Origin of the sequence: Paenibacillus sp. GM1FR, from assembly GCF_002803315.1 — a bacterium.
Classification (GTDB): domain Bacteria; phylum Bacillota; class Bacilli; order Paenibacillales; family Paenibacillaceae; genus Paenibacillus; species Paenibacillus amylolyticus.
The window spans coordinates 461,374-576,716 of record NZ_MKZL01000022.1 but is presented as its reverse complement, the minus strand read 5'-3'; the positions used below and the strand labels follow the sequence as shown (position 1 = coordinate 576,716).

At 43.3% G+C, this 115,343-nt stretch carries 89 protein-coding genes (1 of these 89 running past the window's edge); 8 read left to right on the top strand and 81 right to left on the bottom strand.

Annotation, left to right across the window (positions count from 1 at the left end):
* From PAEAM_RS18030 to PAEAM_RS17925, 22 genes are all read right to left on the bottom strand, one after another.
* A protein-coding gene (locus tag PAEAM_RS18030; RefSeq protein WP_100528484.1) for a glycosyltransferase family 2 protein crosses the window boundary here: on the bottom strand, positions 1 to 912 show its 5' portion. It extends 36 nt beyond the left edge of the window; 912 of the gene's 948 nt are visible here — the first part of the coding sequence; its start codon is at positions 910 to 912; the stop codon falls past the left edge of the window.
* 133 nt (positions 913 to 1,045) lie between these two features.
* Complete coding sequence (locus PAEAM_RS18025) at positions 1,046 to 1,984, bottom strand: glycosyltransferase family 2 protein (RefSeq protein WP_243391397.1); 939 nt, start codon at positions 1,982 to 1,984, stop codon at positions 1,046 to 1,048.
* A gap of 91 nt (positions 1,985 to 2,075) precedes the next feature.
* On the bottom strand, positions 2,076 to 2,945 hold the full coding sequence (gene rfbD / locus PAEAM_RS18020) for a dTDP-4-dehydrorhamnose reductase (protein WP_100528483.1): 870 nt from the start codon (positions 2,943 to 2,945) through the stop codon (positions 2,076 to 2,078).
* A complete protein-coding gene (gene rfbB, locus PAEAM_RS18015; RefSeq protein ID WP_100528482.1) occupies positions 2,942 to 3,967 on the bottom strand; it encodes a dTDP-glucose 4,6-dehydratase in 1,026 nt (341 codons plus the stop codon). The genes rfbD and rfbB overlap by 4 nt, the downstream gene beginning before the upstream one ends.
* Positions 3,968 to 3,985: 18 nt before the next feature.
* Positions 3,986 to 4,546, bottom strand: a complete 561-nt coding sequence (gene rfbC, locus PAEAM_RS18010; protein ID WP_100528481.1) for a dTDP-4-dehydrorhamnose 3,5-epimerase — start codon at positions 4,544 to 4,546, stop codon at positions 3,986 to 3,988.
* A 17-nt stretch (positions 4,547 to 4,563) separates the two neighbouring features.
* The gene (locus tag PAEAM_RS18005) at positions 4,564 to 5,307 is read right to left on the bottom strand and encodes a sugar phosphate nucleotidyltransferase (RefSeq protein WP_100528480.1); all 744 of its coding nucleotides are present in this window, start codon (positions 5,305 to 5,307) and stop codon (positions 4,564 to 4,566) included.
* A 15-nt stretch (positions 5,308 to 5,322) separates the two neighbouring features.
* Positions 5,323 to 5,703, bottom strand: coding sequence for a GtrA family protein (locus tag PAEAM_RS18000; RefSeq protein ID WP_100528515.1), 381 nt, complete (start codon positions 5,701 to 5,703; stop codon positions 5,323 to 5,325).
* Positions 5,678 to 6,613, bottom strand: a complete 936-nt coding sequence (locus tag PAEAM_RS17995) for a glycosyltransferase family 2 protein (RefSeq protein ID WP_100528479.1) — start codon at positions 6,611 to 6,613, stop codon at positions 5,678 to 5,680. The genes PAEAM_RS18000 and PAEAM_RS17995 overlap by 26 nt, the downstream gene beginning before the upstream one ends.
* Entirely contained in the window at positions 6,594 to 7,697 is a 1,104-nt protein-coding gene (locus PAEAM_RS17990; RefSeq protein WP_347707886.1) for a DegT/DnrJ/EryC1/StrS family aminotransferase, read from the bottom strand. The genes PAEAM_RS17995 and PAEAM_RS17990 overlap by 20 nt, the downstream gene beginning before the upstream one ends.
* Positions 7,698 to 7,718: 21 nt before the next feature.
* Entirely contained in the window at positions 7,719 to 8,273 is a 555-nt protein-coding gene (locus PAEAM_RS17985) for an acyltransferase (protein WP_207765580.1), read from the bottom strand.
* Positions 8,266 to 8,676 (bottom strand): sugar 3,4-ketoisomerase, encoded by a 411-nt coding sequence (locus tag PAEAM_RS17980; RefSeq protein WP_100528476.1) that lies wholly within the window; start codon positions 8,674 to 8,676, stop codon positions 8,266 to 8,268. The genes PAEAM_RS17985 and PAEAM_RS17980 overlap by 8 nt, the downstream gene beginning before the upstream one ends.
* Before the next feature lie 429 nt (positions 8,677 to 9,105).
* Positions 9,106 to 11,688, bottom strand: coding sequence for a YfhO family protein (locus tag PAEAM_RS17975; protein WP_243391396.1), 2,583 nt, complete (start codon positions 11,686 to 11,688; stop codon positions 9,106 to 9,108).
* A 267-nt stretch (positions 11,689 to 11,955) separates the two neighbouring features.
* Positions 11,956 to 13,317, bottom strand: coding sequence for a glycosyltransferase family 4 protein (locus tag PAEAM_RS17970; protein WP_100528474.1), 1,362 nt, complete (start codon positions 13,315 to 13,317; stop codon positions 11,956 to 11,958).
* A gap of 14 nt (positions 13,318 to 13,331) precedes the next feature.
* Positions 13,332 to 14,375 (bottom strand): glycosyltransferase family 4 protein, encoded by a 1,044-nt coding sequence (locus tag PAEAM_RS17965; protein WP_100528473.1) that lies wholly within the window; start codon positions 14,373 to 14,375, stop codon positions 13,332 to 13,334.
* A complete protein-coding gene (locus tag PAEAM_RS17960) occupies positions 14,372 to 16,195 on the bottom strand; it encodes a glycosyltransferase (protein ID WP_165789955.1) in 1,824 nt (607 codons plus the stop codon). Before PAEAM_RS17960 ends, PAEAM_RS17965 begins: the two co-directional genes overlap by 4 nt.
* Before the next feature lie 4 nt (positions 16,196 to 16,199).
* Complete coding sequence (locus PAEAM_RS17955) at positions 16,200 to 17,819, bottom strand: ABC transporter ATP-binding protein (RefSeq protein WP_100528471.1); 1,620 nt, start codon at positions 17,817 to 17,819, stop codon at positions 16,200 to 16,202.
* Positions 17,806 to 18,540, bottom strand: a complete 735-nt coding sequence (locus tag PAEAM_RS17950; protein ID WP_100528470.1) for a hypothetical protein — start codon at positions 18,538 to 18,540, stop codon at positions 17,806 to 17,808. Before PAEAM_RS17950 ends, PAEAM_RS17955 begins: the two co-directional genes overlap by 14 nt.
* 33 nt (positions 18,541 to 18,573) lie before the next feature.
* Positions 18,574 to 19,341, bottom strand: coding sequence for an ABC transporter permease (locus tag PAEAM_RS17945; RefSeq protein WP_100528469.1), 768 nt, complete (start codon positions 19,339 to 19,341; stop codon positions 18,574 to 18,576).
* Positions 19,342 to 20,304 carry a GDP-mannose 4,6-dehydratase gene (locus PAEAM_RS17940; protein WP_100528468.1) on the bottom strand — a complete coding sequence of 321 codons (963 nt, stop codon included), beginning with the start codon at positions 20,302 to 20,304 and terminating at the stop codon, positions 19,342 to 19,344.
* 8 nt (positions 20,305 to 20,312) lie between these two features.
* A complete protein-coding gene (gene gmd, locus PAEAM_RS17935; protein WP_100528467.1) occupies positions 20,313 to 21,284 on the bottom strand; it encodes a GDP-mannose 4,6-dehydratase in 972 nt (323 codons plus the stop codon).
* Between the two features lie 56 nt (positions 21,285 to 21,340).
* Positions 21,341 to 22,417 carry a mannose-1-phosphate guanylyltransferase gene (locus PAEAM_RS17930; protein ID WP_100528466.1) on the bottom strand — a complete coding sequence of 359 codons (1,077 nt, stop codon included), beginning with the start codon at positions 22,415 to 22,417 and terminating at the stop codon, positions 21,341 to 21,343.
* A 1-nt stretch (position 22,418) separates the two neighbouring features.
* The gene (locus PAEAM_RS17925; protein ID WP_100528465.1) at positions 22,419 to 23,711 is read right to left on the bottom strand and encodes a glycosyltransferase; all 1,293 of its coding nucleotides are present in this window, start codon (positions 23,709 to 23,711) and stop codon (positions 22,419 to 22,421) included.
* Positions 23,712 to 23,843: 132 nt separating this feature from the next.
* Between PAEAM_RS17925 and PAEAM_RS17920 the strand changes: the two genes are divergently transcribed.
* Complete coding sequence (locus tag PAEAM_RS17920; protein ID WP_100528464.1) at positions 23,844 to 26,309, top strand: O-antigen ligase family protein; 2,466 nt, start codon at positions 23,844 to 23,846, stop codon at positions 26,307 to 26,309.
* 92 nt (positions 26,310 to 26,401) lie between these two features.
* On the opposite strand, the gene galU is transcribed toward PAEAM_RS17920, so the two are convergent.
* The 8 genes from galU to uvrB form a co-directional block, all read right to left on the bottom strand.
* Entirely contained in the window at positions 26,402 to 27,280 is an 879-nt protein-coding gene (galU, locus tag PAEAM_RS17915) for a UTP--glucose-1-phosphate uridylyltransferase GalU (RefSeq protein ID WP_100528463.1), read from the bottom strand.
* A 341-nt stretch (positions 27,281 to 27,621) separates the two neighbouring features.
* A complete protein-coding gene (locus tag PAEAM_RS17910) occupies positions 27,622 to 31,272 on the bottom strand; it encodes a DEAD/DEAH box helicase (RefSeq protein WP_100528462.1) in 3,651 nt (1,216 codons plus the stop codon).
* Between the two features lie 110 nt (positions 31,273 to 31,382).
* Positions 31,383 to 33,896: a U32 family peptidase gene (locus PAEAM_RS17905; protein ID WP_017692029.1), complete on the bottom strand. Its 2,514-nt coding sequence runs from the start codon at positions 33,894 to 33,896 to the stop codon at positions 31,383 to 31,385.
* A gap of 502 nt (positions 33,897 to 34,398) precedes the next feature.
* A complete protein-coding gene (locus PAEAM_RS17900) occupies positions 34,399 to 36,351 on the bottom strand; it encodes a stalk domain-containing protein (protein WP_243391395.1) in 1,953 nt (650 codons plus the stop codon).
* On the bottom strand, positions 36,338 to 37,507 hold the full coding sequence (locus tag PAEAM_RS17895; RefSeq protein WP_243391394.1) for a S1C family serine protease: 1,170 nt from the start codon (positions 37,505 to 37,507) through the stop codon (positions 36,338 to 36,340). Before PAEAM_RS17895 ends, PAEAM_RS17900 begins: the two co-directional genes overlap by 14 nt.
* A 277-nt stretch (positions 37,508 to 37,784) precedes the next feature.
* On the bottom strand, positions 37,785 to 37,997 hold the full coding sequence (locus PAEAM_RS17890; protein ID WP_017692026.1) for a hypothetical protein: 213 nt from the start codon (positions 37,995 to 37,997) through the stop codon (positions 37,785 to 37,787).
* Positions 37,998 to 38,335: 338 nt separating this feature from the next.
* Positions 38,336 to 41,194 carry an excinuclease ABC subunit UvrA gene (uvrA, locus tag PAEAM_RS17885; protein ID WP_036667714.1) on the bottom strand — a complete coding sequence of 953 codons (2,859 nt, stop codon included), beginning with the start codon at positions 41,192 to 41,194 and terminating at the stop codon, positions 38,336 to 38,338.
* A 719-nt stretch (positions 41,195 to 41,913) separates the two neighbouring features.
* Positions 41,914 to 43,905, bottom strand: a complete 1,992-nt coding sequence (gene uvrB, locus PAEAM_RS17875) for an excinuclease ABC subunit UvrB (RefSeq protein ID WP_100528459.1) — start codon at positions 43,903 to 43,905, stop codon at positions 41,914 to 41,916.
* Between the two features lie 169 nt (positions 43,906 to 44,074).
* Between uvrB and PAEAM_RS17870 the strand changes: the two genes are divergently transcribed.
* A complete protein-coding gene (locus tag PAEAM_RS17870; RefSeq protein WP_100528458.1) occupies positions 44,075 to 44,872 on the top strand; it encodes a flagellar motor protein in 798 nt (265 codons plus the stop codon).
* Entirely contained in the window at positions 44,856 to 45,698 is an 843-nt protein-coding gene (locus tag PAEAM_RS17865) for a flagellar motor protein MotB (protein ID WP_100528457.1), read from the top strand. The genes PAEAM_RS17870 and PAEAM_RS17865 overlap by 17 nt, the downstream gene beginning before the upstream one ends.
* 100 nt (positions 45,699 to 45,798) lie before the next feature.
* Here PAEAM_RS17865 and PAEAM_RS17860 read toward each other — a convergent pair whose 3' ends face one another.
* Genes PAEAM_RS17860 through PAEAM_RS17850 form a run of 3 tightly spaced genes read right to left on the bottom strand, consistent with a single transcriptional unit; the run spans position 45,799 to position 49,114 of the window.
* Positions 45,799 to 46,977 (bottom strand): ABC transporter permease, encoded by a 1,179-nt coding sequence (locus PAEAM_RS17860; protein WP_100528456.1) that lies wholly within the window; start codon positions 46,975 to 46,977, stop codon positions 45,799 to 45,801.
* Positions 46,970 to 48,166, bottom strand: coding sequence for an ABC transporter permease (locus PAEAM_RS17855; RefSeq protein ID WP_100528455.1), 1,197 nt, complete (start codon positions 48,164 to 48,166; stop codon positions 46,970 to 46,972). Before PAEAM_RS17855 ends, PAEAM_RS17860 begins: the two co-directional genes overlap by 8 nt.
* Before the next feature lie 12 nt (positions 48,167 to 48,178).
* Positions 48,179 to 49,114 (bottom strand): ABC transporter ATP-binding protein, encoded by a 936-nt coding sequence (locus PAEAM_RS17850; RefSeq protein WP_100528454.1) that lies wholly within the window; start codon positions 49,112 to 49,114, stop codon positions 48,179 to 48,181.
* 211 nt (positions 49,115 to 49,325) lie between these two features.
* Between PAEAM_RS17850 and PAEAM_RS17845 the strand changes: the two genes are divergently transcribed.
* Both PAEAM_RS17845 and PAEAM_RS17840 read left to right on the top strand, forming a co-directional pair.
* Complete coding sequence (locus PAEAM_RS17845; RefSeq protein WP_100528453.1) at positions 49,326 to 50,537, top strand: sensor histidine kinase; 1,212 nt, start codon at positions 49,326 to 49,328, stop codon at positions 50,535 to 50,537.
* 21 nt (positions 50,538 to 50,558) lie between these two features.
* Entirely contained in the window at positions 50,559 to 51,248 is a 690-nt protein-coding gene (locus tag PAEAM_RS17840; RefSeq protein ID WP_100528452.1) for a response regulator transcription factor, read from the top strand.
* 95 nt (positions 51,249 to 51,343) lie between these two features.
* Here the strand turns inward: PAEAM_RS17840 and PAEAM_RS17835 are convergent, their stop codons facing one another.
* From PAEAM_RS17835 to ftsE, 5 genes are all read right to left on the bottom strand, one after another.
* Positions 51,344 to 52,672, bottom strand: coding sequence for a PDZ domain-containing protein (locus PAEAM_RS17835; protein ID WP_100528451.1), 1,329 nt, complete (start codon positions 52,670 to 52,672; stop codon positions 51,344 to 51,346).
* 64 nt (positions 52,673 to 52,736) lie between these two features.
* Positions 52,737 to 54,209 carry a S41 family peptidase gene (locus PAEAM_RS17830; protein ID WP_036612405.1) on the bottom strand — a complete coding sequence of 491 codons (1,473 nt, stop codon included), beginning with the start codon at positions 54,207 to 54,209 and terminating at the stop codon, positions 52,737 to 52,739.
* Between the two features lie 135 nt (positions 54,210 to 54,344).
* Positions 54,345 to 55,625 carry a murein hydrolase activator EnvC family protein gene (locus PAEAM_RS17825; protein WP_100528450.1) on the bottom strand — a complete coding sequence of 427 codons (1,281 nt, stop codon included), beginning with the start codon at positions 55,623 to 55,625 and terminating at the stop codon, positions 54,345 to 54,347.
* A gap of 187 nt (positions 55,626 to 55,812) precedes the next feature.
* Positions 55,813 to 56,730, bottom strand: a complete 918-nt coding sequence (gene ftsX / locus PAEAM_RS17820) for a permease-like cell division protein FtsX (RefSeq protein ID WP_036612410.1) — start codon at positions 56,728 to 56,730, stop codon at positions 55,813 to 55,815.
* A complete protein-coding gene (gene ftsE / locus PAEAM_RS17815; protein WP_024631580.1) occupies positions 56,720 to 57,406 on the bottom strand; it encodes a cell division ATP-binding protein FtsE in 687 nt (228 codons plus the stop codon). Before ftsE ends, ftsX begins: the two co-directional genes overlap by 11 nt.
* Positions 57,407 to 57,660: 254 nt before the next feature.
* Between ftsE and PAEAM_RS17810 the strand changes: the two genes are divergently transcribed.
* Positions 57,661 to 59,094, top strand: a complete 1,434-nt coding sequence (locus PAEAM_RS17810; protein WP_100528449.1) for a VanW family protein — start codon at positions 57,661 to 57,663, stop codon at positions 59,092 to 59,094.
* A gap of 235 nt (positions 59,095 to 59,329) precedes the next feature.
* Here the strand turns inward: PAEAM_RS17810 and PAEAM_RS17805 are convergent, their stop codons facing one another.
* From PAEAM_RS17805 to PAEAM_RS17790, 4 genes are all read right to left on the bottom strand, one after another.
* Positions 59,330 to 60,883 (bottom strand): MDR family MFS transporter, encoded by a 1,554-nt coding sequence (locus PAEAM_RS17805; RefSeq protein WP_100528448.1) that lies wholly within the window; start codon positions 60,881 to 60,883, stop codon positions 59,330 to 59,332.
* 72 nt (positions 60,884 to 60,955) lie between these two features.
* The gene (locus PAEAM_RS17800) at positions 60,956 to 61,639 is read right to left on the bottom strand and encodes a hypothetical protein (protein ID WP_100528447.1); all 684 of its coding nucleotides are present in this window, start codon (positions 61,637 to 61,639) and stop codon (positions 60,956 to 60,958) included.
* A 34-nt stretch (positions 61,640 to 61,673) separates the two neighbouring features.
* Positions 61,674 to 62,402: a polymer-forming cytoskeletal protein gene (locus tag PAEAM_RS17795; RefSeq protein WP_100528446.1), complete on the bottom strand. Its 729-nt coding sequence runs from the start codon at positions 62,400 to 62,402 to the stop codon at positions 61,674 to 61,676.
* Between the two features lie 14 nt (positions 62,403 to 62,416).
* Positions 62,417 to 63,040, bottom strand: a complete 624-nt coding sequence (locus PAEAM_RS17790; RefSeq protein ID WP_074096600.1) for a YhbD family protein — start codon at positions 63,038 to 63,040, stop codon at positions 62,417 to 62,419.
* 274 nt (positions 63,041 to 63,314) lie between these two features.
* Between PAEAM_RS17790 and PAEAM_RS17785 the strand changes: the two genes are divergently transcribed.
* Positions 63,315 to 64,103, top strand: coding sequence for an alpha/beta hydrolase (locus PAEAM_RS17785; RefSeq protein WP_100528445.1), 789 nt, complete (start codon positions 63,315 to 63,317; stop codon positions 64,101 to 64,103).
* Between the two features lie 206 nt (positions 64,104 to 64,309).
* Here the strand turns inward: PAEAM_RS17785 and argH are convergent, their stop codons facing one another.
* From argH to argC, 7 genes are all read right to left on the bottom strand, one after another.
* Positions 64,310 to 65,713, bottom strand: coding sequence for an argininosuccinate lyase (gene argH / locus PAEAM_RS17780; protein ID WP_036612430.1), 1,404 nt, complete (start codon positions 65,711 to 65,713; stop codon positions 64,310 to 64,312).
* A gap of 107 nt (positions 65,714 to 65,820) precedes the next feature.
* Positions 65,821 to 67,056 (bottom strand): argininosuccinate synthase, encoded by a 1,236-nt coding sequence (locus PAEAM_RS17775; RefSeq protein WP_017692004.1) that lies wholly within the window; start codon positions 67,054 to 67,056, stop codon positions 65,821 to 65,823.
* Between the two features lie 324 nt (positions 67,057 to 67,380).
* Positions 67,381 to 68,346, bottom strand: coding sequence for an ornithine carbamoyltransferase (gene argF, locus PAEAM_RS17770; protein ID WP_047840650.1), 966 nt, complete (start codon positions 68,344 to 68,346; stop codon positions 67,381 to 67,383).
* Positions 68,347 to 68,545: 199 nt separating this feature from the next.
* Positions 68,546 to 69,799, bottom strand: coding sequence for an aspartate aminotransferase family protein (locus PAEAM_RS17765; RefSeq protein ID WP_076328754.1), 1,254 nt, complete (start codon positions 69,797 to 69,799; stop codon positions 68,546 to 68,548).
* Between the two features lie 355 nt (positions 69,800 to 70,154).
* Positions 70,155 to 70,994, bottom strand: a complete 840-nt coding sequence (argB, locus tag PAEAM_RS17760; RefSeq protein ID WP_100528444.1) for an acetylglutamate kinase — start codon at positions 70,992 to 70,994, stop codon at positions 70,155 to 70,157.
* A 336-nt stretch (positions 70,995 to 71,330) separates the two neighbouring features.
* On the bottom strand, positions 71,331 to 72,569 hold the full coding sequence (gene argJ / locus PAEAM_RS17755) for a bifunctional glutamate N-acetyltransferase/amino-acid acetyltransferase ArgJ (RefSeq protein WP_207765579.1): 1,239 nt from the start codon (positions 72,567 to 72,569) through the stop codon (positions 71,331 to 71,333).
* Positions 72,570 to 72,699: 130 nt separating this feature from the next.
* Positions 72,700 to 73,749, bottom strand: a complete 1,050-nt coding sequence (gene argC / locus PAEAM_RS17750; protein WP_100528443.1) for an N-acetyl-gamma-glutamyl-phosphate reductase — start codon at positions 73,747 to 73,749, stop codon at positions 72,700 to 72,702.
* A 330-nt stretch (positions 73,750 to 74,079) separates the two neighbouring features.
* Between argC and cls the strand changes: the two genes are divergently transcribed.
* Positions 74,080 to 75,528: a cardiolipin synthase gene (gene cls, locus PAEAM_RS17745; protein ID WP_100528442.1), complete on the top strand. Its 1,449-nt coding sequence runs from the start codon at positions 74,080 to 74,082 to the stop codon at positions 75,526 to 75,528.
* A gap of 280 nt (positions 75,529 to 75,808) precedes the next feature.
* On the opposite strand, the gene PAEAM_RS17740 is transcribed toward cls, so the two are convergent.
* From PAEAM_RS17740 to PAEAM_RS32740, 32 genes are all read right to left on the bottom strand, one after another.
* Positions 75,809 to 76,717, bottom strand: coding sequence for a YitT family protein (locus PAEAM_RS17740; RefSeq protein WP_100528441.1), 909 nt, complete (start codon positions 76,715 to 76,717; stop codon positions 75,809 to 75,811).
* Positions 76,718 to 76,848: 131 nt separating this feature from the next.
* Positions 76,849 to 77,962 (bottom strand): peptide chain release factor 2 gene (gene prfB, locus PAEAM_RS17735; RefSeq protein WP_100528440.1). Its coding sequence is split into 2 segments (ribosomal slippage): positions 76,849 to 77,889 and positions 77,891 to 77,962, totalling 1,113 coding nucleotides; the frame shifts between segments, so codons are not numbered across the junction.
* 242 nt (positions 77,963 to 78,204) lie between these two features.
* Positions 78,205 to 80,709 (bottom strand): preprotein translocase subunit SecA, encoded by a 2,505-nt coding sequence (gene secA, locus PAEAM_RS17730; RefSeq protein ID WP_036667733.1) that lies wholly within the window; start codon positions 80,707 to 80,709, stop codon positions 78,205 to 78,207.
* Positions 80,710 to 81,691: 982 nt separating this feature from the next.
* Complete coding sequence (gene hpf / locus PAEAM_RS17725; protein WP_017691993.1) at positions 81,692 to 82,255, bottom strand: ribosome hibernation-promoting factor, HPF/YfiA family; 564 nt, start codon at positions 82,253 to 82,255, stop codon at positions 81,692 to 81,694.
* A 421-nt stretch (positions 82,256 to 82,676) separates the two neighbouring features.
* Positions 82,677 to 82,874 carry a cold shock domain-containing protein gene (locus PAEAM_RS17720; protein ID WP_017691992.1) on the bottom strand — a complete coding sequence of 66 codons (198 nt, stop codon included), beginning with the start codon at positions 82,872 to 82,874 and terminating at the stop codon, positions 82,677 to 82,679.
* Between the two features lie 477 nt (positions 82,875 to 83,351).
* Positions 83,352 to 83,711, bottom strand: coding sequence for a hypothetical protein (locus tag PAEAM_RS17715; RefSeq protein ID WP_100528439.1), 360 nt, complete (start codon positions 83,709 to 83,711; stop codon positions 83,352 to 83,354).
* A complete protein-coding gene (gene fliS / locus PAEAM_RS17710) occupies positions 83,704 to 84,090 on the bottom strand; it encodes a flagellar export chaperone FliS (protein WP_100528438.1) in 387 nt (128 codons plus the stop codon). The genes PAEAM_RS17715 and fliS overlap by 8 nt, the downstream gene beginning before the upstream one ends.
* A gap of 23 nt (positions 84,091 to 84,113) precedes the next feature.
* Positions 84,114 to 85,595 carry a flagellar filament capping protein FliD gene (gene fliD, locus PAEAM_RS17705; RefSeq protein ID WP_243391393.1) on the bottom strand — a complete coding sequence of 494 codons (1,482 nt, stop codon included), beginning with the start codon at positions 85,593 to 85,595 and terminating at the stop codon, positions 84,114 to 84,116.
* 14 nt (positions 85,596 to 85,609) lie between these two features.
* A complete protein-coding gene (locus PAEAM_RS17700; RefSeq protein WP_100528437.1) occupies positions 85,610 to 85,999 on the bottom strand; it encodes a flagellar protein FlaG in 390 nt (129 codons plus the stop codon).
* Positions 86,000 to 86,129: 130 nt separating this feature from the next.
* Entirely contained in the window at positions 86,130 to 87,323 is a 1,194-nt protein-coding gene (locus PAEAM_RS17695) for a class I SAM-dependent methyltransferase (protein ID WP_100528436.1), read from the bottom strand.
* Positions 87,323 to 88,246 carry an NAD-dependent epimerase/dehydratase family protein gene (locus PAEAM_RS17690; protein WP_100528435.1) on the bottom strand — a complete coding sequence of 308 codons (924 nt, stop codon included), beginning with the start codon at positions 88,244 to 88,246 and terminating at the stop codon, positions 87,323 to 87,325. The genes PAEAM_RS17695 and PAEAM_RS17690 overlap by 1 nt, the downstream gene beginning before the upstream one ends.
* Entirely contained in the window at positions 88,243 to 88,776 is a 534-nt protein-coding gene (gene rfbC, locus PAEAM_RS17685; protein WP_100528434.1) for a dTDP-4-dehydrorhamnose 3,5-epimerase, read from the bottom strand. The genes PAEAM_RS17690 and rfbC (PAEAM_RS17685) overlap by 4 nt, the downstream gene beginning before the upstream one ends.
* 25 nt (positions 88,777 to 88,801) lie before the next feature.
* Positions 88,802 to 89,545, bottom strand: coding sequence for a cephalosporin hydroxylase family protein (locus tag PAEAM_RS17680; RefSeq protein ID WP_243391392.1), 744 nt, complete (start codon positions 89,543 to 89,545; stop codon positions 88,802 to 88,804).
* Positions 89,546 to 89,556: 11 nt separating this feature from the next.
* Entirely contained in the window at positions 89,557 to 90,786 is a 1,230-nt protein-coding gene (locus PAEAM_RS17675) for a class I SAM-dependent methyltransferase (RefSeq protein WP_100528432.1), read from the bottom strand.
* 19 nt (positions 90,787 to 90,805) lie between these two features.
* Positions 90,806 to 91,882, bottom strand: a complete 1,077-nt coding sequence (gene rfbG, locus PAEAM_RS17670; protein ID WP_100528431.1) for a CDP-glucose 4,6-dehydratase — start codon at positions 91,880 to 91,882, stop codon at positions 90,806 to 90,808.
* Positions 91,883 to 92,656, bottom strand: coding sequence for a glucose-1-phosphate cytidylyltransferase (gene rfbF / locus PAEAM_RS17665; RefSeq protein ID WP_100528430.1), 774 nt, complete (start codon positions 92,654 to 92,656; stop codon positions 91,883 to 91,885).
* A 45-nt stretch (positions 92,657 to 92,701) separates the two neighbouring features.
* Positions 92,702 to 96,019: a glycosyltransferase gene (locus tag PAEAM_RS17660; RefSeq protein WP_100528429.1), complete on the bottom strand. Its 3,318-nt coding sequence runs from the start codon at positions 96,017 to 96,019 to the stop codon at positions 92,702 to 92,704.
* A gap of 55 nt (positions 96,020 to 96,074) precedes the next feature.
* The gene (locus PAEAM_RS17655) at positions 96,075 to 97,949 is read right to left on the bottom strand and encodes a glycosyltransferase (protein ID WP_165789954.1); all 1,875 of its coding nucleotides are present in this window, start codon (positions 97,947 to 97,949) and stop codon (positions 96,075 to 96,077) included.
* Positions 97,950 to 98,121: 172 nt separating this feature from the next.
* Positions 98,122 to 98,943: a flagellin Hag gene (gene hag, locus PAEAM_RS17650; RefSeq protein ID WP_100528427.1), complete on the bottom strand. Its 822-nt coding sequence runs from the start codon at positions 98,941 to 98,943 to the stop codon at positions 98,122 to 98,124.
* Between the two features lie 263 nt (positions 98,944 to 99,206).
* The gene (locus PAEAM_RS17645) at positions 99,207 to 100,022 is read right to left on the bottom strand and encodes a flagellin N-terminal helical domain-containing protein (protein ID WP_100528426.1); all 816 of its coding nucleotides are present in this window, start codon (positions 100,020 to 100,022) and stop codon (positions 99,207 to 99,209) included.
* A 240-nt stretch (positions 100,023 to 100,262) separates the two neighbouring features.
* Positions 100,263 to 101,078, bottom strand: coding sequence for a flagellin N-terminal helical domain-containing protein (locus PAEAM_RS17640; protein WP_062837001.1), 816 nt, complete (start codon positions 101,076 to 101,078; stop codon positions 100,263 to 100,265).
* 142 nt (positions 101,079 to 101,220) lie between these two features.
* Complete coding sequence (csrA, locus tag PAEAM_RS17635; protein WP_100528425.1) at positions 101,221 to 101,466, bottom strand: carbon storage regulator CsrA; 246 nt, start codon at positions 101,464 to 101,466, stop codon at positions 101,221 to 101,223.
* A 2-nt stretch (positions 101,467 to 101,468) separates the two neighbouring features.
* Complete coding sequence (gene fliW, locus PAEAM_RS17630; protein WP_100528424.1) at positions 101,469 to 101,894, bottom strand: flagellar assembly protein FliW; 426 nt, start codon at positions 101,892 to 101,894, stop codon at positions 101,469 to 101,471.
* 109 nt (positions 101,895 to 102,003) lie between these two features.
* Positions 102,004 to 102,573: a DUF6470 family protein gene (locus PAEAM_RS17625; RefSeq protein WP_100528423.1), complete on the bottom strand. Its 570-nt coding sequence runs from the start codon at positions 102,571 to 102,573 to the stop codon at positions 102,004 to 102,006.
* An 18-nt stretch (positions 102,574 to 102,591) separates the two neighbouring features.
* Positions 102,592 to 103,512 (bottom strand): flagellar hook-associated protein FlgL, encoded by a 921-nt coding sequence (flgL, locus tag PAEAM_RS17620; RefSeq protein WP_100528422.1) that lies wholly within the window; start codon positions 103,510 to 103,512, stop codon positions 102,592 to 102,594.
* Positions 103,513 to 103,536: 24 nt separating this feature from the next.
* On the bottom strand, positions 103,537 to 105,093 hold the full coding sequence (gene flgK, locus PAEAM_RS17615; protein WP_100528421.1) for a flagellar hook-associated protein FlgK: 1,557 nt from the start codon (positions 105,091 to 105,093) through the stop codon (positions 103,537 to 103,539).
* A gap of 19 nt (positions 105,094 to 105,112) precedes the next feature.
* Positions 105,113 to 105,616 (bottom strand): flagellar protein FlgN, encoded by a 504-nt coding sequence (locus PAEAM_RS17610; protein ID WP_100528420.1) that lies wholly within the window; start codon positions 105,614 to 105,616, stop codon positions 105,113 to 105,115.
* 11 nt (positions 105,617 to 105,627) lie between these two features.
* The gene (flgM, locus tag PAEAM_RS17605) at positions 105,628 to 105,912 is read right to left on the bottom strand and encodes a flagellar biosynthesis anti-sigma factor FlgM (protein WP_047840678.1); all 285 of its coding nucleotides are present in this window, start codon (positions 105,910 to 105,912) and stop codon (positions 105,628 to 105,630) included.
* 176 nt (positions 105,913 to 106,088) lie between these two features.
* Positions 106,089 to 106,493, bottom strand: a complete 405-nt coding sequence (locus PAEAM_RS17600; protein WP_062836993.1) for a TIGR03826 family flagellar region protein — start codon at positions 106,491 to 106,493, stop codon at positions 106,089 to 106,091.
* Between the two features lie 150 nt (positions 106,494 to 106,643).
* Complete coding sequence (locus PAEAM_RS17595) at positions 106,644 to 112,187, bottom strand: fibronectin type III domain-containing protein (RefSeq protein WP_165789953.1); 5,544 nt, start codon at positions 112,185 to 112,187, stop codon at positions 106,644 to 106,646.
* 251 nt (positions 112,188 to 112,438) lie between these two features.
* Entirely contained in the window at positions 112,439 to 113,101 is a 663-nt protein-coding gene (locus tag PAEAM_RS17590) for a ComF family protein (protein ID WP_243391391.1), read from the bottom strand.
* Positions 113,102 to 113,400: 299 nt separating this feature from the next.
* Complete coding sequence (locus tag PAEAM_RS32740) at positions 113,401 to 115,290, bottom strand: helicase-related protein (RefSeq protein ID WP_100528417.1); 1,890 nt, start codon at positions 115,288 to 115,290, stop codon at positions 113,401 to 113,403.
* Positions 115,291 to 115,343 lie beyond the last annotated feature (53 nt).

Here is a 115,343-nt window from a genome sequence, read left to right as displayed (position 1 = left end):
TCTCATGCGGGCTGCTGTCTGCCCTTGACGGGAAGGAGGAGACAACTTGCTGCGTAGTAAAGATAGCGTGAACTTGAGTGAAATACCCATCCACACAGCTGTATTCGTGAGTATATTGTACTTCTTCGCGTAGTGTTTACGGTGGAACACCCACATCGCTCTATGAAACTCATACGTTATTTTCAAAGGTTTACGACGGGCACTGCCGCCCTTGTAGTGCACAATATATGTACGCGGATAATAAAAAATGCCCCATCCCGCCTCTTTGATGCGATAACACCAGTCAATATCTTCTCCGTACATAAAGAACGTCTCATCCAACCCGCCAACCTGGTCAATTGTCTCTCGACGTACAAGCATAAATGCACCGACTAGACAGTCTACGGGATATTCATCATCAGGACTAAGATGTCCCAGTTGGTATTGATTGAATTTTGGCCGATCCGGGAAAAGACGAGAAATACCGAATGCATAATAAAATGATGCCGATGGTGTAGGAAATCCACGCTTACACGCCTTATCCAAGGAGCCATCAGGAAGAATCACCTTACAGCCAGATGCGCCCATCTCAGGATGGCGATCCATGAAATAGATCATAGTGTGGAGTGTATCTGGCTGGACAACCGTGTCAGAATTGAGGAGGAGGATATAGCGTCCTTTGGCTACTTCCATTCCTTGATTATTGGCTACGGCGAAACCTGTGTTGTTTTGATTAGCTATAAGTTGGACGTCCGGGTACACCTCACGAATCGCTTCCACCGAACCATCATGAGATGCATTATCTATGACAATAACCTCGTATTGGTAAGAGGTTTGGGATGCATACACCGATGCCAGACAGTCCAGTGTTAGCTGGCGTGTATTGAAGTTGACGATGATGATGCTGACGTCAAGGAGGTACGTATTATACATTTTTGATGCCTCCCGCAAAGGAGTATCTGTTGATTGAAGCATTTTAAAAACTCCTGACTTTATCTCTATGTTTAACTATTGAAAGTATAGCATATTATGGGCGGATGAGTGGAATCCAAGGCAATATCTCGATTTATATTTTCCTCAACACGTATATAAGCTTAAGAACAACGTCATCTAAAAATGCCTGACGGTAAAAAGGCATTTTTACCGCATAACCAATTCTTTTAACCGCATTGCAATCCAGTTGGTTTAAAAAATGTTGCAAGTTCTTTTGCTGATGCGAAGGTAACTTATCTCTATAAATTTCCAAGAACAATCTCGCTTGTTTACTCAAAATTGAATGATTCTTTCCATTCACGAAACGATTCCACCTGTTCTTCCATTTTATGAACCACTTATCATTGCTCCCGCCAAGAACATTCCCTTGATGTTGCCGATACAAAATGGTTGGTTCTTCATCAAATATCACTTCACCAAAGGTGCTAACAAAAAGATATACCCACCAATCATGCATAATGATGTGGGTTAGATCAGACGGGGCATTCGCCCTGATCTGCTCGAATGTGACTGGGTTCAAGACCATGGTACAACCAACACAACAGTTTTCTACCAGAGCATTATGCATACTGAGCGGCTTTGGAGGCAGATGCGGCCATACGTTCAGATGGTTTAAATCCTGATCTACCATCTGTGTAGAAGAACAATACATCAACGCTACGTCTGATGGTCTGGATTGCAATTTCTCTACAGCTCTAATCAGTTTATGCGGTAGCCACACATCATCTTGATCACAAAAAGCATAAAAGTCGTATATAGGCTGAGTTTGTCGCATTAATTCAAAAAAACTTCCGATTACGCCTACATTTTCCCCTTCAATCATACGAATTAGATCCGGATATGCCTTGGCATACCCACGAACCTTCTGGACAGTTTCATCGGAAGAACCATCATCCCTGATATGAATGTGGAGATCTACCTGACTCTGTGCAAGAAGGCTTTCGAGTTGTTCATCAATGTACTTTGCTCCGTTATATGTAGAAAGCATGATACAAACTTTAGGTTTATTCACGTTTCACCTCAAGATCTGACTTTTATACATTATATACGAAAACCCCCGCCCAGAAATACCAGAGCGAGAGTTACCTAAAAGGATGTTAAAATCATTTAGTTTCCGACAAGAAAAAAATAAAATCTTTTAGTCCGTCCCGCCATGGGCGGAGATCCGTCAAGCCATTTGTCCGAATGGACATGTGGTCCATCACTGAATTGACAGGCCTAGGAGCCGGTCTTGGAAACTGTTCGGTTGTGCAAGGTTCCAATTTTGCTTGAATGGATACCCCTCCGGTGGTTTGAGCCTCTTCAAATATAGCCTGAGTAAATTCATACCATGTGCAGGTACCACTATTGGAGGCATGGTATATTCCATACATTTCTGTTGCCATGAGTTCCATAAGGAATCCTGCCAAGTCTACCGTATACGTAGGCGATCCTTTTTGATCATGAACAACCTGCAATTTTGGTTTTTCCTGGCCCAGCTTCAACATCGTTTTGACAAAATTATTCCCGTGAATTCCGTATACCCAAGACGTTCGTACAACGAACCATCTGGAGGACAAAGATTGTACCAGCCACTCTCCAGCTCGCTTGGATTTGCCGTACACACTTTGCGGATTCGTGTCATCATATTCCTGATAGGGGTTAGTGGAATGGCCATCGAAGACATAGTCCGTACTAATATAAATCAGTTTAGCTCCGATTCTCTCTGCCGCTACAGCAACATTGCGCGTTCCCACCGCATTCACCTTATACGCTCCATCAATATCCGTCTCGGCTAAATCTACAGCTGTATAAGCCGCACAATGAATGATGACCTCAGGCACATATGACAATATGACATCATTACACTGTACCTGATTCGTAATATCCATCTGATCCCGATCACATGCTAGAACATCATGCCCCACTTTTTCCAAAAGAAGCACCACATCGCGTCCGAGCTGTCCGCTTGCTCCCGTTACCAGAACCTTCATGCCTTGGCGTCTCCCAAACGAGAACCGTATTGTTTTTCGTAGTAATCCTGATAAGCGCCCGATTGAATACGAGTCCACCATTCCTTATTATCGAGATACCACTGTATCGTTTCCTTAATTCCTGTCTCAAAATTATGTTTGGGCTTCCAGCCAAGTTCAGTCATTGTTTTAGTCGGATCAATGCCATATCTGCGATCATGTCCAGGACGGTCCTGTACATATTGGATCAGAGATTCAGGTTTGCCCAGTTGCTCCAAGATGGTTTGGACAATGTGTACGTTCGTTCGCTCATTATTGCCACCGATATTGTACACCTCACCATTACGTCCCTTATGAATAACAAGATCAATTGCGCTGCAGTGGTCCTCTACATAGAGCCAATCACGAATGTTCAACCCGTCACCGTATACTGGTAGAGCCTCATCATTCAACGCACGTGAGATCATGAGTGGGATAAGCTTTTCCGGGAACTGGAGTGGACCATAGTTGTTAGAACAGCGTGTAATATTCACAGGAAGACCAAAGGTTTCATGATAAGCGCGTACCAGCAAATCTCCTCCTGCCTTGGAGGCTGAATATGGGCTGTTAGGCTGTAGAGGCGTATCTTCTGTAAACAATCCTGTAGGTCCAAGAGAGCCGTACACCTCATCTGTTGAAACTTGAACAAACTTAGTGATATTGTGCTTTTTGGCGGCATCCAGTAATACCTGAGTACCGTTGACGTTTGTTCTTACAAACACATCCGGTTCCAGAATACTGCGATCCACATGAGACTCAGCTGCAAAGTTAACAACCACATCCACGCCCTGACCGATCAGGCGGTCCATCTCCTTGGCGTCAGTGATATCTGCTTTAACAAAGGTATGGCGTTTGTTGCCTTCAAGTGGTTTTAAGTTCTCCAGATTGCCCGCATATGTGAGTGTATCTGCGTTGATAATTTCATAGTCTGGGTACCGCTCAAGCATATACATGACAAAGTTACTTCCGATAAATCCGGCACCGCCGGTAACGAGCAGTTTCATCTGTTGGAAACCTCCTAATTACTTCACTTCAAAATTGAAATTGATCTCCGCATCCTTCAGCATAGGGTGCCTTTGGTCCTTATCGGACAAGACCGGATTCGATGTAGGCCAATCAATTCCAAGTGCCGGGTCACTCCATAATATGCCTCGGTCGTTCTCCGGGGAATAGTATTCGTCTACTTTATAGAGGACTTTAGTGTTTGGAACAAGTGTGCAAAAACCATGAGCAAAACCCTGAGGAATCAGGAGTTGACGATGGTTATATTCGCTGAGAATGACTCCAATCCACTGACCGAAAGTCGGCGAGTTATGGCGAATATCTAAAATCACATCATAAATTGCCCCAGATATTACTCGAATTAACTTTGTCTGTGCCTTGGGATTTAATTGATAGTGTAAACCACGTAATACTCCAGTTTCCCTAGAAAAGGATTGACTATCTTGAATAAATTCCTTACTAATCCCATTTTTCTTTAAAACTGCAACGTTGTAACTCTCCATAAAAAAACCTCGATGATCTTCATGAACCATAGGCTCAAGCAAAAGTGAACCTTCCAACTTTAGAGGAGTTTTTCTCATAAAGCGTAAACCTCCCTTTATAGCTTAGGCTTACCAAACTCTTCACCAAAGACAATATCTCGAGCCAGTTCATTAGCACGAGCCAATGAGGCGTGTGTACCAGCATCGGTCCACCATCCTTGTAATATATCAAAAGTAAGAGCCTTACGTTCAATATATGCATTATTGACATCAGTAATTTCTAATTCACCGCGCTTAGAAGGTTTTAATTTTTTTATTATTTCAAATACATTATTGTCATACATATAAATACCTGTCACTGCAAAATTCGACTTCGGAAATTTAGGTTTTTCTTCAATTGAGACAATTTGCCCGTCTTGAATCTCGGGAACACCGAATCGCTCAGGATCAGGTGTTTCCTGAATAATAATTTTTGCTCCGTTCTGCTGCTTTTTAAAATTTTCTACATATGAGGATATATCATCTACAAAAACATTATCACCTAAGATGACCACCATTTTATCGTCACCCACAAAATGTTCAGCGAGATCAAGAGCCTGAGCTATTCCACCCGCCTCATCCTGCACCTTGTATGTAAAAGTGACACCCATATCACTACCACTACCAAGAAGGTTTACAACATCTCCCATATGGTCTTTACCTGTAACAATCAGAATGTCCTCGATCCCCGCCTGCTTAAGTTTATATACGGAATAAAATATCATAGGATACTTCCCCACAGGAAGAAGGTGTTTGTTGGTGACCTTAGTTAAGGGATACAATCGAGAGCCAGTACCCCCAGCAAGAATTATTCCTTTCATGAGCAATACCTCCATTTATTTTCTTTTTATAATTATTTTAGATAAAAAAAAGGTGATCGGAACTGTTATTATCATTGCAACCAAGGGCACTAATTGAACATAAAATTGAGCATGCTCGACTAAAACATATAGCAACAGCATGTTAACTAGATATTGCACCAAATAAACAATTGGAAATTTAAGAAATTTTCGAAATGATATCTTCTCTTTAAATACAAATACCGAATTGAGATAATAAGATAGGAAAATACCCGCAATATAAGATACAGAGTACGATAAAGAATAATTGTAGAACAGCAACAAAAATAAATACATCAGGTATGTAGCCAGCGTATTTATTCCTCCACTGATCAAAAATTTCAAAAATTCCTTATTTAAACGTTTGGTCAATAACATAGGAAGGTCTTTCCCTACTTTCATCTAGTATCCTCCAAAGATATTCTCCAATTATTCCCAGCATAACCATTATTACACCTAGCAAAAATGTTATTAAAGCAATAATCGTAGTCCATCCTTGTAATTCAATAATTCCAAACAATGTACTTATTACTACAAAAGCTCCGTATAAGATGCTAAGTACAGCAGTAAAAAATCCAATAAACGACATAAATCGGATTGGAGCATAGGAAAAACTTACAAACGAATCCACAAATAGTTTAATTTTTTTGGAAAGTGTCCATCTTGACTTTCCCAGCTTTCTTTCTTGTCTGACATAAGGAATTTGGATTTGATCGTGTCCAAGCCAAAAAATCAAACTCATAATATTTGTGTTTTTTTCCTGAATATGAATAACTTCCTGAGCAACCTGCTGATCAATAAGTAAAAAGTCGAACCCACCTTTCGGATAATTCTTTAACGCTAGCTTCTCCAACAAGTAATAATACGTATTAGAGAATAACTTTTGGGAAAAAGATTCTTCACGATCCGCTCTGGTACCAAGTACAACCTTCTTACCCATTTTCCAGTGTTCCAGCATTTGCTTGAACATTTCAGGTGGATCCTGTAAATCAGCAGCAATTATGCCAACACAATTTCCAGTTGTATGTCCTAATCCAGCTTGGATTGCTGACATAGAGCCAAAGTTCCGGCTCAGCTTGATTACTTTAATACGTGAATCTTGATCTCTGGCTTCGAGCAGTAACTCTAGAGATCTGTCTTTGGACCCATCGTCAACAAACACGAATTCAAAATCACACTCAGGCATAAGATTTTGTAATTTTTGCAACCGTGGAACGGTATACGGAATATTTAACTCATTATAGTAAATGGGCACCACAATAGAAAATTTAATTCGTTCTGTACTCATTTACAACCTCCACAACTCTCATGACCTCTTCCATTTCCATGACTGGACTTATGGGCAGGCTGACTACTTCAGCATGAATCTTCTCAGATATTGGAAAAATATGTTCATTCCATTCCTTATAGGCTTCCTGTTTATGAGGTGGAATAGGATAATGAATCATAGTCTGTACATTATTACTGCTCATATAATCAATAAAATGGGTCCGATTTTCTACGCGAATCACAAAAAGGTGCCACACATGTGATTCTGGCTCGCTCTGTACAATTGGTAATGTTATATATGGATTGGTAATGTTACTTAAGTAACATGATGATATTTCTCTTCTACGCTCATTATCCTGATCAAGCCAATTTAATTTTTCACTTAGTATGGGAGCCTGGATTTCATCTAACCTGCTATTGTAGCCCTTGAATGAATTTTCATATTTTTTTTGTGAACCGTAATTTCGAAGAGCACAAAGTTTAGTATACAAAAACTCGTCATTTGTTGTAATTGCTCCACCATCCCCAATTGCACCCAGATTTTTCCCGGGATAAAAACTGAATGCAGCGGCATCACCCAAATTCCCCACGCGTTTGTCATCATATAGTGCTCCATGAGCTTGAGCACAGTCTTCTATAATTCTCAAGTCATAACGATTAGCAATCTCTCGAATAGGATGCATATCACAAGATTGCCCATACAAATGAACTACTAATATTGCTTTTGTTCTAGGAGTGATATGTTCTTCTAGTTTGGCTGGATCCAAATTATAAGTTAGCAAATCCGGCTCAACTAATACAGGGGTAGCTCCATTAGCAGAAATTGATAGTATCGAAGCAATATAAGTATTGGATGGCACTATTACTTCATCACCTGGGCCGATATCATAACCACGAATAATAAGTTCAAGTGCATCCAACCCATTAGCAACACCCACACAATATTGCGTACCACAATATGAAGCAAACTCATCCTCGAAAGCTTTTACATTGCTTCCCAAAATGTACCATCCTGAATGCAGAACATTGTGTAATCCATTCATAATGGCATGTTCATGGCGCAAATTAATTTTTTTGAGATCCAAAAAAGGAATCACTGTCACTCACCTATTTCCCATAAAGTATTAAATCTCTACAATTAGGCTATCTTCTAAACCGTAATGCTTTCCACACTCGGGACAATCCAGAGTTTCGTTCAATTTCTCCCCACAGTTACAAATATAACCACTTAACCGCGCTGGGTTCCCATACCACAATGTATTATTAGGAATATTCTTGGTAACTACAGAACCTGCTCCGACCATAGCATACTTACCAATCGTATTTCCAGCCACTATAGTTGCATTTGCACCTATTGATGCATACTCCTCAAGAATAGTTTTGAGGAATTCGGGTGGGTACTGTTTTGATCGTGGTCTAAGATCATTAGTAAAGGTTACATTAGGACCGATAAATACATTGTCGTGTACATGGACTCCATCCCAAATATAGACTCCTGATTTTACTGTGACATTATTACCTAAAATCACGTCATTTTCAATAAATGTATGATCATTGATATTACAATTAGATCCAATCTTTGCTTTTGGCAAAATGTGAGCAAACGCCCATATACGAGAATCATCTCCTATATCACTTGTTTCTACAATGGCTTGGGAATGAACGAAATATTTACTCACCGCCGTATACCTCCAAAAAACGATCATAATCTCGAATGTAATCTTCAGAATCATACAAATGTGAAGCCAGAACTAAAAGTACACAATCTGTTGAAAAATCATACATTTCATGCCAGTCATTAGGTTCAAGTATGAGGATCTTGGTAGGGGAGTCCAACAATATATCTGTTTTTCTAATTGAATTATCCAAGTATACTTTACATGAGCCTGATACACATACCAACGCCTGTCTGGTTTTATAGTGTGCATGAAATCCTCTTCGTACCCCAGGTAATGTTTTATAAATATAAAACACTCGATTAATCTCAAATGGCAATACCCTGTTATTTTCTAAAACAGCTAAAAATCCTCTTTCATCACCGAACTCGCTTATCTCTTCAATCCTGCTATAACTAGCTGACATACGTATCCACTCCGAATTAAATTAGTATTTGAAAATGTAATAAAGATAATTTACATATAGGCCAACTGGAAGTGATAATAAAATATACGAAATAACATCATAACTCAACTTGTTCATCTGAAATTCAGCTTAAATCCCTGAGAGAGTAAGAACATTCAAAAGAGTTCCCTGTGAGATACTAAAAATTGCTATATCGAGTACATTTGCAATAGATAGTGTGTAAGGGAAAATTAGTCATGAGAATCGCGGTTTACAGACAGAAACCTTACCCTCTCCTTCTTAAGCCTATAAGATCGTTTTTTCCATAATTCGATGCGCTTTAGTTTATTACAATTAATCGAATGATGCCTAACAGTTCTTTCGTGATGGCTAGTAAATTAATATCTAGCTGATGCAAGAATAAAAAAAATTTACCGAAGGAGTCACACTTTATGATGAAAGTCTTCGTCTCTCTTTTATAAAGAGATAAGCCATTATTGCTAATGTCAGTAAAGTAATAAATGCTCCCACATAGAATATTTTCGGATAAAAGTAAATTTCAATCTCAGAGTCACCTTTTGGTACTTCTATTCCTTGAATTAGACCATTAACCACATATATCGGCGTTTCCTTGCCATTAACTTTCGCTCTCCATCCTGGATAATAATTCTGAGAAAAATTAACAAATGAAGGTTTATCAGAATGTACAGTTGCAGTGATACTATTATTCTTGAAATTCTTTTCTCTAATAGTTGTATTCGCATCTATCAGATTCATATTCTTAAAATTCTCTATATAACTTACGTTGAGTAAATCATATTCATATTGATTCCGATAAATATCCTCCATATTTTTGATATTTTGTATCTTTTGAGGAACGAACAGTATATCTTTAGCATTAGTATTCTCATAAATATGGTTCGATCCCTCTACAAAAACAGATTTATATACATTTTTTTGAATTTGCATTGGAATTTCAGCTAAACTGAACTTAGTTACTTTCATTTTTGAGGTAGGCATAGAAATTATTCTCAAATTAATATGTTCTATGCCAGTAGTGTCTCCTGAGTAAAGCACAGCAGAATATTCTGAGACACCAGATTGAACATTAAACATTTTTTGTTGTTCGTCCGAATCATAATTTTCTCCTCCATAAAAATCCACATAAAATAAACTCTGATTTTCAGTCGAATCTATATCAAAATGTATTTTATAGAAGGTGTTTGGTTTAATTTCGGCTGGTTGGGAATATACAAATAATTCGCCTTTTGAGTCCGGAATTTCAATACTATTTTCTCTAAAGATAGTTTTACCTTCTTGGATAGTTTCTTTTAAAGCCGCTTCTCCACTTATCGGATTATCATCACTAATAATGTATTTTATTCCCAGCATACTTAATAAGTCATTCTGCTCAACCATAGAGCTTTTAGAATTTTGAAAATTTCTTAGAAGCCCAGAATTATTAATTGGGACTTGACTGCTATCATTTGAAAGGAGTTTGTATATCCTAGGGTTATTAAAAGTAATGAAAGCATTAATAGTAGAAAAACCCTTAGTTAAACTCGTACTCATATCTATAGTATTACTTTGTACACTTGAAGCATCCCACACCTTAGAATCACCGATATTTTCAGAGATAAACTTGCTAGCATCATCATTCAAACCATAATCAGCAATATTTTTTGGGTTACCAGAATACAGAGCAGTGCTAAACGTATATGTTTCAAAAAAAGTCATCAATACAATAATAATTCCAAGACATCCATATACTTTTCCATATTGGGCTTTCGACCATTTTCCACTCCCTTTCTGAATCAAGTATGAAATGATTATGACTAGAAACAGAACAATTAACCCTGGCAAAAATGTAGTTTTGAAGTATTGGTATATAGGCTTTGCACTTTCGAAATTTGAAATTGACATTAAATTGATTACATTTGCAAAGAAGGCAACCCCCAAAAAAGTACAGAGCCCCAACATAAACCATTTAGAGAATTGATAAAACTTACTCATCTGTTCTGGTATCCTCAACTTAGATAGAGTAACCGCGAACAATACAAAAGCAAAGAAAATAAAAACAAATAACGCACGTGGTAAAACTCGGAAACCGTTTATTCCCGGTATTCGATAAAGTAACTCACTTAGTAGCGGAACATGAACACTAGCAGAAAAAAGAAATGCTCCCAACATCATACCAAGAGATATCTTCACTCTAAAATCAGAAAAATATCGAAAGGCTCCAAATAAAAGAACAAGAAATACAACTGACCCCAAAAAAATCTCGATATCAAGCTCAGATGAATAACGAGAACCAAACGGTTGATACACCTCACCAGCGTAAATACGTGGAAACAGCATCATAACTAATTTTGAAAAATGAATCGAGTAGGACTGAAAATATTCTAGAGTGGCAGACGCAGCTCCGTCTTCTCCATACTCACGAACGAGCTGCAAAGTAGGTAAAAATTGAAAAGCAATTAACCCGAAATAGGCTCCAGTCCAAACGAGCCCGGCGGTTATCAATTTCTTAATCTTCATTTTATTTTTAATACCTAAAATAAATAAAAATATACCTGCTATAATATCTGTATAGACAACATCTTGTATAAAAGCAACATAAAATTGAAATGCCATTGCTACAGATGAAAACAACAGCCATTTTATACTTTTAGTATTGATGTATTTTTGTAGGAAATAAAGAATTGCTGGCAAATAAATTATAGTAGCTATTATCATGATGTGTTCCTTACGATATCCTCCTAAATGGATGGATAGTTGATAAATTAGTGCTGTACACAAAGCAGCCACTTTACCGCAGCCCATTTCTTTAATAAATAAATACATAAAGAAAGCACCTATCGCTAGGTGAATTGCATAAAACGAATACATAAAGATTTTCAAGGGGAACAATGATAGCAAGATAGTAAATGGATAAAAAGAATGATTTGTAAAATCTGCAGCATATGGAGTTCCATTAGCTAGAAATTTGTTCCAAAACGGAAATTCCCCTTGGCTAAAGGAGTATTTAATCAAGGCTTTTGAAGAGTAATATTGGACACCATCTCCCGAGACTAAGCCTTTATCAGATATGAATAGATTCCAGTATAATATAAACGGTATACAAAAGAAAAAAATAAACAAAACAACATTAAACCATCTGCTGTAATATAAGCTCATTAACTTATGCAAATAATTACCTCTTTTCTTTTCAAAACAAAGCAATTCTGTTTATTTCGTTAACCCTAATAAGATATGATGTATTTTTTGAATTTTTATCAAGACAATTCACTTGATTTAAATTTAGTTGAACACTTTCAAATAATTAATGATGCTGTAATCAAGAAATGTATCCACAGTACTTCTTTCAATTTCTTTAAAAAACACCGAGTACTCGCTAATGCAACTGTTAAAATAATGATCAAGCTCCAATAAAGTGTTAAATAAATCCCCTGAAATTATATCATCAATAAACTTCACATATGAATTGGTGCACACACTCATACTATTATTGAGTTTCGTATAATTTATAATCTCTTCACCAATAGTAACTCTATTAATTTCAAAATTTTCTAAAATAGAGGAAACGATTTCTTCAACTTCAGAATCACCATGGCTAATTTTCGATACGATATTTTCCGGAAATTCACTAAAAGAACCGATATCAGTTGCAATTACAGGTTTACCATGACCTAAAATTTTAAGCAAGCTTGCTGAGTTTTCTCCCTGAGTCGGATATCTTAAATTGATACACATATCCGATGCTGCTATATATTGATCAAATTGATCTAAACTTACATATCCTGTGCATATGACTTCATCTACTAAATTGCTTTTTTTTATTAAATCCTTTAGTGGATACGATTCAGCAATTTCACCGACTATATAAAACTTAAAATTCTCAATGAGTTTATTTGCTTTAATAAACTTTAGTGCTTCGATTACTTTATCTATCCTTTTGGTAATGTTAGCATATCCTAACGAACAAATAATGAAATCGTCGCTGCTGATGTCCAATGCTTCTCTCTCAGTTATCATTTTGGAGTATATTAAATCTATATCCGTAATATAAGGCGCTGGCAACGGCACAACACCTATTGGAGTATATGGTGCTTGTTTCTTCAACAGTTGCAAAGCAAATTGAGAATGTACAATTATACCAGCCGAGCGGTCTAACAACCTTAAATTCAAGGGATAATTTAAAGAGTCAGTTTCCCAAATAGGAGGAATTTTATGATTGAGAAACTCATTCACTTTATTTAGACCTTCATTACCATGACAATAAAACATTTCTTCTTTATACTCTGAAATATTGCCTTGCTCTAATGTTTTAGCAGCAAAAAAGTGATGCAGTGAATAATCATGTAATACAACAATTCCAGGATATTTTATAGCAAACTCATAAATTTCATTATGCGCAACATAATTGTTTCCTATGTGATACAACACCACATGATATTCATCTTTATTAAATAGATCCTCAAATTCATAAAATTCTCTAATTTTAAAAATATTTTGCACTTTTTCGTTTTCAACCCTAAAATTATTAGGAACATACACATCGATATCAAATTCACCATTTAAAAAGGGAAGTAAATCTTCACTATAATCAGAAATTCCTGATTTTATTGGATTTAACGGTGAAAAGTAAGCTAACTTTTTCAAAGCTCACTCGACTCCTATCTAATTGTTTCTGTTAATTTATCAATTGCATTGTCCCATGTGATATGTTGTATATCATTGTATCCATTGTTCCCCATAGAAGAAGCAACATGTTTATTATTCAAAAGAAAGTTTAATTTTTCTGCAATATCTTCAGTCTCTTCCAATATGAAACCGTTACTTTCCTTAACTAAAAACTCCAAAACTCCACCTGAGTCCTGTCTACTAATTACAGGCTTTTTAGAAAGAAAAGCCTCCAAAGTCACATACCCATAATCTTCATCAAATGGCGCATAATATACTGCTAAGCAGTTAGCATATAGATCTAAAAGAGTTTTGTCCTCTACAAAACCTAAAAATATAACTCGATCCTTAAGATTCAGCTTCTCAACCAGTCTTTTAAGATTTTCTTTTTCCGGACCTTCCCCTGCAATAACACATTTCATATTTGAATTCGTGTAAACCATTGCTTCAATTAAGAAATCTGTTCTCTTTAACTTGTCTAAACGTCCAACCGATAGGACATAATCACCAATCTCGTTACTATAATAAGAACCAACGTGTTTTGGAGGGTGATATAGCGTTTCCGATTGAATATTATTAAATTTCCTTAGTCTGTTCGTGGCATTATCAGCAATTGTATAAATTTTCTTTGATTCCAATAAGGAGTTACTATCGAATCTCTTAACTAACTCTCTTATAGAATAATCCTCTGGAGAAGAGCCATACTGGCTATATTTAGTTCCAAGCAAATCGTAAACTTGTCTATATTGGTGAACGAGCCATGTAACTTTATTATGATGTTGAATACCATAAGAAGGAAATTTAGTGCCTATAACCAGGTCAATTTTCTCACCATTACTTTCAGACAGGTCGATTCCCCTCCAGTTGACCATGCTCTGTATAAGTTGGTTGTTCGGATACCATTTAAAGGGCACTGAAACAATTTCCGATTGATAACCACGCTTGTTTAACTCTATCGCAAGTGATTGGACAAGTAACTCTGCCCCCCCTTTAATAAAGGGTACCTGAGAATGGCATATTGCTATTTTTTTTTTCATATAGTCCGCCTTTTCTTAAAACAAACAGTAAAAGATAATGGTAAATAATTATTTTTTATCTGATCTTTAGACATCAGTAGTTCGCCAACAGGAATCATTTCTAGTATTTCAAATCCGTTGTCATTTAACTCTTGAACAATTTCAAGTTCATTCCAAAAAACATCATATATATTAAAAGCAGACCATCCAAGGGATTCCCTCAACTGAGTTTCGGATCTTTTATCTGGAAAATCAGCGATAACTATTCCGTCCTTAATTAATTCATGAATTTTACTATATATTATTTTCCGATCCAAATAATCGAAATGTCTCATAAATCTAAACATAGTAACAACATCGAATGTTTCTTTGGTATTAAAATCAAAGAAGTCGCTCTTTACATATGTTACTTTATCTTTAGAATTGAGTTTTTTAGCTGAGACAGATATCATATAAGCCGAATTCTCAACAGCAGTTACAGAACCATAAGATGTTAAATCTCTTAATACTCTACCATCTCCTGAGGCAATATCAATAAGAGAATTCCCATTTGAGTACTCCGAGAATTTATATTTTTCCACTAAAATTCTTATAGATTTTCTCTCGAGTTTATCGTACGTACGCATAGGGTAAGAGGAAAATCTGTATTCATCATAATTCTCAGCTATAAACGTATCATTATAATAATTAGCCATACTCTCCCTCTTCATTACTAGACCACTATTATTATTGTCTAATTGCTTACGCCACTCTAATAAATCAGGTGATGACGCTTGAAATTTTGATAATTTATAGTAATGAAGGTAGTTAACATCATTATTGAGTATAGAAAATAATTCAGAACTTTTTTCTTTTACGTTATTTTTATACAAATCATAATCACTAAATAACCTATGAATACTATCAGCCATATTGTCAACATCACAACTTGCTACAACCCCAAGTTGATTATTGCGAATAATGTCTGAAATCCCTACTTTTTCAGTCACTAGTACTGGTATACCTAATACAGATGCTTCAACAATTGATAAAGGTGATGAATGATTGTTATTAGCAACTTTGAATGGCGCGATCATTACATCAATATCACTATAAAACTCATACATATTGAGATATCCATTCAATACCTCAACATTGTTTAAATTCATCTCTTTAATAAGATTAACAATTTCTTCATAACCTTCATATCTCCATGCCAACTTGAATCTAAAATCACTTAATTGTTTAGCTAGTAATAGTAACAAAAACACTCCTCTATCTTCCCATAACTCCACTGATAAAGGAGCAGATGCAAAGCCAAGAGTCAATACATCATGAGGTTGTGGAGAAAAAAGACTTAAGTCTAAATTCACCTTTGGTAACATTAAAGTAGTTCTTAATCCATTTTCTTCAAATTCCTTTTTTACAACCGCAGACTCTACAAACAAAAATAAATTCCCGACATCAATAGCATGTCTCAAATATTCGAGGTAGTTATTTTCATATTGTGGGAGACCATTAATACCTGTGATCGTAATATACGTTATAAAAATCTTTTCTTGATAATTCTTCTGAAATAAATAATAACTATCTAAGCTATCTGAAAAAACATGAATTATATTGGGCTGTTGTTCCTTCAGCAAATTATTAAAGTTATAGCTCCAGTAGAATACATCTAATTCGGAATCATAGACTTCCACATTATCTTTTACATCATGTTCTAAAGAAATAAACTTAAAATTATCATACAGCTTTGTATATTTATAATATTTATAATAAGTTAAAGCTTCTTTTTTCACCGCTTCAATATCCTTTTCTTTTTTGAACCCTAAGCAAAAAATATAAATTTTCTGATCACTCAAAATATTAGTTGACATTAATTTCAGCAGCTCCCCCCACATTTAAATTCACCAAACCTATACATTTACTTTCCGAAAGTACCCTTATAAAGGTAACGTCAATAAGTCGATCTATTGTTACAATCTCTCCGTTAGACTGATCCGTTATTCCCAATGTTACAAAATAGGTTCCTTCATTTAAATAGTTAGGAATCGAAAAAACGGTAGTGAATTTATCCTTTTTATCTACTGAGGGACTGATACATTTTAGCTCTTTTGTATTCGTACCATACACCTCTACACCACTAATTGTCTTAAAAATAATCCCTATTACAGGTTTTTCAATATAATCTACTGCTTCTGCAATTATTCTAACATTGAGGACAGTTCCTGTGTCAAAAACACTGGACTCCTCTCCGGTTTCATTATAGAAACTATAGCTGCTAATTCTTGCCTTCCCGTTTCCATACCTTAGTTTTTGTTGACTGTCATCTCTATGATTCGTAATTTGTAAATTAGCTGTTAACGACATCTTCTGATAATAATTAGCAACATCATTTGAATTGCCTTCAAAAACTAAATTCCCATCATAAAGAATTGACGCACGATCGCATAGCGTTCTAACAGCATTCAGATCATGGGTGACAAGTACGATTGTTTTCCCTTGAGCCTTAAACTCCTCAAATTTGGTATAACATTTTCTTTGGAAAACCTCATCTCCAACAGCTAAAGCCTCATCAATTATCAGTACATCTGGATCAACATGAATGGCTAAAGAAAAGGCCAATCTAACATACATTCCACTGGAATAACTTTTTACAGGCTTGTCAAAAAAATCACCGATACCTGCAAATTCTTGAATACTGTCAATTTTACGCCTTACCTCTTGACTGGTTATTCCATATAGATAGCTATTGAACATCACATTTTGTCTCCCTGTAAGTTCTGGATGGAAACCAGCACCTAACTCAAGCAAGGCTGCAATTCTTCCATTCACTTTAAAGGTACCATGACTCAGTTTTTTGGTTTGAGCTAATATACTAAGTAGTGTACTTTTACCCGAACCATTGAAGCCGACTATGCCATAAGTTTCACCTTTTTTAACTTCAAAGGAAACATCTTTGAGAGCCCAAAAATTGTTATGTTGCCTTACTAAACCTAATGTAATTAATTCTTTTGATTTGGAGTAATTGTTTGAATACATTTTAAACTTTTTAGATAGGTTAAAGCATGCGATAGCTGTGTCATCATTCATAACATTTTTTCTAGTTTTAGTAGTATTTAAATCAACAGTGGTTTCTAAAACTAAGCTTTCATAGCCCTCAAACCATGATTTCCCTTCGTGAATCAGATCCCATCTCAGTTGTACTTTTTCTAATCTTTCTTCTATGACAAAACAACAATTCACGACAACACTTTCGCCAGGTGAAATATTATATGGAAGTTTTGTACGAATTCCTTCTTTTCTTAAACCCTTTTCATTTAAATAACTATATCCAATTAATATAGGATTTGTTTTATCGTATGGATACCACACTTCGGAACCAGTATTAGTTACCAGAATTTTTATAGAATTCATTTCTCCGATTCGAGCAAATATTTCTTGGTTAGGTTGAAATAATTGCAATCTAGCATTATATATGTTCATTCGTTTTCAACTCACTTTGATGGAGTTCCCCAAATGTTTTTAATATCTCAGCCTCAATCTCTAAATTTTCGGGACTTTCTTTAAGTGCAAGTAACAATAATTGATATCTTTTACTAACATCCTGTTCGATATTAGCTATATCTCTAAGAACAGAAGATTTCACATCAGAGATCTCTTTAATCCTCTCCAGCTCCTTCGCCATTTCTCTATCTGTCTTATAATAATCAACCGCTTCTTCAACTTTCATTTCAACCTCTTTTCTTACTATCTCTTGCATTTCGCTACTCAATAGATGTTTTTCTGATATAGTATTTTGTTTTATTTGTTCAACAGATGTTTGTAGAATCTCTTGAAATTCACTAACCATTTCTTCTACAAACTGAGATGTTATAGTACGTAATTTCACTTCATCCATATTTTGATTCAATTTCTGATCGACAATATATAGATGATCAATGACTCTCTGATTGAAATGAATTTGTTTCATAAGTATAGGATATATCAACTTACGAATCGCTTTTTTGGAAAAAACAATGAATTTACCAATTACTTTTCTAGTAGAAAAGTACTCCACATTATAAATATTATGTGTGTCAATTAACGGCTGCATTGAACTGTTATCATGCTGTTTGTTTATTTCACTTGTATTTTCCATTGCATAGTATATTCTTTCTTTAAGTCTTTGTTTTATGATTTTTTCATCAAAATTCAGATTTCCCACTACTTAAGACACCTCTCTCTTAGTCTGAATCTTCTATATTAAATCGGTTACATCATCAATCATTTTGCGGTAAACTAACCATCCCAACAAATATGTTGCTGTTGAGATTATAATCATAATCAATATATTATTCATTTCTCCGTAAAGTACTAAATTCTGATAACCCTGTATAAAATACACCATAGGGTTAAATTGAATAAATTGTTGAGCTCCAGTAGGAAGAACACTTGATATATACGCTATAGGAGTTAACCAGAACCATATTTGCACCAAAATAGATGTGAACTGATTTAAATCTCTGAAATGTACATTAAACATAGATAGGATCATCCCTAAGCCTGTACAGAAGAGTTGCTGCAAAATGATAATAAACAGTACCAGCAGATAATTTATGTGCAAGGAGTAGCCGAATAAAATTAGAACTATGGAAAGCAAAAAATAATTCATCACCAATTCAATTATTGATGAAATGGTCAATGAATTAATTAAAATGTGCTTGGGGAAATATATTTTTTTAACAATGTTAGAATTTTCAATAAATATATTTTGAAACCGAACCAATGTGCTACTGAAAACTGTCCATGCTAGTATTCCCGAACTCAAATAGACACTGTAATCTAATGTACTTGTCATATTAGGAAGTTTTGCAGACATTAACTGAGAAAAAACTGTCGTGTATATAATAATGTAACCTAAAGGCAAAAGAAGAGTCCACAGCAACCCTAACGTGGAACCCGCATATTTGTTTTTGAATTCTCGTTTTACCATATCCCAAGTAAGAAGAATATTATTAGATTTCATTCATTTACCATCCGTTCTTTTACTACGAATATCATTCAAGACATCATTTAAAGTTTGATGCAGTGTGAATTCAGGTCTCCAAGATGTTAGTGCTCTAAATTTGGCATTTGAACCATAATAATCGGGAATATCATTTGGACGAAACTTACTCTCATCAATTTTAATCTCAATATTTTCTGAAGACATTGAGATTAAACTTTTCAGAACATACGATATCTCCACAGATTCTCCGGAACAGATATTATAAATCCCACCCGTTATCCCCTTTTCAGCTGCCAAAACATAAGCTTCAACGATATCTCTTACATCTGTAAAATCTCTCTTTGCGTTTAAATTCCCAACAATAATCTCCGGTCTTCTACTTTTTCTTTCTATTTCAACTATCTGTTGTGCAAAGTCAGGGACGACAAAGCCCGCCCCTTGACCAGGACCAATATGATTAAAAGGTCGTAAATGCACTAAATCCAAGTCGAATATTTTTGAAAATTCCTTAACAAATAATGAAATATTCATTTTAGATACCGCATATGGATTTTTGGGGTTGAGAAACTCATCTTCTACTATAGGAAATTTAATTCCATCCCAATATCCATATTCTTCAGAAGAACCTATAGTAACAATTCGAATCGATTTTGATATTTCTTTAACTGATTCAAACAGAAGTAATGTTTTAGCTGTATTAGCTAAAATTGTTTCATAAGGACTATTCCAAGATTGGCGTACATTACTCTGAGCTGCTAAATGGAAAATCACATCAGGTTTCACTTGTTTAATGATCCCTTTTATTTCTTCCTTATCAGATATATTTGATATTAAAACTTCATCAACATAGCTAAGTTGCTCAGTCGTATTCACTTGCTTAAAACGGGAAGTACCGAAAACTTTAATTCCCCTTTTTTTTAAGGCTAATCCGAGATACCTACCGACAAATCCATTAATTCCTGTGATCAGTACTCTTTTCATCTGAATATTTACCGTATGGAACCTTGTAATTTATTTAGGTCACTATCGACCATCATCTTAACTAACTGTTCAAACCCAACTTCCAGTTCCCAGCCCAAGTTCTCTTTAGCTTTCGTACAATCTCCTAACAGAAGATCAACTTCCGCAGGACGGACAAACTTAGGATCAATAACAACATAGTCTCTCCAATTAAGACCAGCATGATCAAAGGCAATTTGTACAAGTTCTTCAACTGTATGAGTTTCTCCAGTTGAAATAACATAGTCATCTGGTTGGTCCTGCTGAAGCATTAGCCACATCGCCTTAACATAGTCACCAGCAAAGCCCCAATCACGTTTAGCGTCTAAGTTGCCCATACGAAGCTCATTTTGAAGTCCTAATTTAATACGTGCAACTGCATCGGTTACTTTACGAGTAACAAACTCTACTCCACGGCGAGGTGATTCATGATTGAACAAAATCCCTGAGCAAGCGTACATATCATAACTTTCACGATAGTTAACTGTGATCCAGTGTCCATAAACTTTAGCAACTCCATATGGGCTCCGTGGATAGAAAGGTGTTGTTTCCTTTTGTGGAGTCTCCATTACTTTACCAAACATTTCACTGCTAGATGCCTGATAAAACCTTGCTTCAGGTTTGATATAACGAACAGCTTCAAGCATACTGGTAACCCCAACGCCCGTGGCTTGTCCCGTAATGCCAGGTTGATCCCATGATGTCGCAACAAAAGACTGAGCAGCGAGGTTATATACCTCATCCGGGTTAGACTTTTTAACCGCTTGAATCAAAGAACCTTGATCTAGTAGATCTCCATCAATAAATTCAATTTCATTTTTAATATGCTCGATGTTCTCCATAATAGGTACACTCGTTCTTCGACGAAGGCCATATACTTTGTAACCTTTCTCGAGCAGAAGCTCTGCTAAATATGATCCGTCTTGTCCTGTAATTCCTGTAATCAATGCATTTTTGCTCATTACTTATGTTCTCCTTTTGTTGTGCAGTTATAATATATTAAATAATTAAGTAAATCCTATAAATATTCTTCCATCTTCTGCATCCTTAATTCTTTAAGAAGCAGCTTTACTTCCTGCGCTTTTTCCTTAGTACAAATCAACGTCACATCTTCAGTATCCACTATGATTAAATCTTCAATGCCCAAGGTAGCAATTAATTTACCATTGCTCTCAATAATACAACGCTTGGTATCCAGGTTGAGGATATTACCACGAATCACATTCCCATTTTCATCTAATTCATTAATTCGTTCAAGAGCAGTCCAGCTACCCACATCATCCCAACCGAATACACATGGAATTACATAGATGTTACTAACCTTCTCCATAATACCGTAATCGATAGATTGATCAGGCATCTTTAAAAATTCCGAACGTATCAGTTCATCACGATTTTCTGAATCAAGTACCACCTTCATGGTCTCCAAAATATCATGCATTTCTGGCATTAATTCTTGTATGTAGCTTCTAATCGTTTCAACTTTCCATACAAAAATCCCGCTATTCCAATAGAAATTACCAGCTTCTAAATAGGACTGTGCTGTAGCCAAATCAGGCTTCTCGACAAACTGATTAACTTTATGAACTGAGAGTTCATTAACTTCTCTGATTTGGTTGCTACTTTCAATGTAACCATAACCTGTTTCAGGGTATGTAGGTTGGATTCCAAGTGTAACCAGGTTCTCATTATCCTGAGCAACCTCAGCAGCCGTTTTTAGTATCCTAATAAATCCCTCTTCGTTTTCTATAATGTGATCCGAAGGAATTACAATCATTGTGCTGTCTGAAAAGCGATCCTCAATAATAACAGAGGCCATGCCTATACAGGGAGCTGTATTCCGTCCCACTGGTTCAATAATAATATTCTCAGTAGGGAGTGTAGGAATCTGAGCCTTAATTAGCTCAGCATATAATTCATTAGTAACGATAAATATGCGTGAGATATCAACCAGCTTTTCTAGACGTGTAATAGATTGCTGGATCATAGATTTATTTCCTGAGATATTTAAAAATTGCTTAGGAAGGTTAGTTCTACTCTTAGGCCAAAAACGCTCCCCTTTTCCTCCAGCCATGATAACACATGTAATATTCATTTCATCCTCCAAACTTCCATATAGAAATATACTCTAATCTTTTCTGAATCAAGCTCCCGATGGTTTGTGGAGAGTAGTGCTGCTTAATGTACGCCTCTCCTTTTGACGATACCTGTTCGTAATAGTTTCTATCATCATAAAGTTTACGCATATAATAACTTGCATGCTCTATATCAGGGTCAGCCCAATATTGGTATGCTTTGTACGGACCAAAGTCTTGTTTCAAGTTCACTAGGGTATAGCTCACTATACATGAATTATAATGATTCATAAAATCTAAGTTGGATGACCACCCTGTACCCACAGCCGGTTTACCTAAATACATGGCCTCAGCAAGCCCCAGGCCGAAACCTTCGCTTCGGTGAAGAGAAACATAACTATCTGTTACAGAAATCAATGCATTTGTATCATTTCTTGTAAGCGTCTCTTCAATTAGATAAATATTCTTATATTCGCCTATGATTTCATGCAATTCTTCTAGATTCTTTTGTGCATATCCAACGCCGTTCACTTTTACTACGAGGCCTACGGACTGATCGTTCGGTAAAAAAGCGGTTTGAAATGCCCTAATTGAAGCCTTCGGATTTTTTCTTTCCTGATAACTTTTCAAGTCATACATTGTTAAAAATAAAAATGCAGTCTGCGGTAAATTATAGTAGGCTCGGTCTCTCATATGCTGTATGGAAACTTCAATACTATGCGGGATTTTCACTACGGGCACAGGGCTTTTTTGTGCAATGGAGTCAGCAATAAACGTAGAAGGAACCCAAATTTCATTAACTAAGTTAAAGCTCTCCTTCCAATCATCCGGAAAATCGGGCAGTTCCCAGTGCCAATAACCTATGTTATAGCGGTTTTTAAAAATCGAATTTCCATACTGAGAATAGATTTCGATCATCTGCTCAGCATTAATATGAAACAAATTAATATTATACTTGGGTTCCTCAATCTCTTTGTGGATCCATGTGGTATCATTCATTCTGGCTGAATTGGTCCCCGTGAAATTGATAATTCCAAAATTCATGTTATCAACAGCACTAATACTCCGTGCAGCAATTCTGCAGGATTCTCCAATTCCCATTTCAGCACGGGCATAACCCACAAGATTTATACCTGAGATGCCCTCTTTAAAATGCGTCGATTTGTCATTTTTCTGTAAAGGAAAAGCTGACTTAAGTAGTTTATACTTAATCTGCTGGCGAGCCTTAGTTGAAAACAACTTAACACTCAAGGGTTTCAATTGAACTGCAGTCTTGTAAATAATCTTATATATTAATGATTTCAACTTTGCCATTTGACATTTAATCGTCCTTTATATTTTCATTTTGAGTCAAAGTAACATACTTCTACTACAAGCGTAATAGGACAACCTACTACGTTCTATGCTAAAATAATGTCGTATCTACAAGCAAAGGAGACTCATATCTTGTCGAATCCAGTATACGGGAAACAAAAGAAAACGTCGAGCAAAGCAACTATTCACTCGACCTCGCCACAATTATGGACCCTAACCATAGGACTCATCTTATTTTTACTCTGGTCCTCTTTCCAAGTTGCGTTATTTAATGGACAATTGCTTCAATTTGAAGGACCCATTTATTGGGCCGTTGCCCTAACAACCCTCCTGTTCGTGATGTGGGTTGCTGTCTACTTCAAACAGATGAAATTAGAAACTCAGCAAGATTGGCTTAAGATTGCAGTGATATTGCTGCCACTCACGTATGTCCTGTCACTCATCAATGCAGCATCTGAATATTTGGCAGTCAACATGATCCTCATTCAATGTATTTATGCCATGATCTTTGTGATAACTATGTACCTGCTCAAAAACAACAAAATCAATCATATCATACAATCCTCCTTAATAGGAATTGCATATGTAATTGTCGGATTTGGTTTGTTGAACTGGCTTGGGGCTTCCAATTTGGCAGGTAGGCTAGTTGGATGGTTCTCTTCAGGTGTTGTTAACGGGATATACAATCAAACGATTTGGAATGATGCCAATGGTCCACGACTTGCTTCAGTATTCCAATATCCGAATACATACGCAGCATTCTTGATGGCATTTTTATTTATTGCTATTTTTAGCATGATCCGCTCCAAAAAAATGTACACACAGCTACTGCATGGATTCATGCTTGTTCCCATCTTACTCTCCCTGTTGCTTACACTTTCGCGGACAGGTCTTGTGATGATGCCAATGGTGTTCGTGATTATCCTGTTGTTGCTTAAACCAGCAAAACAGATTTTATGGTTCATTTATCTTGTCATTTCAGGAATAGGAACAATTGCAATCTTAAATCCGGTCAATACTGCTGGACTAGAACTGCAGCAACAGTTCACTGCTGGAGTTGCAGCCAAAGGTTGGATCTATCTGGTTGCAGCATCCATCGTTGTCGCAATCATCATCTGGGCTATTCAACGTTGGATCGCTCCCAAGCTGGAAACAAAGCTCCATACCTGGGGTAAACGTAAAGGTTCAAGCTTGTGGATCCCGCTAGGCTCCATACTGCTCGCCATTATCGTTGCAGTGTTGCTGTTGGGTACCAGTGTTCGTAACATTTTGCCGGACAGCATTAGCACACGACTTGAGAATATCAACTTCCAGCAGCACAGTGTTCTTGAACGAATCACTTTCTATAAAGATGCCGCAAAGGTCATTGCAGATTACCCATTGATTGGTGCAGGTGGTGGGGCTTGGACTGCGCTGTACGAGAAGTATCAGAACAATCCATATGTTAGTGCGCAGGCGCATAACTTCTTCATGCAGTACTTGGTGGAAGTCGGAATTATTGGATTTATCATTTTCATGTCATTTATTCTGTATATCTTCTATCAATACGTTCGTAGCTACTTGCGAAGAGACGAAAGCGAAAGAGAGTCACATTTTGTATTTTTCATTTTGTCCATGACTATTCTGGTATTGAGTCTTCTCGATTTCAATATGAGTTATGTCTTCATCGGCATGCTGGTGTTTATCGGGTTTGGCGGTATGGCAGCAGCGATTGACCCCCGGCCAGTTCAGCGTTTCAAAGTAAGCTCATCTGCCGCCCGAGCAATCTATACCGCCATTGCCGGAGTATCGATCATTGTACTGTTGTTTATATCCGTTCGCTTTTTGCAAGCAAATCATTACGCGTATGCAGCGAAGGAAGTTGCAAAAGTCAGCCAATCTTTTGAGGAAATCAAAGCTCCACTCGATAAGGACCTTGCGATTCGCAGTGCACATTCTGATTCTCTTCTGACGCTTTCTTCGCTATACCAACAAGGTTTTCAACAAACACAAGATGATCATTTCTACAATGCTGGTGTAGATTTGCTTCAAAAAGGGCTAAAAGCAGAACCCTACAACAAAGGTATGGTTAAACAGTTGATCCAACTCTTTGAGCTTAAAGGTGATAATGAACATGCCTACACTCTTCAAAAAGAATATGCCAACAACTATATCTGGGATATGGAGTGGTACGAACGGCTAATCACCCGTTCGTTCGATCTAGGATATCAAGCACTTGGACAAGGCGATACAGCTAAGAAGGAATCTTATTTTACTTCAGGTCTGGAAGCCTATCAGCATGTTGTTGATGGAGTAGAACACTTAAAGACTCTCCCTGAAGGACAGCTCCAAGGACAGCCATTCGAGCTGACTCCAACAATGATTCTGAACGCGGGGAAAATAAATTATATGTTAAACGATTCAGCTGGAGCTGCTACTATCCTTAAGGGTGGGATTGCAGAGGATCTGACCGATGCTACCAACCGTGAAATTGCTCGTTGGTACCTTGCCGCTCTAACTAAAGATGGGCAACAGGATAAAGAAATTTATGATAAGCTTATCGCTGTCGCACCTAATGAAGCAGACGAGATTAAACAAATAGCAGAACTGAATTTCTAAATGTACTAGTGGTCCTCTATAATTCCACACAAAAAAGGTTTGCCCCCATCAAAGGGCAAACCTTTTTTGTGATCTAATACGTTAGGAATGTGTTAGTTCGATGCCGTTATCTTCTTTAAATACGCCAACAAATCCTCCCGCAGATCCGGGCGTTGCAATGCGTAGTGAATCGATGTCTCAATAAAGCCCAACTTCTCGCCAACATCATGACGCAGTCCGTCAAAATGATATGCGAGAATCTGCCGCTGTTCATTCAATCGAGATAAGGCATCCGTGAGTTGGATTTCTCCCCCGACACCAGCAGATTGTTGACCTAGTATCTCAAAGATATCCGGTGTAAGAATATAACGTCCCATAATAGCCAGGTTGGAGGGAGAGTCTTCGGTCTTTGGTTTCTCAATTAAGCGGCGCGCGCGAAAGACACGATCATCGGTAGGAGTCAGCAATTCTCCGTCTACAATCCCGTAGCGGGATACCTCGCCCCAATCAACAGGCTGTACACCAACGATCGGAGATTGCAGTTCATCGTAGACATCGATCATCTGCTTCAGGCAGGGATGTTCCGCTTCCACGATGTCATCCCCTAACAGGACGGCAAAAGGCTCGTTGCCGATAAACTTGCGGGCACACCAAATGGCGTGACCAAGTCCCTTCGGTTCCTTTTGACGGATATAATGAATATCTGCCATCTCGGAGGGTTTGCGTACTTCGTTAAGCAAGTCCCACTTCTGTTTGTCCGCCAGATTCTGCTCCAGCTCAAAAGAATAATCGAAGTGATCTTCAATGGCCCGTTTCCCTTTACCTGTCACAATAATGATATCTTCAATGCCTGAAGCTACGGCTTCTTCAATAATGTACTGAATCGTTGGCTTGTCCACGATGGGCAGCATTTCCTTAGGCATCGCCTTGGTGGCAGGCAGAAACCGGGTACCCAGCCCTGCGGCTGGAATAATCGCTTTGCGAATACGCACACGAACCCACTCCTTTTGCTAGATAAGTTGAACTAAAGATTATTTACACTGACACTACGATGACAGAACAACCTTCCGATCGCTGTTATCCCCAGATTTTTTAATTCACTTTTTTAAAGGGGAAAATCCGGGGATAGCGTATGCTTCCGATGCAGCTTTCTTTCAGAAAGCTTTTAGGCGAAGTGTACGCTTTCGAAGTAGCTTTCTTGCAGAAAGCTTTTAGGCGAACGCTTCGCTTTTTCAGGTTATTTCTGTCCTCTCCGTTATCATGTAAATGATTAGTCCATCTTGTATAGATTCATATATTTAATGATTCTTATTGCTAGGATGCTTGGACTTCATTATACCATCAACAATTCGCGGATATCCTGTTCGGATAAGGTCGTCGATCCCCCGTCTCCCGGTTCGATTACTTCGGCAATCAAGTCCTTCTTGCGCTGCTGGAGTTCCAAAATCTTCTCTTCGATCGTACCCTCGGTAACCAAGCGGATGACTTGCACCACTTGTTTCTGTCCCATGCGATGGGCACGGCCAATTGCCTGTTCTTCCACGGCAGGATTCCACCACAGATCATATAATATAACGGTATCTGCCCCTGTTAAGTTTAATCCGGTACCTCCAGCTTTCAGGGAGATTAAGAACAGTTCAGCTTCGCCCTCATTAAATCTGTGACACATCTCGACCCGGCTCTGAGCAGGGGTCTGACCATCGAGGTAAAATAGGTTTCTTCCCTGTGCCGCAAGGGTCTGACGAATCAGGTTCAACATGCTCGCAAATTGGGAAAAGATGAGGATTCGTTTGCCTGCAGCCAAACAATCCTCGACCGTTTCAAGCAACTGTTCCATTTTCCCGGAATCGCCTTGATAGCCTTCCACAAAGAGGGCCGGGTGACAACACAACTGACGCAAGCGCGTGATGCCCGCCAGAATTTTGATACGATTCTTCTGGAATCCGTTATCCTCCATGTCCTTCGATGCTTCATCCTGAAGCTGGGAGAGGTATGCGGCGTACAATTTTTTCTGTTCAACCGTAAGCTCTGATCGCTGTACCGTTTCAATGCGATCAGGCAATTCTTCCAGCACATCCTTCTTCAGGCGGCGCAGAATAAACGGACGTACCATCCGCGAGATCCGTTCCGGAGGAAGGTCACGGAACCTTCTGTAACTTGGAAACAACCCAGGGAATACGGCTTCAAAAATGGACCACAATTCATCCAGCGAGTTCTCCACAGGTGTACCTGTGAGTGCAAAACGGCGCGGAGCCTGAATTTGTTTCACTGCCTGCGCGGTCTGAGAAGAAGCATTTTTGATCGCCTGAGCTTCATCCAGAATGAGCGTATGGAAGGTTCGGCCAAGGTAGGTGTCCAGATCCCGGCGTAATAAAGGATAAGACGTCACAATCACATCTGCCTCATCCATGCCTGAAAGCATGCTGGCTCGTTCTTCTTTCTGACCGGCTGCGATCAGGACTTTCAGATGCGGGGCGAACCGCGCAAACTCATTGGCCCAGTTATAGGTTAGCGAGGCAGGCGCCACGACAAGTACCGGAGGATGAATGACCCTCGTTCGGATCGTCAGTCCATCCTGCTGCATCGTGGACCATAGGCCATCCGTATTCTCTGAGGCCATCTTATCCAATGGGAGACCAGTTTCGGGGTCGATGCCGGCAGTAGCCTCCGTTGTACCGCCCCATAGCGATCCGCTCTCCCGGTATTTATCAACGCCCGTATTGTCCATATTGTACTCGGGCTTTTCCTCAAGCACCGCTGTAATATAGGCGATGCTTTGCAATGTTTTGCCAAGTCCCATATCATCCGCCAGAATGCCGCCAAAACGATAATAAGCAAGGGTACGCAGCCACTGATATCCACTGTTCTGATAATCCCGCAGAATGGGGCTCAGCGCTTTTGGCAATGCAAAATCCATCCGTTCGGGATCTCGCAGATCATCAAGGAAACGTTTCAGGGAGCCTCCCCACTTCACATGTCCGGAAACCTCATCCCTGCCTGGCAATTGTAATGCCCGAACAGCCGGCAGCCGGATATGGCTGCCTTTGATGTCATCCGCCCCCAGCCCAAGTGAATCGGCCATGTGAGCGAAACTGTCTGCACCTTCATTTTCAAGCGACAGAAAGACACCGCTCTTGAGACGGAAATATGGTTTCTTTTCCACAATGCGACGCATGAGTTCCTGAAGTTCCTGCTCGTCCACACCTTCCATCTCGAATGAGATCTCCAGCCAGTCCAGTCCTCTCCCCAAGTCTGCCCGGACTTTCGGCGGTGTCGGATAGGATTGCACCATCGCCTTCACGGCGTTCGGCATGTAGATGTCTACCTGTTTCTCAAGCTCAGGCAACAGATGGTACATAACATCATAGATCGCATCTTCCCGTTCACTCGCCCAGACGCTACCATCACGTTCCAGGAAAGAACGATCGAGCCGTTCAATCAGATTCCGCTCTTTGTATCGATCACGCACCAAAATAACCTTTTTCTCTTCTTCATCTATCAAGTACTCTGCAAGCGGATTAATAACCATGACCTCATAGTCGAATTCCAGACGCGCTGTAATACGCTCACGATAGAAGTCGATGTACAGCTTCGGTGAGAGTTCCGGTTCCGCGATCTGTTCACGCACCTGTGAATCAATAGACAGATGGCCGAGCGTACGCAGTTCTGGCACGACATGCTGTACGAACTCATCCACCTGCTGGGTCGAAATATCAATGCTTTCCTTGATCCCATATGAGGTAAGTGCTCCACTCAAGTCCTCCAGACTTCGCATCTGCATCGGCTCCAACATATGCAACTGCCCTTCCACCACAGCCGCATCATAAGCAGGGAGAAGAATCAGCTCACGCAGTCCGGAAATTTCAAGCTGATATCCTTCATTCGCTCCCTGGGCGATCCGGTAAAATAAAGGAAGTACCCCCTCACCCAGTGTGAGTGGTCCATTGGCAAATCCCGTGCCCTCCATCCGGCTGTCAGCCTGTAGCAGCAATTCCAGCAATGGCTTCCATACGAGCGGAGCAATCAATATATCCCGTCCGTCCGAAGCTCCCAGATAACCGGAGATGGATTGGCGATAGGCCTCCTCACTCTGTCTCATTCGAATAAGCATCGAGAGAATGGCCTGATCCTGCGGAGTGAAAACATGCATTAATGGATCATAGTGGAACAGTTTGGTAAATGACATTGGCTCGCCCTTCTCGATGCAGTTCAGGAATTGCTTCACTTTCTGCACCACATACAGACGTTTGTTACCCACTTTCAATTCAAGAGCGAGTTTCCCACCACCCTTGTGAACCTGTGTCAGCTTACATATAAACTGAACCTGCAATTCTTCCCGCAGGGAGGAACGGCTGACAGGGGCGGTGTATTTACGGTCATTTCCATGCAGCGGTCTCCGATCCTTGGCAAACATGGACAGAATCTGATCCGCCGTACGGTAAGAAGGTTTATCTGCCGAGCGGCCCCACCCCGAAGCTGAGCTTGGACGACCTGCTTGGGCAAAGTGAACGGGCGGACGCTCTGGGGCATCATTCAGTTGCTCTCGTTGTGAAGCGGACTGTGGTCGCTCCCATATGCTTTCTTCGACCAACGTCCCAACCCTGGACTTGGAACCTGAGCTGGAACTGGTATTGGCTCCTTGGCCTGGAGCAGGTTGAGGAGGCTTCCCCGAAGCAATCGTGGCATTACGCTCCTGCTGCTCACCCCATTCGTGAATAGCCAACAGGACAGCAGCGACATGTTTGCAATAGTCATAATGCCTGCCGTCACCCGGACAACTGCAACCTGCCACAATCTCACCTGATCCATCTACATCCACCGTAACCTGATAACGCTCCGATCCACGTACCTGAGCTTCATAATGAAGCTGATCCTCACCGACCACCAGATTGGTCACCCTGCCAGATTGGTTATAATCTTCTCCGCGCTTGAATGCCGTGACCCCGCACAGCAATTTGATATCCATAATTGTGAATGGCGCCACGCTTCTTCGCCTCCTGTATCATGATGTAAAAAAACCCCAAGAGCTCCGTAAAGCAGAGATTGGGGTTGCTTCATGCTTGATTGTAAATGTTGATGTAACATACAATCTGTTTATTTCACCAATTGACCACGTGTAACGCCCAGTTGGTTTGTTGCTTTGAGTGTTTTCCACACTTGTGTACCACTGATCTCGCCGCGCAGTGCACGGTTATACAGATCGATAACTTCGCGTACCTGCTCCGGTGTCTCTTCCAGGAATTCCACACGGTAACGGGATACACCCAGATCCATAAAGTTGGTCAGATACTCGGCACCTGACTGCTCCACTGCGTTGTATACCGTATTACGGCAACCTTCATCCACACGTACCGGGTGAGACATGCCGATCCGGTCTTGCAGGGATGCACGCTGTTCCTCACAAGGACGGCCACAGTTCGTGAAGTCCGTTCCTTCACTCATAAACGTACAGTACACACAGTGCTCGGTGTGGAACATCGGCAGATGCTGATGGATAACCACTTCGGTCTGACTTGTACGGGAGTGACCCAGCAAATCAACCATTTGTTGAATGTTCAGGTCATAGGATGGGGTAATCCAGTCACATCCGGCTTCCAGGAACAATTCTACTGCTTTGTGATTGGCGATGTTCAATGAGAAGTCGCCGATCAATTCCGGGTGCTTCGCATCCGGGTTTTCCATCCGGTGACGCAGGTAGAAGTACAGTGCGCCTGTATTACGTACCAATACCGCATCCGGCTTCAGACGCAAGATGTTGTTGTGATATCCGTTCTCCCCAGGCATGTGAATACGCGGTGTTGCCAGCGCGATCTTGCGACCAGCGGCATGCACAGCTTCCACGGCTGCCGGGAACTGTTTGATAAACTCGAAGTCGGCATAGATCATACCGATTCCTGCTTCAATCGCTGCCTCCACTTGTGGCAGGCTACGGCAGAGTGCGGTCAGTTCTGCTTGACCGCGAGCGACTGGCGATGCCGGTTTAACTGAATCGCCGTACACATCTACCGCCCGTTTCACGTAGACAGGCGGTTTAGGACGTTCACCCGCGAGTTGTTCTACCGCCTGACGGCGAATATTATTCAACTCGCGCATTGGGATGATGACGTCACCGTGCAGGTTGACGTCCATTCCTTCCAACTGGAACACGGTGCCTCCCAGACGTCCGAACTGCTCTTCGAGCAATTCATGTGTCATTGGACGCTTCTGGGCGATGTCCAGTTCCATCTCGGAATCAATACGGACGGTCGTGCCTTTCTGCACGTCTGTCCACCATGTGCTAAGCGGCTGCCCCGGGCTGCCGATGACCTTCACCTTCACTGGGAATACACGGTACGGCTTCTCGGTCTCGAAGCTTTGACGCAGACGTTTGTCCAGCGCCGGGTCATTCGTTTTCCACACTTTGTCGCCAACTTTCACGCGGCGCAGATCTACGTCACTGCGGCCTGGCACAACGTCAACGATCCAGCCCTCTTCGGCTTCGCCTTCGAGTTTTACACCTTTGCGACGCACATCGTATACCCGTCCGCCTTCTTCCTTCTGAGTCGGGTCTCCGGCGTCAAATACAATTCCGTCTCCACGTTTCACAGGTGCATCCAGCTTCAGGACCACACCATCGCGCAACACTTGATCTACACGACCGAGGTAGACACCACGGCTTTTCGGGAACGTTCCATCCACCAGTTCTTTGTTGTTTGTACCGCTCAGGAAACCATGTGTGAATCCACGGGAGAAGCTTTGCTGCAATTCGCGAACTTCTTCCTTGCTTGGCGGTGTGTTATCTCCATCAAAATAACGGTCAATCGCTTTACGATATTTGCTTACTACGTTTGCTACGTATTCCGGCGTTTTGAGACGTCCTTCAATTTTGAAAGAAGTTACTCCTGCTTCGATCAGTTCCGGCATCAGGTCAATCGCTGCCAGATCTTTCGGAGACAACAGATAGGCTACATCACCCATCGGTTTGTGTACCCCATCCACCATCAGGTCATATGGAAGACGACAAGCTTGTGCGCACTCCCCACGGTTCGCCGAACGTCCTCCCCACATTTCGGAAGTAAGACACTGCCCCGAGTAGGATACACACAGCGCACCATGAACAAATACTTCCATTGGAAGTTTTGCCTGCTCACCGATCTTCTGGATCTGCTTCAGGTTGTTCTCCCGTCCCAGAACGACACGTTCCATATCAAACGGCTTCGTAAACTCGACCGCTTCCGGAGACGTAATTGTCATCTGTGTTGAACCGTGAATCGGGAAATCCGGTGATATCTCGCGGATCATCTTCACCAAACCCAAATCCTGAACAATTACAGCGTCCACACCTGCATCGACACAAGCGTCAATCAGTTCTTTGGCATCCGTCAATTCATTTTCAAAAATCAATATATTAAAGGTCAAAAAACCTTTTACGCCATAACTGTGCAAAAACGCCATTATCTCCGGCAGCTCGTCCATACGGAAATTGTTCGCCCGTGCCCGTGCATTAAACTTTTCGACTCCGAAGAAAATTGCATCTGCGCCATTAGCTACCGCCGAACGCATACAATCCCAGTCACCAGCCGGTGCCAGAAGTTCAACGTCTTCTCTTCGTATTGTTGCTGTTTTCATGTAGATCCTCCCCATAACCGGCTATCCGCCGGATTTCATCCCTATATCTCTAAACGTCTGAACATACTAAGCCTAAGACTGCACCTTATCGGGTACACCTGCATTGTCACGGTATTACAATATCTATCTATTATGTCTGTATTGCCTGAACTCCAAGCTTACAGTCATTCCTATTCATCAGATCAGTAGTCATAACTCCTGAACTAGTATAGTGTACCACTTCTGCACCGACTCTTCTACGTTTTCCTGAAAAAACCGTTTACCATTTTCATTTCCATTAAGATTTACACTAGACACTTCGATTGCAGTACCATCTTCCGATCGCTGTTACCCCCAGATTTTTTTATTTCCTTTTCTAAAGGGGAAAAATCTGGTGATAAACGCGCACGCTTCGCTTCTTCAGATCGGTTCTGCACTCTTCGTCCCAGTGTAAATATTTAATTTATCTTATACAGAAAACAAATAAGCCGAAAGGTCTTTTGACCCTCCGGCTCCACTACAATTATTTAATAAAAGTAAATGAGTTCACTGCTTTTTCCAAGGCTGCCGCCTGAACTTCTGTCTTGTTGGCATCATTCAGCCCACTTGTGATCGTATAGGTTGTTCCGTCCTTTTCAAACACGATCTGACGACCCGCATATGGCACGCCTTTGTCCAGCTCATGATACGTAAAGGAAAATGCAGGCACACCCGCAAACGTCAGTTCCTCACTGCGAAGCAATTTGAAGTTTTTCCGCGTTTTGGTGGCTTCGGCATAAGCTTCTCTCAATTGGCTGACCGTCATCTCGATTGACTTGTCTTCGCTCGCCGCAATGGAGAATTCTCCGCCGGTAAAGGTGTACACCACAGGTGAATATTCGAATCGATCACTATACGGCGTCCAGTAACGCGGAATATCTACACTGTATTTATAACGTTTGGACGTACGTGTAAGTGTCTTCGTTTTGTCCGTCAAATAAGGATCTTCATCCAGCTGACCGAAATTATCGGCAACCGTATCAAAATCAATCTCCACACTCTTCATAATCCGTTCAAACCATGCCCGATCTGCACTTTGCTCCTCAGGGAACGTATACTCTGCATAATACCGATACCCATTCTTCTGCAAAAGAACATCGAACTCGGTCTGCCAGCCCCCGCCAAAGTTATAACGGAATTCATTCACCTCGGCAGTTTCTCCCGAGATATCCATCGTATATGAACCAATTGGCTCGTAACTCTCTGGTGTAAATGTCTCGCGCATCCACTTATCCAGTTGGCCGCTCCAGTCTTTTACCGTTGTACCTGCCTTCGCCGAAGTGACACGCCATTGCAGATACGCACCATCCTTGGCTTCATAGATCCTCTGATTGTTATCCATCGACCAGCCGGCAGGAATCTTTAACTCAATACCATAATCATCGTTCCACGCGGAGCGCATGCCATTATCTACGGTGGATAGATCCTTGATCGTTCGATCCGATTCCGCATAGGTTGGCTGGAATGAATTGAGTAGCGCTGCACGTTTGCCCAGATCTTTATAATTCAGGGCTTCGTAATCCGCTAGGTACACATCATATTGACGGCCTTCGCTCAGATACTGACGCATCTCCCATAACATGCCGTCTACATCTTTCACGATAATCCGTGCATAAGGCGTTTTGCCTTTCGACACCGCTTCACGGTCCAGCACCGTATCTCCCGATTGCTTGGCCTCCTGGACAAGTTGCTGCAACAAATCATCCGCATCCAGAGCCACATCCTGGTCGCTGACATACACTTCAAGATAATAACTGTTGTCCGCAGCGCCGAAAGTCATCATGCGCTCCTGCTCACCGGTCTGGAAAACTATAAGATCTGCCGGGTAGTTAATGGACCAACCGTAAAAACTGTTGCCAATTCTGGTTTTGCCTTCATCCGGATGAATACCATCCTCATCATCCACCGAATCATCGGTTTGCAACAGACGAATAACCATTTCTCCGGAACTGGTTGGAGCTAGCGTCGCTCCGATACCGGCAGCAACCGGACGAAGTGGAACCATAAGTACGCCATTCACCATCTTGGGAGCGGCACCCATCTCATGTTTTACACCATCCACCCAGGCAATTGAACTGCCAATCGTTAGGGTGACCGTGTGCGGACCTTCCTTGATTTTGACGACATCATTTTTCTCCAGCCGGATTTCACTGCCAAATGCTTTCTTGAACACACCAACAGGCACCATCGTAACACCCTTGAACTTGTAAGGTTTGGCTATGGCCTGCTTATCGCCGTTAATGTAGGCGCTCGTGCTACCCGCTTTGACCCGTAGTTCACTTGTCGTCAGATCAGATGCCCATACAGGCAATGCCGCTCCAATGGTCAGCATCCCGGTTAATACACCTGTGCTTAGCACACGTATCCATGACTTTTTCATTCCGTTCTTTCGTCCTCTCTCCATCCGGGCTGATCGCCGGGCTTTATTGTTCTTCATCTGCAAGGAACGCTTCATCTTCCTCGTCTACGATGTCTGCGCGATCAGCAAGCACCAACGTGCGGGTGACGATATCGCCATCCGATTGCATCAACAGCTTTACCTTTTGCCCAGGCAGATACTTTTTGAGCAACTCATTGATATCCACTACTGAAGAGACACGTGTGCCCGCGACACTGTAAAGGACATCGCCCTCTTTGATTTTGGCTTTTTTGGCTTCAGGAGACAGTACGCCCGTAATTGTTAAGGGATCATCTGTAGGCAGGCCAACAATCGCAGACCAGCTTTCTTCCAGCTGCAGTCCCAGACTTGCACGTTTTATTTTGCCATATTTAAAAAACTGATCGATGATATATTGAACGGTATCCACGGGAATCGAAAATCCCAAACTCTCTACGCCGACCGCAGAAAATTTCATGGAATTGATTCCAACCACTTCACCCTTCAGGTTGACCAGCGGTCCTCCGCTATTTCCCGGGTTAATGGCCGTGTCGGTCTGAATCAACCGGTAGGTCGCCTCAACACCACGATTCAAGCCGCTAATTACTCCTACCGTTGCCGAGTTGCGCAAAGAAAAGGAAATCGGCGTACCCAAGGCAATCACCGTTTCTCCAACAGTGGTTTGTGAAGCTTTGGCAAAGCTCGCCGGTTTGAGTGATTTGGCATTGATTTTGATTAGAGCCAGATCACTTAGTGCATCACTGTATGTTTTCGTAATTTTGTATGTATTGCCATCCGTCGTTACGACAACCGGATTCGTTAATCCGTCGACCACGTGAGCATTCGTTACAATCCATCCATTGGACCGGATAATGACACCTGTACCATGTGCAAGATTATAACGGTCGTCTGATGTTGCACCGTCCTGCACTTCGGTAGATTTCCCAATAATACCTACGACCGAAGGAGACACCTTTTCGATCACTTGGGGAATGGCTTCACTTCCCTTGTACGTGTACGTTCCGGATTTGGCATCATATTGTCCACTTCCACCAACTGCCTTGAGCAGATCCTTGGTGTTCACATAGACTTGACCGTCTACCACTTTCGCTTGCATCGCCGCTTTGGATTCAGCTGCACCGGCCGTTGCCGCTACACTAATCGAGAGTACAGCAGCCATCAGAATGGCTATCCCCTTTTTACCCAACACGCTCATATTCTCACCTGACCCTCTCTATACATCCTTCTTGCGCGACTCGACATCGGATTCATCGCTGAATCTATTCTCTCTTTCTCTCATCTGCAATTCCGGTATCCTTCAATGTATCATACAGAATCTGGATATACAATTGTTTTAAGTCCTATTTTAGTAGAGAAGATAGAATCCTGTTCAATCGCTCCATATAAACGAAAAAAACACCCTCCATGTCTCCCATGGAAAGTGTTCCTCCATATCTCTTTTGGCTTAAATTCCATTCACTTCAGCAGCATTCCTACTGAGCAAACCAACCCGTTATCATCGCATAGTCTGTCATCAGAAATACCAGTAGGCTGACTACTGCAAATCCGATCGCAAACAGATTTTTCTTCGGTGCCCGAAGAAGCCGAACAACTCCGATGAAAATCAGGATCGTAAATAAGATGACAAAAATATCAAATGCATTAAAATTCGATGTACTCGCCGTGGCAGCTTCTGCAAACAGCATGGATAGACAGACCTCCTTACCATAGTTGAACAGCTAACGCATACCCTAATATCTTCCTCTATGTTATCTGTACCCTGCTTGTAATGCAAGCCCTATCATCCATAAAAATGAAAAAAAGCCAATTTGGCCGAATATTCCTGCAATGCTCGTCATAATGCATATGTAAACACTTTCACGGAATAACCTTAGTCCAAAGGAAACACTGTGCATAATTCATAATGAAAAGCCCTTCTTCTCGGAAGCAGAGCACATCAGATCGTAATCCAACGTCTCTATCTTTTCGAAAAGAAGGGCCAATACTGCCACTTCATATTGATATAACTAATGGTTAGAGAACCTTAGTCCACCAATTGCAGTGCCTTGCTGCGCTCGGTATCCCGCTCCAGAACCGGCTTCAAGTACTTGCCTGTATAGGAAGCTTCCACTTTGATGATATCCTCAGGTGTTCCAGTTGCAACAATGGTTCCTCCACCGCTACCGCCTTCTGGACCCAGATCAACAACATAGTCTGCCGTTTTGATCACATCCAGGTTATGCTCAATCACCAACACCGATTCCCCGGAATCAACCAGACGGTGCAATACGTTCAGCAAACGGTCGATATCATCGACATGCAAACCGGTAGTCGGCTCATCGAGGATGTAGATGGTTTTCCCTGTACTGCGGCGATACAGCTCGGAAGCAAGCTTCACACGCTGGGCTTCACCACCAGACAATGTGGTTGCAGGTTGTCCCAGGTTGATATAACCCAATCCCACATCCATCAGCGTCTGCATTTTGCGATGGATCTTCGGAATGTTCTCGAAGAATTGGGTTGCATCTTCAACCGTCATTTCCAGCACATCGGAAATATTTCTGTTTTTATATTTCACTTCAAGTGTTTCCCGGTTGTATCGTTTGCCTTTGCAGACTTCACAAGGGACATAAACGTCCGGCAAGAAGTGCATCTCGATTTTGATAATACCGTCTCCACGGCAGGCTTCACAACGTCCACCTTTGATATTAAAGCTGAATCGGCCTTTCTTGTATCCACGTACTTTGGCTTCGTTCGTCTGAGCAAACAGATCCCGAATATCATCAAAGACACCTGTGTACGTAGCCGGGTTGGAACGTGGTGTCCGCCCGATTGGCGACTGGTCAATATCGATGACTTTATCGATATGTTCCAGACCACGAATCTCTTTATGTTGACCCGGGCGCACCCGAGCACGGTTCAGATCACGTGCCAGCGTTTTGTAGAGGATCTCATTGATCAATGTGGATTTACCTGAGCCAGACACACCCGTTACCGCAGTAAATACACCTACAGGAATCTTCACATTAAGATTCTTCAGGTTATTTTCTTTGGCTCCGCGTACTTCCAGCCAGCGGTCTCCTACACTTCTACGTTCTGCACGAATCGGAATGAATTTGCGACCACTCAGATATTGACCGGTTAATGAGTTCTCATCGTTCATGATCTCCTCCGGTGTACCCTGTGACATAATGGTACCTCCGTGGATACCTGCACCCGGGCCAATATCAATAATATAGTCGGCAGCCATCATCGTGTCCTCATCATGTTCAACCACGATCAATGTGTTACCAATATCCCGCATATGCGCAAGGGTTGAAATCAGGCGGTCATTATCCCGTTGATGTAGACCGATACTTGGCTCATCCAGAATATACAGCACACCCATCAGGCTGGAACCAATCTGTGTAGCCAGTCTGATCCGCTGGGCTTCCCCACCGGACAATGTTCCGGCAGCACGACTCAGTGTAAGATAATCCAGACCAACATTCACCAAGAAGCCGAGACGACTGTTGATTTCTTTCAGAATAAGCTTGGCAATCGTCTGCTCTTTCTCACTCAATTCCAATGAATCGAAGAATCGGCCAGCTTCACCAATGGACAAACTAGTCACATACGCCATGTTGTGATCATTAATCGTAACTGCGAGACTTTCCCGTTTCAGACGCTGACCTTTACATGTACCACAAGGCTTCGCACTCATGTAACCCTCAATAAACTCACGGATACCTTCAGATGCTGTATCCCGGTAACGACGCTCCAGGTTATTCACGATACCTTCGAAGGTAACCAGTGCTTCCTTCCGTTGTCCAAAATCATTCTCATAGCGGAAACGGATTTTCTCCGTACCTGTACCCTGTAACAACTTGTTCATCTGCTCAGCTGGCAGATCTTCGACAGGTACATTTTGCGGAATGTTGAAGTGCTCACATACCGACTTCAGGAACTGCGGATAATAGGTGGATGTGCCACCTGTCCAAGCATCAAAAGCTCCATCTTCGATGGTCTTAGTCCGATCCGGTACCAGCAGATCAGGGTCAACGATCATTTTGACGCCTAACCCATCACAATCCGGGCAAGCCCCGAAAGGGCTATTAAATGAGAACATCCGCGGTGCCAGCTCTTCAATACTGAATCCGCACACCGGGCAGGCAAAGTTGGAACTGAAGCGCAGCTCTTCTTCGCCCATAATGTCCACCAGGAGTTGTCCACCGGACAAATTAAGTGCCGTTTCAATGGAGTCCGCCAGACGCGCCTGTACATCATCCTTAACAACGATCCGGTCAACAACCACTTCAATCGTATGCTTTTTATTTTTCTCCAATTGAATATCTTCTGACAGGTCACGCAGTTCCCCGTTTACCCGTACACGGACAAAGCCCTGCTTGGACACATCAGCAAATACACTTTTATGCTCGCCCTTGCGGCCCGAGATAATGGGTGCCAAAATCTGCAACCGGGTACGCTCTGGATATTGCATAATGCGGTCAACCATTTGTTCTACGGTCTGGGAACTAATCTCCACGCCATGGTCAGGACAATGTGGATGGCCCACACGTGCAAATAACAGGCGCAGGTAATCATAAATTTCGGTGACGGTTCCTACTGTGGAACGTGGGTTACGGCTTGTTGTTTTCTGATCTATTGAAATGGCAGGAGATAATCCTTCGATGGAATCAACGTCCGGTTTCTCCATCTGTCCCAGAAACTGCCGTGCGTAAGCTGACAATGATTCGACATACCGCCGCTGTCCTTCGGCATAGATTGTGTCAAAAGCCAGCGAGGACTTGCCTGAGCCACTCAGGCCGGTCAATACAACAAAGCGGTCACGCGGGATGGTAATGTCGATATTTTTCAGGTTATGCGCTCGTGCGCCTTTAATGACAATGTTATCGCTCGCCAATAGTATTCATCCTCTCAGTGTGTTAATCCAAAACTTTAAAGGCTTTTCGATCCCTCCCAAACCCTCCCTTCCAAGGGAGGGCCCCAGAGGGCGCAGCCCTCTGGACACCCGAAACAAGCGGTGCAACGGTGAGGGGGCGGGTCTTGCTATGTGAAGGGTTGTCGTGTGCCCGCGGCTCCGTATAAGGTTCCGGCTCATTGCCGGAACCTTATACGGCCGCTCTACTGCGAGGGTGCGCTCTCGGCTTCGCCACGTTCGCGACAGGTCGCCATTGCCTTCGGCTCGGCTCCAAGGTCAAGAGCGGGACGCTCTCGGCTTCGCCTTGGTCGCGACAGGGTCGCCATTGCCTTCGGCTCGGCTCCAAGGTCAACACCGGACGCTCTCGGCTTCGCCTTGATCGCGACAGGTCGCCATTGCCTTTGGCTCGGCTCCAAGGTCAACACCGAGACGCTCTTGGCTTTGCCCTGATCGCGGCAGGTCGCCATTGCCTTCGGCTCGGCTCCGAGGTCAACACTGGGGCACTCTCGACTCCCAATTGCTTTCCTATAAACCTTTTAACCAATTTCAACATTTCTATCAGTATAGACTTGATTTCAAGATTTCAACATCTCTTATTATCGGTAAATATCAACGATTTCCTTACTCAACAAGAGAACGGCCAATTGGCCGTTCTCTTGTTACAGATCCATCTTTACTGGAGCATATGAATGAGCTGTATCTTATTCAGCGCGAAGTTCCAGCAACGCATCGCGAAGCTCGGCAGCACGCTCAAACTGCAGGTTTTTGGCTGCATCTTTCATCTCTACCTCTAGGCGCTGAATAAGCGCCTGGCGATCTTTCTTCGACATCTTCTCGGCTGCGCCTGTAAGATAGTCTTTCTTGGATTCGGCAACTTTGGTTGCCTCAATCACATCACGCACTTTTTTGCGAATGGTCTGTGGTGTAATTCCATGTTTCTCGTTGTACTCGATCTGAATTGCGCGGCGACGCTCTGTTTCCTTTATCGCTTTATCCATCGAATCCGTTACTTTGTCACCGTATAGAATAACGCGACCCTCGCTGTTCCGTGCCGCACGACCAATCGTTTGGATCAGTGAGCGTTCGGAACGCAGGAATCCTTCCTTATCGGCATCCAAAATAGCGACGAGGGATACTTCGGGCAGATCGAGGCCTTCCCGGAGCAAGTTGATTCCGATCAGCACATGGAAAACGCCCAACCTTAAATCACGTAAAATCGCCATCCGTTCCAACGTCTTGATCTCGGAGTGCAGATAACGAACCTTGATTCCAACTTCCTTCAGATAATCCGTCAGGTCCTCAGACATCTTCTTCGTTAATGTTGTAATCAACACACGCTCGTCTTTGGTAATCCGGTCGTTAATCTCACCGATCAAGTCATCGATCTGCCCCTTCGTTGGACGCAGTTCAATGATTGGATCAAGCAGACCGGTTGGACGGATAATCTGTTGCACCATCGTATCTGTATGCTCAATCTCATAAGGACCCGGTGTAGCCGATACATATATAATCTGATCCATCTTGCCTTCGAACTCATCAAATTTGAGTGGACGATTATCCAGCGCTGACGGCAGACGGAAACCATGCTCAACCAATACCGTCTTCCGCGCTTGGTCACCATTGTACATCGCACGGATCTGTGGCAGCGTCACATGAGACTCATCGACCACAATCAACATGTCATCCGGGAAGTAATCCATCAGTGTGTATGGGGTATCGCCGCGTTCACGGAAAGTCAGTGGACCGGAATAGTTCTCAATCCCCGAACAGAATCCAACTTCCTTCATCATCTCGATATCATACCGTGTGCGCTGCTCCAGTCGCTGAGCCTCCAGCAGTTTCCCCTGTTCACGCAACGCTTCAAGACGCTCCTCCAGTTCACGCTCAATGTTCACCAGCGCAACCTTCATCGTCTCTTCTTGCGTTACGAAGTGAGACGCCGGGAAGATGGCAATATGTTCACGTTCACCAATCAGTTCTCCGGTTAACACATCAATCTCCGTAATTTTCTCGATCTCATCACCAAACAATTCAACCCGAATGGCATGTTCACCCTTGGAGGCAGGGAAAATCTCAACAACATCCCCACGAACACGGAACGTACCCCGCACAAAGTTAATATCGTTCCGTTGATACTGGATCTCTACCAGACGAGACAAAATCTGATTGCGCGGTTTCTCCATGCCTACCCGAAGTGACAGCAACATGCTTGAATACGAGTGTGGTGAACCCAAACCATAAATGCAGGAAACACTCGCTACAATGATGACGTCCCTGCGCTCAAACAACGAACTTGTCGCTGCGTGCCGCAGTTTGTCGATCTCTTCATTAATACTTGAATCCTTCTCGATATACGTATCGGAGGACGGGATATATGCTTCTGGCTGAAAATAATCGTAATAACTGACGAAATACTCAACCATGTTATTAGGGAAAAAATCTTTGAACTCACTTGCAAGCTGCGCTGCCAACGTTTTGTTGTGTGCAATAATCAGCGTCGGACGTTGCAGTTGGGCTATCGTCTGGGCTATCGTAAACGTCTTACCCGTACCCGTTGCACCCAGCAATGTCTGGTACCTCTTCCCCTCCTGAACACCCTTCACCAATTCTTTAATGGCTGCCGGCTGATCACCTTGGGGAGAAAACTCTGACTCGATTTCGAACGTTTTGTCGCTCATTATAATATCGCTCATTGCCGTATCTCACCCTATCGTCTAAAATAATAGTCACTATATATTGTCGAAGTTCCCCGAATTTTCATATGGGAAAACTTATAGTAATAGGAATATTTGTTCCCGTTTAATTATACCTCGTTCGTTTTAGTGATGCAAACGTGAAATGAAGATTGGAGTGGGTTAATTTATGGATATTGCGACACTTATCGGTATTATTGCCGGAATTGCCGCAGTCATTAGCGGTTTTTTGTGGGAAGGCGGCCAATTGTCTGGTCTCCTGCAAAAAACGGCTGCTTTAATTGTATTCGGTGGAACGATTGCTGCTGTGGTTGCCAGTTTCCCGGCGCACCGCCTTCGTACGATTCCAGCTGCCCTGCGTATGGCTTTTGGACGTAACAATAATGATTCAGGCTTGTGGGTTGAAGAACTGGTGGAGATGTCTTCAATCGCACGCCGCTCAGGTGTACTTGCATTGGAACGCAAGGTTATAGATCATCCGCATCCATTTTTGCAAGACGGTATTCAGATGGTTGTTGATGGTACCGATCAGGATGTGGTTCGCCAGATCATGGAGATGGAGATTGACTCCATTGAACAAAAACATGAGGGTTATGCCAAAATATTCGAATCCGCTGGTGGGTACGCTCCAACCATGGGGATCATCGGAACCGTGATGGGACTTATTCAGGTACTTGGCAGTTTGACCGATCCAACCGGACTCGGACCTGCCATTGCTGTTGCCTTTACCGCAACCCTGTATGGGGTCGCCAGTGCCAATCTTATCTTTTTGCCCATTGCCTCCAAGATCAAATCCAGAGGTGCCGATGAAGTGCAGACCATGGAAATGCTTCTCGAAGGTGTACTTGCCATTCAGAACGGTGAGAATCCCCAGCTTGTACGCAAAAGACTGGAGTCCTTCACCCTCACGCATCGTCAGCATATACGCCCCCTAGCAAAGGAGGGATTGGATGAGTCGGCGCAGTAAACGGCGCGGAAAACGTGAAACTATCGATCATCGGGATCGCTGGATGATTACTTATGCCGATCTCATAACTCTGCTTTTAATCTTTTTTGTCATCATGTATGCCATGAGCAATCTGGATTCCGGTAAATATGACGTCGTTACTCAATCGTTACAAAATACATTCAATGCGTCCGACTCTATCCTTGAGCTTGGTGAGGGACTCGGTGAGAAACCCGGTCAAACGATTACAGAGACTCCACCATCCGAGGTTCAGGGTGAAGATCCTTCAAAAGGTGAAGGAAACCCTCCCGATTCCGGGACTGCAACACCAGATGATGACAACAAGCCCCTCACAGAACGGGAAGAACAGTTCAGATCACAGGAACAGGAATTGCAAAATCTGTTCAATGTGATTACCCAATATATCGAGGATAATAAACTAGAAAATCAGATTTTTGTTGCGGACAAGCCACAGGGCCTGTCCATTACACTTAGTGACCGCTTCCTGTTTGATCAGGGACAGGCCGCACTAAAGGACGGTGCAGCACCAACGCTCAGTAAACTTGCCAGCCTGTTCCGTGATCTAAATACCGTTGTCAGCATTGAGGGTCACACCGATAATGTTCCTGTGGGAGCAAACTCCGCCTATACCGATAACTGGCAGCTTTCCGGGGAACGTGCACTGTCTGTATTACGATTTTTTCTGGATACAGAGAAACTTAACCCGGACGGATTCCAGTATGCCGGATATGCGGATACTCGCCCAACGGGTGACAACACCACAGCAGCCGGAAGACAAAAGAACCGTCGGGTTGAAATAACGGTCCTGCGTCAACTCCAACCTTAATCATCAATATCTCACATAATGCATCATTCCTTATGCAAAGAAAGCACGTTCTAACTGAATTCAATTCAGCAGAGCGTGCTTTCTTTTATGTCGTATTACCTTATGCCTCTACTCCTGGCTGACTAGGGCGTAGAATCGCAGAGCCAACAGTCAGCAAAATGGCAGCCATGCCAAACAGAATCAATAATGGCAATGTGATATCCGACAATGTACCACCAGCAGAGATCGTCTCCACTGCCTGAATCGCCCATTTCTGTGGAACAAAGTTGGCGAGCTTTTGCATATAATCCGGCATCAACGAGATCGGCCAGAAACAACCACCTATCATGCAGGTTGGCATAATGACAAGTGAATTCAGCATGTTGGCATTTTTGGGATTACGGATTAATCCTGCAACCGTACTTGCGATCCCCATGGAGACCAGCATGAATGCGGCCAAGATGATAAAATGAATGCCAAAAGGAATGCCGGCATCATAATGCAACAGCCACCTGCTGACTCCTAGAACCATCACAATCTGAATCATGCCAATGACAAAGCTACCGAGGAAATTACCAAGCGCAATCTCATATGCACGGACGGGTGCCGTATATACTCTGGCCATCGTACGTTTCCTGCGATCTTCCATGATCACAGCCACTGCACTGGTCAGCAGCCCCATCATAAACATAATCGTAAATCCAGTCACATTGTTCAGGCCTGGCTTGGGATAGATCTGCAGATCGGTGACTTCACCATCAACTTGATGTTTTCCTATCTCTTGTAAAAGCTGTTCAAACCGCTTCTGTGTGCTCGATAGTATATCTGTCTCACTTGAGACAGGACCTGCCGCCACCTTAACAGCTGAAGCAGATTGTAACAATCCGCTCGTCAAACCTTCAACTGCTGCTCGTAGGGTATAGGAACTTTCACTTATACGCAGTTCCACCAATTGAATTTCGGTTGGCTTTCCTTGTAACAGATCCTCCGTATAATGTGCCGGAATGATGATGCCAGAACTTCCTTTTTGCTGAGCGATGGCTTCCTTCACTTCTGCTTCGTTTGTCATCGGTTTGAGCAGATACTCCTCTTTGCCAGCAAGTTCATGAATCATCCATGTCCCTGCCACCCCTCCATCCTCATTCACATAGGGAATAACAGTACGTGTAATCTGCTCGCTTCCAAAAAGAGCAACCGCTCCTGTAACCACCAGGCAAGGCAGAAGCAGGAACGTAATGAAGCCCATTTTACGGCCAAGTGTACGTCTAATCATCAACCAGGCGATGTGTAGACTATTCATATCGGTATCCTGCCTTTCTATAGATCATTCCTGAGATGAACAGTAATACAGCACATACCACGCCTAACATCAGAATGTTATACACAATCTCTGCTACAGGTGCATCCAGCATCATTCTCAGAAAACTTTGGAGCGCCCAGTGGTTAACCGTAAATTGGCTAAGCCGTTGTACAAAATCAATCGGAATGGGCATGAATCCACCGCTGATGAATGTCATGACAACGATGATACCTTGTAAGGTTGCACTGGCCGATGCCGTGCTTTTGCAAACCAAAGCCACAATCACGCCAAGAGTCATGGATGCCAATGTGATGCATACACAAGTCAGCACAATATACCAAGGATGGGTTCCCCAATCCACACCGTAGAGCCAATATGTCATAAGGATGATCGTTGTTGCTTGTAAGAAAGAGAGCAGACTATTACCTGCAATTTTGCCAGCGAAAATAACTCCATTACCTATAGGCGCAGCCTGAAGGCGAATTAACGTTTTGTTATCACGCTCTCCAAAAAGGCTGGTACTGGTTGTCATGCCTGAGTACAACATGAACATCGCCAACATGGAAGCTGCATAGTATTGGGAGGCACTATACGACGTACCTGTCTTACCGGGATTAGTGACAGCAATCGAGGTTGAATTCGCCGTACCAGACTCCGAAGCAGAGGACATGGCAGCAATTACTTCCGGACCGAGCACTTTGGTAATCGCCATCTGTCGGTTCCATTCATCCGTAAAACGTGTGAATAAAGTTTCACCCAAGGTATTAAGTGTGTTGTCCTTTCCTCGTATCCACTGTAACCTGGCCTCTTTCCCCATCATCACGTTTTGCTCAAAATCCGAAGGAATCATTACAGCAAAGTCCAGCTTGTCGGTACGCAACGCATGAACGGCCTCTTCTTCAGTCGTAAAGTTCTGCACCTTGACCAACTCAGCTACCGCCGGGGAATTCACGAATGTATCCAGTGCTTGATTAACCGTACTTGATCCTCCGCCAGATTCAGTGCTCAAATGGATGATTCCCACACGTACAGTATCGGGAACAACATCCTCCGCCGTACCCATTGTACTGGAAAGTGCCGTGCCCAATATAAAAATCAGTAACAACGGCAGAATGAACAGGTTCAACACCACAGATCGAATCTTAAGAATACGCCTTAATTCAAAGATGCAAATATGCCATATATTCATCTCTTGCTCCCCCTAGTCCCGAAGCGTACGCCCGGTCAGATTGAGGAACAACGTTTCCAGATCTGGCTCTTCGACCTTGAGCGACTGAATGGATACTTCATGTTTGCTGCAAATGAAGAGCAGATCCTGGAGATCCTGCTGTGCCGAAGGCAGCGTAATGGTCAGTGTATTCTCTGAAACGTCTACCATCCGCACACGGGGGTGAAGTTTCAGTTCTTCCACGACATCGGTACCGATACCGGAAGTGGAGAGCACTACTTTTTCCTCCGATGCTACACGTTCTCTCAGCTCTGCTTCAGTCCCACAGGCAATGATTCGTCCCTGATCCATAATCGCAACCCGGTGACTAATCGCAGCCACTTCCTCCATGTAATGACTTGTATATATGATCGTGGAACCCATCTTGTTGAGTGTCCGTACCGATTCAAGAATATGATTTCGAGATTGCGGATCAATGCCAACTGTCGGTTCATCCATGATAATGAGATCCGGGCGATGTGTAATCGCACATGCGATGTTTAACCTGCGTTTCATACCGCCAGAGAAGGTCGAGGGGGCATCCTTTGCTTTATCCTGCAACCCTACAAATTCAAGAGACTCCTGCGCTCTTTCTTTAAGCAATTTCCCACGCAGTCCATATAGTCTGGCAAAAAAGGTCACATTCTCCGCAGCAGACATGGTTTCGTATAAAGCCAGATCCTGCGGCACTAGTCCAATCTTGCGTTTCACTTCAAGCGGTCGCTCCTTGACCGATATACCATCTAATCTGATTTCACCCTGATCCATATTCAGGAGCCCTGCAATCATGCTGATGGTGGTACTTTTTCCTGCTCCATTGGGACCGAGCAATCCAAAAATCTCGCCTTTGCCAACACTAAGGTTCAAATGATCCACAGACAGCCTGCTGCCATATCGTTTCACAACGTGATCCACTTCAAGTATACCCATCCTTTTTACGCCCCTCTTCCGTTTCGGCTTCCGCCGCTGGATTTCATAATTTTATTGTAACGGATCGCAATCTGTAGCGAAGGTACAAAAAGTCATGAATCGAAGGTGACTTAAGTCATCTCCTGATTCGAATGCTGCTTATGGTATAATCAAGGGCGCATTACCAAGAGATTTTCTACTCCACTTTTTATATAAAGGATGTCATTTACATATGCCAATGCGGTTTCTGCAATACGGATTAATTATCGTTCCAGCAGTGCTGTACATGTTGGTGCTGCCCTTGGAAAACGAAGCCGTCTACACCCTATATATCATCATCGCGCTTGGACTCTCCGTGTGGAAAGATTTTAACCGTTCAAGTACACAGCAATGGCTGTTGCTTCTGACCGAAATGCTCTGGAACTGCTGGCTGATTGCTTCATATGGACCATTTATGTTTTTCCTCTCTCTATCCGTGCTCTACGTGTATATATACAGACTGGAGGGAAGTCGCAGATGGTTGATGTTTGCAATTCAGCTTGTCGCTAACAATGTCGCTTTGCATTGGCATTATTCTGTCCCAGAGGCATCGCAGCGAGGGTTAACCACACTAAATACAACCGCCACTACATTACTCTCCGCAGAGACAACTTCGATGGTTCTTGGCAACCTGCTTCTGCTCATCACAGCAGCTCTGTCTTGGCAGGGATCAAGAACGGCGAGCAGCCGTGGACAACTGGAACAAGTCTATGACGAACTTCGCAGCAAACATTACGAGCTACAAGAAACTCGTGCGCAGCTGCTGTTATTTACAAAGCAACTTGAAGGAGTGGCTCAGGCAGAGGAACGTACCCGTATCTCCAGACAGCTTCATGACGATATCGGTCATCGACTGATTCGCACTAAAATGATGTCGGAAGCCGCCCTGCTGACCCTCCCCCTGAGTATGGAACAAGGAACGGAAATGGTGAGACAGATTCGCGATCAATTGGCCGATAGTATGGATGATATGCGCAGCACACTACACAAACTGCAACCTAATTCCTATGCATCCGAAGCCTACGCCCTGGATCGTCTCCTAGAGGAAGTGGGTAGAGATACCGGCGTGAAGACAAATTATAAAGTTCATGGCTCATCCCATGTGCTGTATCCCAGCATACAAATCGTTTTGTTCAAAAATGCCAAAGAAGCCCTGACCAATGCCCTGCGACATGGAAATGCTTCTTCGATCACATTGGAGTTGGTATTCGGGGATCAGGAAGTGTGTATGAGTGTAAGTAATGATGGCAAAATCAATCCTCATTCTTCCAAGCGAAATGGCATAGGACAGGAAGGGATGCTTCTGCGCACACAAATGGTGGGAGGAGTCCTGGAGATTCAATCGGCTTATCCGTATACAGTGATTACACGCATTCCATTAACAAACCAGATGGATATACTCTGAAAAAAGGAAGTGAATGTTCTCATGTCCGAACGTAATGATGTGAACCAAAACAATGATTCAGCCCAACCTCCACTTATTCGGCTGATTCTCGCTGACGATGATTACTTCATTCGTGAGAGCCTGAAAGTGCTGCTCGGACTGGACTCCAGCATTCGCGTTACAGGCACGGCCTCAAATGGGCAGGAAGCGTTGGAATTGCTTGAAGCAGGAACGCCTGCGGACGTGGTGTTAATGGATATTCGGATGCCGGAATGTGACGGAGTTGAAGGTACCAAACGCATCAAGGCACGTTTTCCTGAAATCCAGGTGCTCATGCTAACTACGTTTGACGACGATGAGTATATTATTCAAGCATTACAGAATGGAGCAAGCGGTTATTTGCTCAAAAACGTCCCCCCCGAACGGATCATTCAAGGCATCAAGACCGTACATAACGGCGATATGTTAATCCATCCGGATATAGCCCGCAAATTGGCAGGCCTTCTTCGTCCTGCTGCGATTCCCCTGACACAGAACCCAATCGAAGCCTATGGACTGACACGTATGGAGCTGGCGGTTGCCGAGGCCATATCGGAGGGGTTATCCAATAAGGAAATTGCCGCCAAATTATTCCTCAGTGAAGGCACGGTCAAAAACTATGTCACGGATATTCTCGGCAAGCTGAGCTTGCGTGATCGGACCCAGATCGCCATCTTTATGTTAAAACAATAACAAAAAAAGGTATTTCCCTTGCCTGTGACGGCGTTAGGAAATACCTTTTTCTTTGTTTTATTTATGCAACATACTTCATCACGTATGCTTAGTTGTTACATCTCTATGGACCCTTTATCACTGCCCACAGGGGCTGGCGGTAACGCCAAGGGAGCTTCGTCCCTGAGTGGTTTTTTCAGACGGGCAAACAATTTGAGGTTGATGATATGGAACAACGTCAGTGGACGTAACCGAATCGCCCAAACCTCGTGATTGTCCGGTGCCATAATGACCCCAAGCTGATGATGCTCCCCTTCATAGATCGCTCGTTGCATGAACTTGCTTTCACCCTGGTGATTGCGAACCTCTAGTTTGCAAAAAGCCGGGTTCATCCGCAGGGCACGATGTAACTCTTCCGGTGAATGAACCAACTTACCATTCACCTTGTACAATGTCTCACCTGCTTCAATCCCCAAATCTGCAGCAGGACTCTCCGGAATAACAGCCAATACCTTCAACCCATGCTGCGGATGGACAAATACCGGACTGCGGTTTTGCTCTTCAAACGCGCTGTACCATACCAGAAATTCATGTCCAATAAATGCAATCAGCGCAGCAACCACCATGAGTGGAGACCACCATGCAGCAAGCAAACTGAACACGAGCAAAGTTGCCCCGTATATCATCAACCGCTTGGATGAGATCTGTACCTTTTGTCCCGGAAGCATACTCTGCGTTATCTCACCAAATCCGAGCATAATCGGCAACGCAACCAGCATGTAACTATGACCTGCATTCATCAGTGGATTCCATATCAGCTCCGCGTCACCTCCTGTGACTGGAACAAGAATTAGTAGAGGAATGGCCCAGAACTGCTGCAGTTGATATCCCCCAACCAGTTTCCCGCGTTTTCCCTCGAAGAGAAGTGGTGATGCCATCGATACCCCCTGCATGCGTACCAACAAGGCTTCACCCATATGTAGAAGGGCAGCCAGGACAAGCAGTGCAGGCATATCCAGGGTACGTAGCGTTTCCGTGATAGTGCCCATCCAACCCGATGGTTGCCAGCCTGAAGCCACATTCAAACCAAATTGCAGCACACCCAGTAACCCGGCCGCATAAGCAAAGCACAGATACCGGATACGGAATAAGGATAGAATTAATGTTGCAGCCCATATGCATATCAGGCTTCCCAGTGTAAGGTGTGCACCGAGGAATAGGGACACGATCGAGACAATGGTACCGATGAGTATGCCTCCGAGCACCGCACGAATCGTCTGTGTTATCGAGCTTTGCAAACGGACATGAAACAATTTACGCTCCTGTAGTAACTGACGATGATAGATCAGCGCAATCAGGATCACCGCAATATAATAAAACGGCTGAATAAACAACTGCAACAAAGCTTCCCCTAATGTAGTTAACCACGGCCATACCCATTCCATTGTGGTCGGTCACCCCTCTCTTTCAGCCGGTTCAGAAAAAAAGAAGGCTGAAAATCAGCCTTCTTTATGGCTTCGACACAGCGGACGAAATATCCTTTGAGACATTTTCGATCGCGCGTTTCAGCTGTGCATCATATTGAGGATTGGCAATACGTTCAATCAGAGCCGCTTCCAGTGATTCAGCGGTTTTCTCGTCAATCTGGCCTGTAGCCTGAATACCTTTTTGCTTCTGGAATGCCTTGACCGCTTCTTCCGTCTTCTGGTCGTAGTATCCATCCACACGATCCGGTTTGAAATCGAGTCCTCTCAGCATCGTCTGCGCACTTTTCACATCCGAGCTATTGCTGTCATATTTCAGTGGTAACTTCTCTTTGTTAATCGGTGCCACCGAGAAATAATCCGGCTGGTCTACCGCAATATCCGGTTTAATTCCTTTTTCATGAATCCAGTCTCCGTTCGGAGTGAGCCACTTGGCAATAGTGATCTTCAGCAAGCTGCCATCACCCATCTGCTTGTCATAACTCGTCTGGACGGTTCCTTTACCAAAGGAGTTTTCACCAATCAACTTAGCACCTGCTGACTGTTGTAATGCACCGGCCAAAATCTCCGACGCACTCGCACTGCCTTTGTTCATCAGGACTGTGACTGGGTAAGCTTTGGCTGATCCATTGGACTTGCTTTGTTCCTTTTTGCCGTTCTTGTCTTCAACCTGCACAATAACCTTGCCTTTGGGAACAAACTGTTCAGCAATATCAATAACAACTTGCAATACACCGCCTGGGTCATTCCGTACGTCGATGACCAGACCTTTCATGTTCTGCTTCTCAAGCTTCGCCAATTCTTCCTTAAAGCGATCGCCTGTATTGAGAGAGAATTGGGTAATGGCAATAACGCCAATTCCGCCATCCTCCATGTGAGCATATACGGTCTCCAGATCAATGTCGTCCCGTACAATGACAAATTCAATCAGTTCTGAAGATCCAGCACGTTTAACTTGTACCTTCGCTTCACTGCCCTTGGGACCCCTGATTTTGTTAACAGCCTTGTTCAGTTCCAAACCTTGCAGGGATTCACCGTTGACCGACATAATCATGTCTTTTGCACGAATACCTGCTTTCTCGGCAGGGGATCCTTTGATTGGGGAAACAACAACCACGTTTCCATCCTGAGAGGATACCTCTGCGCCAATACCGGTAAATGAACCTTCGATCGACTCTTCAAACTGAGCAGCCGTTTCCTGCCCCATATAGTTGGAGTACGGATCACCAAGTGATTCCATCATGCCGTTGATCGCACCGTCAATCAATTTGGTCTGATCCACATCTTTATAATAGTTGCTTGAGATCAAATCCATCGCGGTTTCAATCTTCTTCAAATCGTTCTTCTGCTGTGTATTACCGGTTACACTGGCCAGCAAACCTTCGCCCGGTGTGGCCTGGCTCGCTATTCCCGGATACGTCATTAATACCAGGGTTAGTAAACTACCGCCAAGGAGACCCACAATGACAAGCAGTAGCGCCGATCTTTTCTTCATCATCCGTTTGTCACCGCCTTTAGTTTTGAAGCGTGTCCGATTCCATTGTTGCCAGAATCCATTCCCTGAACATGCCAGCTTATTATATGTCTAGCTTGTACGGAATATGTTTTTTCCATTCGAACGATGGAGCAATAATTACAAATAGTTCATCGGATTTACAGCGTTACCGTTGTCTCTCACTTCAAAGTGCAAGTGAGGTCCAGTAGAGTTCCCTGTATTTCCTGACTCCGCAATGGTATCCCCTTTGCTTACTGTGTCTCCCTTGCTGACTTTGAATCCACCTTCGCGCAAGTGACCATATAACGTCCATAGTCCACCGCCGTGGTCCACAATAACCGTATAACCATAACCGCTATACCATTCAGCCATGATCACGATTCCGCCAGAAGCAGCGTGAACCGAAGTTCCCTGAGGAACAGCAAAATCGACACCGGCATGCATCTTACCCACTACGCCCGTAATTGGATGGGTACGGGGACCGAATCCAGAAGAAATACGTCCTCCAGATACCGGTCTTGAGAAGATACCGTTCCCGGATGAATACGTGACCTCACTGCTGCTATCCGAACTCACTCTGGTTGGTGCCTTGGCTGCAGCTTTCGCCCGGGCTGCTGCCGCGGCTTTTGCTTTGGCTGCAGCGGCTGCCTGCTGTTCACGCAATTTATTTTTCTCTTGAAGAAGTGCCGAACGTTTGCTGGCAATCTGCATTAATACATCTTCCTGCTCTTGTGTCAGCTCTTCTGACTCTTCAATTTTAGCATCATATGAAGCGAGAAGCACTTGCTTTTCCGCTTCTTTTTCATTCAATTGGGACTTGCGCTGTTTCTTCTGTGCATACAGACTCTTGGCTTCCGCATATTGCACATCCAATTCTGCCTTTTTGTCCACAACCAGTTGCTTGTCCGCTTTGTGCTCATCCAGCAGATGCTGGTCCTGATCCACAATCGTTTTGAGTGAATCCGCACGGGTCAGGAAGTCAGTGAAGCTAGTAGAGGACAACAATACATCCAGATAGGATACAGCACCGTCCGTATACATCAGGCGCACGCGTGACTCCAACAATTTTTCCCTTGCAACAATGCGTTCTTCTGCCGCTTGCAGATCTTTTTTCGTTGTACGAAGATCTTCCTCCGTGTTCTCGATCTGCAAGGATACACTCGCCAGTTCATCACTAACGACATTGATCTGTTCCATAACAACCTTCAGATAAGCGTTGGTTTTGTTCTTGTAATGCTGTGCTTCCTTTTTGTTGGAAGCCGCTTTTTTTTGCTCCTGCTTGGCAGAAGCCGCCTTGCTCTCCAGTTGCTGAATCTGTTGGTCAATATCGCTGATGCTACTCTTGGCATATCCGTCAGAAGGTTGAAGCGTCAAACTGGCCAATAACGTAAAGGCCAGCAGCGAAGCGGTTTTTTTCAAAATGATGATCCCCCATCCTATGATTTCACAAGAAAGCAACCTGCACAGGTGGTGAACAGCATGTTCTTTGCTTTCTTCAATCTTAAAAGACTCCGTCTTTCCTACATATCGTCAAACAGCGTCCATTAATGAACCTGCTTTACCATTCTTTTCGACATATTCTGCAATTCGATCGTTGAAAACAAAATTAAACGTTGAGTGATTTCCGAATGGACAGTGTACTTCCCAAAATACCTACCAGCACACCAAGTCCGATCAACAGTGTTCCAAACAGCCCCCAGATTTCGCCGAGCGGAATCAAGTTAAGCATCTGCATGAAGACATCCTGACCAATCGTCTTCATCAACTGGCTGTATCCAACAAACAGCACACCAACCGTAATGACCGAGCCAATAAATCCAATGAGTGCACCTTCAATAAAGAAAGGCCAGCGAATAAAGGTATTGGTTGCACCAACCAGCTTCATAATTCCGATCTCCCGGCGACGTGCCAGAATCGTTACGCGAATCGTATTCGAGATCAGGAACATGGACATGAGACCCAGTCCCCCGACAAAAATAAATCCGATGTTACGAACAAGCTTCGTAAATTTGAACAACACTTCCACCGTTTCCTTGCCGTAGTTCACTTTCATGATCGGCTTCTCCGGGTGTTTTTCGTTCAAAGCTTCGATTTTTTGCGCCACAAAAGTGACGGTTTCCGGTTCAATGACCTCAACTTCAATGGTCTCCGGCAGTGGGTTGTTGTCCACATCGAAACCGCTAAGCACGTTATCTGCGCTCTCTCCAAGACGCTCACGGAACTCCTTGAGTCCTTCTTCCTTGGAAACAAAACGAATCTCACTTACTTCAGGCATCGCACTGATTTCTTGCTCCAGTGTGTTACGCAGGTTCTCGTCCACATTCAGTTCGAGGAACGTGCTGATCTCCACCTGGCTATCAACTTGATTCGCCATGGAGTTCACATTGAGGACCAGTAACATAAACACACCAAGAATCAATAGCGACACAATGATGGACATGATGGAGGCCACAGACATCCAGCCGTTGCGGAATACGTTTTTGAATCCCTCCCGCAGATGGCGCAAGAGAGTACTAAAATTCATAACCGTATTCCCCTCTCATCTGATCCCGTACAATCTGTCCACGTTCAATCGCAATTACCCGCTTACGCATCGTATTCACGATATCTTTGTTATGGGTTGCCATAACAATGGTTGTTCCCCGGAAATTAATCTCATCCAATAGTTGCATAATGCCCCACGACGTCTCCGGATCGAGGTTACCTGTAGGCTCATCCGCGATAATAACCGATGGGTTATTGACGATAGCCCGTGCAATGGCAATACGCTGCTGTTCTCCACCCGAGAGCTGTGAAGGTTCGCGATTTGCCTTGCTCCGCAGTCCCACCAAGTCGAGCACTTCCATCACTCGTTTCTTGATATGACGCTTCGGTGCTTCAATAACTTCCATGGCAAATGCCACATTCTCAAATGCTGTCATCCGTGGCAGCAGACGAAAATCCTGGAACACAACGCCGATGTTACGACGCACATAAGGAATCTTTCTTGGCTTCAACTTACCAATATTAAATCCGTTAATGGATATTTGTCCTTTGGTCGGAACTTCTTCTCTGTACATCAATTTCATAAATGTCGATTTACCTGCTCCGGACGGACCGACGATATAAACAAATTCATTGCGGTCGATCTTCACCGACACCCCTTGTAATGCGTGGGTCCCATTGGCGTAGGTCTTCCACACGTCCTGCATTTCTATCACATCATCACTTCCTGCTCGCATAGTTAGCCATTATCATTTCGACACAATCCCGGCATTTCCTTTAAAAAGACCTGAATTTCATCAGGGAAAAATCCACTGCGTTCCTGTTTCAATGGTGAAGCATGGATGCATATGAAGTTTATTGTAACAAATTTGTTACCTATTGAGTACCCGAAAGTTTTCCTGCATTGGATCATATATATAGAAAGTGTTACAAAGTCGGGAACAACCGAAGTATAAAGGAGCGTACGGTTATGAAAAAAATACATTTGACGGTCATTGTTCTATTCTCCATCCTCTTGATCGGCTCCGCGTCCTATGGATTGTTGTATATGTACGTGAATCAGCCTGCCCTGCCCAAAAACGTTCATGTTGGCGAGATGCTGGTGGAGGGGAAGAATCGTAAGAACGTATTGCATGAATTGGATGAACAGATCCAAAAGCTGGAGGACTGGCCTGTCACCTTTGAAGTGACTGAACCCAACCCCCAGACGATGTCGTATACCGCAGCTCAGGTGGGGGTGAGTTACAACGTTAACAGCTTGGAGTCCGCAATACAGCAGCTGGAGGAAGGTAACCTGTGGGAACGCGCTTATGCACGTTATCATTTTCCGAAAGAGTTCTCTCTCGATATGACCTATAACTCAAGACCACTCCAAGAACATCTCAGCCCTGCCTGGGAAAAAGAAACCTTTGGTACACCTGCGGACGCTGTTCGCCGCATTACCACAAGTGACAAAGTCCAGTATATCCCGGAAAAGGGCGTCCGCCGCATTGATTGGGATACACTCACAAGTCTCATTCAGACCAAGTTGCACCGAGATTTCAGTGTACTGAACCCGGATGAAAAATCCGCCCCATTGCTGATCCAGGTACCACTGTATACGCTGAAACCTGAAGTAACTCTTGATTCGCTGCGCCAGGAAGGCATTGACCGAAAGATCATCCAGTTCTCCACGGGTCTGGGCAATAGTAGTGAAGGCCGGATACATAATGTCAGCGCAGCAGCAGAAGCGATTAACGGCATGATTTTGCCTCCAGATGCCACATTCGATTATGAGAAGGTCGTCCGTCAAGCTGAAAAGGAGTATGGGTTTCGTGAGGCCCCGGTCATTGTTAATGGCAGACTAACCCCCGGAATTGGCGGGGGAATCTGTCAGGTATCCAGTACGGTGTATAACGCAGCGCTATTGACGGGTCTTGAAATTATTGAGCGTCGTAACCACTCCCTGCCGGTCAAATATTTGCCGAAAGGACTGGATGCCACCTTTGCCTCGGGAGCCATCAATTTTCGCTTCAAGAATAATACCGGAAAATCCTTACTCATTCATGCAGAGGTAAAGAACCACCAATTGATGGTGAAATTTTTCGGTACATTCCCGGAGAATGTCAGCTATGCACTTGAATCTCGTACCATTGAAACATTAAGTGTTCCGATAAAGTATGTGTCCAGTACTGTACTGCCTGATGGTGCCCAGCAGGTGCTGCAAGACGGACAGCCTGGATATATTGTTGAGACGGTAAGAACCAAGAGACTGGACGGCAAAGTGGTCGAATCCAAAACGATTACACGGGATACGTACAAAGCTCAGAATCGTCTAATTGCCCGCTCCGGTCATAGCAGCTTGCCAGATCCACAAGAACCTTCTGTTGTCGAGGATGGTATTAGCGATACGAAGCAACCTTAATTTTTTTTCAAAGCAACCGACAACTTACAGATCACGGAATGGTACAAACAAGGTCCTGCCGTAATTCATGGATAAGGATAAGCTGATCACACGAAAACAAAAAGACACACTTCACGTCCCTTTTGGGGATAAGCGAGAAGTGTGTCTCTACATTTTCAAGATAAGTTATTCGAGTTTTACCAAGGTACAATCAGCTGTACTACCTTAACTTATAGTTAGTTTACTGCATTACGGTTTAGTGACCGCCGGTGTATTCGCCTTGCTCTTCGCCTACAACCATCTTCTCTCTTCCCATGAAGAAGGAAGCGACCAACGCGAGTGCAGCCGGAATCACAGCCCAGGCAAATAACTGCACGATGGAAGAAGACAAGGCATGTGTGATGGTATCCAGCACCTGAGGCGGAATCGCCTGTCTGAGTTCTGGTGAGAGTAACGCATGCGGATCGGTCAGATCCACTCCCTGCGGCACGCCACCCGCTGAAGCACCACCTGCTTCCGCAGCTGAACCAGCGAGAGCATCGTTCATTTTACGCGTAAATACCTGGCTCTGTACGATACCAAAGATCGTAATGCCCATCGTCATGCCGAGGGACCGCAAAAAGTTAAGTGTGGAGCTTGCTGCTCCGCGCCTTTGCGGTTCAAACGCATTCATGGCTGCATTGCTAAGTACAGAGAACGACGCACCGACACCCAGACCAACCATCACCATGTAGATACGTATCGTCCAAAGGGAAGAATTCTCATCCAGTGTGGTCAGCAATCCAAGTCCAATGACAAGTAAAGCTAACGTAGGGATCATGATATTACGATACTTGATTTTGGTCATCAGCACCCCGCCCAAGGACGCTGTCACAACGGACCCAAGCATCATGGGTAGCAGCACAAGACCGGAGTTGGTCGCTTTACCACCAAGTACCCCCTGTATGAAGATCGGAATGTACACGGATGCTGTAATGAACGCCGCACCACTGAACATACCAATAACGTTACTGGACCAGTAGACCCGGTTGCGGAACATGCTGAAGGAGATGATTGGTTCTTTGGCTTTGGTTTCTGCAAAAAGGAAGAGCAGCGCTAATGCTACAAATCCGGCAAACAAGCCAAGAATCTGCCACGAACCCCAGGCAAATGTTTTGCCGCCCAGTTCCAGACCAAAGATCAGGCACACAACAGCACCGATCAGTGTTACAGCACCCAGCCAGTCGATCTGTTGGGATTGATGCTGATGGGATTCTTTATAGAAGAACGCAATAAACACAAATGCAATCAAGCCTAGCGGCAGGTTGATATAGAATACCCATTCCCATGTCGCATACTGGGTAATGTAAGCACCGAGCAGAGGTCCGAATACGCTGGAGAGGCCAAAGACGGCTCCAAACAATCCACCCAATTTACCACGAGATTCTGGTGCAACGACATCAAACATGATCGTAAAAGCAATCGGCACCAGGGCCCCCGCTCCAATACCTTGAATCGCTCTGTACATCGTCAATTCCACAATAGACGTTGCCGTTCCGCACAGCGCTGAGCCAAGCATAAACACAATAATACCAAATACAAAAAACTTCTTCCGTCCATACATATCGGATAGCTTACCAAAGATCGGCATCCCTGCCATCTCAGCCACCATGTACGCGGAGGTAACCCAGACGAACTTGTCGAGCCCACCCAGCTTCCCGACAATATCCCCCATAGCTGTTGCCACGATGGTATTATCCATCGAAGCCATTAGTATGCTGAGCAGTAACCCTGCCAGCACCAATCCAATACTGTTTTTACGTGCAACCATTGTACTCAATCTCTCCATTCACGCTCTATTCATATGACTGCATTAGTATATCCGAAATGAAGTCTGCGTTAATCAGTCCAAGGACCGATTGCTTTGCAGCAAAACTTCCGATTGCGGATGAATTTGCAGAGATGAACGATATTCCACTGTACCAATCCGGCAGCCAGGACCGATTTTTATTTTATCGCCACGGACAATCTCGGCCTCCGTATTCTCTAATTCAATGTCATCACCTTCGATAATCTGTGCCTTGAGAATTGATTTATTCCCCGTAAACAAGTCATTCAACCGGCCACTCTTCACCGAGATGATGGAACCACCCATTTCCTTGACCTCGGATGGACCCATGATTTTGAGTGTCATGTGTTCAGCGCTTAGCATCCCCGCTATCGTCAAACGCCCGTTCAGCTTGATATTTTCCGCCTGACAATCCCCTGACAGATGAAGTTCACCGACCACTTTTATATGCTCAGCTTTGGCATGCAGGCCAGATGCCTGGATTCCATCCTCACCATCGTTGCTGGTCTCTCGCTCTGTTAGAGTCAGGGTTCCGGTAATTTTAATATCTGTGGATTCAAGCGATCCGTATATGACCGATGTACCCGTACATTTGAATCGTTCACAAGATAGATTGTCGTTAAAGGACGCGTCCCCTACGACCTTGATCTTGCCGTACACGCCACCAGAAGAACTGCCATCACCAACGATGCTGATATCCATTTTTTTGTCCAATGAACGCCCAGGATTGTTATTCATGTCGATCCCATCCCTTTCTCTCCATATCCAAACTTTAAATTCGCTGACTGCTGCCCACCTTGGCATCCTGATCTACCTCAAGTTCACCTGAATACTCAACCAGTCTGATGTTACAGCCGCGACCGATAAAAATGTTACTCCCCCGAACAATGTCAGCTTCGGTATCTTCCAGCACAATCTCATCACCCTCAATTAAGGAAGTCTTAAATGAAGGAGTCCCGCCCAGACCAATACTTTTCCAAAAGCCATTCTGTTGTTCCTTGCGACGAATATCGATACGCTCTCCGCCAATCTCTTTGGCCGAAGAAGATGTATGCAGCCTGATCTCCACTGTTCCCGCATTCAGTAAGCCGCTGATCTTAATATTGCCCCGTACATTCAGGGACTCGCATTGCACATCGCCTTCAATATCGATCACACCGCCAATATCAATTCGTTCCCCATCCACTCTTCCACGTACGGTACACTTCCCGTTCACTTCAAGCACAGGGCTATTGAGATCTCCATTAATCGTAGTCATGCCATCCACACGAACACGAGAACTGGTCAAAGGTCCATTCAACGTGCACATGCCGTTAATCGTTGCACTCTCGGAGCTCAAAGCGCCGTGCATCTTCAATGTTCCATTCACTTCCATAGAGGTGCAGTCCAGGTTGCCGTTCACCTTAGCCATGCCATCAATAGATACACGGTGAAAATTCCCGCCTGCCGTTTGACTTATGCCCGCCACATTCAGATCATTCCGCTTATTCCGCTCTTCCATAGATGATCCTCTCCTTATCCCAATTTGAGTTTTAATTCTTCCATAAATGTTCCCATCGGCTGCCTAAGAACCACTTTCACACCATTGTCAAAATAAAACTCTGTTCCTGCTGTTACCAGCATGAATGAAGGAACACCCATCTTACGAATAAGCACGAGTTCGCTGGGTTTGCCTGTAAAACGATAATAATGTTCGGACATCACTTCGATCAGCAACGCACCCTCTTGCCGAGTAATATCTCCGCTCATTAACAGCTTATCAAGGACGTAGAGCATCATAATCTGCTCCAAAGCATACAGCGATTGTTCTCGACCTGCTTCTTTTAACAGATCCAGCGATATTTGTGAAACAATGTTTCGCTCTAACAATTGCTCTGCAGACATCTCTACTTCACCCAACGTAGGTGAGAACACGTCTGCCAGCTCATCCAGCGATAATCCGTCTTTCATATTGAGAATCTTGTCAATGCGCAGTAAAATCTGTTGTTTTGGAAAAAAGGTTTCTTGTCCGGTGTAGGACGACTTCCGAATGAACCATTCTTCCGGAATGAGATTTTTACGCTTCCAGCGGTATAACTGGCCGTATGAGATTCCTGTCAGGTCCAGCAATTCTTTCTTGGAGATCAAATCATCCGTCATATATGGTCCCCCTTTTTATTGAAATGAGTGTAACATAACATTGTTACGTTGTAAACTACATTGATAAATCGATGATCAGATTACAGACTTCCATTTTAATCACTTGTGTGAAATTCTTTGTTTTCTACTGTAGATCTTGTTATTGCAATGGAAGCATAATGCGTATAACCTGTTACATATAAACACTTTGGAGGCCTAGGCATCCGATTTCCATCCCATCGTCTCATGTCAGAACACGTGGTTAACGAACTTATGAAAGGGGTTTCTTATACTCATGGCACTTATTAAATGTGATTTTTACTCGGATACGCTCGGGCTTAGCACCAGCATGCATGTCATTCTGCCGCAACAAACCCACAATCAGATCGGCATGGAGAATGTGACTGGCAAAGGACTACACCCAACCCTGTACCTGCTGCACGGCCTGTCTGATGATGATTCCATCTGGCTGCGTCGGACTTCCATCGAACGTTATGTGGCCAACCTCGGGATCGCCGTTGTTATGCCACAGGTTCACCGCAGCTTCTATACAGATATGGTAGAAGGCGGACGTTATTGGAGCTTTATCAGTGAAGAACTCCCGGCACTTGCTCGTTCTTTCTTCCCACTCTCAGACCAACGGGAGGACAATTTCGTTGCCGGATTATCCATGGGTGGCTATGGGGCGTTCAAGCTGGCCCTTCGTAAACCAGATCAATATGTTGCAGCTGCCAGTTTGTCTGGAGCACTCGATATGTCTGCACATATGGATAGAAACGCATCCTCAGCATTGCAACAGACGGAGTTACAACGTATTTTCGGACCAGAGGTGGCAGGCACCGAGAATGATCTGATCCATCTGTTAAAAGAAAATCAATCTAGCGAAAATCCTCGACCTTTGCTCTACCAATGCTGCGGAACGGAAGATTTCCTGTATGAGGATAATCAAACCTTCCGTCAAGCCTGTGAACAGACGAACTTCGAACTGACATACGATGAAGGGCCTGGTGAACATGAGTGGGGCTACTGGGATGCCAAGATTCAGGATGTATTGAAATGGTTGCCTTTACAAAAGCGCGATTAGTGGAGAATTGCAATGGAGCTACCGCGAGTAACTAAACTGGTACTCCGATAGTAGAACAACCTACCTTCCGTTCGCGGTTGAGTTCAATATATCTAGAGCACATCGCTGTACAACACAAAGAAGCAGGCCGTTGAGAACAAAGTTCTCTGGCCTGCTTCTTTGTTGTACTGTTGTATCTGTAAGTGTACCTTATAGTAGCGGTGGTATTAACCGCGGTTCGTAATCCATTGCTCGGTGATCTCCAGTACCTTCTCACTGCGTCCAATCGCTTCAGCGACTTGACCCGAAGCAGTTCCGCCGTAAACATTACGAGCGTTCACTACCGCTTCCGGTTGCAGCACATCATAGATCCGGTCATCAAACAGTGGTGAGAACTGACGGAATTCATCAATCGTCAGATCCAGCAAATACTTGCTGTTCTGGATGCAGTACAGTACCGTTTTACCAATCACTTCATGCGCCTGACGGAAAGGCAAACCTTCGCCTACGAGGAAGTCGGCAATATCCGTAGCATTCGAGAAATCCTGGTTGACCGCTTGACGCATGCGATCCTTGTTCACTGTCATTGTCGCGATCATTGGAGCAAACAGTTGCAGTGCACCCTCCAGCGTCGCTACTGTATCAAACATGCCTTCTTTGTCTTCCTGCATGTCTTTGTTGTATGCCAGCGGAAGAGATTTCAGTACTGTCAGCAAACCGATCAGGTTGCCGTACACACGTCCTGTTTTACCACGCACGAGTTCAGGAACGTCCGGATTTTTCTTCTGAGGCATGATGCTGCTGCCTGTGCAGAATGCGTCGTCCAATTCCACAAAACCAAACTCCGTGCTGCTCCACAATACCAGCTCTTCACTCAGACGGGACAAGTGAGTCATGATCAGCGAAGCCGCCGCCAAGAACTCAACGATAAAGTCACGGTCGCTTACTGCGTCCAGACTGTTCTCGTAAACCCCATCAAAGCCCAGTTGTTCCGCCACAAAGTGACGGTCAATCGGGAATGTTGTGCCCGCGAGCGCACCTGCGCCCAGTGGCAGAATATTAATGCGTTTGTAGCTGTCCATCAGACGCTCCGCATCCCGTTGGAACATGGAGACATACGCCATCAGGTGATGTGCGAACAGAATTGGCTGCGCCCGTTGAAGATGCGTATAACCCGGTACAATTGTATCGAGGTTATCTTTTGCTTGTCCAATCAGTGCTTCCTGCAAGGAATGCAGCATGCCTACAAATCCAACCACACGCTCACGCAGGTATAAGTGCATATCTGTTGCAACTTGATCGTTCCGGCTACGGCCTGTATGTAATTTACCGCCTACAGGACCAATCGTCTCGATCAGGTTTTTCTCAATATTCATGTGGATGTCTTCGTCCGATACGGAGAATTCCACTTCGCCCGCACGGATTTTGTGCAGAACGGTGATCAATCCTTCTTTGATCGTCTCTACATCTTCCGCCGGAAGAATGCCGCATTTGCCCAACATCGTCACATGGGCCAGACTGCCCTGAATATCTTCCTCAGCCAAAGCCTTGTCAAAATTGATTGATGCCGTATATTCCTCAACCAAATGATTGGTTTGTTTTGTAAAACGTCCTCCCCACAGCTTGCTCACGGTGAGTACTCCCCTTTCGCTCATGGACAAAGCCGCTCCTGCCAGATGTGCAAGAACGGCCTGCCTTGTCATTTATATTGATATAGCTCTATAGATGCAGGTTGAAATTAGTTTTTGTTTTGCTCCACGCCGGAGTTTACTTTCAAACGCAGTGCATTCAGGCGGATAAAGCCTGTTGCATCACCTTGATCGTAGGCTTGCGTTGGATCAGCTTCCATCGTTGCGATGTCCGGATTGTAGAGACTGACAGGACTTTTAACACCTGCGCCGATGATGTTGCCTTTGTAGAGTTTCACACGAACCGTACCTGTTACGTTCTTCTGACTTTCAGTCACCAGTGCTTGCAGCGCCAGACGTTCCGGTGCGAACCAGAAGCCGTTGTAAACGAGTGTGCTGTAACGTGTGATCAGGCTATCACGCAGGTTCATCACTTCACGGTCCATCGTGATGGACTCCATTTTGCGATGTGCTGTGAACAGGATTGTTCCACCTGGTGTTTCGTATACGCCACGGCTCTTCATACCAACAAAACGGTTCTCAACCATATCTACACGGCCAATACCATGTTTGCCACCCAGCTCGTTCAGTTGCTCCATCACTTGCAGCGGGCTCAGGCGCTCACCGTTCAGTGCAACACAGTCACCTTGTTCGAATTCCAGTTCAACATATTCCGCTTGATCTGGTGCATCTTCAGGTGCACTGCTCAGCAGGAACATGTCTTTGTTCTCGTCCGCGCTTGGATCGAACCAAGGATCTTCTAGCACACCGCTCTCATAGCTGATATGCAGCAAGTTACGGTCTGTGGAGTATGGTTTAGCCGCAGAAGCGGTTACCGGAATGCCATGTTTCTCAGCGTACGCGATCATCTCGGCACGTCCCGGGAATTGGTTACGGAATTCTTCCAGACGCCAAGGTGCAATTACGTTAATGTCTGGTGTCAGTGCAGCCGCGTTCAACTCAAAGCGAACTTGGTCATTTCCTTTACCTGTAGCGCCGTGAGCGATGGCTGTAGCACCTTCTGCACGAGCGATATCCACCATACGTTTAGCGATCAGTGGACGAGCGATACTTGTACCAAGCAGGTATTGTCCTTCATAGAGGGCTCCTGCCTGGAACATCGGATAGATGAAATCTTTTGCGAATTCATCGCGCAGATCGTCGATGTATACTTTGGAAGCGCCTGTTGCCAGTGCTTTTTCCTCCAAACCATCCAATTCATCCTTTTGTCCAATATCCGCTGTGAATGCAATAATCTCTGCATCATACGTTTCTTTCAACCATTTCAAAATTACAGATGTGTCCAACCCGCCTGAATACGCGAGTACAATTTTTTCCTTAGCCATGTTCAATGGTCCTCCCCAAGATCAGTTAAGTTAAACAGAGCCTTCATACACTGAATCCTACGAGCCAGAAAACCCTTCCGATCACTGTTATCCCCAGATTTTTTCATCCCTTTATGATAAAGGGTAAAATCCGGGGATAGCCTATGCTTCCGATGCAGCTTTCTTTCAGAAAGCTTTCAGGTGCACGCTTCGCTTCTTCAGGCTTTTTCTGTCTCTCCGTTTTTGTGTATGCTTCTTGTTTAATTGACTTTTTAAAGTACATTATAGATGAATCTATCATCGCGAAATCTGCGCCTAAAATCAACCCATAAAGGCAAATAGCATCTATTCGCTCATTAACGCAGCCATTAATGCTTTCTGTGCATGCAAGCGATTCTCCGCCTGATCAAAGATCAGAGAGTTCGGTCCGTCAATTACACCGGCACTCACTTCTTCGCCGCGGTGTGCTGGCAGACAGTGCAAGAACATGTAGTCCGGCTTCGCGCCTTTCATCAGTTCCTCGTCCACTTGATATGCGGCAAATGCCTGCTCACGAATCTTCTGCTCTTCCTCAAAGCCCATGCTTGCCCATACATCCGTATACACGATATCTGCATCTTTGGCTGCTTCCTGTGCACTGTACGTTACAGTCACTTCAGAACCGCTCTCCTGTGCGATAATGCGCGCCTGCTCCACAACTGCGCTATCCGGCTCATAACCTTCTGGCGTTGCTACAGCAACATGCATACCCATCTTCGCTGCACCGAGCATCAGGGAGTGTGCCATATTGTTGCCATCTCCGATGTAGGCCATTTTCAGACCTGCGAGCTTGCCTTTGTGCTCCAGCACCGTTTGGAAGTCTGCCAGTACCTGACAAGGATGCGCTGCATCGCTCAGGCCGTTAATGACTGGAACATCCGCATGCTCTGCCAGTTCAGTTACATTATGGTGTCCAAAGGTACGGATCATGATGCCGTCCAGGTAACGGGACAATACTTTGGCTGTATCATGTGTTGTTTCCCCGCGACCCAGCTGAATATCATTTTTGCTCAGGAAAAGTGCGTGTCCGCCCAATTGGAACATACCCACTTCAAAGGATACACGCGTACGTGTGGATGATTTTTCAAAAATAAGTCCGATCGTTTTACCTTTCAACGGTTGAAAAGGTACACCGCTTTTTTGCTTGCCTTTAATCTCAATCGCGAGATCAAGCAGATAACGAATCTCCTCGGCCGTGTAGTCCGTGAATTCGATAAAATCTCGGCCTCTCAGATCAATCTTCTGAATCTTTTCCGTCTGTTGTGCTGTCATGTATAATGTCCTCCTTATTTCCGGTTCCCTGCACCCGCATGGGCAGAAGAGAGAGCAACATTGACACTTTGTCTTGGTGCTTCTCAAGTTTATTCATTTCCACCTTCTGCAAGTTCACCGCGCGGCTACAGGGATTCATCATCTCGCTCTGCTTCGAGGCCGGTAATGGCCCCGAGACAGAAAGGTTCTCATTTTTATGTTAGGCTTTCGCCGCTACGTGCTCTTCGATCAATGTGGCTACCAAGGATACCGCCTCGTCGATCTCTTCTTTGCTCACATACAGGTTCGGAAGCAAACGAATCACATTTGGTCCTGCAGAGACAAACAAGATACCGCGCTTTTGCCCAGCAAGTACAATATCACCTACCGGCTCAGCACATTCTATGCCGACCAACAATCCCAAACCACGAACTTCCTTCACAAAGGAATTACCCGCCAAACGATCCCGTAGGGAGCTCATCAGGTATTCGCCCATCTCCGCTGCACGCTCTGGCAAACGATCTTCCAGCATCGTTTCAATTGTTGCGATTACAACGGATGAAGCTAGTGGTGTTCCACCAAATGTCGTCGCATGGCTACCTGGCGTGAACGCATCCCGCAGGAAACCTTTACCCAACATCGCGCCTACAGGGAAACCACTGCCGATACCTTTGGCAACGGTGAACACGTCTGGCTCAATGCCATAATGTTCGTGCGCAAACAATTTACCCGTACGTCCCATTCCCGTTTGAACTTCATCAACTATCAACAGTAACCCATGCTCGTCACACAATTTCCGTACATGTTTGACGAATTCCGGTTCGACCGGATATACACCACCCTCGGCCTGAACCATTTCCAGCATAATAGCTGCTGTGTTGGGTCCAATTGCCGCTTCAAGTGCAGGGATATCATGCAAAGGTACAGTTACAAATCCGGCTGGCAATGGTAAAAATCCTTCTTTCACCTTATCCTGTCCGGTTGCTGTCAGTGTAGCAAGTGTCCGTCCATGGAAGGACTGGGCAAATGTGATCACTTCATAGCGATCTGTGCCTTTCACCTTTTGGTGATAACGACGTGCAACTTTGATAGCTGCTTCATTCGCTTCGGCACCACTGTTGCAGAAAAACACTGCGTCAGCACATGTATTGGCTGTCAGCAATGCTGCTGCTTTCTCCTGGCCTGGAATCTGGAACAGGTTGGATACATGCCACAGCTCATCAATCTGAGCTTTCAGCTTGGCTCCAACTTTCTCCGGTGCATGGCCCAGGCTAGTTACAGCGAGTCCGCACATGAAATCGAGATAGCGGTTCCCCTGGTCATCCCATAACCAGCTGCCTTTACCTTTGACCAGACTGATTGGATAACGCGCATACGTTTGGAAAAGCGAGCTTTCCGTCTGTGCGGCTGCACCTGTTGCTGTTGCGCCCGCTACCGCTGTGCCAGAACCTGGCTGTTCGTTGCCTTTTGCCATGACCCTATCACTCCTTATTGGTTGGTGCACGCCTAAGGTGAATAACACATAACACTAAACCTCTTCGATTGCAGTCCATCTTCCGAACGTATGCATACTTCCACTTCGATGACAGAACAACCTTCTGATCGCTGTTATCCCCGGATTTCTTTGATAAATTTTCTGAAGGTTGAAATCCGGGGATAAAGGCGCACGCTTCGCTTCTTCAGGTTATTTCTGTCCTCTCCGTTCTTGCGTCTTTTCTTCAGATTGGCTCTGCACTCTTCCGTTATCGCGTTATGCCCATTCACAAAAAAATCGTGCACATATTTTTTTATTTAAATAAGACTATTAAGACCCTAGCGTATCGAGCAAATTATTGCATACGGATGATTCTTGTTCCGATGATTTCTCCGCTGAGCACGCGGCTCAGGATTTGAGGTTCGCTGCCGTCTACGATGACGACCTCACGTACTTGGCCATGAATACATGCAATTGCTGCACGTACTTTGGGAATCATACCGCCATAGATTTCTCCGGTCTGGATCATGTCCTCAATCTCTTGTACAGATACGGATGGCAGTACTTTTTTCTCGCCGCCTACGTTCTTCATGATGCCAGGAACGTCGGTCACGACAATCATCCGGCTTACGCCGAGATGAGATGCCACTGCACCCGCAGCTGTATCTGCGTTGATATTGTAGCGTTGCCCAGTTGCATCTACGCCAACTGGTGCAATAACCGGCATATAACCCATATTCACGATGCCTTGGATAATCTCTGCGTTCACACCAGTGACATCGCCTACCCAACCGATCTCTGCGTGGTTCGATACGGGCTTCGCCTGAATCAGACCTCCATCGACGCCGGACAAGCCTAGTGCACGACCGCCCACACGTTGAATCAGACGTACGATCTGCTTGTTGATACTTCCAGCGAGCACCATCTCCACTACGTCCAGCACAGGTTCAGTCGTTTTGCGTAGGCCATTAACGAATTCGGTTTCGATACCAAGCTTCGCCAGGTTATCCGAGATCGCCGGACCTCCACCATGCACGATTACTGGCTGTGTACCCTGAGACTGCAAATCACGCAGATCCGCAAAGAAAGACTCAGGCAATGCCGCCAGTGTGCTGCCTCCACATTTCATGACAAACATCTGTTTCTCTGTGCTCGCTTCCGTTGCGGTACTCTCGTTTGGCATTGTTGAATTCATGAGGGCAAGCTCCTTCCATAGTAAAAATTACATTCAAAAAAATATAACACTTTTATAAGGTGACGAAGGCTGGTAGGAGTCCATTCCGAATTCGGATTGTTCTTTCGATCGCTGTTGTCTCCAGGTTTCTTGAATTATCCCTATATAGGGGAATACCCGGAGACAAAGGCGACCGCTCCGCTTCTGCAGAATCAATTCCGTCTTCTCCATTACTATCGCTATATGTCCAACACCAAACAACAAGTTTAAATTTCATTGATAATTTTTGAAACATCTCACGAAACAGCTTCACAATAGAAGACAGCTGTTTCGTAAAACCTTTACCCCAAAGGTTTATTACGTGCGGTATGCTGCGTTAATTCGGACGTAGTCATACGTCAGGTCACAGCCCCAGGCTGTTGCTGTTCCTTCGCCGTGGTGCAAATCCACCACGATGCGAACTGTATCAGTCTGCAAATAGGCCAATGCCGCTTCTTCGTCAAACACGACTGGGCGGGACTGCGCAAGTACCGAAATATCTCCCAAACGGATATCTACGGTATCCGGGTTCACCGGCTGTCCTGCACGCCCTACGGCTGCAATAATCCGTCCCCAATTGGCGTCAGCGCCAAACATGGCTGATTTCACAAGACTCGAACCGATGACAGTTTTCGCGATTGCTTGCGCGGATTCATCACTTACCGCACCTGTAACTTCTACCTCGACCAGTTTGGTTGCTCCTTCACCATCGCGAGCAATGGCTTTGGCCAGCACTTGGCATACATAGGTGAATCCAGCTGCAAAAGCATCCCAGTCCGGGTGCTCCATCGTCAGCTCTTCATTGCCTGCATATCCACTGGACATAGCTACCAGCATGTCGTTTGTACTTGTATCCCCATCAACGGTAATCATGTTAAATGTATGATTGGTTGCCTGGCGCAACAGGCTCTGCAACGCTTCTGCACCAATGACCGCGTCAGAGGTCATGAAAGCGAGCATTGTCGCCATATTCGGATGGATCATTCCCGAGCCTTTGGCGGCTCCCGCAATCGTAACCGTCTTACCGTTAACTATAACGGAGACGCAAGCTTCCTTTTTTACCAAATCCGTTGTCAGAATCGCTTGTGAAAATTGCTCCGCCTCATTCGACTCCTTGCCCATATGCGCTGGAAGACCAGTAATGCCTGAATGTACAGCATCCATCTTGAGCAATTCACCAATGACACCTGTGGATGCCACAGCCACGTCTTCTTCTGCCACACCCAACTCACGCGCAGCCGCCGAACGCATCGCATAAGCATCTTCTTCCCCTTGTTGCCCTGTACATGCATTGGCATTACCACTGTTAACGATAACAGCCTGAAGGCGTCCGTTGCTCAAGCTTTCGCGCGTTACTTTGAGTGGTGCCGCCTGAAACACGTTCGTTGTGTATACAGCAGCAGCTGTAGCCGGTACATCACAGCGGATCGCTCCGATGTCATTACGAGATGTCTTTTTCAATCCGCAGTGAAGTCCACCAGCAGTGAATCCCCCAGGGGTTACAATTGTTCCGTTCTCAACCACGGTAAAAGTATGTTGCTCCACATTCGTTCCCATATCATATCCCCCGTATGCGTTCAGCTATATGCTGATGATCCGCCTGCTTAACCTGATCCGTTCTCCCTAAGTGACTCCAAGAAAGCACTTTACACCGAATGTTCCAGTGCTCCTCCTGAATTCCAATCCCTTATGGATATACCGGTGTCATGTTCAGCCCGAGGTTCTCCTCCCATCCCATCATCAGGTTCATATTTTGAATCGCTTGCCCGGAAGCACCCTTCACCAGGTTGTCGATAACCGAAATAATCGTCAAACGCCCTGTGCGAGGATCCACCGCAAATCCGATATCACAATAGTTGGATCCGTACACTTCTTTGGTAGAAGGCCAGATGCCCGGTTCACGCACACGTACAAAAGGTCTGTTCTCATAATATTTGCGGTACAAATCCACGATCTCCCGGTCGCTGTGTTCCCCAACGAGGTTTGCATACATCGTACTCATGATTCCACGTGTCATTGGCACCAGATGTGTTGTAAAGGTAACCGTTACAGGCGTTCCCGTTATACTGCCAAGCACTTGTTCGATCTCGGGAATATGTTGATGTTTATTCAGTTTGTAGGCTTTGAGATTCTCATTCATCTCTGCATAATGATTTGTCAGACTTGTTCCACGTCCCGCTCCGGATACACCTGATTTAGCATCAATTATAATAGTAGAAGGATCAATCCAGCCTGCCTCTACTGCAGGGATCAGTCCAAGAAGTGTAGCCGTTGGATAACAGCCTGGGTTGGATATAAAATTCTGTCCCTTCACTTCTTCGCCATACACCTCAGCCATGCCGTATACCGCTTGTTCCAGCAAATCAGCTGAAGGCGCCGGATGTTTGTACCACTCTTCGTACACTGTTCCATCCTTGAGTCTGAAATCGCCAGACAGATCAATGACCTTAAGGCCTGCTGCCAGAAGGCTTGGAACGAGCTTTGCACTTACGCCGGACGGGGTCGCTGTGAATACCAGATCCGCACGACTCGCAATTTCAGCCGGATCTACACCGTCGAGTGGCCTGTGAATCACGCCCGTCAAATGCGGAAATCCATCTGCGATGGACTCACCACTGCTCGATGATGAGATCACCGATGTGATTTCAACCAACGGATGGTTCTGGAAAAAACGAATCAGCTCCACCCCGCCGTAGCCGGTGGAACCGACGATTGCTACTTTTAATTTGTTATTCACTCTCGCTCCCCCAATCTCGATGTATGCGCTACTTGTGCTATGTCCTTGCCTGAAAGATACTTGAACACAGCAATTCCGTCGCTTATATGCATATTTGTGTATTATTATACGACTCTGGTTATATAAATACAACACTCTATCATCAATTTCACATGGATTTCCATCCAATCCGAACATATCTTTTTTAACATCCGGGACGAATAGGTATACATCTGTTAAAATACGTATTAGTAGGAAACATTACAATCAGGGTCTCATTCATAACTAACCTGCTAATCAAGGACATATGAATAGATTCATGATGGTCATAATGAGACGTGGGGGACTATAGTGCATATCGAATCCATTTTACTTATTGTGCTCCTGGGCCTGAATATTATTTTTGCCGCAGCAGTCGTTTTCTTCGAACGGAAGGATGCCAGCGCTTCCTGGGCTTGGCTGCTCGTCTTGAACTTTATTCCGGTGTTTGGGTTTGTACTTTATCTTTTAACCGGTCAGAACCTGACCCGATATCGGCTTTTCCAGTGGAAAGAACGTAAGAAGCTCGGTCTTGAGGAACGTATTGAAGCCCAGCTCATGCAGCTACACGATAATCGCACCCCTTTCCGCAACCAAGCAACCGAGACTAGCCAGGATATGATCTATATGAACCTGAAGCAGAACGGAGCTCTGGTGACGGAAGATAATGCGGTCGAGATCATTACGGATGGAACAGATAAATTCCAGCGGCTCTTGGACGACATCGAAGCGGCTCAGGATCACGTGCACGTACAATACTACATTTATAGAGGCGACCGTCTGGGCAAAAGAATCCGAGATGCACTCATCCGCAAAGCGCGGGAAGGCATCAAAGTTCGTTTGCTGTATGACGCGCTCGGATCACGGCGGGTATCCAAACGCTTTTTCAAAGAATTGCGCGAAGCAGGCGGTTTGGTTGAAGTCTTTTTCCCCTCCAAATTCAGTCTGATCAACTTGCGTATGAACTACCGGAACCACCGGAAGATTGTCATCATCGATGGTAACCTGGGGTACACGGGCGGATTTAACGTTGGAGATGAGTATCTTGGCTTGAACTCGAAATTCGGTTACTGGCGTGACACACATCTGCGTATTCAGGGGAATGCCGTTCATGCGCTGCAGACCCGTTTTCTCCTGGATTGGAATGAAGCGTCCAAGCAACACGACACACCTTATGTTCCGGCGCATTTCCCTCATATTGAGGGCACAGGAAAGATTGCCATGCAGATTGTCTCCAGTGGACCTGATGCAGAGACCGAGCATATCAAGAACAGTTACCTTAAGATGATTAACGGGGCCAAACATTCGATTCTGATTCAAACGCCTTATTTTATCCCGGATGCCAGTGTATTCGAAGCTATTCGTCTCGCGTGTCTGTCCGGTATAGATGTTCGCATTATGATTCCAAATAAACCCGACCACGCCTTTGTATATTGGGCTACGTTATCTTATATTGGTGAGTTGTTGAAGGTGGGCGCCAAAGTATTTATATATGATAATGGCTTCATTCATGCCAAAACACTTATCATTGACAGTTTGGTTGCATCCGTGGGAACCGCCAATATTGACTACCGCAGTTTCCGGTTGAACTTTGAGGTTAATGCTTTTATGTACGATGAAGCGATTGCGACAGCACTTGTACAAACCTTTGAGCACGACCTGCATGTATCGAGAGAAATGACGCTCGATGAATACCAAAAACGTAGTCTCATTATCCGCTTCAAAGAAGCCATTTCCCGTCTGCTATCTCCGATTTTGTAGTGGTGGCACTCCGATGACAGAACATCCTTCCGATCGCTGTTATCCCCAGATTTTTTTGATTCCCTATTCTAAAGGGGAAAATCCGGGGATAAAGGCGAACGTTCCACTTCTTCAGGATATTTCTGTCCTCTCCGTTATGTGAAATGTTAAGTTGAACTTTTAATAATAGAAAAGCAGGTACTCCCTCTCCGTTATCTCAGAGGAGGGCGTATCTGCTTTTTTTCTTAAATTTTCAAACTTATGAGCCTATATTGGCTCACTCATTATATTTTCAACCAGTTCACACATGCTCTCCCCGCTTAAAACCTTCGCCGAGCACTTCGTGCGCGTTACTGATAATGACAAAAGCTCCCGGGTCCACAGACCGGATCAATGCCTTGAGTCTTGGCACTTCATTTTGCCCAACCACTACCATCAGTACGGTTCGTTGGTCGTCGGTGTAACCGCCTTTGGCTTCCAGCTTTGTTAATCCGCGATCCAAGTCATCCAGAATCACTTTGCTAATCGCTTCTGTCTGGTTGGAGATAATATACGCCACCTTAGAGAAGCCGAGCCCCATCTCTACAGCATCGATCACTTTACCGGTAACATACAACCCAATTAGTGCATAGAGAGACTGCTCCAATGACAACACAAATGCAGCCATAATAATAACGGTAGCATCCATGATGACTACACACAATGAGTAACTCAGTCCACTGTATTTCTGTACGATTCTGGCAAGAATGCTCATTCCACCTGTTGATCCTCTACCTCGATATACAATTCCAATCCCTAAACCAACGCCAATTCCACCATACAGTGAACCAAGTAGCGGATTGGTTGTTGGAATGGCCCAATCCTTCGTGAGATAAACTAACAGTGGCAGGACAATACTGCCCAGGACTGAACGAATTCCATACTGCTTACCAATAAGCAGGAAACCAGCGATCAGGAGTGGGATGTTAATCGCCCACTGGGTATATGCCGGCTCCCAATTAAGCCATTCCTTGCCCAGAATTGATAACCCGGACACCCCACCCGAAGCGATCTGATTTGGTAATAAAAATAAATTAAAGGCCACTGCAATTAAAAACGAACCTACAATGATAGATACCGTATCCACGACGTTTCTCCATGGACCATTAAGTGGAATGAGGCTAGCTATCCTCTTTTTGCGATTATTGTGAAGTTGTGATCGTTGTTGCATGTTCTCGTGCTCTCCTTTTATGTGACTGATCAGTTGTTCGCTCATTTTTTCTATCCTATAAATTATTCAAAAAAAAGCTCCCGTATACACCAGCATACGCCTACACGTATGGGTCCATACAGGAACTTATATTAATCGGTTTCTACTTTAATCTGGCTACGCAAATAACCATCGATGAATGCATCGAGGTCGCCGTCCATTACTGCCCCTGTATTTCCGGTCTCTACGCTTGTACGGTGATCCTTTACCATACTATAGGGATGGAACACATAGGAACGAATCTGGCTACCCCATGAAATATCCGACTGATCTCCTCGGATTTCATCCAGCTGTTGTTTTTGCTCTTCAATTTTACGCTCATACAATTTCGAACGAAGCATCTTCATCGCCCGCTCACGGTTCTTGATCTGTGAACGTTCATTCTGACACGTTACAACTACACCTGTCGGAAGGTGGGTAATCCGCACGGCTGAGTCGGTGGTATTGATATGCTGTCCACCCGCGCCACTCGCACGGTAGGTATCAATCTTGAGATCCTCTGTTCGAATGTCCAATTCAATCGTATCATCAATCTCAGGAACCACATCACATGATACGAAGGACGTATGTCTACGGCCCGATGAGTCAAAAGGAGAGATCCGCACCAGTCGGTGTACACCCTTCTCGGCTTTCAGATAACCATAAGCATTGTGCCCCTTGATCGATAGCGTGACACTCTTGATCCCCGCCTCATCTCCTGGCAGATAATCCAGAACTTCAACCTTGAAGCCACGCTTCTCGGCCCAACGTGTGTACATCCGGAGTAACATCTGTCCCCAGTCCTGTGACTCGGTACCACCTGCCCCCGGATGAAGCTCTAGAATGGCATCCATCTTATCATACGGCTGGTTCAGGAGCAGCTGAAGTTCGAACTCTGCCACCTTGCTCACGATCGCTGTGACGCTTCTACCGATCTCTGCAGCGAGGTCTTCGTCGCCTTCCTCGTCAGCCAGTTCTACCATCATCACCGCATCATCATAGTCCTGTTGGAGTTTGGTGTATTGATCCACAGATCCCTTCACCGCATTTAGCTCAGCGATTACGGATTGCGCCTTGTCACTATCATCCCAGAAATCCGGAGCAGACATCTTCACTTCGAAGTTGCCGATCATCTCTTGCTTCAGATCTAAGTCAAAGAGACCCCCTAAGGTTGGTTAGTTTCTTGCCTATTTCACGCAGGTCATGCTTCACGTTTGGATCGATCATGTGCAATTCCTCTTTTCATTAAGATAAGCTCCCCGCATCCAGGGCATTCCTCCAGATCAAGTATCCGATGCGTTACCCTGGTGTTGAGACTACTGTTGTATCAGTATATCTCTTCCCCGTGATCATGGTCATATTATTATAACTATGCACCATTAATCGGTTTTGCATCCTTCACTTCATCCTATGGAATACCCGGCTGCAAGGAGCCGTTCATGTCATTCGTGTATAAATGAACCCTTTAACTACTCTTGACCGTGGCAGTGTTTGAACTTCTTGCCACTACCGCATGGGCATGGATCGTTACGTCCGATTTGGTCAGAAACCTTCACTGGACGTTTCTCAGCAGGTTCACCACTTGTCGAGATCTGACTTTCCTCAACAACCGCTTGGCGCTCCTGATTACTCTCGATCTGTGCTCTCATCACATAAGTCGCTACTTCTTCTTGAATCGAAGCGATCATTTGATGGAACATCTCGAAACCTTCGAACTGGTATTCACGCAGTGGATCTGTACCACCGTAGGCACGAAGGTGGATACCTTGACGCAATTGATCCATTGCATCGATATGATCCATCCACTTGCTGTCTACTGCACGGAGCACAACCACTTTCTCGAACTCACGAACCATCTCTTCGCCAATTCGCTCTTCACGTGCATTGTACTTGTTCTGAACTTTCGTGAACAGGAACTCGATGATCTCTTCTGCTTCCTTACCCCACAGATCATCTTTAGTTATGGAACCATCGTCCAGCAATTTGCTGTTCATGTAATCAGCAACTTCCTGAAGCTCCCAGTTTTCCGGGATATCGTCACTACAATGTGCTTCAACGATACGTTCAATGGAAGGCTTGATCATATCCATAACGATTTGTTTGATATTTTCGGACTCCAGTACCTCGCGACGCTGTTTATATATAATTTCACGTTGTTGGTTCATTACATCATCATATTGGAGAACGACTTTACGCACGTCAAAGTTGTTACCTTCAACACGCTTCTGCGCTGATTCTACTGCACGGGTAATCATCCGGCTCTCGATCGGTTGGTCTTCTTCAAAACCAAGGCGCTCCATCATGTTCAATACATTATCTGCACCGAAACGTCTCATCAATTCATCACCCAGTGACAGGTAGAATTGTGTTGAACCCGGGTCACCTTGACGTCCCGCACGACCACGCAGCTGATTATCAATCCGGCGTGATTCGTGACGCTCTGTACCGATGATATGAAGGCCGCCTACTTCAGCTACACCATCACCCAAGATAATATCTGTACCCCGTCCTGCCATGTTGGTTGCAATCGTTACTGCACCCGCTTGACCAGCTCCTGAGATGATCTCTGCTTCTTCCGCGTGGTACTTGGCGTTCAGTACCTGGTGTTTGACACCACGGCGTTTAAGCATGTCAGACAGGCGTTCAGAGTTCTCAATGGACACTGTACCTACCAGAATCGGTTGATTCTTACTGTGGCGTGCCACGATCTCTTCTACAACGGCATTGAACTTGCCATCGATGCTCTTGTACACGACATCTGCCATGTCATCCCGCTTGTTTGGGCGGTTGGTTGGAATTTGCAGTACTTCGAGACCGTAGATTTTTTTGAACTCTTCTTCCTCGGTTTTCGCTGTACCCGTCATACCCGCAAGTTTACGGTACATCCGGAAATAGTTCTGGAAGGTAATCGTAGCAAGCGTCATGCTCTCATTTTGTACTTCAATGCCTTCTTTGGCTTCAATCGCTTGGTGCAATCCATCACTGTAACGACGTCCAGACATCAGACGACCTGTGAATTCATCGACGATCATGACTTCCTCATCACTGACAACATAATCCACGTCACGACGCATGATTGCATTAGCTTTCAAGCCCTGTACAATGTGATGGTTGAGAGTTACATTGGCATGATCATACAAGTTCTCGATACCAAATGCTTTCTCTGCTTTTGCCACGCCCGCCTCAGTCAACGCTACGGATTTCACCTTAATGTCTACCGTAAAGTCTTCTTCCGGCACCAAACGTTTCACAAAACGATCTGCTGCATAGTACATATCCGTCGACTTCTGGGCTTGTCCAGAGATAATGAGTGGCGTACGCGCCTCATCGACTAGGATGGAGTCTACTTCATCAATGATACAGAAGAACAATGGACGTTGTACCATTTGCTCTTTGTACAGCACCATGTTGTCACGCAGATAGTCAAAACCAAACTCGTTGTTCGTTCCGTACGTAATATCACATGCATATGCATGTTGTTTCAACGCATGGTCCATACCGCTGAGGTTAACCCCAACCGTCATGCCCATGAACTCATAGATTTGTCCCATTTCCTGGCTATCCCGTTGTGCCAAATAGTCATTGACTGTGACCACGTGTACACCTTTGGACATTAACGCGTTCAGGTATACTGGAAGTGTTCCTACCAGCGTTTTACCTTCACCCGTTTTCATCTCGGAAATACGGCCTTCATGCAGAGCGATACCGCCCAGCATCTGTACATCGTAGTGACGTTTGCCCAGTACACGACGTGATGCCTCACGTACGGTTGCAAACGCCTCTGGAAGAAGTTCATCTGTCGTTTCTCCCTTTTCAATACGAGCACGGTATTCGTCCGTTTTACCTTTCAGTTGTTCATCAGACAACGCCTGAAATTGTGGTTCCAGTTTATTGATCACATCGACCGTCTTCATCAGACGTTTAACATCACGTTCATTCATGTCGCCGAAGATCTTTTTGACAAGTCCTAGCATGGTATACCCCTTTCGTGCAAAACAGAATAGACCCCCTGTTGCCGCCACGCGACACCATCGGATGGATATTGCATCCACTTGCCCGGGGGTGACAAACAATATGATTTGAGCTTAATGAAGGTTACACTTCGTCAACTCAGTTGCCAGAATGTCCTTTCGATCGCTGTTATCCCCTGATTTCTTTTAAACTCTCTTCTCAGAGGGGGAAATCCAGGGATAAAGGCGAACGCTTCGCTTCTACAGATCATTTCCGCCCTCTTCGTCATCCGTGTAAAAATCAAATTCAAATCATATGCTAAAAAGTAATATGGATGAATCAACTCCAGGCTTGCCAAGGGTTCCTCATGAAGCTGATTCGGTATTCAAATGGATTCGGTTAATAAAAACTAACCGAAGCCCGAGCCTTGCGAATCATGTTCATGGTGCTGTGCCTGTCATTGATTGTGATTAGCGATCATTCGTTGACAATTCCTCATCAGGACAATGATTCTCTTTGCATAAATTGTAACAGTTTGTAAGGGCCGCCGCAACACGCCACGGCACACTTCTTTGAACTTATGAGACATATCAAATGGAGTTTAAGTGCAAAAAATCATAGTCGTTAGCGGAAGCGTTCGATTATCATGTTTCGTTTTGCAGGATAGACAGCCCTGTCAACGAATTTTGATGGTAAATTTGGATGAAAATCTCATATCCAGTTCTCGAATATAGTCGTACGAATATTTTCGTAAACATCCGAATCTGGTGATAAACTTGTACCAATTATGATTATTCTTACTATCTATTAGACGCAGCAGCATAGGGAATAGTTTCACCATTTTATTTCCAAAGGTCATTCCCCAGCTTCTCTACGCACAAAAGAGCCCCATCCCCTAAGGGATGGAAGCTCTTGTTAAGTCCAATCCAGGAAACTACAGTCCCTGTCTTCATTATTATTAGACATTCATACGCATGTCCGTTCCGATGATCCTGTACGTTAAGATTAACCTTGTTCGATCAATCCGTACTTACCATCGTTCCGTTTGTAAACAACGCTAACTTCTTCACTGTCAATGTTGGAGAATACGAAGAAATTGTGACCAACCATGTTCATTTGGAGGATAGCCTCTTCCACGTCCATTGGTTTCAACATAAAGCGTTTTGTCCGTACGACTTCAAAATCATCGTCATCCGTATCCGCATCCAGTTCAGCTGTAGCTACAGTACCTGTTGGATCTTCAACGAAGAGTGTTTTCAGGCTACCTTCCTGGCGGAACTTACGGTTAATTTTTGTTTTGTGTTTGCGGATCTGACGTTCCAGCTTGTCCACCACGGAGTCAATAGATGCGTACATATCGTCGCTCTCATCCTCGGCGCGGAGCACAATGCCTTTCAAAGGGATCGTCACCTCTACCGTATGCAAACCTCTCGTCGTGCTCAATGTAACAGCACCGTCAGAGTTAAGGGGTGCATCGAAATACTTCTCGAGTCTACTCAACTTTTTGTCGACATAATCCTTCAAAGCATCAGTAACCTCGATTTGTTGACCTCGAATACTTAAATTCATAGGGCACTCCTCCTTTTTCCTTTGCCACTTCATTATAACACGAATGTAAGCGCCATGTAAAAACTCCCGGTGACCGAATAATGACATCTGTTCAAGCCACATCTGCCAACGTAGGCATAACGCCATATTTCGCGATATTTCATCATATTCAGCCATAATCGAATATTTACATGGTATGTCTTATTAGGCGCTTGATGATGTATTTAACCGTTTTTGAGCTTGCTCAATCTAATATGTAAAATGAACTTCAATCTATCTCTTAAATCTCTTGAATCCGATAGAATAATGTTCCTCGGATGATTCTCAAATCTCGAATCTATTAAAACAAAAAAAGACCCCGGAAAGTACCGGAGTCTGATGCTAGCGATAATTCAATTTGGTAACCATCTAACCATATATGTAGGTCGGATTGTCCGGATGATTATAATTTGATTACGTTAGCTGCTTGCGGTCCACGTGCGCCTTCGACGATGTCGAATTCTACGGATTGACCTTCTTCCAAAGTCTTGAATCCTTCGGTTTGAATTGCGGAGAAATGTACGAATACGTCGCCGCCATCTTCAGTCTCAATGAAACCGTAACCTTTTTCTGCGTTGAACCATTTTACTTTACCTTGCATGCACTAACATTCCCTTCGTCATCAAATGAAGTGAAGCTTTCGGCCTTAACCTCTGCCCACAATTCAGATAATACCATCCAAAGTTATCCATTGTCAATTGGAAAAGTAAATGTTTTCTTGGAATTTTTTGTAGATTAATTGGGGATTGTGTTGAAAGGTGGGATATCTTGAATATATCAGGTAATTGGCGTGTTGGTAAGTCTATTTTTGATGGATTAATGATAGACGATTGGATTAGAGTTTATTGTTTAGATAACGAGTGAATGACATAATTACAAATTCATTTATTTCAATATTTTAGTATGTAAGCCAGAATATAATTCCTTAAGATCAATAGTACTTTCCTTTGGCATTTACATATTGAAAGCCTCTGAAAAGCAACAGTAGATTCCAGACAATAAATTAGTAATACTAATACATATATAAAATTTTCAAACGAAGAAGACCCATACTGAGTACGGGTCTTCAACTTTATTTCTACTTTCGTTTATCCATAAGATAACTTTCAGTTGCATACTTATTTTCATATATATTACGTTGTGTTTTAGCTAAATTTCGCTGCAGCAACCATTCTTGTGCTTCATTTTTAACCGATAACATACGTTCTTGTATCATGTCATCATAAGTCAAAATACGTTTGAGTTCTTCTTTTTGCAAATCATCCATCTTTTGCACGTCCATAATCAGCCTTAATTGTTGAACTAAATCTTGACGCTCGTTAACAAAATATTCCATATCTTCAGAAGCCTTAGTGTTCAATTCATCTGTAAAATTCAGTGTTAAATCTAATAGTTGTTGGAGAAGAATATCCAACTCTGACTGATTTTCACTACTCATTTGATATATTTCCCGCCACTTGTTTACTAGCAGCTGCCCATGTTTCCCGCAGTTCCTGCAAGTACCCCAATACTTCTTCTCCATATTTGGAATCTTTTTTTATATTAGCTTGAATTAGTAAATAGTTCATGTATTCATAGAGCGAGAACAAAGTTTTAGCCACAGGATAGGATTGGTTTAAGGTAGACATCAACTCACTGATAATAGTTTGAGCTTTGCCAAGGTTTACATTCGCTTTGGAGTAGTCCCTTGCTTCAATACCCTCCAGACCCGTTTTCGTAAATCGAATCGCCCCATCGTACAACATGATCACTAATTGACCAGGAGTAGAGGTTTGTACCGAGGACTGCTTATATTTCTCGTAAGGAGATGATATCATATTAATTTATTCCTCCTCATTAATTATTGAAAATAACTTGCCATACTAGAAGACTGCGATTGAAGTTGACTCATTGCTTTCTCCATAGCAGCAAACTGCTTATAATAGCGTGTTTCCCAAGTAGAAACTTTTCGTTCCATCTCGGATGCTCTCTTATTGTACTGCTTTAATTGCTCACCCATAATACTTTCTGTTTTCAGTGTCATACTAGCATTAGAATCCAATTTCGATGTACCCACTTTTTTTACGAGCATGTCTAACGTAGAATTAAGTTCACCACGCATCTCACTAAACAGAGGTTTACTATTTACGTCTGAAACTGAACCACGAAATATATTGAGAACTTTGTCAGGGTTAGTCGTAAGAACATCCTTAAGTTTACTCTCATCTATCTGCAGCTTACCTTTTTCATAATACTGTCCAGTTGTAATTCCTACTTCACTTAACATTTTCAAGTTCCCTGTAACAACCGTCCTCATTGAGTTAACAGCCGCACTAAGAATAGAATCATTTTTTAAGAGCCCACTTTTGGCTTTTTCATCCCAATTTTTAATGTCGTCTTCTTTCATATCTTTCTTTTGATCAGCTGTTAAAGGTTGAAAATCACGAAACTTTTGCTCTGAGATTTTTCCATTTAACAATCCAAGTAATTCATTGTATGTGTCCACGAAAGATTTTATAGTTTCTACAGCCTTGGTCGGGTCAGACTGCGTTGTAATTTTGGTAGGATTAGTTGCAGTCGTTTCTTCTAAAAACGTCAAGTTAATACCGTTTATTTTCAACTTATTATCAGTTAGGGTGTATTTTACAGAATCTGTACCGTTTGATATTGACACTTCACCAGCTTGAGGAGGCGCATACGTTAATCCTAGAGCAGTATTCAGTGAGCTAGATTGCTGAGCACCACCTGTCCCCGTATCTGTGATAGCTTTCCCATGTTCTTTTGAAGTTATTGAAAACTTCCCGCTAATTTCATCAAAACTTGCCGTTACCGTTGGTATACTTGAATTAATGCGTGCAATAACAACAGATAAAGAATCTGTACTAAGAAAAGTTATAGACTTATCATTAATATTCAAATCGTATGAGGGAGCGCCTGTCCCTGTCAAATCTGCTAAAGTTGTATCAAGCGTAACCTTTGCGGTGGGCTGATTAGCGATTTCCAGTTTAGAGTTATTTTGCATCTGAGCTTGCTTGGCCAGCTTAATCTCAGTAATTGAAAAAGGAATCGAGCTCGCCTCAGCTGTTGCTTCCGCTCTTACTGCTGTTGTATTACCACTTACTGTTGATTTTTGAGTATTTGTAGCATCAGAAAAACTCATTTTCTGCAGCTTATCACTCAACTGAACAATTTTGCTATTTATCTCTCGATAGCTATCACGTGTCCATTCAAGAATTTGTTTTTGTTGATTCAACTTATCCAGTGGAACTCTCTTCACTGTCATCATTGATTTAACCATACTGTCGATATCCATTCCTGAAAAACCATTAATACGCATGCTCATTTAATCCAACCTCCTTATACTTTTTCATCGACTATAATCCCCGCTATTTCCATCATCTTGGCTACCAAGTCAAGTGTTTTCTCTGGAGGAATTTCACGAATCAGTTCACCTGTCTCCTTATTGAGCACTTTGACTAAAATCTGGCGGCTCTTCTCATGGACGCTCATTTCCAGAGTTGTCGTAGGGCCTGCCAGAGCTTTAACTGCTCTGTCTATTGCTTTAATAAGTTGCTCGTCTCCAAATGGAATGTTAACACCTTGCCGTTCAAGCTTGGATAACTCTGTCCCGCTTCTAACAGCTTGTAACAGAGCGCTGTCTTGTTTGCCACGGGATTCACCTTGAGAGCCATTTGTAACCGATGTGTTATTGGCAGTATTGGTAGAAAGTGAAAACTGTATATTCATCGTTCATCCCCCGATGGAATTATTTATTATATTTATCGGTTAGTGAGGATTCAAATTGAATACAGCAATCATTCTTTTTGACACTTTCTTATAGACAAATCATTTCTTATTGATACTGCATAAAAGCTATTTATTCTTGCTGAGTACACCACATTTCAAGATCAACAAGATTAATATCAAGTTTTTCAAATTCAACTATTGCTTTAATTTCATTCAGATAATTTGAATTCGTTATAATAATCGTTGCTAAATCTTTCTTCTTTAAACTTTCAATTCCAACTATTTCATGACCAGTTCCAGGTAAATACTTACCTACCTTGTTAGGGTTCACATCTATTACACAATCAATATACTTCATCTCTGGATCGATTAAATTCAAGAATGTTACTCCCTTAGCCCCTGCCCCCCAAATAGCAGTTCTCCCATATTCTGAGTACATAGAAATTTGTTCCATTGTTCTACGTTTCCACTTAAATTCATTTTCGGAAAACCCAATACTACTTGAATCAGCATAATGTACATATGACTTGTCTTTCGATTCTCCATCTAATTCTGTTGATTTTGCTTCTAACCACATATACTGACCATTAAATATACGATCTACACTTACAACCTCAAACCCCGCGAGCTCAAATGCTTTAGAAATAGATTTTTCATTAAAATATGAACAATGCTCATAGAAAAAATCAAACATAACTTTATTTTCAAAAATCCAATCAACACAAGGCGTTTCGAAAAACACTCTCGCTTGGGGAGAGTGTACTAATGCTTTTCTGATCGATTTAAGTAACATAACAGGGTCAGGAATATGTTCAATAACATGTCGGCAAAGAACTACATCCGCTTTAATATCAACACTATCTTCATTGTAGAGCTTCTTTTCAAATCTCAATCTCCCACCGTAATCTACTTCTGGTCCAATATAACTTGGGTCAAACCCAAATCCGTAATTATTTCCAGCTTCAACTACTTTTCTTAAGAATCCGCCTTTTCCACACCCAACTTCTACTACACTGAGATTACTGACACCTTTTTGGTTCACAAGAGTATCTACCAAATCATCTAAATAACTATTAAAGTATGTCGAATAGGACTGTGTATTTTCGTAATCGCTACTATAAACAACTTTATTAGTATCAAAAACGCTATTATAAACAAAACCACATTCCATGCACTCCAAAATCTCCAAATCCCCCCTCGGAATTTGTCTTGCAGCCTCAAAACTATTAATTAGGATATTTTGGTACACTGGAATATTACTACGTTTTAGTATGTCACTTATATTAGATGACTGACATATCGGACAATGATTTTTTTTCAACATTACTTGCCTCCAAACAGACTAGATTTCCACCACTGAACAGTTTCAAATAACCCATCTTCCATCTTCGTGGAGGGAGTCCAATCAGTATTTTCTTTCAGCTTAGTTATATCGGCCAGAACAACCTTAGGTTCTTCAAGTGAGCTTGGAATTACCCCTAACCGAATTAATTCTCTATGTTGAAGGATATCAGCAATTTTATAAATAATTTCAGATAAGCTTACCGGCTTGCCAGAACCAATATTAACGGGTCCATTACTTTCACTGCTTAGCAATTCCACTAACGCCCGGGCTGCATCTTTAACGTACAAATAATCGCGGATCTGTTGTCCATGGGAACATTTTGCTTCCTTTCCCTTCAGCAAAGATAAAATCACCGACGGAACCAACCGTAATTGATGTTCACGTGGACCATATAGATAGAAAATTCGTGCCCATGCACTCGAAATCTCATAGTGCTGTGAATATGTCATTAGCATATGGTGTAGTGAGTTTTTACTTGACCCATAGATTGTATTGTAGTTCAAGAGAGTCTCAGATTCCTTGCATAATCCTTGACTTAAATCATACTCTGCGCAAGAGCCGACTCCCACAATCCTTTTACCTCCAGCTACACGAAAACGGTCAAATAGAGAAAGACTTGCACTTACCCATTTGAAATTTGATAAGGAGTTCCAATAATGATTTGGTGTGGTGTCCCATGCCAAATGTAGAAGATGAGTGGGTGAACTTATGCGAGTGAATATTTCTTCAATTTGATTATCATCAAGTAAATTAGCTTTCAACCATGTAATATTACTAGTATTTATCTTGTCTTCAACTTTTGATGATATAGCATATATTTCACAATCTGTAATCGATAATTCATCCACTACATGTCTCCCGATAAATCCATTTGCTCCAGTCACAATTACTTTTTTCTTCATGAATAATACCTATCATAATTCTGGTCTTTTTCTGACATAATTCTCTTGTCTTCTTCAGGCCATTCTATATTAAAAGCAGGATCGTCCCACCTGATTCCACAAGCATAATCCGCTTTATAAAACTGGGTCATCTGATAAAAAACTTCCGTATGATCAGACAATGTTTGAAAACCATGTGCGAAGCCTTTAGGAATGTAGAGCATCTTATAATTTTCATCCGACAATTCAAAAGAAAGTGACTCTTTGTACGTTGGAGAATCTGGTCTCAGATCCACGATTACATCATGAATAGCTCCCTTCGTACAGCGAACTATTTTGACTTCTTCGTAGGGCGAAACCTGATAATGTAACCCTCGGAGAGTTCCCCTTTTCTCGTTATATGAGATATTGCACTGAACAAATGAACTCTCAAGTCCATGTAACTTAAACTCATCTTGACACCAAGCCCTAGCAAAATGTCCCCTCACATCTGTCAGTAGCTCTATTTCTATAAGATAAGCCCCTGGTAACATCGTCTCAATAAACCTCATCAAATAACCCTCCTTTGGATGCACACTAGTCAGCTATACATTTCAGATACCCCTCAGGAGCAACAGTTATTAAAAGTTTATCTTCTAGATCTTTATCGTTTATGAAGCGATTGTTCTCCCGTAAAAATTGCCTTACAGCACTTTTCGGGCTGTTTCCCGCTTTCCACGGGCGGTCTTTGAAAAAATGATCCGGCATATCTTCAACAATCGTATCCAACACTACTAGATAGCTTCCGTTGGAAACTAATGGAGAAAACATCTCTAGTTCTTTTAGCACATGGTCGTGAGTATGGTTAGAATCTAGTATGACCATTACAGATTTACGTCCTGAAATAATATCTTTTACTTGATCTATAACCTTATCACTAGTAGAATCACCTTCAATTAAATGGACACAATCCGAAAATGGATGTTTCTCTATAGCTTCTTTGTTATGAGATCTAATATCAATATCTATACCTATGACTATTCCGCCTTTGCCAATCAATCTTTGCATTGACGAATGGAAAATAATAGATCCCCCACGTGCAATACCTGTTTCAATTATTACATCTGGTTTTACTTTCCAAATTATTTCTTGCAGGGCTATAACATCTTGTGGAAATTGAATAATAGGTAATCCCATCCATGTGAAGTTGTAGGTATAGTTATGCGCTGTCTGCTGGAGAATAAAATCATGTGCAGTCCCCCTCAAACTTCTATCCGCAGCTTGCCGTTTAATATTCTCTTTTTTCTCAATTTCAAACTTTTCTCTCTCCAAATCCCACACGACCCTTCAATTTATTCAACAACGTGTATATCCGGTACAGGTACAATCCATTTCCCGCCCCATTCGCGAATAAATGAGGTTTGTTCCATAATTTCTTCCTTTAAATTCCAGGGTAAAATTAACACAAAATCTGGTTGAGTTAATTTTAGTTTCTCTGGTGAGAATACTGGGATTCGTGATCCAGGCAGAAAGGTACCTTGTTTATACTGACTTCGATCCACAGTGAAATCAATAATATCGCAATCAATACCACAGTAGTTGAGTAAAGTATTGCCTTTAGCTGGGGCACCGTAACCCGCTACAACTTTCCCTTGTTCTTTCAATTCGATAAGAAACTTTGTGATTTTACGTTTTAACTGGACAATTTTTGTTTGAAACCCTTTGTACATCTCAATATTTGTTATCCCAAGTTTAACTTCTTTAGCAAGCAGTTCGTGAATTGAGGGTTGAATAACGAAGTCTGGGTTATCTGAATGAGTTGCGTAGATACGAATAGATCCACCATGAGTACTCAATTGGTCAACATCATACACAGTTAAGTGATGGGCTTTAAAAAGTCGAATAACTGTAGTAAGTGAAAAATATGAATAATGTTCATGATATATCGTATCAAATTGATTATGCTTAATAAGTTGAAGTAGATGAGGAAACTCCATCGTAATGGTTCCTTGAGGTTTTAACATGATTTTCATCCCTGCAACAAAATCATTTAAATCAGGGACATGGGCAAGTACATTGTTACCCAGCAGTAAGTCCGCCATCTTTCCTTCTTGTTTTAATTCTGTTGCTAGAGCAGTTCCAAAAAAATTCACTGACGTCTCTATACCTTTTTTAACAGCGACTTTTGCTACGTTTTCTGCAGGTTCTATGCCTAGTACAGAAACCCCTTTTTCTTTGAAATATTGAAGTAAGTAACCATCATTGCTTGCAATTTCAACAACTTGTGTATCGATAGCAAATTGGAATCTATCCATAATCATTTCCACATAATTATGGCAATGAGTTAGCCAACTATCTGAAAAACTGCTGAAATAGGCATAGTCACTGAATATATGTTCTGGCGACTCAAATTCCTGAACTTGAACCAAAAAGCAACTCTCGCACACATAAGTACGTAAAGGATACATATGTTCCATTTCATTCCTTGACTTCACGTAAGAGTTAGCAAGGGGAGACACTCCCAAATCCAGAAAAACACTATTTAAATTTTTCCCACAGCAACGGCATACTTCATTTGACATTAAATTAATTCTCCTTAGACTAAGAAAATTGTACAGCTTTTAATTTTTCGAAATTCTTAATTTGCTGTAGTGATATATCAGCGATACTATTGTTCATAGACTCCAAATACCAGCCCATAGTCCATTCTATTGTCTGATGTATAGTTAATTGTGGTTTCCAATTTAGCAGTGTTTTGGCCTTATTAATATCAAGCACTAATCGTGAAGCTTCATGTACATGCGCCTCGGACTTAGAACTCCACCAGTTCAACTTATTTCCTAAGTGATGATTACTTTCTTTAATTAACTGCTCCACTGACCATATTGATGAATCCTCAGGACCAAAATTCCATGCACCTATGAATTTTTCGCCTGATTCCCACATATTCTTAGCCAAAAGTAAATATCCGTTCAAACAATCCAGCACGTGTTGCCAAGGTCGAATCGCATGGGGATACCTAATTTTTAATTGCTGTTTATTAATCACTGAGCGGATGATGTCCGGAATGATACGATCATCTGCCCAGTCACCGCCACCAATAACATTCCCTGCTCGTACAGAAGAAAGTAACTTTCCACTATGGGAATAAAATGATTTCTCGTACGCGGAAGTAACTATTTCTGAACACGCCTTACTAGCACTGTAGGGATCATGGCCTCCCAAAGAGTTAGTTTCTTTGAATCCCTGGGCTGATTCCCCATTATTTTCATAACATTTATCTGTTGTTACATTGATGACAACTCGAACCGAGTCAACATGTCTTGCAGCCTCCAATAGAAATACGGTCCCCATAATATTCGTAGAAAATGTTCCTATTGGATCAGCATATGACTCACGCACCAAAGATTGGGCTGCGAGATGAAATATGATATCTGGCTGAATTCTCTTAATAACCTTCTCTAGTTTACTAGAATCCAAGATATCGCCATATATAGATTCCATGTTTTTTGACACCTGGGCGGTTTCATATAAATTAGGGTCGCTGACTGGAGACGGGCTACTGTAACCATACACGTCAGCCCCTAGATGCTGTAACCATAGTGATAACCAACTTCCTTTAAACCCAGTATGTCCTGTTATCAATACTTTTTTTGTTTTCCAAAAACCATATTCCATTTATCCCCACACCTTCCACGGTGCTTTTTTCGAGTTCCATAGTTCTTCCAATTTCACTTTATCTCTAAGTGTATCCATAGGTTGCCAAAAACCGTCATGTTTGAATGCGGACAACTGATTATTTCTTGCTAATTTCTCAAGAGGTACATGCTCCCACACTGTGGCATCATCTTCAATGAGATCAAAGACCTCAGGTTCTAGAACAAAATAACCCCCGTTCACCCAATTACCATCTCCATGAGGTTTTTCTTCAAAGCTTATTATTCTGTTATCTTTAACAATGTCCACCGCACCAAAACGCCCCGGTGGCTGGACAGCAGTTAACGTAGCTTTACCTCCACTGGATTGGTGAAAATTAATTATGTCAGTAATATTCACATTACTGACACCATCCCCGTAAGTAAAACAAAATGTTTCATCACCAACATACTTTTGTACTTTTTTCAAGCGTCCTCCTGTCATTGTTTCTAGTCCAGTGTCTACAAGTGTTACCCTCCATGGTTCGCTTGTATTATGATGAATTTCCGTATGGTTATCCCGCATGTTAAAAGTGATATCTGACATGTGCAAATAGTAGTTGGCAAAATACTCCTTAATTAAATACCCTTTATAGCCTAAGCATATAATAAAATCATTAATTCCATAATGCGAATAGCTTTTCATAATATGCCATAAAATTGGCATTCCACCAATTTCAATCATTGGCTTAGGTTTCAAGTGAGTTTCTTCACTAATTCGCGTACCGTAACCTCCCGCCAGAATGACAGCTTTCATCAATCTCACTTCCCATACTAATTATTTTCCAGAACTTCACTAAATCTACCAACCAGTAATACGGCTAAACATTATTGCTGCACCATAAACGTTAGTAATATTAAAGTCACTCAAATCAAGTATAAGATCGCCATTTGGGCTGAACCCTTTTTGATAAACTCTATCTGACCTTTTAGCAACTTGTTCATAATAGTCATAATTTTCAATATAGTTTTCTGTGAACCACTGTTGGAGATGAGTATCATCAACTAAACTGTCATAAATTTTCTGCAAATAAATTGGAAGATTCGAACCAGAAGCTTTCAGTTCTTCAGCACATTGTTCCAACATCTTCTTTCTATTTAAATCATACTTTAGATTCTTTTCTCCAAATGAATTACGAGCTGTTAAACATGCCTCTGCAACAGCTACGGCAACACTAGGTACATCAGGGATTATACTATATCGATCTACTCCATTATTATTAAGAGTTAAAAAGTCCTGATGTATTTTTTTAGATTCATTATCGAGATTTGGTTTTACAAAAGATATCCCTGTACTTTTCCCTGAAGATCCTCCGATTGTAATGGGGGCATCTATATGAGTATATTCTTCCTGAATGGATGCCAGTGCAAATCCAGAGTAAACATCGGGTATTAGTCCATTGAAAACTTGACCAGTTAACTCTTTCAATTCCAATACTATATCTCTGTGTACAACCGCATTGCAGTATAGCATTGGCATAGCGTTGTAGGGTAATTGATAATCCCCAATATATTTAACAACTTCACTATATTTGATCGTACTTAAATTCACCCTCCCCGACGGTATGTTAGGAATATGAATTAAGTTTTCCTGCCCTTCCAACTTAACGTCAGGCCAGCAATAAAACACAGAATTCCAATGCAAAATATTAACATTTGTTGAGAATATTATATCATCCAGTGTCTTTAGGGCATGTTTTAGCATACCATCATCAGAACCAAGAACTAGAATGTATTCTCCTTCTGCATTACTAATCGCAAAGTTAAAACTGTCTGTCATTTTTAATTCACTTACGGTTTTATAATATCTAATTTTAGAACTGTCCAACTCTTCTACTAGCAATTTTGTCAAATTATCACTACTGTTATCCCCAACAATAATTTCATAATTATGAAAATCCTGATCTAAACAAGTCATTAATGTATGTTTTAATACATTGGGGCTGTTTCTTGTTGGTATAACTATACTAAATCTCGGACGTTCCTTTTCAGTCGAGAATTTAAATTGTTTTATATATTTAGAGATGAGCATTTTTTCCTTCTCTTTAAATCTTCTGCTTTCTAAAATCCCTCCCCTACTTATAAGTATTTCACTCATATTTTTATTATAAATTGGACTCTCATATAAGAAATCACCCAGAATTTTATTGTACTCAATATTGGATTGATCATTCATGCCAATGTCATAATAGTAATTAGCCAGATTATATAAATATCCATTGTCGGTTACAGAATAAGAATTTAATATATTTCTAATTTCAAAATAATCACCAATAATGTGCAATAAACGAATCTTCAAATAATTCACTTTGTTACTCTCTGACAAATATAGAAGCTCAGCTCTATCTATTTCCCTTACATTGGTATCATCTACAATATTCTTTACACATTCTGCGATGTGACCGTTTAAGATTGAAGAATTGATATAATTCATTAATGTAAATGGGATCTTTAAATTTTGATAAGCTTCATTAGCCCATTTATAATATTGTTTACCATCAGCTTTAGCAAATGTAAGAGATAATAAAGATTCGAGTAGTGGATTATGTGTTTCATTAATGTTCTCCAGCCATCTTTCTCGTAGATCTCCCAACACTAATTCTTCAGAATATTGTTGCGTTTCCCCATTCAAAATTCTAAGTAATTGTTCGCACCTTACAGTCCATGTATTTAATGAAACAAATTCATTCCGTAACTTCCAATCAACTTCTAGATTCAGTGATTTATTTAAAAATTGATTAAATGAATCAAAATCTTGACTTATTTTGATAGAATTCAGTTCAAGTATTAATTCAGGTATATTAGTTGCCACCACTGGTAAACCATTCATTACATATTCGTACAATTTTATTGGATTACAGTTTATGCTTAGTTCAGTATCATCTTTATAAGGTATAATTCCAACATTCATGTGTTGCAAATATGAGCTCAATTCAACATGTTTTTTTTCCCCGAGAATATACAAATTGTCTTCAGCATTGGTCAAAATACCTTCTAACGTATTACCTATAACGACAAATGATTTATCTTTATTGCTTCTCACAAGTTTGTAAAATAGTTCCTCATCAAATCGTTCATTTACTGCGCCAATATAACAAATCCGGGGTTCGGGAATGCTAAGTAATTCAGTAGGCATGCTTGCTTCATCCATAAAATCTTCTATGTTAACTGCGTTTCTCATTAAATAGACATTCTCATTATTAATTTTTTTTGTTAAGTATAGAGCTGAACTAGTACAAGTTACAACTTCTGCCCTTCTCAACATCAACTTTTCATTTCCTTGTTCTTTTTTGCTAGTTTGATATGACGGTTCCAGATCAATCTGATCACCTTCGCAATCATAAACTACTTTGAAATTCCCACTCAATCTATCAATAATATTTATCTGAGATGGCAAGTAACAGATAATTATAACCTCTTCTTCTGACTTATCTATTATATTCTGAATAATTTCGTAATAGTTATCAAAGATTGAATTATCTATTTTATTTACAGAAATAGGGGAAATAATGTTCACTAAGTCTATATTTCTAATATTGTTGTTACTATAATCCATCAAATTAGCAATAGAAACATCTCTAATGGAAGGAGTAGCTTTAGCAACTGGTTGGATATATTCGACTGAATAGCCTAATCTAGATAATCCTTTTGATATATGATGAGACCTCTGTAGCACTTCTCCCCAGAAACATGAAGATAGCACTATGAATTTTCTGAACACACTTTTATTCAACAAATGATTATTTTGTATTTTAGGGCCTAATTCCTCTTTGCGGTGTGCATCTGTCGTTTTATGATAAGCGAGATAATTAAAATTAGAAGCCTTGGTGTTCTCTCCCTGAATTTCATATACGTATCCTAAATTAACAAAAGCATCACTATGATGTGAGCTCAAGTTGATAGCTTCCCAGAGCAGTTTTTCTGCGCCTTCTAGATTATTTTCTATAATAGATACAATAGCTTTCATATTCAAAATATCTATATCATTTCCTTGTAGTTTTTTTTGGAATTCATTAATTAAAATTTTACTATTATCAATGTCACCCTGATTAATGAGGCTTTCAATCTGTCTCTTAATATAGTTTTTTTCTTGTTCGTATTGTTCATTGTTATAATTCATCTTCAATCACGCCCCTTGTATAGCCATTGGTTAAAATACGCGCTCCAGTTAAAACTTATTTTAACCAATGGCACAAATCAAATTTCTCTCGTATAACTTTGGATATACTTATTTTCTCAAATTGATTATTAGACTTATCATACAAGTCATAAATCCGTTCATATGAACTATACTCTCCACTTATTGTAAGTAACTTATTATAGAATAGCTGTGCATCTTGTATATAATTAGTTTTCAGACAAATATCACCAAGTAACTTTATGATATTTACATTTATCGGATATCGCTGAAACAACTTCAGTAATAAGTCAATAGAAATTTCACCAAAACCATAATCCGCCAGATGCTCACAAACTTTAATTTTAATTTCAACGCGACCATGCCATATATAATCAAGTATAGTTTCCATTACTTCGAACTCTTGTAAACGAATTAATTGAACTAACATTGTCTCTAAAATGCTTTCCAAATGAGTTGTTAAACTCAACTTGTCGAGCGATTCATTCCGTACAACAATTGCTAGAATTTTCTTTTCTTTTTCACTTAGGTTAAGTAGTGGCACCGCCTTCTTGTATAACATCTCATCTTTGAGAAGAATCGCTAACAGCAGTATATCTACTCCATTTTGCTCTTCATAATCAGGTAGACTTAACCATTTCTCTCGAGCCTGGCTATAATCCTTGGCGTATTGTTTTGCAACAGCCATAACATGCTCCTGAACCGTTATCTCATACAAGTCCAAATATTTCTGTAAGAGTGGATTTCTCAGCTGATAAAGCGCCTCTAGTATTTTCTCTAGCATTCTACTGTTGGTTATTGAAAATAAATGGTTGGCGTTTGTAAACGTCTCTTCCAGTGAAAGACCTGCTTTTTCTACAATTTCAAAATACTTACCTATCACGGGTAAAAAATCTTCTTTAATCTTAATTGCTTCTGTAATATGCTCATACGCTTTGTTATATTCATTTCGTGTTGTTTGCCACTCTGCAATCCTTAAATGTGCGATGTACGTACCATTACCTTCAGTGAATGAAATACCTTGATCACCAATCTTCAAACATCTATTCATACACGCCATTGCATCTTTATAATAACCAATTTCCATATAGAACAGCGCTTGCAGATGAGACAAATCAACTTCGAGCGGATATATATCTACAGCTTGTTCCAGAACCGCAAGTGCCTCTTCATATCTTTTCAGTTCACCAAGACTTCTGCATAAAGATGCAATCAACTCTGGAGCAATTGTAAGGTTTTTACATAATGGATATGCCTTTTGTAAATATTGAATAGCTTTCTCATGTTCACTCAGCCACATATAGGTTCTACCCATATTAAAAAGATTATAGACAGATGGATTCTCCTTCACTTCCACTACCATAAGCGCCAAATTCCTTAAAGCCTTACCTCTGCTTTCCATAATCTCGTCAGTGTAGCCGGTATGCATAATCGTCAAGTTGGAATAACCTGCTGTTAACTGATCTTCCTTTTCCCTTGTATTCAAATGTTCATGGAGCCTATTCTGATAACACAATCCTATTCTATTCCTAAAGATGCGGATAGCTAGGTGAGTCATTCCACGATCACCTGACATGAAATTGAAAATTTTCGTAAAATAGTAGTCTGCATCTGATTGTAACTCCTCAGCCAAATTCGTCGCCTGTTCCAAATATTCATCTGCGTCCAGCACAAGAATGTAGTCTGTATTCGCATGACGTATGGACTCATTACGAGCCGCTGAGAAATCATTGGTCCACTCTATTTGAACAATATCCTTTGTGTACTCTTTAGCAATTTCGAGTGTATTATCAGTAGAACCTGTATCAACAATGACAATCTGATCAACTTTATCTTTTACGCTGTCCAAACATCTTCTAAGAAATTGCTCTTCATTTTTAACAATCATGCATAACGCAATAGTTTTCGACATGTATTCCCTCTCATTTCGCATTTACGAATCAAATCTATACCTATGTATATCGGTAAAAGTATCCACAATATTTAGAATTCTCGAAGTATTGGAATAAGTAAATAATCCCTATTTAAATACGTGCACAAAAAAACCATCGAGAAATAATACTCGATGGCTCTTCGTACCAAGATTAACGAAGCAATTGCAGTACAGCTTGCGGTTGTTGATTTGCTTGCGCCAACATCGCTTGAGAAGCTTGTGCAAGGATGTTGTTTTTCGTTTGGTTCATCATTTCTTTTGCCATATCTACATCACGAACACGGGATTCCGCAGCAGACAGGTTTTCCGAAGTCGTTCCCAAGTTGTTGATTGTGTGTTCCAGACGATTTTGGTTTGCGCCCAGTTTGGAACGTTCCGCAGATACGGATGCGATAGCTGTATCCAAAGTAGCAATTGCAGCGTTCGCACCTGTTTGAGTAGAAATGTTTACTGATGCTGCAGCAACGCCGAGGGAGCCAGCTCCCATGTTACCAATATTCAGCGTAATGTTTTGACCTGTGTTAGCTCCGATATGGAATACTACAGAACTTGCTCCAGTACCGTTCAACAATTTCTTCGTATTGAATTCTGTTGTTGTCGAGATACGATCGATCTCTGCAGTCAATTCTGTTACTTCTTTTTGAAGTTCAACACGGTCCGCATTAGTATTTGTATCATTCGCCGATTGAACAGCCAATTCACGTACACGTTGCAGAATGCTGTGTGTTTCGTTCAATGCACCTTCAGCGGTTTGAATCAAAGAGATACCATCTTGTGCATTTTTGGAAGCCATATCCAACCCGCGGATTTGTCCACGCATTTTTTCGGAAATTGCCAATCCTGCAGCATCATCACCAGCGCGGTTGATCCGCAAGCCGGAAGACAATTTTTCGATCGCTTTGTTCGTGTTTGTTGTGTTCGTGTTCAGTTGGCGATGAGTGTTCATCGCAGCAATATTGTGGTTGATAATCATTGAGTGTTTCCTCCCTGAAATAAGTTAGTTCCACATCCTTGTGGTAAACATTACGTCTCTAAGGCTGATTTACCTTATCGGGCAACATCTTACTTTATATATCGACAGAAACATCAATACTGTTTATAGTGAAATGATTTTTTATTTTATTTTTCTGGAAAGTATTTTGTGACGGCTAGTGCTGTTGCTTCTGAGAGGATGATAGTTAGAACAAAAAAAATAAAAGAACCTTCGGGATCCCGAAGGTTCTTTTATTTTAAAGATTAACGAAGCAATTGCAGTACAGCTTGTGGCTGTTGATTTGCTTGCGCCAACATCGCTTGAGAAGCTTGTGCAAGGATATTGTTTTTCGTTTGGTTCATCATTTCTTTCGCCATGTCTACGTCACGAACACGGGATTCTGCAGCAGACAGGTTCTCGGAAGTTGTACCCAAGTTGTTGATTGTGTGTTCCAGACGGTTTTGGTTTGCACCCAATTTAGAACGTTCCGCAGATACAGACGCGATTGCTGTATCCAGAGTAGCGATCGCAGCATTCGCACCCGATTGAGTACCAATAGCAACTGTTGAAATACCAAGGGAAGTAGCCCCCATGTTACCAATGTTCAGCGTAATACTTTGGCCTGTGTTAGCTCCGATATGGAATACTACAGCAGTTGCGCCAGCACCATCCAACAATTTTTTAGTGTTAAATTCTGTTGTAGTTGAAATACGGTTAATCTCAGCAGTCAGTTCTGTTACTTCTTTTTGAAGTTCAACACGGTCTGCATCTGTGTTCGTATCATTCGCAGATTGAACAGACAATTCACGCACACGTTGCAAAATGCTGTGTGTTTCGTTCAATGCACCCTCAGCTGTTTGAATCAAAGAGATACCGTCTTGTGCATTTTTGGAAGCCATATCCAAACCACGGATTTGTCCGCGCATTTTTTCGGAAATCGCCAATCCTGCAGCATCGTCACCAGCGCGGTTGATCCGCAGACCGGAAGACAATTTTTCGATCGCTTTGTTTGTGTTTGTTGTGTTGGTGTTCAGTTGGCGATGAGTGTTCATCGCAGCAATATTGTGGTTGATAATCATTGAGTGTTTCCTCCCTGAAATAAGTTAGTTCCACATCCTTGTGGTAAACGTTACAACCTTAAGGCTAGAATACCTATCAGTGCAACATCTTACTTTATATATCGACAGAAACAACAATACTTTTTATAGTAAAATGATTTTTATTTTTATTTTTTGGTGCTCTTTCTTCTGAGATCCAAGCTAGTTGGACTGAAAAACAGAAGAACCTTTGGAAGTCCAAAGGTTCTTCTAATATAAAGATTAACGAAGCAATTGGAGTACAGCTTGTGGCTGTTGATTGGCTTGCGCCAACATCGCTTGTGAAGCTTGTGCAAGGATGTTGTTTTTCGTTTGGTTCATCATTTCTTTCGCCATGTCTACATCACGAACACGGGATTCTGCAGCAGACAGGTTTTCAGAAGTCGTTCCCAAGTTGTTGATGGTGTGCTCCAAACGGTTTTGGTTTGCACCCAATTTGGAACGTTCAGCAGATACCGACGCGATTGCTGTATCCAAAGTAGCGATTGCAGCGTTCGCACCTGTTTGAGTACCAATGGCAACTGACCCAACACCCAGGGAACCGGATCCCATGTTCCCAATGTTCAACGTAATGCTTTGACCTGTGTTAGCTCCGATATGGAATACTACAGCACTTGCACCAGCACCATCTAACAATTTCTTCGTATTGAATTCAGTTGTTGTCGAGATACGATCAATTTCAGCTGTCAGTTGTGTAACTTCTTTTTGAAGCTCAGCACGGTCTGCATCTGTGTTGGTATCATTCGCCGATTGAACAGACAATTCACGTACACGTTGCAGAATGCTGTGTGTTTCGTTCAATGCGCCTTCAGCTGTTTGAATCAAAGAGATACCATCTTGTGCATTTTTGGAAGCCATATCCAAACCACGGATTTGTCCGCGCATTTTTTCGGAAATTGCCAATCCTGCAGCATCGTCACCAGCGCGGTTGATCCGCAGTCCGGAAGACAATTTTTCGATCGCTTTGTTTGTGTTAGTTGTGTTGGTGTTCAGTTGACGATGAGTGTTCATTGCAGCAATATTGTGGTTGATAATCATTGAGTGTTTCCTCCCTGAAATAAGTTAGTTCCACATCCTTGTGGTAAACGTCGCTACATTAAGGTCGGCCGCCCTCCTGAAACAACGTCTATACTATATATCGTCAGATAAACAAAAACTATTATAGCTGAAAGAATATTCTCTATTTATCTTTCTCTTTAGTATCACGAACAAACTGCATAAATGCTTCCACTTCAGATACGGGCGGAGCTGTAGACTCACGATTGGCTTCCTGAATGGAAACGTACAATTCTTGACGAAAGATATCCACATGATTCGGCGCCGAGATTCCGATCCTCACGGTGTCGCCATCCACTGCAAGCACAGTCACCTCAATATTATCCTGAATAATAATTGATTCTCCTTTTTTTCGTGACAGTACTAGCATAGTTAATCTCCGCCTTTCACCGATTGCAGGGTATTGGACCAGATCCGATGTCTGGTTTCATATCCGGATTGGTGAAGCACGACTTGTTTGCCTTTTAGAGTAACGGGATTCATTACAAGGGGCGCCAACAAATTCATAGTTGATTTTACTGTTTCCGACTGAATAGTCACAATCGCATATACAGCTACCTTATCTTCAAGCTTCAGCTCATCTTTGTCCTCATTACTCAACTCAAAACTATAGTCTGTCTTGAACTCAAACGGACTAACGATTAAAAAAGAAATTTCTGATTCATTTATGGATTGAAGATAGCTGAAAGCGGTTCCTTCCCATGGAATTAATGCAAAGTCAGTTTCCCGCTCAAATCCAGGCAACCCCTTTTCAAAATGATATACATCCTCTAGAGGTACATCGATCTCACCTAACATACTGGTTCTAATTAAAATATCAAACGCCTCCTTGGCAGCAGTTCTGTACAAAAAAAGCTATAGCGGGTGTCGAACATAACCGTCTATAGCCCATTATAACCTATAACCTTTATAGTCCTATATCAATAGCAGGTGGAGTGAACTGTATAGAAGCATACCGTTTAACGTAAATATCCAACTTACCTCGTTGATATTCAATCTCTGGCTTGTTCACAATTACATTCATCTCGGATTCCGCTGCTTCAAAGCGAATGTCTGGTGCTTGCGTAAACACACGTACATCCACATTATCAGAGGAAGCTGCCGAACGTGTCTCAGGAAACGGTTTAGCTTGCCAATTTGTTCCTACAATATTGGCAATTGTATTGCCTGGTTTGTGGATGGCTGCCATATCATTCCCTTGTTGCACACGTTCAGCCATATTCTGCATGAATAATTGCTGAATACCCGAATATATTCGGGCATTCATATCAATCATATTCCCACCATGATAGGCAGAAAAAGCCTTGGACTGATCCACATTCAGCTCTATTGCATGGCTTTGCACCGTTAATTTACTAGGCTTGGTATGGAGTTGGACCTCCGCCTTCGGCTGACGAATCGAATACTGACCAATGTCCGCATCGATATGTAATAGCGTGGGCGTTGTGTGTATTTGTACCACTGGAAGAGTATTCATCAGATGATCTCTCCTTTACTATCTAAGAAAATCAACTAATGACTGGGATATAATTTTAGCACCAGCAGAAAGTGAAGCATTATATATGTTTTCCTGGATTTTAGACTTGATTGATAACTCAGCGTAATCTGCATCCTCAACCTTTGCTTGCAAATCCGTTAAGTTCACTTCAAGATCACTTAATCGACCTTGCATGAGTTCGACGCGATTGGTTTTCGCCCCGATTTCTGCACGAATCCCGAGCATCTTGTTTGTTCGAGTATCAATGTTTGCAAGCTGATTTGAGACTTCTTTTTGATCTCCACTGGCAAGAGCCTGACTAATCGAATTAAAGATTACAAATAGATTATCGGCTTCCGTAGAATCACCAAACACCTCATTACCGGTTACGTTAATTGGTAATTGGATACTCTCACCCACGATAAAATTAATTTTACCCGAATCAGTAACGACGGAAGCAGCATTAGTTGTATCGAACGAACCGTCAGCACTGGTAGGAAAGTCATAAGGTTTCACATCGTAGGTTTCACCATTAAATACATACTTCCCATTCAATGTGCTGTTTGAAATATCAACAAGTTGTGCTTTTAATTGTTTCACTTCTTCATTGATACTATCTAGTGCAGATTGCGGGTTAGTCCCCGTAGCTGCCTGCACCGTCAGTTCTCTCAACCGCTGAACCACGCTGCCTGCTTGATCCATAACGGTATCATTAAAATCCAACCATGATACCGCGCTATCCACATTTTTTTGATACTGCTCATTGGAAGAAAGTTCTCCACGATAACGAAGGGAGTACGTAATCCCTACCGGATCGTCAGACGGTTTGTTGATCTTCCGTCCCGTCGCCAATTGAGTTTGTGTACTATTCATCTGTTGTGCATTACGGTTCAAGTTAAGAATCAATTGCGAGCTCAACATATTATTCGTAATTCTCATCGTCTGTTATGTCACTCCTTTCTATTATCTGCCTACTACGCCGGTAGAGTTAATTAATTTTTCGAGCAATTGGTCATATGTGGTCATAAAACGTGCAGAAGCACTATAAGCATGCTGAAATTTAATCATGTTGGCCATCTCTTCATCCAAGGAAACACCACTGACCGATTGACGGCGAGTGTCCACTTGTTCTACGAGAAACTCAGAATTGGACGTTTGACGTGCCGCTTCCTGAGATTGAACACCCAGCTGTCCAACGATCGCACTAAATTGAGCACCAATCGTTGCATTCCGCAAACCATCAACGGATTTCATTGGAGTATCCTTCAAATTAGCAAGCAGATTAGCCAGTGTATTGTTACCTTTAATTACCGTTTCTGCTCCTGAAGAATCCGTAGTGGTTCGGAGCGAAGTTGCGATCTTATTCGGATCAGCCAAGATTTCGATATTCAATGAAATATTGCCAGCTGTAATGGCTGTTCCGCCGCCCGCTGCTGTAAAGAAAGGTACTCCTGGCGAATTGGTTCCATCCATACTGTATCCAAGTTGGTGCAGACCGTTCAGACCTTTAACCGTAACCTTTAGATCAGTTGCCAGTGTCCGTGCTGCACCTGTGTATGTAACGCCATCCAGTACAGTATTATCTGGCAAAACAGATCCCGCAGGAAGGGTGATCTCAATATCACCGTTGGCAAGCGTATTCGCTAAGTCATCCATTTGTTTCTGATAGTCAGTCACCAAAGTGTCTCTAGACTTGATCATGCCGTGAACCTCGCCGTTCGTGAGTGTGCCAGCTGTATACGCAGCATTCAGAAAAGCAGGATCAACCGCTACTTGTACCGCCCCGCCAGTGACGAGTGCCTGTCCATTCATCTGAACCTGGTATCCTTGCGGAGAATCCGTAACGGTAATGTTCATGATTTTGGACAACTTGTCTGTCATTAGATCACGTTGGTCACGTAAATCGTTGGCATTGTCGCCAAGAGACTCGACTTTGACGATGGCACTATTGAGGTTCGCAATATTACCAAGGTAGCCCTGAATTTCACTACTTTTCACAGCGATGTTACTATCCAAATCCTGACTAAGCGCATCCAACTGACGACTAATCTGATTCATCGCATCGGTCAGAGCCAACGTCGTTTCTTTTACGATTCGCCGTGCTGTAACATCTTCAGGATTCTTACTCAGGTCTGACCATGATTTGTAGAAGTTATCCATAACGGTTCGAAATCCGGTGTCCGATGGTTCGTTCACAATAGCTTCAAGTTTCTCAAGTGTGTCTCGTTGAATGGACCAACTCCCGAAGCTGGTGTTTTCATTGCGATACTGATCATCCAAGAATTTCTCGCGCACACGGGTAATGGAGTCGAACTCTACCCCAGTACCGAGCTGCCCTGGTGTTGTGCTATGCAGAAATGCGAACGGCTCCATTGGAATGGATGCCTGCATATTTACTTTTTGGCGCGAGTAGCCCTCGGTATTGGCGTTGGCTATGTTGTGGCCTGTTGTGCTAAGAGCTGTCGTCTGTGTGAACAAACTGCGTTTAGCCGTTTCGATTGAATGAAATGTAGATGTCACCTGGTTTCCCCCTAATTAATCAGGCACGCGTGTCAAACAGACCGATTCGCCCTGGATTACCGTTCTTATCAGCAGGATGCTGATATGTGGCATCCTGTTCTGGTCGAGAAGCGAAGATGTCCATTGAGAGATCAATAAACATCAAGGATTGCTCGATTAGCATTTGATTCAGTTTGTTAATTTCTTTTAACTCCTGCAGTGTTCCCGCCAGCTTCTTCTGGACTTCGAGCAATCGCATTTTGTCAGCCGGATCAAAAATCAGCTTCGAGATCTCGGTGATATTCAGGTTCAACATGGACTTGATGCCTCGCTCCTGTAGCAGTTCGTGAACTGCGCTCTGCCGCTCGATCTCCAATGGCTCCTGTTGTTTCATGAAACGAGATTCTTTGTTGAGGAGGGCAATGAGTTCATCCACATCGTTTTTGACAATGACCTGTCTCTTGACCTCGCTGAGTGCCAGCATATCGCGGTGACTTTGTTCCATTTGCTGCAAAACTGCAATTAATCTGTCCAGTGCTGCCATTACGTGATCACCTATTCCTTATCAAAAGACTTAAAATACGGCAGCAGCTTGTCAGCAAGCTTGCTACTATCTACCTGATACGTTCCGGAACTGACCTGTTCTTTCAGTTCCTGTATCCGCTGTATGCGTCCTGCATCCTGTGTACGACTTTGTTCCTCAAGCATCTTCATCGCCTCCGGAGAAATGGATACCTCGTCCTTACGGCGGCTCTTCTTGGCATCAGCCTGCTGATTGGATTCAACGTTCCTTTGATATGAATTGATGGCGCCAATTCTACTCGGTTCATTGATTTTCATTTAACTTGCACTTCCTTCCAATAAGGTTTTTAACGACGATATACGTTTTTCTTACTTTATCTTTATGTTATCAAAATGATTAGGATAATAAAAAAAACCGATAATCTTTAATAAGTTTATCGGTACGTTTCAAAACATTTGTTATAGCAAAACATGTATTTGAGCCCTCGCTCCTATTAATCGCGTAGTTTGTCGACAGCATTGTAGGTTCGTCCGCCTACATTGTTGTTATCCTTCTGACCTACTTCACGAGCTGCTCCTGCCAAGTCTTTCGTCAAGCGATTACGGCAAGAGTCACACATATGACCTTCACGAATCAAGGTTCCGCATACTTCACAAGGATACATCATATTCGGGGCATTCTCGATGGAAATTCGTCCCTCACGGATGAACTTGGTAATGTTTTTAATTGAAACTTCTGTTGCATCGGATAGCTCCTGTATGTTGGTTCCCTTGTTTTCGCGTAAATAATCTACACAAATCTGATATTCCTGCTCTATTTCCTTGATACAATTAGAACATACATCTCTAAAATTCAACGCATATAATTTACCACAGCGAGGACAATTACCTAAATTCATCGCTAAAACGCCCCTCTCAAACTTCCATTTCCGAATAGATAATAACTATACATTACCTTATTTTCTCTGATGAAGCCATAGTCTATTTACAGAACAAAAGAGGGGAGCAGGATGCACATATACGCAACCCTGCTCCCCAATTTTATATTCCTAATTCAATGTTCTAATACTTAGTACAGAAGACCATACGCTTGTGTTCTGATCGTTGAATGCCCGAATGCGATATTTATGCAAACTGGACGGTAACAGATCAGAATGAATAAACGTTGCATCACTGACCGTCGCCACAATTTGCCCATCGGCTTCAATTTCGTAAAACGAAGCTCCTGCTAAAGCGTCCCACGTTAGAATAACGTTGGTTCTGTCCGAACTCCCTTTCAGCACAGGGGTAGATAATTGAGTCGTTCCTGTAATCATCTCACTCCAAGCTCCCGCGCCAGAAGCATTTTTGGCACGAATTCGGAAAGTATGCTCCGTATATGGTGCAAGTCCGCTCTTCGTATAAGCAACTCCACTCACAGCAACCACCGTACCATCAATCTCCAGATCATACCCGGTAGCTCCGGTAACAGCACCCCATCTCAGCGCGATAGCCGTTGTTGTTGCTGAGTTAATACTTAAACCTGAGACACTGGCAGGTAACGTAGTTTGGGACAATATTGCTGTCCATGCACTAACATTAGTGTCGGTCAGGGCACGAATACGATATTTATGAATTGTTCCACCAAGTACTCCATTATGGACATACAAGAGATCACTTACAGTAGCAACCACTATGCCATCTGCCTCAATCTCATATTTTGTTGCACCAACAACTTCATTCCATGTCAGCGTAACTGCGGTTTCTTCAGGTACAGCTTTCAGCGTTGTTGGTACATTTAATTGGGTCGAGGCGGTTACAATCTCACTCCAGCTACCAATGCCGGCAGCATTTTTGGCACGAATGCGGAAGGTATGCTCTGTATTGGCTAGAAGTGTTGTTTTGGTATAAGCCAAAGCGGTTACAGCGACTATTTTACCGTCAATTTCCAGATCATATCCTGTTGCTCCCGTAACTGCATTCCACTTCATAGCAATGGCTACTGTTGTTGCAGAATTCATACTCAATCCGGTCACAATGCCCGGGAAAGTGTTTTGAGTCAAGACCGTAGACCAAGCGCTACTGTTCTTATCCGTTAATGCACGCACACGATAGGTGTGCGATGTTCCTGCAAGCAAATTACTATGAACATATGAGGGATTGGTTACTGTAGAAACAATTGTTCCATCTGCCTCAATTTCATATTTAGTTGCATCTTTAATATCAAGCCAATTCAAAGTAATAGCTGTTTCCTCTGATGTTGCTTTCAGAGCAGGTGTGTTTAACTGGGTTGTAACATCTGTTACATCTCCCCAAGCTCCAGCCCCAGCAGTATTTTTGGAACGAATACGGAATGTATGATCCGTATTGGCGATAAGTCCCGTTTTGGTGTAAACCACTCCACTAACAGGTACCACCGTGCCATCAATTTCAAGGTCATATCCCGTCGCTCCTGAGACTGCGTTCCACTTCAGAGCAACAGCTGTGTTCGTTACACTTGTTACCGTTAGCCCGGTCACAGAACCAGGCAACGTATTTTGTGTCAAGACCGCAGTCCAAGCTCCAACATTGGTTTCGGTCAGAGCGCGTACGCGGTATTTATGTGCTGTTCCAGCTATCAGATTATTGTGAGTATAGGTAGGCACCTTAACAGTACCCACTAAGACTCCGTCCGCTTCAATCTCATATTTGGTTGCATCTTTAACTTCAGGCCATGTCAAGGTGACCGCTTGTTCCTCAGAAGAAGCCTTCAGCACAGGTGTGTTAAGTAAAGTTGTGCCATCTACAATCTCACTCCATATACTTGCACCTGCTGTATTTTTAGAACGAATACGGAACGTATGATCCGTATTTGTCACAAGCCCACTCTTCGTATAAGCGACTCCCGTTACTGGTACAACTGTACCATCGATCTCCAAATCATATCCTGTTGCTCCCGTTACTGCCGTCCATTTTAAGGCAATGGCTACATTGGTAACAGAGCTAATACTTAAACCAGTAACCGAAGCAGGTATCGTATTTTGCGTCAGCACCGCAGTCCAGGCACCTGTATTAGAGTCCGTCAGTGCACGTACACGATATTTATGCGCCGTTCCTGGAAGCAAATTAGTGTGCACATATTTCGGTTCGCTAATTGTACCAGTAACGACTCCATCTGCTTCAATCTCATACTTGGTTGCATCTGCTACATCAGCCCATGTCAATGTAATCGCAGTCTCTTCCGAGGAAGCTTTTAGAACAGGGGTATTCAATAACGTTGTACCACTTACCTCATCACTCCATGCTCCGGCACCTGCCGCATTTTTGGAGCGAACGCGGAACGTATGATCCGTATTAGCCGCAAGTCCGGTCTTGTTGTAGGTTAATCCAGTAGCAGCTACTACCGTGCCATCAATTTCAAGCTCATAACCTGTTGCTCCGGTTACAGCATTCCATTTCAAAGCCATTGTTGTATTCGTTACAGAGGTAATACCCAGTCCAGTAACTGAACCTGGTAGTGTATTTTGATTTAAGACAGCAGTCCAAGCCCCGTTGTTTGTATCTGTCAGTGCTCGTACACGATACTTATGCGCTGTTCCTGGCTGAAGACTTGAATGTATATATTTCGGCTCATTAACTGTTGCAACAATTGAGCCATCTGCTTCAATCTCATACTTGATCGCATCTGATACATCTGCCCATGTTACTGTAATAGCAGTCTCTTCCGAGGAAGCTTTTAAAATAGGGGTATTCAACAATGTCGTACCATCAATGATATCACTCCATACTCCGGCACCTGCCGTATTTTTAGAGCGAACGCGGAACGTATGATTCGTATTGGCTGCAAGACCTGTCTTGTTGTATGTTAATCCACTTACAGCTACTACCGTGCCATCAATCTCCAAGTCATAACCCGTTGCTCCAGTTACGGCATTCCACTTAAGCGCGATAGCGACATTGGTTGCAGAGGTTACACTCAACCCTGTGACTGAACCCGGTAAAGTATTCTGAGTGAGAAGTGCAGTCCAAGGGCTAACGTTGAGCTCCGTCAGGGCTCTTACACGGTACTTATGCGTTGTTCCTGGAGTCAAACTCTCATGTGTATAGACTGGCGCCGTAACCGTTGCTACAACAATACCATCTGCCTCCACTTCATATTTGGTTGCATCAGTAACATCTGCCCAAGTTACAGTAATTGCATCTTCTTGGGAAGATGCTTTCAGCACAGGCGTATTGAGTTGAGTCCTGCCACTTACCACATCACTCCACACACCCACACCTGCCGTATTCTTGGAACGGATACGGAACGTATGGTCCGTATTCGCTGCAAGACCACTCTTCGTATATGTTAAACCAGTAACTGGAACTACTACTCTATCAATCTCCAAGTCATATCCAGAGCTACCGGTCACTGCACTCCATTTCAAGGAAATTGCGGCGTTCGTTGTGGATGTTATACTGAGACCTGATACCGCTGCAGGCAATGTACTCTGCGTCAGGATTGCTGTCCATGCACTTGTGTTGGTATCCGTCAACGCACGAATGCGATACTTATGGGCCGTTCCTGGCAGCAATGCTGCATCGCTATAACTAGGCTTTTCTACCGTTGCAACCACTGCTCCGTCAGCCTCAATTTCATATTTCGTTGCGTCTGCTACATCAGCCCATGTCAGATTGATTGCAGTTTCTTCTGATGTTGCTTTCAAGACAGGTGTGTTCAACTGCGTTATTCCGCTGATCAGATCACTCCATGCCCCTGCACCAGCGGCATTCTTCGAACGAATACGGAAGGTATGATCTGTATTTGCTGCGAGACCATTCTTCGTGTAGGTTACTCCTGTTACAGGGACAACTGTTCCATCAATCTCGAGATCATAACCTGTGGCTCCGGTTACTGCTGTCCATTTCAGAGTAATAGCTACGTTGGTTGCTGCACTAATCCCCAATCCATTAACGGAATCAGGCAACGTATTTTGTGACTTCACTGCCGACCATGCGCTAATGTTATTGTCACTTATAGCTCGTACACGATACTTATGGGCCGTTCCAGGTTTGAGCCCTGTGTGCGTATAGATTGAATCTGATATATCTCCAACGACAACGCCATCCGCCTCAACTTCATATGACGTTGCACCATCAACTGGTGACCAGATGAGAACAACTTCTTCTTGTGAAGGGTTGGACTGAATAACGGGTGTACTCATCTGGGTGATTCCTGTAGTTACATCACTCCAGCTTCCTGCACCACCAGCATTTTTAGGTCTGATTCTAAAAGTGTACTCTGTATTGGCTGTAAGGCCAGTTTTACTATAAGCGGTGCCTGTTACAGCAACATTAGTGCCATCAATCTCCAAATCATATCCGGTAGCACCCTTTACCGCAGTCCAAGCTACCGTTAATTTATTGAATGTGGCATCAGTAACCGTCAGCCCGTTGGTACGATCAGGTACTGTTAACTGACTCACCATTTTACTCCACGCACTCTCATTGTTAGCTGAGAAGGCTTTTAGCACATAGGTATGCGTTGAATTAGCTTCAAGCCCTTCATGTACATAGGAAGTTACGTTTCCTAATTCAAATGGTGTACCACCATCAATCTGCAACTGGTAGCGATCTGCAGACTCAACCGCCATCCACTGAATCGTATTCTTGCCTTCCTCTGGCGTTACGGCCAAAACAGGTTTCTCAAGCAAGGTTGTTATTGCAACCGGCTCACTCCACTCACTAGCTCCTAGTCTGTTAATTCCACGTACTCTATAGGTGTATGTAGTATTGGGTGTAAGTGAAGAACGTGTATAATTGATTCCGTAAAAAGGCCCTTTGACTACGCCATTCTCTTCAATCTCATATTGAACAGCTTGTGGAGCAGCAGACCAATTGAGATTAATAGCTACATCACTGGCATTAGCCGCCAAATTAGCTGGAACAGCAGGATTTGTAGTAATAGGCTGTGTTGTTCCCGGCTCTTTTACAAAACTGAATGATTCTGCTTTCCGTATGTAATACGGATTCAGGTTAGATACAAAATCTACTACCGCTCCTGTATCGGCATTAATCACAAGACTTAACTGTGTAGCCTCATAGCTTTGCACATATCTTGGCGTAGTCATTCCAAATTCATCAACGGTGGAATTATTCCATACTCCAACATTGGTTCCGGATTGTCTGTATTCCATAGTCGTGTAATACTCCCATACCTCAGCAAAGTCGATGATAAAGGCATTGGTAACTTTACCGGCATAAGTAGATGTATAGGAGCCAAATGAAATCTTGGTTATGTCCTCAACTGCTCCATTAATCGATTGGCTTCTCCTAAAAGAATATCCTGATGTTGAAATCTCATATGATCTCACCCAACCCAGCTTAACTGATTTTTGATTCACCTGTAATTGGCCGTTGTTGTTGGTCAACACATATTGGTAATCATTACTTGATGAGACTATCCCACTTCCTACTGCTGCATGTGCCCGGTTCCCCCCGTACACGCCAAACTGTCCGAATACCAGCATGAATACTAGTAGACGGACAGTCCATAAGTAAAATCCATTTTTTCTTTTTCCTGCGACCACTTTTGTTCTCCCCTTCAACAGATATGTTGTGCCACTCCCTATGCTGTCACCTGTGGTGAACGGCAAAACTATCTATTCTGCGCGAGAAAACAAATTCCTCTTTTTTACATGTAAAAAATTTCTTATTACGCTTTCATTTATAATTTCATCAAACAACTATATTTCAAACGGAATAAATGGAATGGAGACACGCATTAACGTACCAATGATTAATAAAGGAACATATTTTCCTGTCTACTATTAATTATACAGTATAGATCACCCACCTAAAGTGGCTGAAGAATGCTGGGCCGTCATTTATTACTTGAATTTACTTTCTAGGATCTTGCCAGTGTCAGCGTGTAAATCTCGACCGGAATCTCCATGTGGAAGCCAGCATTTAGAATAACCCGCCCACAAGCGTCCAAGGTGCTGCCTGTTGTATAGATATCATCAATCAGCAGTAACTGTATGGGTTTTGCATGTGATATGCCCTTTTGTGTTGGCAGATGAGATTCCCTGTATAGCTCTTCAATTAAATGCATGCCATCCGGGTTGATGGAGAAAGCATTCTTCATCGTTTCAATACGCTCACCGCGTGATTTGAAGCTTTGTTTGGTGGTGTTGATCTGGCGCTGCAACAGATCAACGATGGGTAGGCGGCAGGCGGTGGCGAGCCCAGCAGCCAGCCGCTCCGCCTGATTGAAGCCACGCTCGGCCAGGCGCTCGCCGCTCACCGGGACATAGGTGACCGCGTCAGGCCGCCATTGTGGCTTCGTTTGTTGAGCATGTGTGGCGGGATGAGCCACGGGGGCTGGGGGTTCTTTTGCCAAAGCAGAATTCTGCTCCTCACTCATCGCTTGAAAGGCATGAATCAACAAAGCGGTTAAGAGCGGTGCGTAGCGTTCATGGCCTCTGAATTTGTACATGCCTATCCATTCTTTCATAAGAGTGTTGTATTGTACGGCGCTGCGATTGGAGATAAAAGAACGGTTTTGCATGTGTGGACGAGCACAGTCCGGGCATCCGACATCCCGACCACAACGCAGACAGCGGATAGAACGAATCCATGGAATCTGCTTCACACAACGTAGGCATATGCCTGGATAGATAGAAGACAGAATCGCTCGAGTCCCACATGTCAGACAAGTCGCTCCCGGCGGGGCGAGCAGGTGGTGGAGACGTTGGGTCAGGTGTTGCGCCTGATCGGATATGTTACTGAGCCAATTGAACATAGGGGGCATACCTCCAGTCTCGGGAATGTATTGTGACATGTGGATACGAACATGGCAGATGGCAATTAGGTTTGGGATGGTGGATGCAGGTAACCTTTGCGACGAGCGATGGTGTTCATTTTTCGAATCTGGGCAACGGCCTTCACCTGTGAACGTGTCCGACGAGATGATGCAAAAACTACTCTACCTGCCGGGTCATCCATGGAACGCCCAGCTCTGCCTGCCATCTGAACCAGTGATGCTTCATCAAAGAGACCATTGTCTGCATCCAATATAAAAACATCACTGCGCGGAATGGTCACGCCACGCTCCAGAATTGTGGTGGTTACGAGCAGACGAATGTCACGATCACGAAAGGCTGTAACTTTGCTAGCGCGATCGGGGTCTTGGGATGAAGTTCCTTCGATATGGATTCCGGGAAAAGTACGGCGCATCAGGTTCACAAACGCCTCAATCTGGGCAATGCGTGTCACAAAGACAAATACCTGGGCGTCACGCTTCAATGAAATTTGGATGTTAGTCCTCAAGGCAGAAGGAAGATTTCGTTTCTTAATACATTCAGCAACGGTAACCATCTTGACCAAGCGCGGGACAGGCAAAGGATGACGGTGAAAACGTACCGGGACCTTGGCATGGGCGAGCACCCCCTTCGCCGCTTCCTTCTGCAGCCGAGCTGGCGGTGTAGCAGATAGATAGACAAAATTCCCCTCCGGTTTACAGGATGATGCCGCCGCGTGAGCGAGCATGGGATCGTTGTGATAAGGGAACGCATCAAGTTCGTCGATGATAACGAGATCAAATCCCTGATAAAAACGCATCAGTTGGTGTGTGGTCGCAAGCGTGAGCTGAGCGTCTTTCCAACGTTCGTCACTGCCTCCGTAAAGGGTAGCGAGCGAGGTGTCCGGAAAAGCTTTGGCCAGGCGCGGGGCTAGCTCCAGCACCACATCCCTGCGCGGCGTAGCGACCAAAGCTCGTCCGCCACGATCCAATGTATGTTGGAGTAGAGGGAATATCATCTCGGTCTTGCCGGCCCCGGTCACGGCCCACAGCAAGAACCGCCCCGGCCCATCCCCTGCGGGCGGTCGGGCCAAAAACGCTAGCGCCGCGGCTGCTGCCGCGCTCTGCGCTGCGCTAAGCCCCCACCGGGCGAGCCCGCCGCCGGTGGGGGCCAAGGCCGTGCCACGCGGTGCTTCGCCGCGTCGTGGCACGGCCTCTTGCGCTGCACTGCGTAGCAGCAGCGCACAAGCACGGCTGCGCCCCAGCGCGAGGCAAGCCTCGCAGTAGGCGCACGCCGCCAGGCCGCAGGCAGCGCAGGGCACGCGCTGCCTGGCTTCGCTGCCACAACGGTGGCAGCGGGGCGCGCTCCGCGCGCGTCCAAGCCACGCGTGCCGACGGCGCGTGGCAGGCCCTTCGAGGGCGGCTGTGATACTCAGCCGCCCGTGCAAGCGCGCGAGCTGCGCAGCCGCGCGCCAATCCTCTGGCGGCTGGGCGGTATCCGCCAGCAACGCCTCCGCCTCGGCCGCCAGTAATTGGCGGCCGCTGATCCGCTCAGCCAGCAGGGCCGCGTCCCGCTCCAGCTGAGCCCACTGCACGGCGGGATACGACTCTGGCATCCCGCCTACCAACGCACCACGCGCAGCGACACTCCCCGCTTTGCCCGCTATACCTTTTCTGGCCTCTGTTTCACCCGAGGCCAGTTCATATACATCCAGCTTCCGCGCAAGATAGTTCTGCCATTCGCGCTGGCCCCACTGATCCATACCTCGCTCCATCTCATAATGTTCAACCAACCAGGATGCCTGACTTAACGGTAACGCCTTGTCTAACAGCAACCAGCGCAGCACATGTCGCCCACTTCCTCTCTCCAGCCACCAAGCCACATCCACTCGAATGTCGAGGGACAAGATCATACTCCACCCTTCCCCTACACGGCACACATATAAGGCAACCTTCATTTACTCTCCTCCCCCATCGCACATTCTCCGAACGCAAAAAAAGCACATGCCAA

What these genes read in the sequence shown, in the direction of transcription:
- argJ (WP_207765579.1), bottom strand. Translation starts at nt 72,569, where the DNA reads ATGGGAACGAATGTGGAGCAACATACTTTTACCGTGGTTGAGAACGGA.
- rfbB (WP_100528482.1), bottom strand. Translation starts at nt 3,967, where the DNA reads ATGAAACTGCTCGTTACCGGCGGTGCCGGATTTATCGGAAGTAACTTT.
- PAEAM_RS17715 (WP_100528439.1), bottom strand. Translation starts at nt 83,711, where the DNA reads ATGAGTAGTGAAAATCAGTCAGAGTTGGATATTCTTCTCCAACAACTA.
- PAEAM_RS17645 (WP_100528426.1), bottom strand. Translation starts at nt 100,022, where the DNA reads ATGATTATCAACCACAATATTGCTGCGATGAACACTCATCGCCAACTG.
- PAEAM_RS17945 (WP_100528469.1), bottom strand. Translation starts at nt 19,341, where the DNA reads ATGAAATCTAATAATATTCTTCTTACTTGGGATATGGTAAAACGAGAA.
- hag (WP_100528427.1), bottom strand. Translation starts at nt 98,943, where the DNA reads ATGATTATCAACCACAATATTGCTGCGATGAACACTCATCGCCAACTG.
- fliD (WP_243391393.1), bottom strand. Translation starts at nt 85,595, where the DNA reads ATGAGCATGCGTATTAATGGTTTTTCAGGAATGGATATCGACAGTATG.
- PAEAM_RS17775 (WP_017692004.1), bottom strand. Translation starts at nt 67,056, where the DNA reads ATGGCTAAGGAAAAAATTGTACTCGCGTATTCAGGCGGGTTGGACACA.
- argF (WP_047840650.1), bottom strand. Translation starts at nt 68,346, where the DNA reads ATGACAGCACAACAGACGGAAAAGATTCAGAAGATTGATCTGAGAGGC.
- PAEAM_RS17890 (WP_017692026.1), bottom strand. Translation starts at nt 37,997, where the DNA reads ATGCTGTTTGCAGAAGCTGCCACGGCGAGTACATCGAATTTTAATGCA.
- PAEAM_RS32740 (WP_100528417.1), bottom strand. Translation starts at nt 115,290, where the DNA reads ATGAAGGTTGCCTTATATGTGTGCCGTGTAGGGGAAGGGTGGAGTATG.
- PAEAM_RS17700 (WP_100528437.1), bottom strand. Translation starts at nt 85,999, where the DNA reads ATGAATATACAGTTTTCACTTTCTACCAATACTGCCAATAACACATCG.
- PAEAM_RS17940 (WP_100528468.1), bottom strand. Translation starts at nt 20,304, where the DNA reads ATGAAAAGAGTACTGATCACAGGAATTAATGGATTTGTCGGTAGGTAT.
- gmd (WP_100528467.1), bottom strand. Translation starts at nt 21,284, where the DNA reads ATGAGCAAAAATGCATTGATTACAGGAATTACAGGACAAGACGGATCA.
- PAEAM_RS17835 (WP_100528451.1), bottom strand. Translation starts at nt 52,672, where the DNA reads ATGGAATGGGTATGGCCGTGGTTAACTACATTAGGGGAAGCTTTGTTG.
- rfbF (WP_100528430.1), bottom strand. Translation starts at nt 92,656, where the DNA reads ATGAAAGCTGTCATTCTGGCGGGAGGTTACGGTACGCGAATTAGTGAA.
- fliW (WP_100528424.1), bottom strand. Translation starts at nt 101,894, where the DNA reads ATGTTAGGTGAGATCGATGTACCTCTAGAGGATGTATATCATTTTGAA.
- PAEAM_RS17930 (WP_100528466.1), bottom strand. Translation starts at nt 22,417, where the DNA reads ATGAATATTACATGTGTTATCATGGCTGGAGGAAAAGGGGAGCGTTTT.
- PAEAM_RS17860 (WP_100528456.1), bottom strand. Translation starts at nt 46,977, where the DNA reads ATGAATAGTCTACACATCGCCTGGTTGATGATTAGACGTACACTTGGC.
- argB (WP_100528444.1), bottom strand. Translation starts at nt 70,994, where the DNA reads ATGAATTCAACAATGCCAAACGAGAGTACCGCAACGGAAGCGAGCACA.
- PAEAM_RS17830 (WP_036612405.1), bottom strand. Translation starts at nt 54,209, where the DNA reads ATGATGAAGAAAAGATCGGCGCTACTGCTTGTCATTGTGGGTCTCCTT.
- PAEAM_RS17690 (WP_100528435.1), bottom strand. Translation starts at nt 88,246, where the DNA reads ATGAAGAAAAAAGTAATTGTGACTGGAGCAAATGGATTTATCGGGAGA.
- PAEAM_RS17790 (WP_074096600.1), bottom strand. Translation starts at nt 63,040, where the DNA reads ATGACGGATGATTTGATCTCCAAGAAAGAATTGCTGGACCTGACAGGA.
- PAEAM_RS17720 (WP_017691992.1), bottom strand. Translation starts at nt 82,874, where the DNA reads ATGCAAGGTAAAGTAAAATGGTTCAACGCAGAAAAAGGTTACGGTTTC.
- PAEAM_RS17965 (WP_100528473.1), bottom strand. Translation starts at nt 14,375, where the DNA reads ATGAAAAAAAAAATAGCAATATGCCATTCTCAGGTACCCTTTATTAAA.
- PAEAM_RS17895 (WP_243391394.1), bottom strand. Translation starts at nt 37,507, where the DNA reads ATGAGCGTGTTGGGTAAAAAGGGGATAGCCATTCTGATGGCTGCTGTA.
- PAEAM_RS17850 (WP_100528454.1), bottom strand. Translation starts at nt 49,114, where the DNA reads ATGGGTATACTTGAAGTGGATCACGTTGTGAAACGATATGGCAGCAGG.
- PAEAM_RS17590 (WP_243391391.1), bottom strand. Translation starts at nt 113,101, where the DNA reads ATGCAAAACCGTTCTTTTATCTCCAATCGCAGCGCCGTACAATACAAC.
- csrA (WP_100528425.1), bottom strand. Translation starts at nt 101,466, where the DNA reads ATGCTAGTACTGTCACGAAAAAAAGGAGAATCAATTATTATTCAGGAT.
- rfbC (WP_100528434.1), bottom strand. Translation starts at nt 88,776, where the DNA reads ATGAGGTTTATTGAGACGATGTTACCAGGGGCTTATCTTATAGAAATA.
- PAEAM_RS17800 (WP_100528447.1), bottom strand. Translation starts at nt 61,639, where the DNA reads ATGAATAACAATCCTGGGCGTTCATTGGACAAAAAAATGGATATCAGC.
- PAEAM_RS17600 (WP_062836993.1), bottom strand. Translation starts at nt 106,493, where the DNA reads ATGAATTTAGGTAATTGTCCTCGCTGTGGTAAATTATATGCGTTGAAT.
- PAEAM_RS17785 (WP_100528445.1), top strand. Translation starts at nt 63,315, where the DNA reads ATGGCACTTATTAAATGTGATTTTTACTCGGATACGCTCGGGCTTAGC.
- PAEAM_RS18000 (WP_100528515.1), bottom strand. Translation starts at nt 5,703, where the DNA reads ATGTTATTGACCAAACGTTTAAATAAGGAATTTTTGAAATTTTTGATC.
- PAEAM_RS17955 (WP_100528471.1), bottom strand. Translation starts at nt 17,819, where the DNA reads ATGAACATATATAATGCTAGATTGCAATTATTTCAACCTAACCAAGAA.
- PAEAM_RS17865 (WP_100528457.1), top strand. Translation starts at nt 44,856, where the DNA reads ATGAGTCGGCGCAGTAAACGGCGCGGAAAACGTGAAACTATCGATCAT.
- flgM (WP_047840678.1), bottom strand. Translation starts at nt 105,912, where the DNA reads ATGAAAATCAATGAACCGAGTAGAATTGGCGCCATCAATTCATATCAA.
- PAEAM_RS17855 (WP_100528455.1), bottom strand. Translation starts at nt 48,166, where the DNA reads ATGAATATATGGCATATTTGCATCTTTGAATTAAGGCGTATTCTTAAG.
- secA (WP_036667733.1), bottom strand. Translation starts at nt 80,709, where the DNA reads ATGCTAGGACTTGTCAAAAAGATCTTCGGCGACATGAATGAACGTGAT.
- PAEAM_RS17765 (WP_076328754.1), bottom strand. Translation starts at nt 69,799, where the DNA reads ATGGCAAAAGGCAACGAACAGCCAGGTTCTGGCACAGCGGTAGCGGGC.
- PAEAM_RS17900 (WP_243391395.1), bottom strand. Translation starts at nt 36,351, where the DNA reads ATGAAGAACAATAAAGCCCGGCGATCAGCCCGGATGGAGAGAGGACGA.
- PAEAM_RS17870 (WP_100528458.1), top strand. Translation starts at nt 44,075, where the DNA reads ATGGATATTGCGACACTTATCGGTATTATTGCCGGAATTGCCGCAGTC.
- PAEAM_RS17640 (WP_062837001.1), bottom strand. Translation starts at nt 101,078, where the DNA reads ATGATTATCAACCACAATATTGCTGCAATGAACACTCATCGTCAACTG.
- PAEAM_RS17840 (WP_100528452.1), top strand. Translation starts at nt 50,559, where the DNA reads ATGTCCGAACGTAATGATGTGAACCAAAACAATGATTCAGCCCAACCT.
- ftsX (WP_036612410.1), bottom strand. Translation starts at nt 56,730, where the DNA reads ATGAATTTTAGTACTCTCTTGCGCCATCTGCGGGAGGGATTCAAAAAC.
- PAEAM_RS17980 (WP_100528476.1), bottom strand. Translation starts at nt 8,676, where the DNA reads ATGTCAGCTAGTTATAGCAGGATTGAAGAGATAAGCGAGTTCGGTGAT.
- uvrB (WP_100528459.1), bottom strand. Translation starts at nt 43,905, where the DNA reads ATGAGCGATATTATAATGAGCGACAAAACGTTCGAAATCGAGTCAGAG.
- flgL (WP_100528422.1), bottom strand. Translation starts at nt 103,512, where the DNA reads ATGAGAATTACGAATAATATGTTGAGCTCGCAATTGATTCTTAACTTG.
- PAEAM_RS17925 (WP_100528465.1), bottom strand. Translation starts at nt 23,711, where the DNA reads ATGGCAAAGTTGAAATCATTAATATATAAGATTATTTACAAGACTGCA.
- PAEAM_RS17660 (WP_100528429.1), bottom strand. Translation starts at nt 96,019, where the DNA reads ATGAATTATAACAATGAACAATACGAACAAGAAAAAAACTATATTAAG.
- PAEAM_RS17795 (WP_100528446.1), bottom strand. Translation starts at nt 62,402, where the DNA reads ATGGAAGAGCGGAATAAGCGGAATGATCTGAATGTGGCGGGCATAAGT.
- fliS (WP_100528438.1), bottom strand. Translation starts at nt 84,090, where the DNA reads ATGATATCATCTCCTTACGAGAAATATAAGCAGTCCTCGGTACAAACC.
- PAEAM_RS17625 (WP_100528423.1), bottom strand. Translation starts at nt 102,573, where the DNA reads ATGAATACTCTTCCAGTGGTACAAATACACACAACGCCCACGCTATTA.
- hpf (WP_017691993.1), bottom strand. Translation starts at nt 82,255, where the DNA reads ATGAATTTAAGTATTCGAGGTCAACAAATCGAGGTTACTGATGCTTTG.
- PAEAM_RS17845 (WP_100528453.1), top strand. Translation starts at nt 49,326, where the DNA reads ATGCCAATGCGGTTTCTGCAATACGGATTAATTATCGTTCCAGCAGTG.
- PAEAM_RS18005 (WP_100528480.1), bottom strand. Translation starts at nt 5,307, where the DNA reads ATGAAAGGAATAATTCTTGCTGGGGGTACTGGCTCTCGATTGTATCCC.
- PAEAM_RS17610 (WP_100528420.1), bottom strand. Translation starts at nt 105,616, where the DNA reads ATGGCAGCACTGGACAGATTAATTGCAGTTTTGCAGCAAATGGAACAA.
- PAEAM_RS17805 (WP_100528448.1), bottom strand. Translation starts at nt 60,883, where the DNA reads ATGGTTGCACGTAAAAACAGTATTGGATTGGTGCTGGCAGGGTTACTG.
- PAEAM_RS17695 (WP_100528436.1), bottom strand. Translation starts at nt 87,323, where the DNA reads ATGTTGAAAAAAAATCATTGTCCGATATGTCAGTCATCTAATATAAGT.
- PAEAM_RS17655 (WP_165789954.1), bottom strand. Translation starts at nt 97,949, where the DNA reads ATGTCGAAAACTATTGCGTTATGCATGATTGTTAAAAATGAAGAGCAA.
- rfbC (WP_100528481.1), bottom strand. Translation starts at nt 4,546, where the DNA reads ATGAGAAAAACTCCTCTAAAGTTGGAAGGTTCACTTTTGCTTGAGCCT.
- PAEAM_RS17675 (WP_100528432.1), bottom strand. Translation starts at nt 90,786, where the DNA reads ATGTCAAATGAAGTATGCCGTTGCTGTGGGAAAAATTTAAATAGTGTT.
- PAEAM_RS17905 (WP_017692029.1), bottom strand. Translation starts at nt 33,896, where the DNA reads ATGAAAACAGCAACAATACGAAGAGAAGACGTTGAACTTCTGGCACCG.
- rfbG (WP_100528431.1), bottom strand. Translation starts at nt 91,882, where the DNA reads ATGGAATATGGTTTTTGGAAAACAAAAAAAGTATTGATAACAGGACAT.
- PAEAM_RS17810 (WP_100528449.1), top strand. Translation starts at nt 57,661, where the DNA reads ATGAAAAAAATACATTTGACGGTCATTGTTCTATTCTCCATCCTCTTG.
- rfbD (WP_100528483.1), bottom strand. Translation starts at nt 2,945, where the DNA reads ATGAAGGTTCTGGTAACGGGAGCAAGCGGACAGCTCGGACGCGATGTG.
- PAEAM_RS17995 (WP_100528479.1), bottom strand. Translation starts at nt 6,613, where the DNA reads ATGAGTACAGAACGAATTAAATTTTCTATTGTGGTGCCCATTTACTAT.
- PAEAM_RS17740 (WP_100528441.1), bottom strand. Translation starts at nt 76,717, where the DNA reads ATGCAACAACGATCACAACTTCACAATAATCGCAAAAAGAGGATAGCT.